Annotated in this window: 109 protein-coding genes and 1 tRNA gene (2 of these 110 only partly in view); 69 read left to right on the forward strand and 41 right to left on the reverse strand. The window is 59.9% G+C overall.

Translation table 11 applies throughout. From position 1 onward, the window contains the following. Positions 1-631: the start of an OprD family porin gene (locus ICY20_RS19820; RefSeq protein ID WP_159955508.1), read on the reverse strand. Its footprint begins 713 nt before the window's first position; only the first 631 of its 1,344 coding nucleotides appear in the window; its start codon is at positions 629-631; the stop codon falls past the left edge of the window. Between the two features lie 871 nt (positions 632-1,502). On the opposite strand from ICY20_RS19820, the gene ICY20_RS19825 reads away from it, so the two are divergent. Together ICY20_RS19825 and ICY20_RS19830 are read left to right on the forward strand one after the other, a co-directional pair. Then, positions 1,503-1,928, forward strand: a complete 426-nt coding sequence (locus ICY20_RS19825; RefSeq protein WP_159955510.1) for an HIT domain-containing protein — start codon at positions 1,503-1,505, stop codon at positions 1,926-1,928. 3 nt (positions 1,929-1,931) lie between these two features. Beyond that, positions 1,932-2,138 (forward strand): SlyX family protein, encoded by a 207-nt coding sequence (locus ICY20_RS19830; RefSeq protein WP_015885618.1) that lies wholly within the window; start codon positions 1,932-1,934, stop codon positions 2,136-2,138. 74 nt (positions 2,139-2,212) lie between these two features. Here the strand turns inward: ICY20_RS19830 and ICY20_RS28315 are convergent, their stop codons facing one another. Next, positions 2,213-2,815, reverse strand: coding sequence for a cold-shock protein (locus tag ICY20_RS28315; RefSeq protein ID WP_159955512.1), 603 nt, complete (start codon positions 2,813-2,815; stop codon positions 2,213-2,215). 429 nt (positions 2,816-3,244) lie between these two features. Here ICY20_RS28315 and ICY20_RS19840 point away from each other — a divergent pair, with 429 nt between their 5' ends. The 33 genes from ICY20_RS19840 (at position 3,245) to ICY20_RS19995 (ending at position 32,978) form a co-directional block, all read left to right on the forward strand. Continuing rightward, positions 3,245-3,718 carry a Dps family protein gene (locus tag ICY20_RS19840; protein WP_003193874.1) on the forward strand — a complete coding sequence of 158 codons (474 nt, stop codon included), beginning with the start codon at positions 3,245-3,247 and terminating at the stop codon, positions 3,716-3,718. 180 nt (positions 3,719-3,898) lie between these two features. Then, complete coding sequence (locus ICY20_RS19845; RefSeq protein ID WP_159955514.1) at positions 3,899-4,228, forward strand: ribbon-helix-helix domain-containing protein; 330 nt, start codon at positions 3,899-3,901, stop codon at positions 4,226-4,228. A gap of 171 nt (positions 4,229-4,399) precedes the next feature. After that, positions 4,400-4,621, forward strand: a complete 222-nt coding sequence (locus tag ICY20_RS19850; protein ID WP_105524021.1) for an FmdB family zinc ribbon protein — start codon at positions 4,400-4,402, stop codon at positions 4,619-4,621. Positions 4,622-4,728: 107 nt separating this feature from the next. After that, on the forward strand, positions 4,729-6,504 hold the full coding sequence (aspS, locus tag ICY20_RS19855; RefSeq protein ID WP_159955516.1) for an aspartate--tRNA ligase: 1,776 nt from the start codon (positions 4,729-4,731) through the stop codon (positions 6,502-6,504). Positions 6,505-6,639: 135 nt separating this feature from the next. Further along, on the forward strand, positions 6,640-7,386 hold the full coding sequence (locus ICY20_RS19860; protein WP_135289456.1) for a YebC/PmpR family DNA-binding transcriptional regulator: 747 nt from the start codon (positions 6,640-6,642) through the stop codon (positions 7,384-7,386). 141 nt (positions 7,387-7,527) lie between these two features. Further along, positions 7,528-8,052 (forward strand): crossover junction endodeoxyribonuclease RuvC, encoded by a 525-nt coding sequence (ruvC, locus tag ICY20_RS19865; protein ID WP_159955518.1) that lies wholly within the window; start codon positions 7,528-7,530, stop codon positions 8,050-8,052. A gap of 68 nt (positions 8,053-8,120) precedes the next feature. After that, positions 8,121-8,732 carry a Holliday junction branch migration protein RuvA gene (ruvA, locus tag ICY20_RS19870; RefSeq protein WP_159955520.1) on the forward strand — a complete coding sequence of 204 codons (612 nt, stop codon included), beginning with the start codon at positions 8,121-8,123 and terminating at the stop codon, positions 8,730-8,732. Continuing rightward, positions 8,733-9,791 carry a Holliday junction branch migration DNA helicase RuvB gene (gene ruvB / locus ICY20_RS19875; protein WP_003175801.1) on the forward strand — a complete coding sequence of 353 codons (1,059 nt, stop codon included), beginning with the start codon at positions 8,733-8,735 and terminating at the stop codon, positions 9,789-9,791. A gap of 140 nt (positions 9,792-9,931) precedes the next feature. Continuing rightward, a complete protein-coding gene (ybgC, locus tag ICY20_RS19880) occupies positions 9,932-10,387 on the forward strand; it encodes a tol-pal system-associated acyl-CoA thioesterase (RefSeq protein WP_049711751.1) in 456 nt (151 codons plus the stop codon). A gap of 1 nt (position 10,388) precedes the next feature. Beyond that, the gene (gene tolQ, locus ICY20_RS19885) at positions 10,389-11,084 is read left to right on the forward strand and encodes a protein TolQ (protein ID WP_010208111.1); all 696 of its coding nucleotides are present in this window, start codon (positions 10,389-10,391) and stop codon (positions 11,082-11,084) included. A gap of 23 nt (positions 11,085-11,107) precedes the next feature. Further along, positions 11,108-11,560, forward strand: coding sequence for a protein TolR (gene tolR, locus ICY20_RS19890; RefSeq protein ID WP_161979898.1), 453 nt, complete (start codon positions 11,108-11,110; stop codon positions 11,558-11,560). Next, complete coding sequence (gene tolA, locus ICY20_RS19895; protein ID WP_159955522.1) at positions 11,560-12,633, forward strand: cell envelope integrity protein TolA; 1,074 nt, start codon at positions 11,560-11,562, stop codon at positions 12,631-12,633. Before tolR ends, tolA begins: the two co-directional genes overlap by 1 nt. Positions 12,634-12,650: 17 nt before the next feature. Further along, complete coding sequence (gene tolB, locus ICY20_RS19900; RefSeq protein WP_194938408.1) at positions 12,651-13,931, forward strand: Tol-Pal system beta propeller repeat protein TolB; 1,281 nt, start codon at positions 12,651-12,653, stop codon at positions 13,929-13,931. Positions 13,932-13,986: 55 nt separating this feature from the next. Next, on the forward strand, positions 13,987-14,487 hold the full coding sequence (gene pal / locus ICY20_RS19905) for a peptidoglycan-associated lipoprotein Pal (RefSeq protein ID WP_048727024.1): 501 nt from the start codon (positions 13,987-13,989) through the stop codon (positions 14,485-14,487). 6 nt (positions 14,488-14,493) lie between these two features. Continuing rightward, a complete protein-coding gene (gene ybgF / locus ICY20_RS19910) occupies positions 14,494-15,327 on the forward strand; it encodes a tol-pal system protein YbgF (RefSeq protein ID WP_194938409.1) in 834 nt (277 codons plus the stop codon). Between the two features lie 164 nt (positions 15,328-15,491). Continuing rightward, complete coding sequence (queE, locus tag ICY20_RS19915; protein ID WP_159955528.1) at positions 15,492-16,139, forward strand: 7-carboxy-7-deazaguanine synthase QueE; 648 nt, start codon at positions 15,492-15,494, stop codon at positions 16,137-16,139. Between the two features lies 1 nt (position 16,140). Next, positions 16,141-16,830 (forward strand): 7-cyano-7-deazaguanine synthase QueC, encoded by a 690-nt coding sequence (gene queC, locus ICY20_RS19920; protein WP_159955530.1) that lies wholly within the window; start codon positions 16,141-16,143, stop codon positions 16,828-16,830. A 63-nt stretch (positions 16,831-16,893) separates the two neighbouring features. Beyond that, positions 16,894-16,969 (forward strand) — tRNA-Lys (locus ICY20_RS19925). Positions 16,970-17,125: 156 nt separating this feature from the next. Continuing rightward, positions 17,126-17,740 carry a histidine phosphatase family protein gene (locus ICY20_RS19930; RefSeq protein WP_194938410.1) on the forward strand — a complete coding sequence of 205 codons (615 nt, stop codon included), beginning with the start codon at positions 17,126-17,128 and terminating at the stop codon, positions 17,738-17,740. 21 nt (positions 17,741-17,761) lie between these two features. Further along, a complete protein-coding gene (locus ICY20_RS28560; protein ID WP_456107232.1) occupies positions 17,762-18,100 on the forward strand; it encodes a DUF7693 family protein in 339 nt (112 codons plus the stop codon). Positions 18,101-18,167: 67 nt separating this feature from the next. Beyond that, positions 18,168-18,674, forward strand: a complete 507-nt coding sequence (locus tag ICY20_RS19935) for a sigma-70 family RNA polymerase sigma factor (protein ID WP_194938411.1) — start codon at positions 18,168-18,170, stop codon at positions 18,672-18,674. Next, the gene (locus ICY20_RS19940) at positions 18,674-19,606 is read left to right on the forward strand and encodes a FecR domain-containing protein (protein ID WP_194938412.1); all 933 of its coding nucleotides are present in this window, start codon (positions 18,674-18,676) and stop codon (positions 19,604-19,606) included. Before ICY20_RS19935 ends, ICY20_RS19940 begins: the two co-directional genes overlap by 1 nt. A 75-nt stretch (positions 19,607-19,681) precedes the next feature. Next, complete coding sequence (locus ICY20_RS19945) at positions 19,682-22,108, forward strand: TonB-dependent receptor (protein WP_194938413.1); 2,427 nt, start codon at positions 19,682-19,684, stop codon at positions 22,106-22,108. A gap of 308 nt (positions 22,109-22,416) precedes the next feature. Beyond that, entirely contained in the window at positions 22,417-23,436 is a 1,020-nt protein-coding gene (locus ICY20_RS19950; protein WP_159955556.1) for an ABC transporter substrate-binding protein, read from the forward strand. Next, the gene (locus tag ICY20_RS19955) at positions 23,433-24,224 is read left to right on the forward strand and encodes an ABC transporter permease (RefSeq protein WP_200846218.1); all 792 of its coding nucleotides are present in this window, start codon (positions 23,433-23,435) and stop codon (positions 24,222-24,224) included. Before ICY20_RS19950 ends, ICY20_RS19955 begins: the two co-directional genes overlap by 4 nt. Beyond that, a complete protein-coding gene (locus ICY20_RS19960; RefSeq protein ID WP_198913603.1) occupies positions 24,212-24,991 on the forward strand; it encodes an ABC transporter ATP-binding protein in 780 nt (259 codons plus the stop codon). Before ICY20_RS19955 ends, ICY20_RS19960 begins: the two co-directional genes overlap by 13 nt. A 165-nt stretch (positions 24,992-25,156) precedes the next feature. Next, positions 25,157-26,023 carry a formyltetrahydrofolate deformylase gene (purU, locus tag ICY20_RS19965; protein WP_194938414.1) on the forward strand — a complete coding sequence of 289 codons (867 nt, stop codon included), beginning with the start codon at positions 25,157-25,159 and terminating at the stop codon, positions 26,021-26,023. Continuing rightward, the gene (gene folD / locus ICY20_RS19970) at positions 26,020-26,907 is read left to right on the forward strand and encodes a bifunctional methylenetetrahydrofolate dehydrogenase/methenyltetrahydrofolate cyclohydrolase FolD (protein ID WP_194938415.1); all 888 of its coding nucleotides are present in this window, start codon (positions 26,020-26,022) and stop codon (positions 26,905-26,907) included. The genes purU and folD overlap by 4 nt, the downstream gene beginning before the upstream one ends. After that, a complete protein-coding gene (locus tag ICY20_RS19975) occupies positions 26,897-28,138 on the forward strand; it encodes an FAD-dependent oxidoreductase (protein ID WP_159955562.1) in 1,242 nt (413 codons plus the stop codon). The genes folD and ICY20_RS19975 overlap by 11 nt, the downstream gene beginning before the upstream one ends. Positions 28,139-28,150: 12 nt before the next feature. Continuing rightward, positions 28,151-28,444, forward strand: a complete 294-nt coding sequence (locus tag ICY20_RS19980) for a sarcosine oxidase subunit delta (protein ID WP_159955564.1) — start codon at positions 28,151-28,153, stop codon at positions 28,442-28,444. After that, the gene (locus ICY20_RS19985; RefSeq protein ID WP_194938416.1) at positions 28,441-31,338 is read left to right on the forward strand and encodes a glycine cleavage T C-terminal barrel domain-containing protein; all 2,898 of its coding nucleotides are present in this window, start codon (positions 28,441-28,443) and stop codon (positions 31,336-31,338) included. Before ICY20_RS19980 ends, ICY20_RS19985 begins: the two co-directional genes overlap by 4 nt. 53 nt (positions 31,339-31,391) lie before the next feature. Beyond that, entirely contained in the window at positions 31,392-31,991 is a 600-nt protein-coding gene (locus ICY20_RS19990; RefSeq protein ID WP_194938484.1) for a sarcosine oxidase subunit gamma, read from the forward strand. Between the two features lie 192 nt (positions 31,992-32,183). Then, entirely contained in the window at positions 32,184-32,978 is a 795-nt protein-coding gene (locus ICY20_RS19995) for an IclR family transcriptional regulator (protein ID WP_159955570.1), read from the forward strand. Between the two features lie 15 nt (positions 32,979-32,993). Here the strand turns inward: ICY20_RS19995 and ICY20_RS20000 are convergent, their stop codons facing one another. After that, positions 32,994-33,944, reverse strand: a complete 951-nt coding sequence (locus ICY20_RS20000; RefSeq protein ID WP_324187958.1) for an AraC family transcriptional regulator — start codon at positions 33,942-33,944, stop codon at positions 32,994-32,996. Positions 33,945-34,096: 152 nt separating this feature from the next. Here ICY20_RS20000 and ICY20_RS20005 point away from each other — a divergent pair, with 152 nt between their 5' ends. From ICY20_RS20005 to nadA, 4 genes are all read left to right on the forward strand, one after another. Next, positions 34,097-36,064, forward strand: a complete 1,968-nt coding sequence (locus ICY20_RS20005) for a TonB-dependent receptor (protein WP_194938417.1) — start codon at positions 34,097-34,099, stop codon at positions 36,062-36,064. 11 nt (positions 36,065-36,075) lie between these two features. Then, the gene (locus ICY20_RS20010; protein WP_194938418.1) at positions 36,076-37,107 is read left to right on the forward strand and encodes a methyltransferase domain-containing protein; all 1,032 of its coding nucleotides are present in this window, start codon (positions 36,076-36,078) and stop codon (positions 37,105-37,107) included. After that, a complete protein-coding gene (locus tag ICY20_RS20015; protein ID WP_194938419.1) occupies positions 37,104-38,315 on the forward strand; it encodes an MFS transporter in 1,212 nt (403 codons plus the stop codon). Before ICY20_RS20010 ends, ICY20_RS20015 begins: the two co-directional genes overlap by 4 nt. Positions 38,316-38,586: 271 nt before the next feature. After that, on the forward strand, positions 38,587-39,645 hold the full coding sequence (nadA, locus tag ICY20_RS20020) for a quinolinate synthase NadA (protein WP_159955586.1): 1,059 nt from the start codon (positions 38,587-38,589) through the stop codon (positions 39,643-39,645). A gap of 153 nt (positions 39,646-39,798) precedes the next feature. Here the strand turns inward: nadA and ICY20_RS20025 are convergent, their stop codons facing one another. From ICY20_RS20025 to arcD (ICY20_RS20080), 12 genes are all read right to left on the reverse strand, one after another. Continuing rightward, positions 39,799-40,287, reverse strand: a complete 489-nt coding sequence (locus ICY20_RS20025) for an RDD family protein (RefSeq protein ID WP_159955588.1) — start codon at positions 40,285-40,287, stop codon at positions 39,799-39,801. A gap of 93 nt (positions 40,288-40,380) precedes the next feature. After that, positions 40,381-40,593: a cold-shock protein gene (locus ICY20_RS20030; RefSeq protein ID WP_194938420.1), complete on the reverse strand. Its 213-nt coding sequence runs from the start codon at positions 40,591-40,593 to the stop codon at positions 40,381-40,383. A gap of 393 nt (positions 40,594-40,986) precedes the next feature. Further along, the gene (gene gcvT, locus ICY20_RS20035; protein ID WP_159955592.1) at positions 40,987-42,111 is read right to left on the reverse strand and encodes a glycine cleavage system aminomethyltransferase GcvT; all 1,125 of its coding nucleotides are present in this window, start codon (positions 42,109-42,111) and stop codon (positions 40,987-40,989) included. A gap of 39 nt (positions 42,112-42,150) precedes the next feature. Next, positions 42,151-43,527, reverse strand: a complete 1,377-nt coding sequence (locus tag ICY20_RS20040) for an L-serine ammonia-lyase (protein ID WP_159955594.1) — start codon at positions 43,525-43,527, stop codon at positions 42,151-42,153. Positions 43,528-43,688: 161 nt separating this feature from the next. Continuing rightward, complete coding sequence (gcvP, locus tag ICY20_RS20045; protein WP_159955596.1) at positions 43,689-46,529, reverse strand: aminomethyl-transferring glycine dehydrogenase; 2,841 nt, start codon at positions 46,527-46,529, stop codon at positions 43,689-43,691. A 10-nt stretch (positions 46,530-46,539) separates the two neighbouring features. Further along, complete coding sequence (gene gcvH / locus ICY20_RS20050; protein WP_159955599.1) at positions 46,540-46,923, reverse strand: glycine cleavage system protein GcvH; 384 nt, start codon at positions 46,921-46,923, stop codon at positions 46,540-46,542. Positions 46,924-47,377: 454 nt separating this feature from the next. Then, complete coding sequence (locus tag ICY20_RS20055; RefSeq protein ID WP_159955601.1) at positions 47,378-48,886, reverse strand: sigma-54-dependent transcriptional regulator; 1,509 nt, start codon at positions 48,884-48,886, stop codon at positions 47,378-47,380. A 176-nt stretch (positions 48,887-49,062) separates the two neighbouring features. Continuing rightward, entirely contained in the window at positions 49,063-49,425 is a 363-nt protein-coding gene (locus tag ICY20_RS20060) for a DUF5064 family protein (RefSeq protein ID WP_194938421.1), read from the reverse strand. Between the two features lie 18 nt (positions 49,426-49,443). Next, complete coding sequence (gene arcC / locus ICY20_RS20065) at positions 49,444-50,373, reverse strand: carbamate kinase (protein ID WP_194938422.1); 930 nt, start codon at positions 50,371-50,373, stop codon at positions 49,444-49,446. Positions 50,374-50,541: 168 nt separating this feature from the next. Continuing rightward, the gene (locus ICY20_RS20070) at positions 50,542-51,552 is read right to left on the reverse strand and encodes an ornithine carbamoyltransferase (protein WP_159955607.1); all 1,011 of its coding nucleotides are present in this window, start codon (positions 51,550-51,552) and stop codon (positions 50,542-50,544) included. Positions 51,553-51,621: 69 nt separating this feature from the next. Beyond that, positions 51,622-52,878, reverse strand: a complete 1,257-nt coding sequence (arcA, locus tag ICY20_RS20075; protein ID WP_159955609.1) for an arginine deiminase — start codon at positions 52,876-52,878, stop codon at positions 51,622-51,624. A 24-nt stretch (positions 52,879-52,902) separates the two neighbouring features. After that, positions 52,903-54,330, reverse strand: coding sequence for an arginine-ornithine antiporter (arcD, locus tag ICY20_RS20080; protein ID WP_194938423.1), 1,428 nt, complete (start codon positions 54,328-54,330; stop codon positions 52,903-52,905). A 447-nt stretch (positions 54,331-54,777) separates the two neighbouring features. On the opposite strand from arcD (ICY20_RS20080), the gene arcD (ICY20_RS20085) reads away from it, so the two are divergent. Then, positions 54,778-56,205 carry an arginine-ornithine antiporter gene (gene arcD, locus ICY20_RS20085; protein ID WP_194938424.1) on the forward strand — a complete coding sequence of 476 codons (1,428 nt, stop codon included), beginning with the start codon at positions 54,778-54,780 and terminating at the stop codon, positions 56,203-56,205. Positions 56,206-56,323: 118 nt separating this feature from the next. Here arcD (ICY20_RS20085) and ICY20_RS20090 read toward each other — a convergent pair whose 3' ends face one another. The 7 genes from ICY20_RS20090 to ICY20_RS20120 form a co-directional block, all read right to left on the reverse strand. Beyond that, positions 56,324-57,673, reverse strand: a complete 1,350-nt coding sequence (locus ICY20_RS20090) for a CoA transferase (protein WP_194938425.1) — start codon at positions 57,671-57,673, stop codon at positions 56,324-56,326. A 40-nt stretch (positions 57,674-57,713) separates the two neighbouring features. Then, a complete protein-coding gene (locus tag ICY20_RS20095; protein WP_159955617.1) occupies positions 57,714-59,057 on the reverse strand; it encodes a sensor histidine kinase in 1,344 nt (447 codons plus the stop codon). Positions 59,058-59,126: 69 nt separating this feature from the next. Then, the gene (locus ICY20_RS20100; protein ID WP_159955619.1) at positions 59,127-59,591 is read right to left on the reverse strand and encodes an LTXXQ domain protein; all 465 of its coding nucleotides are present in this window, start codon (positions 59,589-59,591) and stop codon (positions 59,127-59,129) included. Positions 59,592-59,842: 251 nt separating this feature from the next. After that, positions 59,843-60,520 carry a response regulator transcription factor gene (locus tag ICY20_RS20105; RefSeq protein WP_159955621.1) on the reverse strand — a complete coding sequence of 226 codons (678 nt, stop codon included), beginning with the start codon at positions 60,518-60,520 and terminating at the stop codon, positions 59,843-59,845. Positions 60,521-60,527: 7 nt separating this feature from the next. Then, the gene (locus ICY20_RS20110) at positions 60,528-60,935 is read right to left on the reverse strand and encodes a translation initiation factor 2 (protein WP_159955623.1); all 408 of its coding nucleotides are present in this window, start codon (positions 60,933-60,935) and stop codon (positions 60,528-60,530) included. Positions 60,936-61,042: 107 nt separating this feature from the next. Next, positions 61,043-61,342: a YciI family protein gene (locus ICY20_RS20115; protein ID WP_122488988.1), complete on the reverse strand. Its 300-nt coding sequence runs from the start codon at positions 61,340-61,342 to the stop codon at positions 61,043-61,045. A 1-nt stretch (position 61,343) separates the two neighbouring features. After that, complete coding sequence (locus ICY20_RS20120; RefSeq protein WP_159955625.1) at positions 61,344-61,940, reverse strand: septation protein A; 597 nt, start codon at positions 61,938-61,940, stop codon at positions 61,344-61,346. Between the two features lie 87 nt (positions 61,941-62,027). On the opposite strand from ICY20_RS20120, the gene ICY20_RS20125 reads away from it, so the two are divergent. From ICY20_RS20125 to ICY20_RS20150, 6 genes are all read left to right on the forward strand, one after another. Continuing rightward, positions 62,028-62,891: a PHP domain-containing protein gene (locus tag ICY20_RS20125; protein WP_159955627.1), complete on the forward strand. Its 864-nt coding sequence runs from the start codon at positions 62,028-62,030 to the stop codon at positions 62,889-62,891. Positions 62,892-62,904: 13 nt separating this feature from the next. Next, on the forward strand, positions 62,905-63,534 hold the full coding sequence (locus tag ICY20_RS20130; RefSeq protein WP_159955800.1) for an L-threonylcarbamoyladenylate synthase: 630 nt from the start codon (positions 62,905-62,907) through the stop codon (positions 63,532-63,534). A gap of 120 nt (positions 63,535-63,654) precedes the next feature. Continuing rightward, complete coding sequence (locus ICY20_RS20135) at positions 63,655-64,353, forward strand: segregation and condensation protein A (RefSeq protein ID WP_194938486.1); 699 nt, start codon at positions 63,655-63,657, stop codon at positions 64,351-64,353. 12 nt (positions 64,354-64,365) lie between these two features. Further along, a complete protein-coding gene (gene scpB, locus ICY20_RS20140; RefSeq protein WP_194938426.1) occupies positions 64,366-65,298 on the forward strand; it encodes an SMC-Scp complex subunit ScpB in 933 nt (310 codons plus the stop codon). Between the two features lie 305 nt (positions 65,299-65,603). After that, positions 65,604-66,815, forward strand: coding sequence for a 23S rRNA pseudouridine(2605) synthase RluB (gene rluB / locus ICY20_RS20145; protein WP_071484392.1), 1,212 nt, complete (start codon positions 65,604-65,606; stop codon positions 66,813-66,815). 583 nt (positions 66,816-67,398) lie between these two features. Next, positions 67,399-68,820 carry an amino acid permease gene (locus ICY20_RS20150; protein WP_194938427.1) on the forward strand — a complete coding sequence of 474 codons (1,422 nt, stop codon included), beginning with the start codon at positions 67,399-67,401 and terminating at the stop codon, positions 68,818-68,820. Positions 68,821-68,879: 59 nt separating this feature from the next. On the opposite strand, the gene ICY20_RS20155 is transcribed toward ICY20_RS20150, so the two are convergent. Together ICY20_RS20155 and ICY20_RS20160 are read right to left on the reverse strand one after the other, a co-directional pair. Continuing rightward, the gene (locus ICY20_RS20155) at positions 68,880-69,506 is read right to left on the reverse strand and encodes an RloB family protein (protein ID WP_194938428.1); all 627 of its coding nucleotides are present in this window, start codon (positions 69,504-69,506) and stop codon (positions 68,880-68,882) included. A 2-nt stretch (positions 69,507-69,508) separates the two neighbouring features. Next, complete coding sequence (locus ICY20_RS20160; RefSeq protein ID WP_324187959.1) at positions 69,509-70,828, reverse strand: AAA family ATPase; 1,320 nt, start codon at positions 70,826-70,828, stop codon at positions 69,509-69,511. A gap of 66 nt (positions 70,829-70,894) precedes the next feature. Between ICY20_RS20160 and ICY20_RS20165 the strand changes: the two genes are divergently transcribed. Beyond that, a complete protein-coding gene (locus ICY20_RS20165) occupies positions 70,895-71,578 on the forward strand; it encodes a pentapeptide repeat-containing protein (RefSeq protein ID WP_194938429.1) in 684 nt (227 codons plus the stop codon). A gap of 12 nt (positions 71,579-71,590) precedes the next feature. Further along, positions 71,591-72,004 carry an alternative ribosome rescue aminoacyl-tRNA hydrolase ArfB gene (arfB, locus tag ICY20_RS20170; RefSeq protein ID WP_194938430.1) on the forward strand — a complete coding sequence of 138 codons (414 nt, stop codon included), beginning with the start codon at positions 71,591-71,593 and terminating at the stop codon, positions 72,002-72,004. On the opposite strand, the gene ICY20_RS20175 is transcribed toward arfB, so the two are convergent. The 4 genes from ICY20_RS20175 to ICY20_RS20185 all read right to left on the reverse strand — a co-directional run bounded on the left by ICY20_RS20175 (position 72,001) and on the right by ICY20_RS20185 (position 74,133). Next, a complete protein-coding gene (locus ICY20_RS20175) occupies positions 72,001-73,197 on the reverse strand; it encodes an MFS transporter (RefSeq protein WP_194938431.1) in 1,197 nt (398 codons plus the stop codon). The genes arfB and ICY20_RS20175 overlap by 4 nt on opposite strands. A gap of 104 nt (positions 73,198-73,301) precedes the next feature. Then, positions 73,302-73,472: a hypothetical protein gene (locus tag ICY20_RS20180; RefSeq protein WP_194938432.1), complete on the reverse strand. Its 171-nt coding sequence runs from the start codon at positions 73,470-73,472 to the stop codon at positions 73,302-73,304. Positions 73,473-73,545: 73 nt separating this feature from the next. Beyond that, entirely contained in the window at positions 73,546-73,674 is a 129-nt protein-coding gene (locus tag ICY20_RS28270; RefSeq protein ID WP_256581662.1) for a hypothetical protein, read from the reverse strand. A 147-nt stretch (positions 73,675-73,821) separates the two neighbouring features. Beyond that, positions 73,822-74,133, reverse strand: a complete 312-nt coding sequence (locus tag ICY20_RS20185) for an Mpo1-like protein (protein WP_159955641.1) — start codon at positions 74,131-74,133, stop codon at positions 73,822-73,824. A 162-nt stretch (positions 74,134-74,295) separates the two neighbouring features. Between ICY20_RS20185 and ICY20_RS20190 the strand changes: the two genes are divergently transcribed. Further along, complete coding sequence (locus ICY20_RS20190) at positions 74,296-75,354, forward strand: AraC family transcriptional regulator (RefSeq protein WP_159955643.1); 1,059 nt, start codon at positions 74,296-74,298, stop codon at positions 75,352-75,354. Here ICY20_RS20190 and ICY20_RS20195 read toward each other — a convergent pair. Continuing rightward, entirely contained in the window at positions 75,311-76,765 is a 1,455-nt protein-coding gene (locus ICY20_RS20195) for a TrkH family potassium uptake protein (protein ID WP_159955645.1), read from the reverse strand. The two genes, ICY20_RS20190 and ICY20_RS20195, sit on opposite strands and share 44 nt — an antisense overlap. A gap of 149 nt (positions 76,766-76,914) precedes the next feature. Between ICY20_RS20195 and ICY20_RS20200 the strand changes: the two genes are divergently transcribed. Further along, positions 76,915-81,111, forward strand: coding sequence for a dermonecrotic toxin domain-containing protein (locus tag ICY20_RS20200; protein ID WP_194938433.1), 4,197 nt, complete (start codon positions 76,915-76,917; stop codon positions 81,109-81,111). Positions 81,112-81,170: 59 nt separating this feature from the next. Here the strand turns inward: ICY20_RS20200 and ICY20_RS20205 are convergent, their stop codons facing one another. The 5 genes from ICY20_RS20205 to ICY20_RS20225 form a co-directional block, all read right to left on the reverse strand. After that, entirely contained in the window at positions 81,171-82,514 is a 1,344-nt protein-coding gene (locus tag ICY20_RS20205; RefSeq protein WP_194938434.1) for an imelysin family protein, read from the reverse strand. 128 nt (positions 82,515-82,642) lie between these two features. Continuing rightward, on the reverse strand, positions 82,643-84,694 hold the full coding sequence (locus ICY20_RS20210; RefSeq protein WP_194938435.1) for a putative bifunctional diguanylate cyclase/phosphodiesterase: 2,052 nt from the start codon (positions 84,692-84,694) through the stop codon (positions 82,643-82,645). A 181-nt stretch (positions 84,695-84,875) separates the two neighbouring features. Then, a complete protein-coding gene (locus tag ICY20_RS20215; RefSeq protein ID WP_017125974.1) occupies positions 84,876-85,472 on the reverse strand; it encodes a superoxide dismutase in 597 nt (198 codons plus the stop codon). A gap of 178 nt (positions 85,473-85,650) precedes the next feature. Continuing rightward, positions 85,651-86,250 carry a LysE/ArgO family amino acid transporter gene (locus ICY20_RS20220; protein WP_194938436.1) on the reverse strand — a complete coding sequence of 200 codons (600 nt, stop codon included), beginning with the start codon at positions 86,248-86,250 and terminating at the stop codon, positions 85,651-85,653. Positions 86,251-86,255: 5 nt separating this feature from the next. Next, positions 86,256-86,657 (reverse strand): ACT domain-containing protein, encoded by a 402-nt coding sequence (locus tag ICY20_RS20225; protein ID WP_194938437.1) that lies wholly within the window; start codon positions 86,655-86,657, stop codon positions 86,256-86,258. A gap of 99 nt (positions 86,658-86,756) precedes the next feature. Between ICY20_RS20225 and ICY20_RS20230 the strand changes: the two genes are divergently transcribed. The 10 genes from ICY20_RS20230 to ICY20_RS20275 all read left to right on the forward strand — a co-directional run bounded on the left by ICY20_RS20230 (position 86,757) and on the right by ICY20_RS20275 (position 98,175). Further along, entirely contained in the window at positions 86,757-87,650 is an 894-nt protein-coding gene (locus ICY20_RS20230; RefSeq protein ID WP_194938438.1) for a LysR family transcriptional regulator ArgP, read from the forward strand. A 52-nt stretch (positions 87,651-87,702) separates the two neighbouring features. Beyond that, entirely contained in the window at positions 87,703-88,701 is a 999-nt protein-coding gene (locus ICY20_RS20235) for an NAD-dependent epimerase/dehydratase family protein (protein ID WP_194938439.1), read from the forward strand. 126 nt (positions 88,702-88,827) lie between these two features. Next, a complete protein-coding gene (locus ICY20_RS20240; RefSeq protein ID WP_159955661.1) occupies positions 88,828-89,676 on the forward strand; it encodes an ATPase in 849 nt (282 codons plus the stop codon). 231 nt (positions 89,677-89,907) lie between these two features. Next, positions 89,908-91,167 (forward strand): D-mannose isomerase, encoded by a 1,260-nt coding sequence (locus ICY20_RS20245; protein WP_194938440.1) that lies wholly within the window; start codon positions 89,908-89,910, stop codon positions 91,165-91,167. 104 nt (positions 91,168-91,271) lie between these two features. After that, positions 91,272-92,558 (forward strand): ABC transporter substrate-binding protein, encoded by a 1,287-nt coding sequence (locus ICY20_RS20250; RefSeq protein ID WP_159955665.1) that lies wholly within the window; start codon positions 91,272-91,274, stop codon positions 92,556-92,558. Between the two features lie 180 nt (positions 92,559-92,738). Beyond that, on the forward strand, positions 92,739-93,647 hold the full coding sequence (locus tag ICY20_RS20255; protein WP_053257700.1) for a carbohydrate ABC transporter permease: 909 nt from the start codon (positions 92,739-92,741) through the stop codon (positions 93,645-93,647). Further along, the gene (locus tag ICY20_RS20260; RefSeq protein WP_194938441.1) at positions 93,640-94,485 is read left to right on the forward strand and encodes a carbohydrate ABC transporter permease; all 846 of its coding nucleotides are present in this window, start codon (positions 93,640-93,642) and stop codon (positions 94,483-94,485) included. The genes ICY20_RS20255 and ICY20_RS20260 overlap by 8 nt, the downstream gene beginning before the upstream one ends. Before the next feature lie 2 nt (positions 94,486-94,487). Then, a complete protein-coding gene (locus ICY20_RS20265) occupies positions 94,488-95,651 on the forward strand; it encodes an ABC transporter ATP-binding protein (RefSeq protein WP_159955669.1) in 1,164 nt (387 codons plus the stop codon). Positions 95,652-95,784: 133 nt separating this feature from the next. Then, on the forward strand, positions 95,785-97,131 hold the full coding sequence (locus ICY20_RS20270; RefSeq protein ID WP_159955671.1) for a carbohydrate porin: 1,347 nt from the start codon (positions 95,785-95,787) through the stop codon (positions 97,129-97,131). Positions 97,132-97,329: 198 nt separating this feature from the next. Next, positions 97,330-98,175, forward strand: coding sequence for a D-hexose-6-phosphate mutarotase (locus ICY20_RS20275; protein WP_159955673.1), 846 nt, complete (start codon positions 97,330-97,332; stop codon positions 98,173-98,175). A 136-nt stretch (positions 98,176-98,311) separates the two neighbouring features. Here ICY20_RS20275 and ICY20_RS20280 read toward each other — a convergent pair whose 3' ends face one another. Beyond that, the gene (locus ICY20_RS20280) at positions 98,312-99,172 is read right to left on the reverse strand and encodes a MurR/RpiR family transcriptional regulator (RefSeq protein WP_170039859.1); all 861 of its coding nucleotides are present in this window, start codon (positions 99,170-99,172) and stop codon (positions 98,312-98,314) included. Positions 99,173-99,391: 219 nt separating this feature from the next. Here ICY20_RS20280 and zwf point away from each other — a divergent pair, with 219 nt between their 5' ends. From zwf to ICY20_RS20295, 3 genes are read left to right on the forward strand one after another with little or no spacing between them, the layout of a single operon-like run. Beyond that, positions 99,392-100,858: a glucose-6-phosphate dehydrogenase gene (zwf, locus tag ICY20_RS20285; protein ID WP_159955675.1), complete on the forward strand. Its 1,467-nt coding sequence runs from the start codon at positions 99,392-99,394 to the stop codon at positions 100,856-100,858. Further along, the gene (gene pgl, locus ICY20_RS20290; RefSeq protein ID WP_159955677.1) at positions 100,845-101,558 is read left to right on the forward strand and encodes a 6-phosphogluconolactonase; all 714 of its coding nucleotides are present in this window, start codon (positions 100,845-100,847) and stop codon (positions 101,556-101,558) included. The genes zwf and pgl overlap by 14 nt, the downstream gene beginning before the upstream one ends. Positions 101,559-101,575: 17 nt before the next feature. Continuing rightward, positions 101,576-102,241: a bifunctional 4-hydroxy-2-oxoglutarate aldolase/2-dehydro-3-deoxy-phosphogluconate aldolase gene (locus tag ICY20_RS20295; protein WP_034139098.1), complete on the forward strand. Its 666-nt coding sequence runs from the start codon at positions 101,576-101,578 to the stop codon at positions 102,239-102,241. A gap of 202 nt (positions 102,242-102,443) precedes the next feature. Here ICY20_RS20295 and ICY20_RS20300 read toward each other — a convergent pair whose 3' ends face one another. Further along, positions 102,444-103,619 carry an aminotransferase class V-fold PLP-dependent enzyme gene (locus tag ICY20_RS20300; protein ID WP_194938442.1) on the reverse strand — a complete coding sequence of 392 codons (1,176 nt, stop codon included), beginning with the start codon at positions 103,617-103,619 and terminating at the stop codon, positions 102,444-102,446. Between the two features lie 10 nt (positions 103,620-103,629). After that, positions 103,630-103,866 (reverse strand): DUF3820 family protein, encoded by a 237-nt coding sequence (locus tag ICY20_RS20305; RefSeq protein ID WP_159955681.1) that lies wholly within the window; start codon positions 103,864-103,866, stop codon positions 103,630-103,632. 206 nt (positions 103,867-104,072) lie between these two features. Here ICY20_RS20305 and ICY20_RS20310 point away from each other — a divergent pair, with 206 nt between their 5' ends. Next, positions 104,073-104,540 carry a ferritin-like domain-containing protein gene (locus tag ICY20_RS20310; RefSeq protein WP_159955683.1) on the forward strand — a complete coding sequence of 156 codons (468 nt, stop codon included), beginning with the start codon at positions 104,073-104,075 and terminating at the stop codon, positions 104,538-104,540. A gap of 146 nt (positions 104,541-104,686) precedes the next feature. Here ICY20_RS20310 and ICY20_RS20315 read toward each other — a convergent pair whose 3' ends face one another. Then, a complete protein-coding gene (locus ICY20_RS20315) occupies positions 104,687-105,157 on the reverse strand; it encodes a MaoC family dehydratase (RefSeq protein WP_159955685.1) in 471 nt (156 codons plus the stop codon). Between the two features lie 70 nt (positions 105,158-105,227). Further along, positions 105,228-106,172, reverse strand: coding sequence for an alpha/beta hydrolase (locus tag ICY20_RS20320; protein ID WP_159955687.1), 945 nt, complete (start codon positions 106,170-106,172; stop codon positions 105,228-105,230). 201 nt (positions 106,173-106,373) lie between these two features. Between ICY20_RS20320 and fadD2 the strand changes: the two genes are divergently transcribed. Further along, positions 106,374-108,062, forward strand: coding sequence for a long-chain-fatty-acid--CoA ligase FadD2 (gene fadD2, locus ICY20_RS20325; protein ID WP_159955689.1), 1,689 nt, complete (start codon positions 106,374-106,376; stop codon positions 108,060-108,062). Between the two features lie 393 nt (positions 108,063-108,455). Beyond that, positions 108,456-110,147: a long-chain-fatty-acid--CoA ligase FadD1 gene (gene fadD1, locus ICY20_RS20330; RefSeq protein WP_194938443.1), complete on the forward strand. Its 1,692-nt coding sequence runs from the start codon at positions 108,456-108,458 to the stop codon at positions 110,145-110,147. 117 nt (positions 110,148-110,264) lie between these two features. Here the strand turns inward: fadD1 and ICY20_RS20335 are convergent, their stop codons facing one another. Then, on the reverse strand, positions 110,265-110,642 hold the full coding sequence (locus ICY20_RS20335) for a hypothetical protein (protein ID WP_194938444.1): 378 nt from the start codon (positions 110,640-110,642) through the stop codon (positions 110,265-110,267). 200 nt (positions 110,643-110,842) lie between these two features. Here ICY20_RS20335 and ICY20_RS20340 point away from each other — a divergent pair, with 200 nt between their 5' ends. The 3 genes from ICY20_RS20340 to def all read left to right on the forward strand — a co-directional run bounded on the left by ICY20_RS20340 (position 110,843) and on the right by def (position 112,704). Beyond that, the gene (locus tag ICY20_RS20340; RefSeq protein WP_159955696.1) at positions 110,843-111,034 is read left to right on the forward strand and encodes a CsbD family protein; all 192 of its coding nucleotides are present in this window, start codon (positions 110,843-110,845) and stop codon (positions 111,032-111,034) included. A 176-nt stretch (positions 111,035-111,210) separates the two neighbouring features. Beyond that, entirely contained in the window at positions 111,211-112,161 is a 951-nt protein-coding gene (locus ICY20_RS20345) for a YihY/virulence factor BrkB family protein (RefSeq protein ID WP_159955698.1), read from the forward strand. A 3-nt stretch (positions 112,162-112,164) separates the two neighbouring features. Further along, on the forward strand, positions 112,165-112,704 hold the full coding sequence (def, locus tag ICY20_RS20350) for a peptide deformylase (RefSeq protein ID WP_159955700.1): 540 nt from the start codon (positions 112,165-112,167) through the stop codon (positions 112,702-112,704). A gap of 75 nt (positions 112,705-112,779) precedes the next feature. Here the strand turns inward: def and ICY20_RS20355 are convergent, their stop codons facing one another. After that, positions 112,780-113,470, reverse strand: the 3' portion of a protein-coding gene (locus ICY20_RS20355) for a class I SAM-dependent methyltransferase (protein WP_194938445.1). Its footprint extends 128 nt past the window's final position; 691 of the gene's 819 nt are visible here — the last part of the coding sequence; its start codon lies beyond the right edge, outside the window — the gene reads right to left on this strand; it ends in the stop codon at positions 112,780-112,782.

Consider the following 113,470-nt stretch of genomic DNA (forward strand, 5'->3'; position numbering starts at 1 on the left):
CGTTGATGGTGTCACGGCCCATGCCGGTTTGCGCGCTCAATGCGGTGAAGCGGCCGCCGATCAGCTCGAGACCTTTGATCTCGTTGCTGGTGATCAAAGTACCGGTGGCGACTTCTGGCAGCAGACGGCCGTCGTCGGTGGTGAACACCGGGCTGGATACGAATTGATTACCGTATTTGAGTACGGTGTTGGAGATGCGCAGCTTCGCCGCCCCAGCAAGTTTGGACTGAGTATTTTCAGGCTCGCCGGAACCATTGGTAGCGAACAGACCGTTACCGGCAGTGCCAGAACCGCCGTCGAGTTTTACGCTGCCCATGGCCATGGCATCGAGACCGAAACCAACGGTGCCTTGAGTGAAGCCGGACGTGTAGGTGAGCAGCTCGCTGACACCGGTGTCTTCACGGTAACCGCTGAGTTTGTCGTCGGTGCCGGTGGTGTAGGTACCGTTACCACGACGTACGTTGCCCACGCCGCTCTTGTAGTCACGGTTCATGTACATGGCACGGGTTTTCGCGGTCAAAGTGCTATCTTCGATAAAGCCCTTTGCATCGTCCTGGGAGGACGCGATTGCGAACTGCGAGGTGCCTGCTGAAACAGCCAGGGCGATCATGCTCCACTTCATCACGCGCATCGTGATTTGCTCCTTTGGTTTTAGGAAGAGTACTGCCGTCCCACCTGTATTTTTGTCTGGGCGGCTCTTTCTTTTTGTGTCGGCGCAAAGTTATATCACGCTGACAATCTTGGCGATACTTGCTCAACTTTCCTTTCAGCTTCTTTACGAGCTAGTCGTAAATTGCTATGTCCATGTCGCAATTTCACAGCCTCACTGTAACGAGGCTGACAACTTCAATACTGTTGTAAATCATTGAACAGAGCGCCTGAAACGCCACTTTCAAAGTTTCCAATCTTCCTTGGTGCGTATTGAATCGCTAGTGTTTTTCATCGCGAAACACCTGCTTCCATTTCGGTGCCGTTGCCGACGATGTGGGGATGAATGCAACAAGCGCGCCCAAACGGGTAACCGAATGTCATTTTTTCGTGAAAAATGTCATGGCTGCGTAAAAACCGCATAAGCACGGGGTTTTTACGCCGATTGGTTTGGCCTTGACGCCCGTGTTCTGTGTATGTCCTGTGGTGCATAAATGCCGAGCCTGTGTAAAACGTTACCCGTTCACCCCAGTCAGTGGGTAATCGGCGGATCTCTTTGACGCATAAGTGGGTCATTTTGGTGCAGTGGCTTGAATCGTCCCTGAACCAGATGATGGCTTAATGCCTTATTTTTTGAGGGCTCTGTATCGGGGCTCTCGTGGGTGTTTTTTAATCAGTACGTGAATGAAGGCTGTGGGATTGGTCAGAGAGCGTAGTTCAAATAAACACTTGTCTCGAAATGGTGCGCTTTTTTCGCCTTGCCTTGTCTGGGCGCGTATTCGCCGGCGTGAAGCGTCAGCCATTCGCAGGTATGCTGGGGCCTTGAACCTGACCTGCCGAACGGAGTGCCTGCGGTGTTCGCCTTAGATCAACGCCTTCAACAAGACACACTAGTCATCGGGGATTTCCCCCTGAGCCGCCTGCTGCTGTCCAATGACTCGAACTACCCTTGGTTCATCCTGGTGCCGCGCATTGACGGTATCAGCGAAGTGTTTCAGCTGGATGTCGCCGACCAGCAGCGTTTATGGCAAGAGACCACGGCCCTGGCGCAGTTGCTCAATGAGGGCCTGGCGGCTGACAAAATGAATATCGGTGCCTTGGGCAACGTGGTCAGCCAGCTCCATGTACACGTTATTGTGCGCAAACGTGACGATGCGGCCTGGCCTGCGCCGGTCTGGGGCAAGCACCCGGCCAAGCCTTACAGCGACGCGCAGGTGAGTGCCCTCCGCGCGCGCTTGCGCGAACTGTTGCCCGCCGACTTTATCTTTACCCAGGGCTGAATTATGGATTTGCAAGACCGCGTCACAGATCTGGAAAGCCGCCTGGCCTTTCAGGACGACACCATCGAGACCCTCAATGACATCCTCGTCACCCAGCAGCGTGCCGTCGAGCGCCTGCAGTTGCAGATGACCGCGCTGCTCAAGCGCCAGGAAGAGATGGGCGGCCAGTTCGAAACGTCCGAAGAGGAAGCACCGCCGCCGCATTATTGATTAATGCGCGGGCAATAAAAAACCGCGATCCAGCCAACGCTGGGTCGCGGTTTTTTTTGCTGCGAAGGCTGGGGTCAGCGACGCGGCAGTGCTGCGATCACGTCTTCGGCCTGCAGGCCTTTGTCGCGATTCATCACGGAGAACTCCACGCGCTGGCCTTCCACCAGGACACGATGGCCTTCGCCGCGAATGGCCCGGAAGTGGACGAAGATATCGTCGCCCGAATCACGGGAAATAAAGCCGAAGCCTTTGGACGTGTTGAACCACTTTACGGTACCGGTATCCCGATTGGTCATGTCGTAGTTTTGCGACGAGGCGGCAGGGGATGAACGGTAGAAGCTGATGGCCAGGTGAAGAACGATGGCGACCACAGCAATCACCAGGCTGAGCAGGATGGCCGGGTGGCCGCCGACTTCAGGCATGGGTGCCAGGAGGGTGAGGGTTTGTACGACAACAGTCAGCACCAATAGCGCACTGACCAGGTTTTGCAGTTGATGACGGGTGCCTTTGTTCCAGTAAGGAATCACCGGTGACAGCGTCAGGTTAAGAAGGCCGAACATGGCCAGGTACAGAGCGTCGTGTTGTTCCAGGTAGGGAGGGCTTCCCTGTTGCAGGCTCGGTATAAAGGACAGCAGCAAAGCTGCAACGCCCGTTAGCAGGTGGACGATTTTCAACATTTTGATTAACTCACGTTAAGACGGATCACAAGGAAGAGCTGACGGGCACGGTTCGCTTCTGAACAATTGAAGGCGTTGGGCACGTGCACGGGTATCAGCCTATGGCGCTGGCGCGAAAAGTAACGGCAGCGACACGCCGTCTATTTAACAGCAAAGGCTGTGCCTACTCAAATCAAGGCTTTACAGGGGTTGCATGGGGTAGGGCATTTCTGCTGGAAACGCTTGTCCTAGACAGGTGCGGGTGTTTTGCTTGGCTTGCTGTTGAAATATCCTACGTCACTTAAAGGCTTTCCTGTCGCTTGCTGGGGAGCCGAACAGAGGCGATTTGCCGCACGTCGCCTGGATGCATACGGCGGCGCGTTGTCGACTCTCTTGCTAGAGTGGTCCTGCACCTGATCAATGAATGCTCGTCAATTGAAGGGGAAAAACATGGCAATCGATATTGGTATCAGTGAAGAAGATCGCAAATCCATCGTTGATGGGCTGTCGCGGCTGCTGTCTGATACCTATGTGTTGTACCTGAAGACCCATAACTTCCATTGGAACGTCACAGGCCCGATGTTCCGCACGCTGCACTTGATGTTTGAAGAGCAGTACAACGAACTGGCGCTGGCGGTGGACTCCATTGCCGAGCGTATCCGCGCCTTGGGCTTCCCGGCTCCGGGCGCCTATTCGATCTACGCTCGGCTTTCTTCCATCAAGGAGGAAGAAGGCGTGCCAAGTGCCGAGGAAATGATCAAGCAGTTGGTCGCAGGCCAGGAGGCAGTCACTCGCACTGCACGGGGTATTTTCCCGCTGCTTGATAAAGTCAGCGATGAACCGACTGCCGACCTGCTGACCCAGCGTATGCAGGTTCACGAGAAAACCGCGTGGATGCTGCGCTCCCTGCTCGAAAACCAATAATCGTCAGCCCGCAGCGGCGCCGTCCTGGCGCCGCTCGCTTGTTTCCGCGCATTTGCTGGCGTTGTCCTACGCCCATCAACTCCCCGTCTTCTGGCTGTGCTTGCCTGCCTGCTGTCTTATAGGGCTATCGTCCAATGGGAGGCCCCATGGACTGCTGTTTGGCAATGGAGTGTCAGGTGTATGTCGCGCGCAGTAGGTAGTGGAGTGATGGAAACCGGTGGTTTCCATAAGTTGAAGGTCGACCCCTTTGCAAGGGGCTTCGATATGGGGCTGGCCAGGCCTCTGTCCCGATCGGTCAGGCTCAATGGGTTTTCCACGTGTCTGCGGCTGGAGCAGATCTATTGGAATATCCTCACGGAAATCGCCAGGCTCAATGCCTGTTCCGTCAGTGCCTTGCTGTCTTATGTCGATCGGGAAGTGCATTTGCGCTATGGCGGCGTGAAGAACTTCAGCGGGCTGGTGAGGGTGGTGTGCGTGGTTCACCTGCTTAAAGGCTGCGCAGAACCCTGACCCATCAGGTACGCCCGGCGCCCGCCCACTGCCCAGGTGGGGGAGGCGTCGGGTAGAAAGCCGGCTGCGCTGCCTCGATTTACCAGATATAATCCCGCGCTTTGCTGCGCATGCAGGGCTTGCCCCAGAACAGGCGTGGCGCAGTAACGTTCTGACCGCCGAGACATCGCCATGCCCATGTACGACTATCAATGTGCTTCCTGTGGTCATCAGTTGGAAGCCATTCAGAAGATCAGCGCAGCGCCGCTGGTCGATTGCCCGGCCTGCCAGGCGCCGGAACTCAAGAAGATGTTGTCCATGCCAGGCTTCCGCCTGAGCGGCAGCGGCTGGTACGAAACCGATTTCAAGACCGGCGCGAAGAAGAATATCGCGGGCGGCGACAAAGCAGACTGAGTTGAACTCTACGCGCAGGCTCCTGCATTATCCGTCCCCTGCTTTAATGTACGGTGACGAGGCAGGCCTCCACCGAATTTCGAATTACGAGAAGTGAAACCACTACCATGATGCGCAGCCACTATTGCGGCCAACTGAACGAGACCCTGGATGGTCAGGAAATCACCCTTTGCGGATGGGTTCACCGTCGCCGCGACCACGGCGGGGTGATCTTCCTCGATATCCGTGATCGTGATGGTCTGGCCCAAGTGGTGTTCGACCCGGACCGCGCTGAAAGCTTCGCCGCCGCCGACCGCGTGCGCAGCGAATACGTGGTGAAAATCACCGGCAAGGTTCGCCTGCGTCCGGCTGGTGCCGTGAACAAGAACATGGCGTCCGGCGGCATTGAAGTGCTGGGCTACGAGCTGGAAGTGCTGAACGAGTCGGAAACCCCGCCGTTCCCACTCAACGAATACTCCGACGTGGGCGAAGAAACCCGCCTGCGCTACCGCTTCCTGGACCTGCGTCGTCCGGAAATGGCCGAGAAGCTGCGCCTGCGTTCGCGCATGACCACCAGCATCCGTCGCTTCCTCGACGAAAACGGCTTCCTGGACGTAGAAACGCCGATCCTGACTCGGGCCACCCCGGAAGGCGCGCGTGACTACCTGGTGCCGAGCCGTACCCACGCAGGCTCGTTCTTTGCCCTGCCGCAATCGCCGCAGCTGTTCAAGCAACTGCTGATGGTGGCCGGCTTCGACCGCTACTACCAGATCGCCAAGTGCTTCCGCGACGAAGACCTGCGCGCTGACCGCCAGCCTGAATTCACCCAGATCGACATCGAGACCAGTTTTCTCGATGAAAAAGAGATCATGGGCCTCACCGAGAAAATGATCCGCAACCTGTTCAAGGAAGTGCTGGACCTGGAGTTCGGCGATTTCCCGCACATGACCTTCGAAGAAGCCATGCGCCGCTACGGTTCCGACAAGCCAGACCTGCGTAACCCGCTGGAACTGGTAGACGTAGCTGATCAACTCAAAGACGTCGACTTCAAGGTGTTCAGCGGCCCGGCCAACGACCCTAAATGCCGCATCGCCGCCCTGCGCGTGCCTGGCGGCGCGAGTATGCCGCGCAAGCAGATCGACGACTACACCAAGTTCGTCGGCATCTACGGTGCCAAGGGCCTGGCGTACATCAAGGTCAACGAGCGCGCCAACGGTGTTGACGGCCTGCAATCGCCGATCGTCAAAAACATTCCGCTGGACAACCTGAACGAGATCCTTGATCGCGTGGGTGCAGTCGATGGCGACATCGTGTTCTTCGGCGCCGACAAGGCCAAGATCGTCAGCGAAGCCCTGGGCGCGCTGCGTATCAAGCTGGGTCACGACCTGAACCTGCTGACCTGCGAATGGGCCCCGATGTGGGTCGTTGACTTCCCGATGTTCGAAGAGAACGACGACGGCAGCTTCAGCGCCTTGCACCACCCGTTCACCGCGCCGAAGTGCTCGCCAGCCGAGCTGGAAGCCAACCCGGCGGGCGCTCTGTCCCGTGCCTACGACATGGTGCTCAACGGCACTGAGTTGGGTGGCGGTTCGATCCGTATCCACCGCAAAGAGATGCAGCAAGCGGTGTTCCGTCTGTTGGGCATCAACGAAGCGGAACAGGAAGAGAAATTCGGCTTCCTGCTCGATGCCCTGAAATACGGCGCGCCACCTCACGGTGGTTTGGCCTTCGGCCTGGACCGTCTGGTGATGCTGATGACTGGCGCCCAGTCGATTCGTGAAGTGATTGCCTTCCCGAAAACCCAGAGTGCTGCGGACGTCATGACCCAGGCTCCAGGTGTGGTGGATGCCAAGGCACTGCGCGAGTTGCACATCCGCCTGCGCGAGACGCCGAAGGCTGAGTAAGGCTGCTGCGTGAAAGCGCACTGAGGTTTACGCAGTCTAAAAAGGCGCATCTTCGGATGCGCCTTTGCGTTAAAGGACTACATCTCGCCTGGGGCGAGGTTGATCAAGGTTTCTACAGAATTTCGGAGTTGTGTTATGGCTGGCCATTCCAAGTGGGCGAACATCAAGCACCGCAAAGAGCGTCAGGATGCCAAGAAAGGCAAGATCTTCACCAAGTGGATTCGCGAGCTGACCGTCGCTGCCCGCCAGGGCGGTGGTGACCCGGGCTCCAACCCGCGTCTGCGCCTGGCGCTGGACAAGGCCCTTGGCGCCAACATGAGCCGCGACATCATTGACCGTGCCGTGGCCCGTGGCGCCGGTGCTGCCGATACCGACGACATGGTCGAGCTGACCTACGAAGGCTACGGCCCGGGCGGCGTGGCGGTGATGGTTGAATGCATGACAGACAACCGCAACCGTACCGCAGCGGCCGTGCGCCATGCGTTCAGCAAGTGCGGTGGCAACCTCGGTACCGACGGTTCGGTGGCCTACCTGTTTGAGCGCAAGGGGCAGATCACGTTTGCACCGGGTACCGATGAAGATGCGTTGATGGAGGCCGCGATGGAGGCGGACGCCGACGATGTGGTGACCAATGAAGACGGTTCCATCGATGTATTTACCTCATTCGCCAGCTTCTACGCGGTGCGTAATGCCCTGGAAGCCGCCGGTTTCAAAGGCACCGACGCAGAAATCGTGATGCTGCCGACCACCAGCGCCGAGCTGGACCTGGACGGTGCGCAGAAGGTGTTGAAGCTGCTGGATATGTTGGAAGATCTGGATGATGTGCAGAACGTCTATTCCAACGCCGACATCCCTGAGTCCGTTGCCGAACAGCTGACTTAAGCGCGATGAAAATCCAGTGTGGGAGGGGGCTTGCTCCCGATTGCAGTGTGTCAGCCACACATGAACTGACTGACCCACCGCTATCGGGAGCAAGCCCCCTCCCACATTGGATCTATATGTACCCATAAAACCGCAGGCGTTATGACTTTAATCCTAGGTATCGACCCCGGTTCGCGCATCACCGGTTTTGGCGTAGTGCAACAGACCCCGCGCGGCTGTGTGTATGTCGCCTCGGGTTGCATCCGCACCGGCGCGGGCGAGTTGGCCGAGCGCTTGCAAATCGTCTATCGCGGCGTGCGTGAAGTGATCCAGACCTACGGGCCGGTGACCATGGGCATCGAAAAGGTGTTTATGGCCAAGAACGCCGACTCGGCGTTGAAGCTGGGCCAAGCCCGTGGTGCGGCCATCGTCGCAGGTGCCGAAGAGGGCCTGGAAATCGCCGAATACACCGCCACCCAGGTTAAACAGGCCGTCGTCGGCACCGGTGCAGCCAATAAAGAGCAGGTAATGATGATGGTCATGCACATGCTCAAGCTCACCTCAAAACCGCAGATCGACGCCTCCGACGCCCTGGCCATCGCCATTTGCCATGCCCATACCCGCTCAAGCCTGTTGCCCCACGGCTTGGGCACCGCACGCAGTCGTGGCGGGCGGCTGCGTCTCTGATAGCATCAGCGCAATCGTTATTTCCGGTCAGGCCTTGAACTGACCCCCAAGCTTTAAGGATTTGAACCGTGATTGGACGCTTGCGCGGCACCCTGGCTGAGAAACAGCCGCCGCACCTGATTCTGGATGTAAACGGGTTGGGGTATGAGCTGGAAGTGCCCATGACCACCCTGTATCGCCTGCCGTCGGTCGGCGAACCGCTGACCCTGCATACCCATCTGGTCGTACGCGAAGACGCCCAGTTACTCTATGGTTTTATCGGCAAGCGCGACCGCGATTTCTTCCGCGAACTGATTCGCCTCAATGGCGTAGGGCCCAAACTGGCGCTGGCGTTGATGTCGAGCCTGGAAGTGGATGAGTTGGTGCGTGCCGTTTCGGCCCAGGACACTTCGGCGTTGACCAAGGTGCCGGGTGTCGGCAAGAAAACCGCCGAGCGTCTGTTGGTAGAGCTCAAGGACCGTTTCAAGGCCTGGGAAGTCGTACCGAGCATGTTTGCCCTGGTGCCGAACCAGCCGGACATGCCAGCGGCTCCAGTTGCCAGTGCCGAAAGTGATGCCGTGAGTGCGCTGATTTCCCTGGGCTACAAGCCACAGGAAGCCAGTAAGGCGGTGTCGGCCATCAAGGACAAGAACCTGAGCAGTGAAGACATGATTCGCCGCGCCCTGAAGGGAATGATTTAAGTGATTGAAGCTGATCGTCTGATCGCGGCCACCGGCCCGCGCGACCGTGAAGAAGTCCAGGACCGGGCCATTCGCCCGCTGAGTCTGGCCGACTACATCGGGCAGCCCACCGTGCGTGAGCAGATGGAGTTGTTTATCCAGGCCGCGCGCGGGCGCAGTGAGTCTCTGGACCACACGCTGATCTTCGGCCCGCCGGGGTTGGGCAAGACCACGTTGGCCAATATCATTGCCCAGGAAATGGGCGTGTCGATCAAGTCCACCTCCGGCCCGGTGCTGGAGCGCCCTGGTGACCTGGCGGCATTGCTGACCAACCTTGAGCCCCATGACGTGCTGTTCATCGACGAGATCCACCGGCTTTCGCCGATCGTCGAGGAAGTGCTGTACCCGGCCATGGAAGATTTTCAGCTCGACATCATGATCGGCGAAGGCCCGGCAGCCCGCTCGATCAAGCTCGACCTGCCGCCGTTCACCCTGGTGGGTGCTACCACGCGTGCGGGCATGCTGACCAACCCGCTGCGAGACCGTTTCGGCATTGTTCAACGTCTAGAGTTCTATAGCACCGCAGACTTGGCGACCATCGTCAGCCGTTCGGCGAGCATTCTCGGCCTGCCCCTGGACCCGGAAGGCGCGTTTGAAATCGCCCGCCGGGCCCGTGGTACGCCGCGAATCGCCAACCGTTTGCTACGCCGCGTGCGCGATTTTGCCGAAGTGCGGGCCAAGGGTCATATCACCAAGGCCGTGGCTGACCTGGCGTTGAATCTGCTGGATGTGGACGAACACGGCTTCGATCACCAGGATCGACGTCTACTCTTGACCATGATCGAGAAATTCGACGGCGGCCCGGTGGGCGTCGACAGTCTGGCGGCGGCCATCAGTGAAGAGCGTCATACCATTGAGGATGTGCTGGAACCGTACCTGATCCAGCAGGGTTACATCATGCGTACGCCAAGGGGGCGGGTGGTGACGCGCCATGCCTATCTGCACTTCGGGCTAAACATTCCGTCACGATTGGGCGAGATGCCCGTGGTAGACGAATTCCTCGATGCAGTGGACGATTAAAAGCTTAACGCTCGCTGATTTATTCAAGGTTTGTGCTGTCCTAGTGGCTGGCGTCGTCATTCAGTCACTGGATGTGTTTTTCGAGAATGAAAAAACAGTTGCCCAGCCGGATTGGCAACCTGAGGAGTAAGCACTAGAGTATGCGCGCGCAAAACGGGGATCAGTCGTTCGCACATCGATGTCGCGTTTATTACGAGGACACCGATGCTGGCGGCATCGTGTATTACGTCAATTACCTCAAGTTCATGGAGCGGGCTCGAACCGAGCGGCTACGGGAGCTGGGCTTTGCCCAATCCGAGTTGGCAGGCGAGGACCTGTTGTTCGTCGTGCATTCCAGCGAGGCGCGCTACCACGCGCCGGCGCGGCTGGATGACGAATTGTTGGTAAGCGCTGAAGTAATCGAATTGAACCGTGTCAGCCTGCGCTTTAAACAGCAGGTCAGGCGGGCAACGGATGCAACGCTGCTCTGTGAGGGGCAGTTCCTGGTGGCCTGTGTGCGCACCAATAGTTTGAAACCCCGGGCCATTCCCGAAGCTCTACGTGCGGCCTTTGCCGGCGTAAGCGGCGCGGGTAAACAATCAAAGCAGGAGATTTAGCGTGGAACCTACCGTCGTCGACCATTCCTCCATGTGGAGCCTGGTCAGCAATGCCAGTGTTGTGGTTCAACTGGTCATGCTGACCCTGGTAGCCGCATCGGTTACCTCTTGGGTCATGATTTTTCAGCGCAGCAACCTGCTGCGTGCCGGTCGACGTGCCCTGGAGAGCTTTGAAGAGCGCTTCTGGTCGGGTATCGACCTGTCCAAGCTGTACCGCCAGGCGGGCAGCAACCCGGACCCGGATTCGGGCGTCGAGCAGATTTTCCGTGCTGGCTTCAAGGAATTCTCCCGTCTGCGCCAGCAGCCAGGTGTTGACCCGGAAGCCGTGATGGAAGGCGTGGCCCGTGCCATGCGTGTTGCCATCTCCCGCGAAGAAGAGAAGCTTGAGCAAAGCTTGCCGTTCCTCGCTACCGTCGGCTCCGTGAGCCCGTACATCGGCCTGTTCGGTACCGTATGGGGCATCATGAACTCCTTCCGTGGCCTGGCCCAGGCGCAGCAAGCCACCCTGGCCACCGTGGCCCCGGGTATCGCCGAAGCCCTGATCGCCACCGCGATCGGCCTGTTCGCTGCTATCCCGGCAGTAATCGCATACAACCGTTTTGCCGCTCGCGGCGAAAACCTGATTGGCCGTTACTACACCTTCGCCGATGAATTCCAGGCGATCCTGCACCGTAAAGTGCACACCAGCGAAGAATAAGCAGGTACTCCCCGATGGCTTTAATCACTCGAGCTCGAACCAAGCGCAAGCCGGTCGCCGAGATGAACGTAGTGCCTTACATCGACGTGATGCTGGTGCTGCTGGTTATCTTCATGGTGACCGCGCCAATGCTCAACCAGGGTGTGAAGGTTGATCTGCCCAAGGTTTCCAGCGAAGCCTTGCCCCAGGACAACAACACCCAGGTGCTGACCATTTCGATCAAGTCCGACAAGACCTACTACTGGAACCTTGGCAGCGAAGTCGACACTCAGAAACAGCAGGACAAGGCCCTGACCTTGCCGGCAATGACCGACGCAGTGACCAAGATCATTCGTTCGGGCAACGAAGGTGGCAAGCACACCCAGGTCTTTATCCGCGGTGACAAGTCAGTCGACTACGGCTCTGTCATGGGCGCCATGGGCGGGCTGCAGAAGGCCGGCGTCGGTAACGTTGGCTTGATTACCGAGGCGCCCTGATGCAGCAACAGCGAGAGCCGTCCGCCTCGGAAAGCTTCTTCTGGCCTAGCGTCTGGGCAATTGCCCTGCACGTCCTGGTGTTTGGCATGCTGTTTGTCAGCTTTGCCATGACCCCGGACCTGCCGCCAGCCAAGCCGATCGTGCAGGCGACCCTGTATCAGCTGAAATCGAAAAGTCAGGCCACCACCCAGACCAATCAGAAGATTGCGGGTGAGGCCCAGAAGTCGGCTGCGCGCCAGACTGAAGTCGAACAGATGGAACAGAAGAAGGTCGAGCAGGAAGCGGTGAAGGCTGCTGCGGAACAAAAGAAAGAAGAGGCGGCTCAAAAGGCCGAGGAATCGAAAAAGGCTGACGAAGCCAAGAAGGCTGAAGAGGCGAAAAAGGCTGATGAAGCCAAGAAAGCCGACAAAGCTGCCGAAGCGAAAAAGGCCGAAGAGAAACAATTGGCTGATATAGCCAAGAAGAAATCTGAAGAAGAAGCCAAAAAGGCTGCCGAAGAAGAGGCCAAGAAACAGGCCGCTGAAGACGCCAAGAAAAAGATTGTCGAAGACGCGAAGAAGAAAGCCGCCGAAGACGCCAAGAAAAAAGCTGAAGCAGACGAGGCGAAGAAGAAAATCGCCGATGACGCGAAGAAGAAAGCTGCCGCCGACGCCACCAAGAAAAAGGCCCAGGAAGCAGCACGTAAATCCGCCGAAGAGAAAAAGGCCCAGGCCTTGGCAGATTTGCTTTCCGACACGCCGCAGCGTCAGCAAGCCTTGGCCGATGAACGTGGTGATGAAGTCGCGGGCAGTTTCGACGACCTGATTCGGGCGCGGGCAGCAGAAGGCTGGACACGACCACCTTCGGCACGCAAAGGCATGACAGTCGTGCTGCAGATCGGCATGTTGCCGGACGGCACCGTGACTTCCGTCACCGTGGCCAAAGGCAGCGGCGATGGATCGTTTGACAGTTCAGCGGTTGCCGCAGTCAAGAACATTGGCCGGTTGACCGAGATGCAGGGAATGAAACCAAGCGACTTCGCTCCCTATCGTTCATTCAAGATGACATTCACACCTGAGGATCTAGCCTTGTGAGAAACCTTCTTCGAGGAATGCTTGTCGTTATTTGCTGTATGGCAGGGATAGCGGCGGCGGATGAAAAGAACATCCTGGTCACCAGCGGTAGCGATCGGGCCACCCCGATCGCAGTAGTGCCGTTCGGTTGGCAGGGCGGCAGCGTGCTGCCGGACGACATGGCCCAGATCGTCAGCGACGACCTGCGCAACTCCGGTTACTACGCGCCGATTCCTAAAGGCAACATGATCAGCCAGCCGAACCAGGCCAGCGAAGTCGTGTTCCGTGACTGGAAGGCCGTAGGCGCGCAATACCTGATGGTCGGCAATATCACGCCGGCCGGCGGTCGCCTGCAGATCCAATACACGTTGTTCAACGTGGCAACCGAGCAGCAGGTTCTGACCGGCAGCGTTTCGGGTACTGCCGAACAACTGCGGGACATGGCCCACTACATTTCGGACCAGTCGTTTGAAAAACTCACCGGTATCAAGGGTGCGTTCTCGACACGCCTGCTGTACGTAACGGCTGAGCGTTTCTCGGTAGACAACACGCGTTATACCTTGCAGCGTTCGGACTACGACGGTGCGCGTGCGGTGACCTTGCTGCAATCGCGTGAGCCAATCCTGTCGCCGCGCTTTGCGCCGGACGGCAAGCGTATTGCCTACGTGTCGTTCGAACAGAAGCGTCCGCGTATCTTTGTCCAGCACATTGATACTGGCCGTCGTGAGCAGATCACTAACTTTGAAGGCCTCAACGGTGCGCCAGCCTGGTCGCCGGATGGTTCGCGCCTGGCGTTCGTGCTGTCCAAGGACGGCAACCCGGACATCTATGTGATGAACATGGCGTCGCGTGCAATCACTCGCGTCACCAGCGGCCCGGGTATCAATACCGAGCCGTTTTGGGGTAAAGATGGTTCGACCATCTACTTCACTTCCGACCGTGGCGGCAAGCCACAGGTTTATAAAGCAAGCGTCGGCGGCGGTGGTGCGGAACGAGTGACCTTTATTGGTAACTACAACGCCAATCCGAAGCTTTCGGCTGATGAAAAGACGTTGGTGATGATTCACCGTCAGGATGGTTTCACTAATTTCCGGGTTGCGGCCCAGGATTTGCAGCGTGGAACGGTAAAAATCCTTACAGATACCAACCTTGATGAGTCAGCCACTGTTGCGCCCAACGGCACCATGGTAATCTACGCCACCCGCCAGCAGGGCCGGGGAGTCTTGATGCTCGTTTCCATTAATGGACGCGTAAGGCTCCCACTTCCTACCGCTCAAGGCGAAGTCAGAGAACCATCCTGGTCCCCTTACCTGAACTGACGCGGCGCTACAAAAAGAAGTACTTAACACACTGGGGTTCATTAGGAGTTTCACGATGGAAATGCTGAAGTTTGGTAAGTTTGCTGCTCTGGCTCTGGCTCTGTCCGTAGCCGTTGGTTGCTCGTCTAAAGGCGGCGACAATGCCGGTGAAGGCGCAGCTGTTGATCCAAACGCTGGTTACGGCGCTAACACTGGTGCAGTTGACGGCTCCCTGAGCGAAGAAGCTGCTCTGCGCGCTATCACCACTTTCTACTTCGAATACGACAGTTCGGACCTGAAACCAGAAGCCATGCGCGCTCTGGACGTTCACGCGAAGGACCTGAAAGGTAACGGCGCTCGCGTTGTTCTGGAAGGTAACACCGACGAACGTGGTACTCGTGAGTACAACATGGCACTGGGCGAGCGTCGTGCGAAAGCCGTTCAGCGCTACCTGGTACTGCAAGGTGTTGCTCCAGGCCAACTGGAACTGGTTTCCTACGGTAAAGAGCGTCCAGTTGCTACTGGCCACGACGAGCAGTCCTGGGCTCAAAACCGTCGCGTCGAACTGCGTAAGTAATTCGTCATGCGAACGTGCCGTCGTGCTCTAACTGTATTGGCTCTCAGCCTCGCACCGCTTGCGGTGTGGGCTGCGGTTCCTGTGGAAGATAGCAACTCTGGCTATAACAATAGCGGGAGCAGCTATCCGCCAGCGGGTTATGGCACGAACGGCGCCTATGCTGGGGGGGCGGCTACGTCCGCTCCCTCGGCACAGGGCGAACTGTTCAACCAGCTGCAACGCATGCAGGATCAATTGGCGCAGCAGCAAGGCACCATTGAAATTCTGCAAAATGAAGTGCGTCAGCTGAAGCAAGAAGGCCTGGAGCGTTACCAGGATCTTGATCGACGCATTGGAGCCGGCGTTCAACCTGCCGCAACTCCTGATAATTCTTCTGCCGGTGGCGCGCCAAGTGCCGCCGCCGGTGGTGCAGCAGCAGGGGCGGCTGCCAGCCAAGCCCCTGCCGCCAGCAGCGAACCGGGTGATCCGGCTAAAGAAAAGCTGTATTACGACGCAGCTTTTGACCTGATCAAAGCCAAGGATTTCGATAAGGCCAGCAAGGCTTTTACCGCATTCCTCGGCCGTTACCCAAACAGCCAGTACGCGGGCAATGCCCAGTACTGGTTGGGTGAGGTGAACCTGGCAAAGGGTGATTTACAGGGCGCGGGCCAGGCATTTGCCAAGGTCAGCCAGTTGTACCCCAAGCACGCCAAGGTGCCGGATTCGCTGTATAAACTCGCCGACGTAGAGCGCCGCCTGGGTCATACCGACAAGGTAAGGGGCATTCTGCAGCAGGTGGTGGCCCAGTATCCGGGTACTTCTGCCGCCCAGTTGGCTCAGCGGGATCTGCAACGCTTGTAAGCGGTGCAGCCCGTTTAGAAGAAACCCGCGCCTGGCGCGGGTTTTTTCGTTAGAATCCACGCCCTTTTATGAAACACGCTTCTTGGGGCCTGCGCGTTGGCGGGGTCTCTCGAAGTGCCTGACGGAGGCGGACAGCCTGTTTAGCTGTTACGCCCGTGGCGACTATGCAAGACACATTACGCATCACCGAAGTTTTTTACTCGTTACAGGGTGAAACGCGCACCGCTGGCCTGCCCACAGTATTTGTGCGCCTCACCGGCTGCCCGTTGCGCTGCCAATACTGTGACAGCGCCTACGCCTTCAGTGGGGGCACCGTGCGCACCCTCGACGACATCCTGGAGCAGGTTGCCGGTTATCGGCCACGCTACGTCTGTGTGACGGGTGGCGAGCCGCTGGCCCAGCCCAATGCGATTCCTTTGCTCAAGCAGCTGTGCGACGCCGGTTACGAGGTGTCGCTCGAGACCAGTGGCGCCCTGGATATTTCCGCGGTAGACCCGCGTGTCAGCCGCGTGGTCGACCTCAAGACCCCGGACTCCAAGGAGTCGCACCGCAATCGCTACGAGAACATCGACTTGCTGACGGCCAACGATCAGGTCAAGTTCGTGATCTGTTCCCGTGACGATTACGATTGGGCCAACTCCAAGCTGATTCAATACGGCCTGGACCGTCGCGCCGGCGAGGTGTTGTTCTCTCCAAGCCACCACGACCTGAATGCACGTGACCTCGCCGATTGGGTCGTTGCGGACAACCTACCGGTGCGCCTGCAATTGCAGCTGCATAAATACCTTTGGAACGACGAGCCGGGACGCTGATATGACCGAACACACGAATGATCAAAAACGCGCTGTAATCCTGCTGTCCGGTGGCCTTGACTCCGCCACCGTGGTGGCCATGGCCCAGGCCGAAGGCTACAGCTGCTACACCATGAGCTTCGACTACGGCCAGCGCCACCGCGCCGAATTGAATGCCGCCGCCCGCGTCGCTCGCGACATGGGCGTGGTCGAACACAAAGTAATTGGCCTTAACCTCAACGGCATCGGCGGCTCCGCACTGACCGATAGCAGTATTGATGTGCCAGAAACCCCTGGCGAAGGCATCCCGGTGACCTACGTGCCTGCGCGTAACACCGTTTTCCTGTCCCTGGCCCTTGGCTGGGCAGAAGTGCTCAACGCTCGCGACATCTTTATCGGCGTCAACGCGGTGGATTACTCGGGCTATCCGGATTGCCGTCCTGAGTTCGTCGAGTCATTCGAGCGCATGGCCAACCTGGCGACAAAGGCCGGTGTAGAGGGGCAGGGCTTCCGCATCCTGGCGCCGCTGCAAAACCTCAGCAAGGCCGATATCGTGAAGGCTGGTGTAGGACTTGGCGTCGATTATTCGCTGACTGTTTCCTGCTACCAGGCAGACGATGAAGGCCGTGCTTGTGGGAAATGCGACAGCTGCCGACTGCGTGCAGAAGGCTTCCAAGCGGCCGGAATTACTGACCCAACGCGTTATTTCTGATTTATTTCAAATAAGGTGTTGAATAATCCTTAGAAATCAGTATTATACGCGCCACAACACAGCGGGTCGTTAGCTCAGTTGGTAGAGCAGTTGGCTTTTAACCAATTGGTCGTAGGTTCGAATCCCACACGACCCACCATTTTTGGCGGTTTAGAAAATCCGGAAGGCCCACGCAAGTGAGGATTTCCGGGTTTTTTTTTGCCTGCGATTCCATCTCTGCTGTGGCTGATATCCATGGCTTCGGTCTATCCTTCCCCGCTGGCCGTATGGGCCAGTGCGTACAGGGGAGAGGCGAATGAAGCATGTCAGGTTGATTCGCCACGGAGAAAGCGCCGCCAATGCCGGCGAACCAAGCCGGGATCACGCGAGTATCCCCCTTACGGCAAGGGGCGTTGAGCAGGCACATCAGGTGGCTCGTTCCTTCGTCCAGGCGCCTGCTTTGATCGTTGCCTCGCCGTTCTCCCGCGCCCATTCAACCGCAATGGCGACGGTCGCGAATTTCGCAGCCAGTGCCATCGAGACCTGGCCCATCCATGAATTCACTTATCTTGAACCTGCGCGGTGCGCCAATACAACGGTTGCCCAGCGGCGGTCGTGGGTCGAGGCCTATTGGTTCAGGGCAGACCCGGCATTCAGGGATGGCGAAGGCGCGGAGTCATTCCTGGACTTTATCGCCAGGGCGCAGTGTTTCCTCGATCAGTTGGCGCGGCATCCGGCCCGCGATATCGCAGCCTTTTCCCATGGGCAGTTCATCAACGCCGTAGCCTGGTTGATTGAACGCAAGCCGCAACGCATTGATGGCCAAGCCATGGCCGACTGGCGTGACTACGAAATCAGCAACCATGTGCTTAACGGCGGCGGATACAACCTATCCATGTCGCCCGGCGAAGGCGCGTGGCAAATAGGTTGATCAGGCTGCGAGGCGTTGCGAATGGATAGGGCTCATCGTCCGCTCTCTGCTAGAGATGTGTGCGAGGTGCTGCGCGAGGTCACTTGGGGCCGGCGCGTCATGACCGCGGTGGGGTGGCAGTCGTGGGATGACATGAATGCCAGTCATGTAATTGTCGACGTCGACGGTTGGCGTCTCTCGATTTACAACGACTGCGGTGCGTTGGGCTACTGCCAAACGTGCATCTGTCCGGCCGGGCGGCAATGGTCGTTTGGCTCGGGTGACAGGTATGGGACTGATCCGGTGGCGTTGCTGTCCACGTGGGAGCATAAAACCCTGGAGGGGCTGCTGAAAGTCGTTGGTAGAGAATGCCTTGGATGACATGCCTCTCTCGTTGATATGAGAATCATTACCAATTATTATCGGCGCTTCTTTCGGGGGGCGAGTAGTGAGTGAGGATCGTCTAGGGCTGCTTTATGCAGAGCACAACAGGTGGCTGAAGGGTTGGCTTTATCAGCGCCTGGGCTGCAACAGCCAGGCGGCGGACCTGGCGCAGGATACGTTCCTGCGCATCCTCACTTCCCAGCGTAGAACCGGCGAAAAGCTGATCCTGGAGCGCCCTCGTGCGTATTTGGCGACGGTGGGGCAGCGCCTGGTCTGCGACTATTTTCGTCGGCAATCGCTGGAGCGCGCCTATCTCGAGATGCTCGCCACGCTGCCCGAGGCATTTGCGCTCTCACCCCAAGAGCAGTGGCAGATGCGTGAAACCCTGCAGCAGCTCGACGCCATGCTCGATCGCCTGAAGCCGGTGGTGCGTACGGTGTTTCTGCTGGCGCAGTTGGATGGCCTCACGTACCTGCAAATCGCTCGTCAGTTGGGTATCGGCGAGCGCACGGTCAAGCGACATATGGCCAGCGCCTTCGAAGCCTGCATTCTGCATGACGTGGGATTGTGATGCCCGCTCAAGCCCCTATCAGCCGTGACGTCGCACGACAGGCCGCGCATTGGCTGGTGCTTATGCACGAGCAGCCGCTGAGTGTCGCGCAGCAACTGGCCTGTACCCGTTGGCGTGCCGCCGACCCTGAGCATGAGCGGGCCTGGCAGCGCGTGCAGCATGTGCAGCAACAGCTGGGCGGCCTGCCCCCTTCGATTGCGATTGGCACCCTTAACCGCGAGCGGCGCCAGGCGCTGAAGGCACTGCTGGTGCTGGCGACGATGGCGCCGGCGGGCTACCTGGGTTACCGCATGGTGGGGCAGCAGGGTTGGATGGCCGATTACCGTACCGCCATTGGCGAGCGTCGGCAGCTGACGCTCGCGGATGCCAGTGTGGTCAATCTGAACACCGACAGTGCCATCGATGTGAGTTTTGATGCCGGCCAGCGCCTGATTCGCCTGGTGCGCGGTGAAATCGTCATCACCACGGGGGCCGACCAGCGCCCGTTGCGAGTGGTCAGTGCCCAAGGCGTCATGGAGCCCTTGGGGACGCGCTTCGCGGTGCGTCAACTCGATGGCGTCACCCAGCTCGCGGTGTTGCAGGGGCAAGTTCGCGCCACGCCTGCGCAGGTGGCGGCGCAGGTTGTCGAGGCTGGGCAGCAGTTGTATTTCAGTGAGGCGGCATTCGGGCCATTGCGCCCGGCCAGCGCGCTGGCGACGGGGTGGACCCAGGGCCAGTTGGTGGCCGAAAACCTGCCGCTGCGCGACTTCCTGCAAGAGCTGGCGCGGTATCGCCCAGGTCGCGTGTATTGCGATGACAGCGTGGCAGGCCTGCGTATCAGCGGTGGTTTTCAGCTCGACAATACCGACGCCATTCTCGCCGCGCTGCCCACCACGCTTCCCGTTGCGGTGAGTTATCGCACCCGCTACTGGGTCACCATCAAAAAAGCCTGACCTTTATTTGGCCCGTTTTTTTGCGGCGCTCGTCCTTAGTTGTGAATCGCTACTCACCATAGGACACCTTGCTCCATGACGCTTCCCACTATCCCGCGCGCTGCCCGGGGCCGCACGTTTGCCGTGTCGTTGCTTACCCTGGTTCCGGCCCTGGCCCTGGCCGTGCAGCCGCTGTGTGCCCACGCTGAGGGCGTTGCCCATACGTACAGCGTTCAGCCTGCAAGCTTGAGCCAGGCCCTGACCGGGTTCAGCGCCCAGGCCGGGATCACCGTGCAATTTGTGCCCGCGCTCACTGAGGGGTTGGACTCGCCGGGCCTGGAGGGTGACTACAGCGTCGAGCAAGGTCTGGCCACGCTGCTCGGCGGTGCCGGGCTTGCAGCTGTCAAGTTGGGGGAGGGGGTCTATGGGCTGGTCCAGACCCGTGGTGATGCAGGCACGATGACCCTTCCGGATATCGCTATCCAGGGCCAGCGCGCTTCATTGGACGGCTCGCAGGCGGCCGGCTATGTGAGTGAAAACATCAGCAGCGTGGGCGCTTTGGGGGCGATGAAGTTGCAGGATACGCCCTATTCGATGAGCGTCACTTCCCAGGCACTGCTCAAGAACATGCTGGCGACGTCTACCGACGATGTGCTCAAGCGCAACCCGTTCACCCAGCTGTACTCGCCCAAAAGTGCGGGTTATGCCAGCGCCGTGACCATTCGTGGTTTCGGTAGCTCGGCCAGCCTGAATATCGCCAACGACGGCCTGCGTTTCACCACGCTGGCCGATGCAGGCAACTTCATCGAGGACACCGAGCAACTGGAAGTGGCCACCGGCCTGACCGGTTTCCTGTATGGCCCGGCGTCGCCCGGCGGCTTGGTCAACTATGTGCTCAAGCGCCCGACCTATCAGCGCTATAACAACGTCACGCTGGGCAATGCCGGTGGCGAGAACTACTACCTGCACGGCGACTTCGGTGGCCCGATCGACAGCGAAGGCAAATTCGCTTACCGGCTCAACGTTCTGACCCAGGATGGCGAAACCGCGATGGACCTGCAAAAGCGCCGTCGCCAGATGGTCAGCCTCGCGTTGGACTGGAATATCAGCGACGATTTGCAAGTGCAATTCGACGCCTCCCACAAGGAAAGCCTGACCCGTGGCCTCACCAGCTACTGGTATTTTGTCAACGAGGCGTACCGCCCAGGCGCGTCTTCGCTGGATACCGACACGCTGTACAGCCAGAAATGGGCGTTCTCCAAAAACCAGACCGACAAGGCCGGCGCGAGGGTCAAGTGGCGCTTGAACGATACGTTCAACCTGCGCGCTGCCTTTGCGGCGCAGCAATATACCCAGGAGTACACCTACACCGGCCCGCAGGTGGATGCGCCGGATCGATACACGCAGCCGCTGTACGCGTTCGCACCGATTGAAACGCGCGAGTATTCAGGCTATCTGTTCCTTGATTCGCAGTTCGCGACCGGTTCGCTGGCGCATAAGGTCACCCTGGGTTATCAGGGCAACAGCGCGCGCAGCCTCATGTACGAAGACCATACGCCGAGCCAGCAGCGTAGCTCGGTGACCGGCCCGGGCTTGTCCCTCGACCAGCAACCCCAGGCCAGCCAGCCGGCTTACTCCATCGGCCATGGCGCGCAACATGTCTCCAGTACCTCCGATACCCATAACCTGTTGATCGGCGACATCATCACCTTCAACGAGCAGTGGTCGACTATCCTGGGGGCGACCCGCACGCGCATCACGTCCTATAACAATGACTTCGCCACCTCGACCGCGCCGCGCAAAACCGAGTACGACAAGAGCACCACCTCGCCCAGCCTGTCGTTGATCTACAAACCCGTACCCTGGCTGACCACCTACGCCACCTACATCGAAGGCCTGCAAAGTGGCGGCATTGCGCCTTCTCGGGCGATCAATGCCGGGACAGCCCTGGCACCGCAGATCAGCGAGCAGTACGAGATCGGCGCCAAGGCCAGCCTGGGTGACACCCTGTTTACCCTGGCTTTTTTCAACATCGACAAGCCCAATACCTACACCAACTCGGCGCGTGTCTATGTTCAGGATGGGCGTCAGGAAAACAACGGTCTGGAGTTCAGTGTCACTGGCAAGGTCACCCCGCAGCTGACGCTTGTCAGCGGCTTTACCTTGCTGGACCCGAAGGTGAAAAAATCGGCGGTGGCGGCAAACGCTGGCAATGCGCCCATCAACGTGGCTAAGCAGTTGGCCAAGGTCTACGCCGAGTATGACGTCGCCTCGGTGCCAGGCTTTGCCCTCACCGGCGGTGCGTTCTACACCGGCAAGCAGTACGCAGACGAGGCTAACAACTACACCTTGCCGTCGGTCACCACCTTTGATGCCGGCGCCCGTTATCACCTGCCGCTGGGGGTCAATGACCTGACGCTGCGCATGAACGTGAGCAACCTCACCGACAAGCATTACTGGCTCAACAGCAGTTACCTGGGGGATTCGCGTACGGTCGCGTTCTCTGCGCAGTTGGAGTTCTGATCGAGGCGTGTAGCCGATTGTTTTGATGGGTTCTGAAGGTCCGGAAAGCCCCACGCAAGTGCGGATTTCCGGATTTTTTTTGCCTGCGTATTCAGTGGTAGCGGGGTGGCCGGCGAATCCCTTGGGTAAATACAGTATTTACTTGAGTTTCTATATGACTTATAAAATAGCCGGTATCACAGGTTTATATATAAAATCAATTCACCTGTAAAAATAACATTTCACAATGAATAAATACAACATTCTGCCCTTCATTGAAGAACGGTTTTAACCGTCCTTTTTGCTCCCACCAAGCTCGGGTACCTTGCATGACCACTCTCAAAGCGTTCACCAGAACCCTCCTGTTATCAGCCTCGCTGCTGGTCGGCGGCCTTACCGCCACCACCACTCAGGCCGCCACGCCTGCGCCTGTCATCTATGGCGGCTCGACCTGGTTCAGTAGCTTTCCAGTCTGGGTGGGCATTGATAAAGGCATCTTCAAAAAGAATGGCCTGGATGTGCAGTGGCAGCTGTTTGGTACCTCGTCGAGCCGCATGAGTGCGATGGTGTCCGGCAACCTGGATTTCGCCGCGTCAAGCGCGATTCCTGCGTTGTCGTTGATGGCAGCGGGCAGCAAATCGTTCGAGGTGGTCTCGGAACCGGACTCCTTCGTGACCGTGCAGGGCGTGTTCACCAACGGTGAATTCAAGGATATCGCCAGCCTCAAGGGCAAGAAGATCGGTGTCACATACGCATCAAGCGGGCACATTCTCATCCTTGACCTGCTCAAACAAGCGCAGATGGACCCGAACAAAGACGTGATGCTGCTGAACATGCCAACCCAGGAGATGCCAGCGGCCCTCAAGACCGGGCAGATCGACGCTGCCGTGGCGTGGTCGCCCACCTTCAATATCCTGCAGCAACAGGGCAGCACGCTGCTGGCGGACGACACCCAGTTCAGTCTCTACAAGCAATTCAAGATCGGCACCGGGCCAGACATCCTGATCGCCAGCCGTGCCTACACCAAGGAGCACCCGAAGGAAGCCCAAGCGTTCGTCGACAGCTACATGGAAGCCATCGCCTTCATCAAGGCTCACCCAGAGGAAGCCGCGCAGTCGATCACCTCGCTGACCAAATTGCCGGTGGACGAACAACTCAAGACCATCAATGCCATCGAGTGGCACGACCTGGCCGACCAGAAGCAAACCCTGATCGAGACCCAGAGCTTCCAGCATGGTCTCAAGCAACTGGCCGCCTTCATGCTGGAGAACAAGCAGCTGTCCAAGGTTCCGGCCGTGGATGACTGGTTCAACACCTCGTTCGTCAGCCACGCAGAGATCCGTCCATGAGTAGCGCCATCGCTCGCCCTTATGTGCCAATGGGCACCGGCATCGTGTCGCGGCTGGTGATCGGCTTCGCCACCCTGATCATCATCCTCGCCGTCTGGGAAGCCGCCGTGAAGATGGGCTTCATTGAGGCCCTGTTCCTGCCGGCGCCGTCTGACATCTGGCACCGCGCCGTCGACATGACCGGTGATGGCAGCCTGATCGCCAACATCTTCGCCTCGACCCGCCGCGTCATGGTCGGCTTCCTGCTGGCCACCATCGTTGCCGTGCCGCTGGGCATTGCGATGGGTTCGTCGCCGCTGTGCATGGCGATCTTCAACCCGCTGCTGTCGTTCCTGCGGCCGTTGCCGTCGATGAGTTGGGTGCCGCTGTCACTGTTGTGGTTCGGCATTTCCGAGTCGCAGAAGTACTCCATCGTGTTCATGGGTTCCCTGGCCCCGGCGCTGCTGTACATCATCGACTCCACCCGCAACGTCGACCCACTGCTGATCCGCGCCGCCAAGAACCTGGGGGCCAAGCGCCACAACATCATGTTCGGCATCATCCTGCCGGCTGCGCTGCCGCAGATCATCACCGGCCTGAAAGTGATGCTCGGCATCGCCTGGACCTGCGTGATCTCCGCCGAACTGATCGCCGCCCGTGAAGGCCTGGGCTTCATGATCATGAACGGCAAGGAGTACTTCCAGACCGACACCGTGGTATTGGGCATGGTCATGATCAGCATCACCGTACTGCTCACCGACCTGGTGATGCGCATTATCGAGAGGAGGCTCGTATCGTGGCAGGACTGAACCCAATCATTGAGCTCGAAGGCGTCTCCAAGCGCTACGGCGACATGCTGGCGTTGGATAACGTCAGCCTGCGCATCGAGAAAGGCGAGTTCGTGGTGATTGTCGGCGCGTCAGGCTGCGGCAAGAGCACCACCCTCAACATGATCGCCGGCTTCGACCATCCCAGCGAAGGGCTGGTGAAGGTCGAGGGGCGCCAGGTGACCGAGGTGAGCCCCAACACCGGCATGGTGTTCCAGCAGTACGCGCTGTTCCCGTGGCTGAGTGTGCTCGACAACATCGCCTACGGCCTGAAGATGAAGGGCATGAAAAAGGCCGAGCGCCGCGCCATTGCCCAGCAGTTTGTTGACATGGTCGGCCTTAAGGGCTTTGAAAACGCCTATCCCAAGCAGCTCTCCGGCGGCATGAAGCAGCGCGTGACCATTGCCCGGGTGCTGGCCAACGACCCGGCGGTGATGCTGTTCGACGAACCCTTCGCCGCGCTGGATGCGATGACGCGCCAAGTGCTGCAAGAAGAGCTGGTGCGCATCTACGAGCAAAGCGGCAAGACCATCGTCTTCATCACTCACTCCATTGATGAGGCGCTGATGTTGTCGTCGCGCATCCTGATCATGTCGGCCCGGCCGGGCAAGATCGCCCAGGACATCGTCAACGACCTGCCGCACCCGCGTAACGCCGACGTGCAGTTGTCGGAGCAGTACCTGGCAATGAAGCAGAAGATTTGGAAGACCGTTCAGGGCGAGGTGGCTAAAAGCCTGGCGACGCGCTGACGAAGCCATTGGGCGTAGACCTCCCTTTGAAGGTCTGCGCCCAGGTTTCGCTCGTCCGTAGCTTTTCAATAAAAACTATATTTGCAAGCGATTTTAGTAATGCCTTAAAGCAAGGTTTTATTGATAAATAATTTCACTTACGAACTTAAAATTGTCAGGCGAAAAATGAACACTTTGAACGAATCTTTTATCCTCACCGTCAGTTGCCCGGCCACTTCGGGCATCGTCGCCGCCGTCACCTCTTACCTGGCGCAGCAGAAATGCTACATCAGCGAGCTGGCGCAGTTCGATGACGAGTTCACCGGGCGTTTCTTCCTGCGGGCGGTGTTCCGCTTCAATGCCGGCGTGGTCGGTGATATCGAAGCGCTCAAGCCGGGCTTTGAACCGGTGGCCCAGGCATTCGACATGACCTGGCAGATCCACGACCGCAGCCGCCCGATGAAGGTGCTGCTGATGGTCAGCAAGTTCGACCACTGCCTGTCCGACCTCTTGTATCGCCGCCACAAGGGCGAGATGGAGATGGACATCACCGCCATTGTCTCCAACCACAAAGACCTGCGCGCCATGGCCGAGCGTGAAGGCATCCGCTTTATCCACTTGCCGGTGACCAAAGACACCAAGGCTCAGCAGGAACAAGCACTGCTCGACGTGGTACGTGAGACCGGCACCGAGTTGGTGGTACTGGCGCGCTACATGCAGATCCTCTCCGATGACCTGTGCCGCCAGCTCAGTGGCCGTGCGATCAACATCCACCACTCGTTCCTGCCCGGTTTCAAGGGCGCCAAGCCGTATCACCAGGCGTTCGAGCGTGGGGTCAAGTTGATCGGCGCCACCGCCCACTACGTGACTTCGGATTTGGACGAAGGCCCGATCATCGAGCAGGAAGTGCAGCGCGTGGACCACGCCTACAAGCCTGAAGACCTGGTGGCCATCGGTCGTGATACCGAAACCGTAGCCCTCTCCAAGGCCGTGAAGTATCACCTGGAACACCGAGTGTTCATGAACCACGACCGCACGGTGATCTTCCGATGAACACACCCCGAATCATCGATGGGAAAGCGGCCGCGCGCGAGGTGCTCGCAGCGGTCAAGCACGAGGTTGAAATGCTCGGCGCCGAAGGCCTGCAACCGTGCCTGGCGGTGGTGCTGGTGGGCAACGACCCGGCCAGCCGCGTTTACGTGCGCAACAAGGTCGAGCGCTGCGCCGAGGTGGGTATTTGCTCGATGGAGCATCTATTGCCTGCAGATATCGACCAGGCCACGGTGCTGGCCTTGATCGCCGATCTGAACGCCGACCCGCGGGTCAACGGCATTCTGGTGCAGATGCCACTGCCCAAACAGATCGACGAAGCGGCGGTGATCCAAGCGATTGACCCGCGCAAGGACGTGGATGGTTTCCATCGAGAAAACGTCGGCGCGCTGTCCCTCGGCCAACCGGCGCTGTACCCGTGCACGCCGAGCGGCTGCATGTACCTGCTTAACCAGGTGCTTGGTGATTTGAGCGGTAAGCACGCAGTCGTCGTCGGCCGCTCCAACATTGTCGGCAAGCCGATGGCCGCGCTGCTGTTGCAAGCCAATTGCACGGTCACGGTGCTGCATTCGCGCAGTGTGGATGCGCCGCGCCTGTGCCGCGAAGCCGATATCGTCATCGCCGCCGTGGGCCGCCCGCAGTTGATCAATGCGGATTGGTTGAAGGAGGGCGCGGTGGTCATCGATGTCGGTATCAACCGCATTGCCGAAGCCGACCGAACCCGCCTGGTGGGGGATGTGGACTTCGCCAGCGCCGCGCAAAAAGCCGCCGCCATCACCCCGGTACCGGGCGGTGTCGGCCCCATGACCATCGCCTTCCTGCTGCAAAACACCGTGCGCGCCCTGCGCCAGCAACTGTCCGTACCTGGAGCCCACCATGCCCTTTAGCCTATTGAAATACGGCTTGTCGTCCGAGTACCCGGTGGAAGTGGATTTGCCGGCGCCCAAGGAACTCAAGTCGGCCTATGACGTGGTGATCATCGGCGCGGGCGGTCACGGCCTCGCTACCGCTTATTACCTGGCCAAGTACCACGGCATCACCAACGTGGCCGTGCTGGAAAAGGCCTACCTGGGTGGCGGCAATACCGCACGCAACACGGCGGTGATTCGCTCCAACTACCTGACCTCCGAAGGCGTGCGGTTCTACATCGAGTCGGTGCGCATGTTCAAAGAGCTGTCCAACGAGTTCGACTTCAACATCATGTACTCCGAGCGCGGGCAACTGACGCTGGCCCACACCGATGCCACGGTACGTGCTTTTCGCCAGCGCGCCGAAGTGAACAAACACTTCGGCGGGCGCTGCGAAATGATCGACCGCCAGCAGATCCGCGAACTGGTGCCGTCCCTCAACCTCGACCCCGGCCACTTGCCGGTGCTCGCCGGGTTGTGGCACGAAGACGGCGCCACCGCGCGCCACGACGCAGTGGCCTGGGGTTACGCCAAGGAAGCGGCCAAGCGCGGTGTCGAGATCCATCAGCTCACCGAAGTACAGGACCTGGTGATCACCAACGGCCGCATCACCGCCATCAAGACCAATCGCGGCACCATTCAGTGTGGCTGCGTGGTACAGGCAGTGGCCGGTTCCAGTTCGATCCTGCTGAACAAGGCCGGGATCAAGGCGCCGATCCACACCTACCCGTTGCAGGCGATGGTCACCCAGCCATTCAAGCCGTTCCTCGACCCGCTGGTGAGCTCCTCGGCGCTGCACTGCTACGTGCAGCAAACCAGCCGTGGCGAGATCGTCTTCGGTGGCGGTTCCGACCCGTACCCGCTGTACAACTCGCGCTCCACCCTGGACCTCAAGGAAAGCCTGCTGTCGGCCGCCATCGAGATGTTCCCGTTCATGGCCAACGCCAAGCTGATGCGCCAGTGGGGCGGCATGACCGACATGACCCCCGACTACAGCCCGATCATGGGCCTGTCCCCGGTGGAAAATTACTACCTTGACGCCGGCTGGGGCACCTGGGGCTTCAAGGCCACGCCCATCACCGGCAAGACCATGGCCGAACTGGTCGCCAGCGGCGGCAAGGTCCCGGACCTGATCAAGCCGTTTGCCCTCGACCGGTTCTCCACCTTCCAGCAAGTCAACGAGATGGGCGCGACAGCGGCCAGCCACTGACGGAGTGCACGTATGAAAATCATGACCTGCCCCCTCAACGGCGCCCGCAACATCAACGAGTTCACCTACGGCGGTGAAGTCAAAAGCATGCCCGACCCGGCCACCTGCACCACGGCCGAGTGGGCCGACTACGTGTTCAACAGCGAGAACATCGCAGGCGTGGTCACCGAATGGTGGATGCACAACGCGTCGAGCTACTGGTTTATCGCCGTGCGCCACACGGTCACCGACCAGATCCTGCGCACCTTCGACCCCAAGGAAATGTTCACCCAGCGAATCGACTTCGCCACGGAGGCTTCCCAATGACGCGCCTGCCTGCCCCGATGGGCCTGCTGATCGACCGCAACAAGCCTGTGAGTTTTTCCTTCGATGGCCGCGAGTTCCAGGGCTTCAGCGGCGACACTGTCGCCAGCGCCTTGCTGGGCAGCGACCAGTGGCTGATGTCGCGCTCGTTCAAATACCACCGCGCCCGTGGCCCGCTGACCATGGCCGCCCAGGACGCCAACACCCTCGTTCAACTGCCGGATGAGCCCAACGTCATCGCCGACCTGCAACCGCTGTTGCCGGGCCTGCAAGTGACCCCGCAAAACATCAGCGGCACCCTGGAGAAAGACAAGGACGCGTACCTGGGCAAGTTCTCCAAATTCATGCCGGTGGGGTTCTACTACCGCGCGTTCTACAAGCCCAAGGGCATGTGGAAGCGCTGGGAACCGTTGATCCGCAAAAAGGCCGGCTTGGGTGTACTCGACCTTGAGTTCAAGCCTGAGTATCACGACAAGGCCTTCCTGTTCTTTGATGTAGTGGTGATCGGCAGCGGCCCGGCCGGCCTGAGCGCGGCGCTGACCGCAGCGGACGCTGGCGCCAAGGTCTTGCTGGTAGAGCAACAGCCGGTACTCGGCGGCGCGCTGACCTATGCACGCTTCGGTTTGGATGCGAACCAGGCCAGCGGCACCCGCGAGCAAATGGTCGGCGCAGTCAGCAACCACCCGAATATCCGCGTCATGACCGACGCCACCTGCAACGCCTGGTTTGCCGACAACTACCTGCCGATTCACCAAGGCAAGCGCATGTACAAGGTGCGGGCGCGCCAGTGCATCGTCGCCAGCGGCGCGTTCGACCAGCCGGTGGTGTTCCGCAATAACGACTTGCCGGGTGTGGTGCTCACCAGTGCCGTACAACGCTTGATGCGCCTGTATGCGGTCAAGCCGGGCCAGCGTGCGGTGGTGCTCACCGGCAACGATGACGGCTACCTCGCCGCGCTGGATCTACACGAACAAGGCGTGGCGGTTGCCGCCTTGCTCGACATGCGCCCACAGCCTGCATCGCAAGCCTTGTTGGCGGCGGTGAAGGCCAAGGGCATCGTGGTGCACCTGGAACACACCGTGTATGAGGCGCTGGCCGACAAGCGCGGCCTGCATGTCACGGGAGTAGATGTGCGCCGCATCGTCGGCCAGGGCCGAGTAGCCGAGCAGGGTCAGGTGCTGGACTGCGACTTGCTGTGCATGTCCGCTGGTTACATGCCGGTCTACCAACTGCTGTGCCAGGCCGGCGGCACCCTGAGCTACAACGACACCCGCGCCGCATTTGCCATCAAGGGTTTGCCGGCCAACTTGCAGATCGCCGGTTCCGTGAATGGCCAGCACGCGCTAGGCAATGTGATTGAGGACGGTCGCTACGCCGCCGCCAAGGCGCTGGCCGCCCTGGGCCTGGGGGAAGAGCCCGCGCAAGCGCCAGAGGCCGACAGTGCACGGGTCAACTTCGACTGGCCGATCTTTGCCCACCCCAAGGGCAAGGAATTCGTCGACTACGATGAAGACCTGCAAATCCGCGACATCATCAACGCCACCCGCCATGGCTATCGCGATGTGCAACTGGTCAAGCGCTTCTCCACGGTGGGCATGGGGCCGTCCCAGGGGCGTCACTCCGCTTTGCCGACGGCGCGACTGGTGGCCGCATCCACTAACCGCAATATCAGCGAAACCGGCGTGACCACTGCGCGTCCGCCGTTCACCGAAGAAAAACTCGCGCTGCTGGCCGGGCGTGGCTTCGACCCGTACCGCCGCACCCCGATGCATGAGCGCCACTTGCAGGCCGGCGCGAAAATGATGCCAGCCGGTATCTGGCAGCGCCCGGCATTTTACGGCCCGGCCCATGAGCGTGAACGCTGCATGCGTGAAGAAGCCGAGTGCGTGCGCAACAACGTCGGCCTGATCGATGTGTCCACCCTTGGCGGCCTGGATGTACGCGGCCCGGACGCCGCTGAGTTGCTGGAGCGCATGTACACCTTCGGCTTCAAGAAACTGGCAGTGGGCCGCACCCGTTATGCGCTGTTGACCAACGAGCAAGGTGTGGTGGGCGATGACGGCGTGGCGTGCCGCCTGGCCGACAACCACTTCTACGTCTCGGCCACCACCAGCGGTGTAGATCGTATCTACCAGCAAATGCTGCAATGGAACGCCCAGTGGCGCCTGGAGGTGGACGTGGCCAACGTCACCGCCGCTTACGCTGCGGTCAACCTGGCCGGGCCGCAATCGCGCAAGGTGCTGGAGAAGGTCTGCACTGACGTTGACCTCAGCGCCGAAGCCTTCCCTTACCTGGGTGTGCGTGAAGGCACCGTGGCCGGTATTCCGGCGCGCATTCTGCGAGTCGGTTTCGTTGGCGAGTTGGGTTACGAAATCCACGTGCCGGCACGTTTCGCCGAAGCCCTGTGGGACATCCTGCTGGACACCGGCAAAGCCTTTGGCATTCGCCCATTTGGCGTCGAAACCCAGCGCCTGCTGCGCCTGGAAAAAGGCCACGTGATCATCAGCCAGGACACCGATGGCATGACCCACCCCGGCGAGATCGACATGCAGTGGGCGATTGCCCGCAAAAAGCCGTTCTTCATCGGCAAGCGCTCGGTGGAAATCCTCGAAGCCCAGCCCCTCAAGCGCAAGCTGGTGGGCTTCAAACTGGACAAGACCCAACCGCTGCCGCTGGAAGGCCACCTGGTGCTCGAAGGCGGCGATATCAGCGGCAACGTCACCTCGTGCGAATACTCCAGCACCCTGGACGCGATCATCGGCCTGGCCTATGTCGGCGCCAAGCAGGCCGCACCAGGCAGCCAAGTGCCGATCCGCGTGGGTGGCGGCCAGATCGTCAGCGCCACGGTGGTCGAACTGCCTTTCTACGACCCTGAAAACAAGCGTCAGGAGCTGTGAACATGAATAACCTTGAGCGAAGCCCGCTGCATTCACTGCACGGCGATGCGGTCATGACCACCTTGGGCGGCAAGCCGTTTGTGGATACATATGCCGATCAGGCGCGTGAGTGCGGCCTGGTGGACCTGGCCAACCTGCACCGCGTTGGCTTTCGCGGTGCCCAGGCCGCCGAGTTCCTCACCGGCCACGGTTTCAGCCTGCCACAAGCGCCCAACACCGCCGTGCGCCAAGCTGGCGGCGAGTGGATTGCGCGGTTGTCGATGAATGAATACTTCCTGCTGGGCGCCCTGGGCGACGGCGGGGAGCGCTTGGCGCAATTGCAAGCCGGCTGGACGTTCAGCCCGCAAGCCAACTACTGCCTGCCACGCCAGGACAGTCACACTTGCCTGGCGCTGTTTGGTCCCCGTGTCAGCGAGATCATGGCCAAGCTCTGCGGGGTGGACCTGAGTGCCTCGGCGTTTGCACCGGGGAGCGTGGCGCAGACGTCGGTGGCGCGGGTCAATGGGATCATCGTCAACACCGGCTCCGATGGCAGCCCGTGTTTTCACCTGCTGTTTGACCGGGCTTCAGCGCATTACCTCTGGCATGTGCTGATTGATGCCATGCAGGAATTCGACGGCGCCCCGGCAGGCATTGCAGCCCTGCCGAGATAGCCCTGTTTATGCAGTCCAAATGTGGGAGGGGGCTTGCCCCCGATAGCGGTGTATCAGTCAGCACATCCTTAGCTGACAGACCGCAATCGGGAGCAAGCCCCCTCCCACATTTTTTGATTTGTGTTGTGCCGGACACTGGTATCTTGTCCGGCATTCGGTAGCCAAAAAACATTTTGTAGACGAGAGATGCACATGAGCGAGCAGGACCCCTCAGCCAAAGACTTGGACTACATCGTTCCAGCCCTGCAACGTGGCCTGCGCATCCTGGAACTGTTCAACTCCGACCAACGCAACCTGAACATGAACGAGCTGGCCGAACTCATGGGCGGCAGCGTGTCGTCCATCTACCGCATCGTGCAAACCCTGGCAGCGATGGGCTACCTGCAAAAAGTCGGCAAGAACGGCTATGAGCTGGGGCCACAGTTGATCTCTCGCGGTTTCACTTACCTCGCCAGCCGCGACATCGTCGACGTGGCCTTGCCGCACCTCAACACCCTGCGCGATCGCACCTCGCTGTCGTGCCACCTGAGCATCCGCGAGCAGCACCACACCCTCTACATCTACCGCTCGTTCGCCCAACAACGGCTGTCGGTGAATATTCCCATCGGCACGCGTATTCCGTGCCACTGCAATGCGATGGGCAAAATGTTGCTCAGCTCCATGAGCGAAGCGGAGCTGGAGTCGCTGTACCAGCACGTGCGCCTGGACGACCACATGACGTCCGGCCCCAGGAACCTGCCGGATCTCAAGCTGGCCATCAATGAAGCGCGCGAACAAGGCTGGGTGCTTAGCCGTTCGGACTACGCCACCGCCATTGCCACCGCGATCCGTGACCATGAAGGCAATGTAGTCGCCGCCATCAACGTGTCCGGCCCCGACGCCATGATGGCCGCCGAAGGCGTGCTGGAACGCACCCGCGACATGCTGCTTGAATGCGCCCGGCAGATCTCCGCCGAAGCCGGTTACCGTCCCGCCGCACTGGCGTGAATCTGACGGCATTCCTCAGCGCCGTTTGCCAAACACCGCCTTGGGCGTCTTGCCAAAGAACCGGGTAAACGCCGCGCTGAAATTATTCGGGAATCTATAGCCCACCTGATACGCCGCCTGCGCCACTTGGCAGCCGCTTTCCAGCAGGGTGTGGGCCTTGCGCATGCGCATCTCCAGCAGCATGCGGTGCGGCGTGGTGTTGAAGCGGTAGTGCAGGCCTTGCTTGAGCTTGAACTCATTGAGCCCCACCGCCGCGCACAGGTAGGCCACGGTCAGCGGTTGGTCCATGTGCTCCTGCATGAGGTCGCGTACCCGTTCGAGCTTGTCGAGGTCGGTGGAGCTGAATTGCACGCTGGCCGGGACGGTGTCGGGGCTCAGGCGCTGGAGTTGTTCCGAGAGCAGGCTGAGGCTGTGGATATGCATGGCCAGCGTGCCGCTCGCGCCATGGGTGAGGGCGCTGGCGTGGCTGGCGCTGGCCGTTGACGTGGTGCGGTAGGCCAGTTGGCGCACATGGCCGTTGCCCAACAGCTGGCGCGTGCGTTGTTCGCCGATGTACCTGTTGAGCGTGCTTTCACCGATCACCAGGCGCAGTTGGGATACCGTCGTGTCGCTCGCGTAGCAGCGTTCGCCAAGGCTGCTCTGGAACGCAGTGACGGTGGTAAACCCAGCCTTGAACGCCACTGCCGAACCATCGGCGCCCTTGTAGCCGGAGTCGCCCTGCATGCCAAAGGTGATCACCAGCATCGGGCGGCTGTGGGGGCTAACGGTGTCTTCGATCAGGTTGCGTGTGGGCCGATAGCGCGAACGCACCAGCATCAGGTCGTTGTCGAAGGCCAGGCGTTCCGAGTAGCACTCCCCCAACTCTTCGGGCAATTGCTGGCGCATCCAGCCGCCGGCCTCGCTGACCTGCCGCGCGTGGGCAGACGCCACCCGGTACGACTGGGAAATCCGTTGTGATGCCACCACGCGCGCCGCCTCCGATTTGCATATGAATGGATCCGTTATGCAGACGGGTCCAGATGATAGCCATTCGCATCCATCAGTAACATGTTTACCCATCAACTGCCATCGCCGAGACGCGGCGATGGGTGCTGCATTGAAGGGGGACACAGGTGAGCATGAGGCGCGTATGGGTGTTGGGTTGTTGTCTGGGCAGCGCCGGGGTGGCCATGGCGCAAACCGAACTGGAGGCGGTGACCGTCACCGCGAACAAGATCGAGCAGGCGCAGGAACAAGTGCCGGCGGGCCTGTCGGTGATCACCGACGAAGACTTGCGCAAAGGCCACATCAACGACCTTGAGCAACTGGCCCGCACCACGCCGGGCTTTACCTTCCAGCCATTCGGCCAGTCGGGCACCAACCTGCCGGTGGTGCGTGGCCTCAGCTCCGGTGCGACGGCGTTTTCATCCTCGATGCTGATGCTGGTGGACGGCGTGCCGACCTTGATGGGCCAGGGTTTTGACCACAACCTGCTGGGGGTGGAGCACATCGAAATCCTGCGCGGGCCGCAGTCCACCCTCTACGGGCGCAATGCCGAAGCCGGGGTGCTGAGCATCCACACCCGCCAGCCCGGTGATACGCCTTACACACGCATCGAAGCCGGCAGCGGCAGCCGCGACTTGCGCACCCTCAGCGCCGACGCCAGCACCGCCCTGGTGCCCGGCACGCTGTACGCCGGGGTATCCGGGCAGTGGCTGGCGCAGGACGGCTTTATCGACAACCGCTATCGCGGCGGCCAGGCCGATGACCGTGAGCGCCATAGCGCACGCATGGTGCTGCGTTGGACGCCATCCCTGGCCACCGAGGTCAACCTGCGCTACAGCCGCCAGGACTACCGCGACGGCGGCTCCGTCTGGGGCGCGGCCACTTCAACGCGGCGCGAAGTGCGCTCCGGCACGCCGAGCTGGAACCATTCCAGCGGCCGCAGCGTGTCGCTGGATGTGCTGCACGAATTCGACTCTGGCGTGAAGTTGCGCTCGATCACCGCGCGTAACGACTTCTATGACCGCCTGCAACAAGACACCGACTTTATGCCCGCCGACCAACTGCACCTGGCCCGCGATTATCACTTCAATACCCTGTCCCAGGAATTTCGTCTGGAAGGCCAGTGGCGCGATAACCAGTGGCTGCTCGGCGCCTATGCCGACCGTGACGACCACGACCTGTCCTACCAACAAAAACTGCCCCTGCGCCTGACGCAAATCGACAGCCAGTTGGGCGGTAATTCCAGCGCGCTGTTTGGCCAATGGCTGATGCCCCTGGCCGAGCGCTGGACCCTCACCCTCGGCGCCCGTGCCGAGCAGGACAAGGTGCATATCAACCCGCAAAGCGGCAGCCGACAAAGCGCCAGTTGGCAGCGCTTCACCCCGAAAGTCGCGCTGCAATATGAATGGCAACCCGACGCGTACCTTTACGCCAGCTACGCCGAAGGCTTCCGCGCCGGTGGCTTCAACGCCTTCTCCAGCGCGGCCAACTACCCCGGCTACGACCCGGAAAAGGTCAAGACCTACGAGCTGGGTGCCAAGGGTTGGCTGGCGGACAAACGCCTGCGTTATTCGGCGGCGCTGTACTGGATGGACGTGCGTGACATGCAGGTGCAGCAGATCATCCAGCCGGGCGTGGTGTACATCACCAACGCCGCGACGGCGCGCTCGACTGGGCTGGAACTGGAGGCCGAATACCTGCTCGCCGATGACTGGCGGGTGGTCAGCTCCGTGGGCCTGAACCGCACACGTTTCGAGCAATTCAACGAAGGCAGCAGCGACTACAAGGGCAATCACAACCCCTACGCGCCGGACGTCACCGGCCACCTCAGCCTGCGCTATGACGCCCCCGCCGGCTGGTACGCCCAGGGTGGTGTGAGTGCGGTGGGCAAGACCTACCTGGACGCGGCCAACCAATACAGCCGGGGCGGCTACGGGTTGATCGACCTGAATGCCGGCTACGACTTCAGCCACTACGGCATCAGCGCCTACGTCAAAAACGCCGCCGACAAGCGCTACGACGCGGTCGGTTACCTCAATGGCACCACCCGTGTGTACAGCCCGGGGCGTGAAGTCGGCCTGCGGGTCAGTTACGAACTGTGAGGGATCAACCGATGAACCTGTCTACGCCCCATCCACTGCAACCGTACTGGGACTTGGCGCTGTCTGCCGTAAGCGCTGATGCCCTGCGCATTGCGCTGGAATGGCAGGTGTTTGACCGCCTGTCGCGGCCCACCACGGCGGCTCTGATCGCGCAGCAACTGGAACTCGACCCCGCCAACACTGGTTTTTGGCTGGATACGCTGTGGAGCATGGGGTTGCTGGAGCGGGACACGCATCAGCCGCCGCAGTATCGAAACAAACCGGTGACCACCGATTACCTGCGCAGCGATTCGCCGGGGTATTGCGGTGACGCCTGGACCTTCCGCCTGCGTGGCCTGCGCCGCTTCGCCAGCCAACTGGGGGAGCAGGTGCGCGGCGGCCAGCCCGATAGCCAGCCCAGCGAAACCACCACCACCCAAGACAACTGGGCTGGCGCCGCGCGCGTGCAGATTGCCCAGGAGCAACGGGCGGTCACCGTCGACATGGCGTCACGCCTGATGGCGCGGGTGCCGGAGTTTGCGTCTGCCCGTCGTCTGCTGGACCTCGGTGGCGGGCCTGGTTTGGTGGCGATTGCCTTGGCACAGGACAACCCGCAGCTGTGCGGTGAAGTCTTCGATTTTGCGCCGGCGGTGGCCGTTGCGGCCGACAATATTCGTCGCGTGGGGCTGGAGCCGCGTCTGGTGGTGCGAGGCGGTGACCTGGCCTGCGACTCGATCGGCGAAGGCTACGACTTGATTTGGTGTTCTTCGGTGCTGCACTTCGTCCCGGACCTGGCGGCGACATTGGCCAAGATCCACGCGGCCTTGCGCCCCGGTGGCGTGCTGATCAGCGCCCATGCCGAGATCCCCGCCGATGCGCAGCGTGCACAGCGGGTGACGCCGTATTACCTGTCGATGCAGATGCTGGGCCGTCACGTCACCCGTGCCGGTGGTTTGCAGGCGGCCATGGAGCATGTGGGGTTCGTCGATATCGACAGCTACCCCGAAGTGGCCTTTGCCGTGGCGCCGGTGTCGGTGCTGGTGGCGCGTCGGAGTGGCGTATGAACCCTCGCGCATGGCGTCTGCAATTGCTGTTTGGCTGGTTGGGTTTTGTGCTGGTGGTGCCGAGTATTTATCTGCTACTCGGCTTGCCGTTGGTGATGCGCGAGCACGGCTGGTCCGGTACTGATATCGGCCTGTTCCAACTGGCCGGTTTGCCGGCGGTGTTCAAGTTTTTGCTGGCATTGCCCGTGCAGCGTTATCGCTTGCGGGGTGGGCATTACCGCACCTGGGCGATGGCGCTGTGCGTGTTGCTGGCGGTGTTGCTGGTGATGGTCAGCCAGCAGGCGATTACGGCCAATCGCCTGTACTTGTTTGGCCTGGCGTTTGCCGCGTCGGTGCTGGCGACGTGGGCGGATATTCCGGTTAACGCCTTGGCCATCAAGCTGCTGCCACGCTCCGAGCAAGTGCGCGCCGGTAGCGTGCGCTCGGTGGCGCTGTTTTTGGGCGCCATTGTCGGTGCGGGGGTGATGCTGCTGGTGCAAAACCGTTGGGGTTGGCAGGCGCCGTTCCTGCTGATGGCCGGCGGCTTGTTGCTGGCGTTGGTGCCCTTGGTCTGGCTGCGGGAGGGCGATATCTGCGAAGCAAGCCCGGCACCCGTATCCGCCGATTGGTCGGGTTACTTCCGCCAGCCCGGGGCCCGGCGGTGGACCTGGGTGTTGCTCAGCAGCTTTCCGTTTATCGGCGCGGCGTGGCTGTATCTCAAGCCGTTGTTGCTGGACCAGGGCATGCTCGCCCCGCACGTGGCGCTGATCGCCGGTGTGGGTGGCGGGGTGGTGGGGGCGCTGGCCAGTGTGCTGGGCGGCCGGGTGATCCAGCGCATCGGGCCGGGGCGGGCGATTCCGTGGTTTATGTTGGGCGCGTTGATTGCCTTGCTGGCAATGACCGCTGCGGTGGGCTTGCAGGCGGGGATGGTCTGGCTGGTGGGCGCCGCGTTCGTGCTAGCCTGCGCTATGGGGGCGGTCTCGACGTTGGTATTCGCCTTGATGATGTTGTTCTCCCGCGAACAGCGCCAAGCCGCCGACTACGGCTTGCAGGCCAGCCTGTTCGTGTTGACGCGCATGCTGGTGCCGGTGGCCGCCGGGGTGCTGTTGGACTACAGCGGCCACTTTGGCATGCTGGCCGGGCTGTCAGTGGCGATGGCCTTGGTGTGTGGTGTGGCATGGCTGGCCCGGCGTGCAGGGGGCACAGCCCAGGAGATCTATCTGAAGTAAGCAGATCAAAATGTGGGAGCGAGCAAGCCCGCTCCCACATTTGAACTGTGACCGACAAAAAAAGCCGGGCAACTTGACCCTGGCGCTTCACAACCGCCGCCCCAAACGCCAGATTTGGCTTTTGAATCGATTGGATATTCTGTAGCCTTGCGCAGCTTCTGTTTCACCCGTGCTTGATGAACAAAAACACTTCGTCCGGCGGCGCCCGAAGGGCTCCAGAGCCGGTGGTACACTCGACTTTCGCGCAACTGCGCCTGCAGGTCTTGCGAACATGACGCAAATTTCCGAACGCCTACTGGTTCAAGCCCACCTCGACGCCAAGCAGCCCAAGGCCCTTAGCGCCGACGAAGAGGCGAGCCTGCGTGCCGCCATTGCCGCCGAGCTCAAGGCTCAGGACGCGGTGTTGGTTGCCCACTTCTATTGCGACCCCGTCATTCAGGCCCTAGCCGAAGAAACCGGCGGCTGTGTTTCCGACTCCCTGGAAATGGCCCGCTTCGGCGCCGCCCACCCGGCCAAGACCGTACTGGTCGCCGGCGTGCGCTTCATGGGCGAGACCGCCAAGATCCTGACTCCCGAAAAACGCATCCTCATGCCCACCCTGGAAGCCACCTGCTCCCTGGACCTGGGTTGCCCGGTGGATGAGTTTTCGGCATTTTGCGACCAGCATCCAGAGCGCACCGTGGTGGTGTATGCCAACACCTCGGCGGCGGTCAAAGCCCGGGCCGATTGGGTGGTGACATCAAGCTGCGCCCTGGAAATCGTCGAAAGCCTGATGGACAACGGCGAGACCATCATCTGGGGCCCGGACAAGCACCTGGGCACCTACATTCAGCGCCAGACCGGTGCCGACATGCTGCTGTGGGATGGGGCGTGCATCGTTCACGAAGAGTTCAAGTCCAAGCAGCTCGAAGACATGAAGGCGCTGTACCCGGACGCCGCGATCCTGGTGCACCCGGAGTCGCCGACGGCGGTGATCGAACTGGCCGACGCCGTGGGCTCCACCAGCCAACTGATTGCCGCGGCCCAGCGCTTGCCGAACAAGACATTCATTGTGGCCACCGACCGTGGCATCTTCTACAAGATGCAGCAGCTGTGCCCGGACAAGGTGTTTGTCGAAGCGCCCACCGCCGGCAACGGCGCCGCGTGCCGCAGTTGCGCGCACTGCCCGTGGATGGCGATGAACACGCTGGAGCGTACGTTGCAGTGCTTGCGTGAGGGCAGCAATGAGATCTTTGTTGAGCCATCGGTGATTCCGCAGGCGGTGCGGCCGCTTAAGCGGATGTTGGATTTCACCCAAGCTGCGCGGCTGAAGTTGGCGGGCAACGCCTGACTCAAGGCAGGCTCGGTAAAAAAATGTGGGAGGGGGCTTGCTCCCGATAGCAGTTGAACATTCAACATCTCTGTTGGCTGACACACTGCAATCGGGAGCAAGTCGAATCGTCGCACCGCCCCTCCCACATTTAGATCTTCATTGTTCTGAAGGTTACTTCTTTTGCTTCGGGATTCGCACCAACTGCGTATCCGAATAGATGTCATGCCAACTGCGCTTTTGCTTATCAAACAGCGACCAGACAAACCCCAGCCCCACGCACAACCACGACGCAATCGACACCACAAAACGCAGCAGCGCCTGCCACAGGCTGATGCGCGAGCCGTCGGCGTTCTGCACGCGTACGCCCCACACCTGCATGCCCAGGGTCTGCCCGGAGTGGGTCCAGAACTTGGCGAAGAAGCCAAACAGCACAAACAGCAGAATCGTTGACAGCAACGGGTCGCCGTCCAGCGCGCCAGACTCGGTAAGGGTGCGCATCTTGGCTTCACCCACGAACGCGATCCACACCAGCTTGTAGATGAATGCGGTGACGATCAGCAGGGCGGTGCACAACAGGAAATCGTAGAACATCGCTGCCAGACGACGACCCAGCCCAACGGCGGGAAATTCGCCCTGGGGGCTCAGCAGGGGTTTGGACATGGCAGGGGTCTCTGGAGAAAAACCCATAGTACGAAATAACGGGCATAAAAAAGCCCCTGATGTCATATCAGGGGCTTTTTGTCGCAGTTGGGATCAGCCTTGCGCTTCTACTTGATCCGCTTGCATGCCTTTTTGGCCTTGTACGGCAACGAAAGTCACTTTCTGGCCTTCTTTCAGGCTCTTGAAGCCATTGCCTTGAATAGCGCGGAAATGCACGAACAGATCCGGACCGCTTTCTGGAGTGATAAAACCAAACCCTTTCTCGTCGTTAAACCACTTGACGGTACCGCTCTGACGATCTGACATTTTCTTCTTTCCTTTGACGCTAAAAATTAATGACAGTCTCTTCCAAATGAAAGAGTACTGGGCTGGGTTGCAGGAAAGTAAGAGACGTCGAACGGGTTGTAGCAAAACCACTTTAGCTACTGCCCAGGTCCAGGTTCAAAGCGACCCATGCAAACACAGTGGGCAAACTCTACGCCAACTACCAGAGAAAAAACAAGCCCTGTAAAAAGCCCAGTATTTGCTCGGCTTCATGACACTTTGGTCAACAATTCGTATAGGGCTTATTCGATAGAGTTGATCACTTGTTATAGGTTGATCCCGTAAACAACGACTATCGATACTGCACTGTTTTATGGCGGTTGCGTTACAAATTAGTGCGCGTAACGCAACCACGTTACTTATAGGAACAGTGACTCAGCCACGATAGTAACGTTGTGGCACAAATGGCATTTTACTTACACGAAGTGGCACCTTTTTCCCACGCACCAACGCAGACACTTCGGTATCCAGGGCGATAAATGCGCTGTCCAGGTAACCCATGGCCAGTGGGCCACCCAGGCTCGGGCCAAAGCCGCCGCTGCACACGCTGCCGATCACGGTGCCGTGTTCGTCGACAATCTCTGCGCCTTCACGTACCGGGGTGCGCTCCTGTGGTAACAGGCCAACACGCTTACGGCCAACACCGGCTTGTTGTTGGGTGAAGATGCGGTCGGCACCCGGGAAGCCACCGGCACGCGCACCGTCTGCACGGCGGGCCTTGGAGATCGCCCACAGCAGGCTTGCTTCAATCGGCGTGGTGTCGGTGTTCATGTCGTGGCCATAGAGGCACAGGCCGGCTTCCAGGCGCAGGGAGTCGCGGGCGCCCAGGCCGATGGCTTGTACTTCGGTTTCGGCCAGCAGGCTGCGGGCCAGGCTTTCGGCGTTGGCGGCGGGCACGGAGATTTCAAAGCCGTCTTCGCCGGTGTAGCCCGAACGGCTGACGTAGCAGTCCACACCCAGCAGGCGCAGGGTGGCGAACTGCATGAAGGTCATCTTGGTCACTTCCGGTGCCAGGCGCGCCAGCACCTTCACTGCGGCCGGGCCTTGCAGGGCGAGCAGGGCGCGTTCTTCAAACAGCGGCTCGATGCTGCATTGGTCGCCGATATGTTGGCGCAGGTGGGCCAGGTCCTGGTCCTTGCAGGCGGCGTTGACCACCAGGAACAGCTCGTCGTTACCCAGGTTGGCCACCATCAGGTCGTCGAGGATACCGCCCTGGTCATTGGTGAACATCGCGTAGCGCTGCATGCCCACCGGTAGGTCGATGATATCCACCGGCACCAGGGTTTCCAGGGCCTTGGCGGCATTCGCGCCGGTCAGGCGGATCTGGCCCATGTGGGACACATCGAACAGCCCGGCCTGCTCACGGGTGTGCAGGTGTTCCTTCATCACGCCCAGTGGGTATTGCACCGGCATGTCATAGCCGGCGAAGGGCACCATGCGTGCGCCGAGTTCGAGGTGCAGGGCGTGCAGAGGGGTTTTCAACAGGGTTTCGGTGGACATATTCAGCTCCTGAAAAACGTGCTGGCGCGCCGTTGGGCGTCAGCACTCGATAATGTTGACCGCCAAGCCGCCTCGGGCGGTTTCTTTGTATTTGCTTTTCATGTCGGCGCCGGTCTGGCGCATGGTGCGGATGACCTTATCCAGCGAAACGAAGTGTTGTCCGTCGCCACGTAACGCCATGCGCACCGCATTGATGGCTTTCACCGAGCCCATCGCGTTGCGTTCGATGCAGGGCACCTGCACCAGCCCGCCAATCGGGTCGCAGGTGAGGCCGAGGTTGTGTTCCATGCCGATCTCGGCGGCGTTTTCCACTTGGGACACCGTGCCGCCCAACACCTCGCACAAGGCGCCGGCGGCCATGGAACAGGCCACGCCGACTTCGCCCTGGCAACCGACTTCGGCGCCGGAGATCGATGCGTTTTCTTTGTACAAAATGCCGATGGCGGCGGCGGTGAGCAGAAAGCGCACCACGCCGTCTTCGTTCGCGCCGGGAATAAAGCGCATGTAGTAATGCAGCACCGCCGGCACGATCCCGGCCGCACCATTAGTGGGCGCGGTGACCACGCGCCCGCCGTTGGCATTTTCTTCATTGACGGCCAGGGCGTAGAGGTTGACCCAATCGAGCACCGACAGTGGGTCGCGCAGTGCCGATTCCGGGTGTTTGCACAGTTGGCGGTGCAGGGCGGCCGCACGCCGCTTGACCTTCAAACCGCCGGGCAAGATCCCTTCATTGCGACAGCCCGCATCCACGCAGTCTTGCATCACCTGCCAGATTTTCAGCAGCCCGGCGCGGGTTTCCGCCTCGGGGCGCCAGGCGCTTTCATTGGTCAACATGACCTGGCTGATGGACAGCCCATAGGTGCTGCAATGGTTGAGCAAGTCCTTGCCGTGCTTGAACGGGAAGGTCAGCGGCGTGGCGTCTTCAACGATGCGGTCGGCCCCGGCCGCATCTTCATCCACCACAAAACCACCGCCGACCGAGTAGTACTCACGGCTGCGGATCTGGATATTGGCGGCGTCGAAGGCACGAAAGATCATGCCGTTGGGATGGTAGGCGAGGGGTTTGCGAATCATCGCCAGGTGTTCTTTCTCGTTGAACACAATGCTGTGCTCACCGAGCAAATTCAGGCGGCCGTCCTTGCGCATTTGCGCCAGGCGCGTGGCCACGGTTTCGGTATTCACGGTGTCCGGGTGTTCGCCTTCCAGGCCCAGCAACACGGCCTTGTCGCTGCCGTGGCCTTTGCCGGTGGCGCCCAGCGAGCCATAGAGCTCCACCTTGACGCAGGTGGTGGTGCCCAGCAGGTTATCGCGCTTGAGGCCTTCGACGAATCGGGCAGCGGCGCGCATCGGGCCGACGGTGTGGGAACTGGAGGGGCCGATGCCAATCTTGAACAGGTCGAACACGCTTAAGGACATGAGTTGTTCTCCGGTTTCTTATTATTTTCTGAAGGTCGACTCGGTTATGTGTGGGAGGGGGCTTGCTCCCGATAGCAGTGTGTCAGTCAACAGAGATGTTGAATGTTCAGCCGCTATCGGGAGCAAGCCCCCTCCCACAGGGGACCAAGTTGACCTTTAAGTTATGCGTAGCTCTCGATGGAAGGGCACGCACACACCAGGTTGCGATCACCAAACACGTTGTCCACTCGCCCAACCGGCGGCCAGTATTTGCCTTCGATCAACGATGGCACCGGGTACACCGCTTGCTCGCGGGTGTACGGGTGTGTCCACTCGCTCACCAGTTCCGCTGCCGTGTGTGGCGCGTTTTTCAGCGGGTTGTCGTCCTTGTCCAAGGTGCCGTTTTCCACCGCGCGGATTTCTTCGCGGATGGCGATCATGGCGTTACAGAAGCGGTCCAGTTCTTCCTTGGATTCGCTTTCGGTCGGCTCGATCATCAAGGTGCCGGCCACCGGGAACGACATGGTCGGTGCATGGAAGCCAAAGTCGATCAGGCGCTTGGCCACGTCATCCACGCTGATGCCGCTGCTGTCTTTCAGCGGGCGCAGGTCGAGGATGCATTCGTGGGCCACCAGGCCGTTACTGCCGGTGTAGAGCACGGGGTAGTGCTCTTCGAGGCGACGGGAAATGTAGTTGGCATTCAAAATCGCCAGTTGCGAAGCGCGCTTGAGGCCCGCGCCGCCCATCATGCTGATGTACATCCAGGTGATCGGCAAAATGCTCGCGCTGCCAAATGGCGCCGCGCACACCGCGCCTTCCTTGCGTTCCATGGCCGCGTGGCCTGGCAGGAACGGCGTGAGGTGCGACTTGACGCCAATCGGGCCAACGCCCGGGCCGCCACCGCCGTGGGGGATGCAGAAGGTCTTGTGCAGGTTCAGGTGGGACACGTCGCCACCGAACTTGCCCGGTGCGCACAGGCCCACCATGGCGTTCATGTTGGCGCCGTCGATGTACACCTGGCCGCCGTTGTCGTGAATGATGCCGCAGATTTCGCGGATACCTTCTTCGAACACGCCGTGGGTGGACGGGTAGGTGATCATCAGTGCGGCGAGGTGGTCGCGGTGCTCGATGGCCTTGGCGCGCAGGTCTTCGATGTCCACGTTGCCACGCGCGTCGCACGCGGTGACGACAACGCGCATGCCGGCCATGTTGGCGGTGGCTGGGTTAGTGCCGTGGGCCGACGATGGGATCAGGCAGATGTCGCGGCGCTCATCGCCTCGGCTCTGGTGATAGGCACGAATCGCCAGCAGCCCGGCGTACTCGCCTTGGGAGCCGGCGTTTGGTTGCAGGGAGATCGCGTCATAACCGGTGGCCGCGCAGAGCATGGCTTCGAGGTCCGAGGTCAGCTCCAGGTAACCGGCGCTTTGCTCTGCCGGGGCGAACGGGTGCAGGGCGCCGAACTCGGCCCAGGTCACCGGGATCATTTCGCTGGCGGCGTTGAGCTTCATGGTGCACGAGCCCAGCGGGATCATGGTGCGGTCCAGCGCCAGGTCCTTGTCGGCCAGTTTGCGCAGGTAGCGCATCAGCTCGGTTTCGGAGTGATAGCGGTTGAACACCGGGTGGCTCAGGACGGGCGACTGACGCAGCAGGGCGGCTGGCAGTGTGGCGTCGACCTTGGCATTGAAATCCGGCAGGGTTTTGTCGCCCGCGAATATCGCCCACAGGGTTTCGATATCGGCCTGGGTGGTGGTTTCGTCCACCGACACACCAAGACGCTCGCCGTCTACGACACGCAGGTTGATGCGCTGGGCGCGGGCCTTGTCGTGCAGGGCGGCGGTGTTGGCGCCGGTGTTCAGGGTAATGGTGTCGAAGAAGTTGGCTTGCTCGACCTTGAAGCCCAAGGTGGTCAGGCCGTTGGCCAAAATAGCGGTGAGCTGATGCACACGCTTCGCGATCTGGGTCAGGCCTTTGGGGCCGTGGTACACGGCATACATGCTGGCGATGTTGGCCAGCAGCACCTGGGCGGTGCAGATGTTGGATGTGGCTTTCTCGCGGCGGATATGTTGCTCGCGGGTCTGCATGGCCAGGCGCAGGGCCGGCTTGCCGAAACGGTCAACCGACACACCCACCAGACGGCCCGGCATGTCGCGCTTGAATGCATCCTTGGTGGAGAAGTACGCCGCGTGCGGGCCACCAAAGCCCAGTGGCACGCCGAAGCGTTGCGCGCTGCCGATGGCCACGTCGGCGCCGAACTCACCCGGTGGGGTCAGCAGGGTGAGGGCAAGCAGGTCGGCGGCCACGGCCACCAGGGCATTGGCGGCGTGGAAGCGCTCGGTCAGTTCGCGGTAGTCGAACACATCACCGTTGCTGGCCGGGTATTGCAGCAGGGCGCCGAAGAACGGGCTGACGTCGGTCAGCTCACGCTCATCGCCTACCACCACTTCAATGCCCAACGGCTCGGCACGGGTGCGCAGCACGTCGAGGGTTTGCGGGTGGCTGTGGACCGAGGCGAAGAAGGCGTTGCTGCCCTTGTTCTTGCTCAGGCGCTTGCAGAAGGTCATGGCTTCGGCAGCGGCGGTGGCTTCGTCGAGCAGGGAGGCGTTGGCGATCGGCAGGCCGGTGAGGTCGCTGATCAGGGTCTGGAAGTTGAGCAACGCTTCCAGACGGCCTTGGGAAATTTCTGGCTGGTACGGGGTGTAGGCGGTGTACCAGGCCGGGTTTTCCAGCAGGTTGCGCAGGATCGGCGACGGCGTGTGGCAGTTGTAATAGCCCTGGCCGATGTAGGTCTTGAACAGTTGGTTCTTGCCGGCGATGGCCTTGATTTTGGCCAGGGCCTCGGCTTCGCTCAGGCCGTCTTCGAGGCCGAGCACGCTGGTGCCCTTGATGCTTTCCGGGATCACGCTGGCGCTCAAGGCTTCCAGGGAGTCAAAACCGAGGCTGGCGAGCATTTGTTGCTCATCTTCCTGGCGCGGGCCGATGTGGCGGGCGATGAATTCGTTGGCGGTGCTGATGTTAACGGTCATTGCGCGCTCCTCAAGCTTCAGCGTTGGCTTTGATCAGGCGGTCGTACGCGTCCTGATCCAACAGTTTAGCTACCGCCTCGGCATCGGCCGGTTTAAAGCGGAAGAACCAGCCTTCGCCCATCGGGTCTTCATTGACCAACTCCGGGCTGTCGCTCAGTTTGTCGTTCACTTGCAGCACTTCGCCTGTCAGGGGCATGTACACGCCGCTGGCGGCTTTGACCGATTCCACGGTGGACGCCTCGGCGCCCTTGTCGTAGGCCTGCAACTCCGGCAGTTGCACGAAAACCACATCACCCAGCGCGTTCTGCGCGAAAGCGGTGATACCCACGGTGACGCTGCCGTCAGCTTCGGCGCGCAGCCATTCGTGATCTTCAGTGAAACGCAACTCGCTCATGGAAACTCCTCGGGGCCAGATTCGTCTGGTGGGCAAATAATGGGGAGTTACTTAGCAAGATCGCGGCCAAGGTTGTTAAACCCTTGTAAATCAAGGGTTTGGTGAAAATGGTTATAGGCTTATGCCCAAGAGCTGTAGCGATTTCGCTACAGTTGGGCGCATGAAAAAAAGCCTATGTGGATCAAAGCCTTGCATGGCGCGCAAAAAACAGGGTTGTAGCGATATCGTTACGCTGTAGCGCTATCGGTACAGCCGATGTCGTTCTCAGACCAAAAGTCCCAATGCAGTCAATGTTTGGAATGCATACCAATGTGGGAGGGGCGGTGCGACGATTCGACTTGCCCCCGATTGCGGTGTGTCAGTCAACTCATGTTCAACTGACCCACTGCTATCGGGGGCAAGTCGAATCGTCGCACCGCCCCTCCCACATTTGGATCTCCATTCATCCTGGCAGTCAGGGTTTGTTGGGAATGCCGTACTTGCGCAGGCGATGAGCAATCGCCGTGTGGGAGGTCTGCAACCGGCTGGCCAGTTGGCGCGTCGAGGGATAGCTGGCGTAGAGCTTCTCCAGCAGGCTGCGCTCGAAGTCTTCCACGGCCTGTTCCAGGCTATCGACTTCGTTATCGCTTTGGCGCGCCACCGAGGTGCCGGCGATGTCGAGGTCGCCGATGTCCACCAGGTTGCTCTCGCAGATGGCGGCAGCGCGGAAGATCACGTTTTGCAACTGGCGCACATTGCCCGGCCACGGGTTGCCCAGCAGCGCCGGGTAGGTGCCGGGCGCCAGGCGGCAGACCGGGCGCTGGATCTGCGCGCAGGCTTGCTGCATGAAATAGCGGGCCAGCAGCAGGATGTCCTGGCCACGTTGACGCAGCGGCGGCACTTCGACGTTGAGCACGTTGAGGCGGTAGAACAGGTCTTCGCGAAAGGTGCCCTCACTGACCATCTTTTCCAGGTCGCGGTGGGTGGCGCTGAGGATGCGCACGTTGACCTTAACTTCACGGTCGCCACCCACGCGACGGAAACTGCCGTCATTGAGAAAGCGCAGCAGCTTGGCCTGCAAATACGGCGACATTTCGCCGATTTCATCGAGGAATACTGTGCCCTGGTTGGCGAGTTCCATCAGGCCCGGTTTACCGCCGCGCTGGGCGCCGGTAAACGCGCCGGGGGCGTAACCGAACAACTCGCTTTCGGCGAGGTTCTCCGGCAACGCCGCGCAGTTCAACGCCAAAAACGGCGCACTGTGCCGCGCACTGCTGGCATGGCAGGCGCGGGCTACCAGTTCTTTGCCGGTGCCGGTTTCACCCTGGATCAACAGTGGCGCATCCAGCGCCGCGACCCTCTGCGCACGCGCCTTGAGGGTGCGAATCACCGGCGATTCGCCGAGCAGCGCATCAAAGCCTTCGGCATGGTCATGGTGCAGCGCCGACAATTGTTCGCCGATCCGATTGGGTTGGTACAGGGTCAGCAAGGCGCCGGCGTCAGTAATCGGCGTGGCGTCCAGCAGCAGGGTTTGGCCGTTGACGCTGATCTCCCGCAGCGGCAAGCGGAAACCTTGCTCCAGCAAGGTGGCCAGCAATGCTGGGTCGTTAAACAGTTCGCTGATGCTTTCCCCGGCAGGTTCGCGGCCGTAGAGGGCGATCAGCGCCGGGTTGGCCAGTAGGATCTTGCCCGCGCTGTCCAGGGCCAGCACCGGGTCGGTCATGGCAGCGAGCAGGGCGTCGAGTTGCAGGTGGCGGCGTTGGCCGGGGAGGATGTCGACCACCGTCACTGCTTGTACGCCGTGCACGCTGAACAACGCATCGCGCAGTTCTTCGAGCACCTCGGCACTCAGGGTTGGCGCGTCGATATAGACGTTGGGCGGCACCATCTCCACTGCATCCAGGTTGAGATTGCGCCCACCGAGCAGGGCCAGGACTTCCTGGGTGATGCCGACGCGGTCGATGAAGCTGACGTGGATACGCATGGGGTGGATCTTGATTCTGGAGGGGCAGAGGCGGCAAGTATGCCTTGCAGGCGATGGAGATCAAAATGTGGGAGGGGGCTTGCCCCCGATTGCGGTGTGTCAGTCAGTCAATCTGTAGCTGATGCACCGCCATCGGGGGCAAGCCCCCTCCCACATTTTGAACAATGTTGTGTCAGTTACTCCAAGTGCTCAGGCTTGATCGGATCCCCCGATTTCACATCCAACTGATGCCGCACGTCCTCAAACATCAAGTCGTACTGCTTGTGCATCTGGCCGTTAAGCACCGCGATTTTCGGCATGCCGTACTTCTGCGCGATGTTCATCGCATGCCGGGCAAAGTCGAACGCCTGGTCCTTGGGCAAGAAGAACTCTTCCTTGAGGTCTTTGCCCTGTACCGAGCCGTGCAGCTTGAAGAGCATCCCCTTGCCTTCCTTGGGGTCCTGGCTGACTTCATAGTCAATGCACAGGTTGTAGCTGTAGTCCTGGGCATTGAGCGCATGACGTTCGACGTGCATGTGTCCCGGTTCAAAGGTGGCCATAGGCGTCTCTCCTCTACTTCACAGATAGGTGATACCAGGTTTTGCCGTGCTGATGCGCGTACCGGCGCTGCCCTGGACGATGGCTTCGATGTCCGAGAGTGAACCGATGACTGCGGTTTTGCCAGTGGCGCGGGCGAACTCGCAGGCGGCTTGCACCTTGGGGCCCATGGAGCCGGCGGCGAAGCCGAGTTTTTCGATTTCATCCGGGTGGGCCTGGCCGATGGCTTTTTGGGTGGGCTTGCCGTAGTCGATAAAGGCCGCGTTGACGTCGGTGGCGATCACCAGCAAGTCGGCCTTCAGTTGCCCGGCGAGCAGGGAGGAACACAGGTCTTTATCGATCACGGCCTCGATGCCTCGCAGCTTGCCGTCCTCGCCGTACATCGTTGGGATACCGCCGCCACCGGCGCAGATCACGATGCTGCCTTTTTCCAACAGCCAGGAGATCGGGCGAATTTCAAAAATGCGTTTCGGGCGTGGGCTGGCAACGACGCGACGGTATTTATCGCCGTCCGGCGCAATGGCCCAGCCTTTTTCGGCGGCGAGTTTCTCGGCTTCGGCCTTGGCATACACCGGGCCGATGGGCTTGGTGGGGTTCTTGAAGGCCGGGTCGTTGGCGTCCACTTCCACTTGGGTGAGCAGGGTGGCGAAAGGCACTTCGAAATCCAGCAGGTTGCCCAGTTCCTGTTCGATGATGTAGCCGATCATGCCTTCGGTTTCCGCGCCGAGCACGTCCAGCGGGTAGGGCGATACCTGGGTGTAGGCCGCCGCCTGCAACGACAGCAGGCCGACCTGCGGGCCATTGCCGTGGGCGATCACCAGCTCGTTGCCGGGGTGGATCTTGGCGATCTGTTCGGTGGCGACGCGGATATTGGCGCGTTGGTTGTCCGCGGTCATGGGTTCACCACGGCGGAGCAGGGCGTTACCGCCCAGGGCTACGACGATGCGCATAGCATTTGTCCTTCTAAAAATACGGATGAAGGAACACGGTCAATGTGGGAGCCGGGCTTGCCCGCGATGGCGGCATGTCAGTCAGCATTATTGTCGACTGATGTACCGCCATCGCAGGCAAGCCAGCTCCCACATTGACCGTGTTGAATCAGTGGGAGCTATGTTGGGTTACAAGTCGGCGAGGGTCGAAACCAAAATCGCCTTGATGGTATGCATGCGATTCTCCGCCTGCTCAAAGGCGATACACGCCGGCGACTCGAACACGTCGTCAGTCACTTCAATGCCATTGGCCAGGTGCGGATACTGCTCGGCAATCTGCTTGCCGATCTTGGTATCGCTGTTATGGAACGCCGGCAGGCAGTGCATGAACTTGGTGCGCGCATTGCCGGTGGCCTTCATCAACTCGGCGTTCACTTGGTACGGCAGCAGTTGCTCGATACGCTCGGCCCAGGCTTCCACCGGCTCGCCCATCGACACCCACACGTCGGTGTGGATGAAGTCCACGCCCTTGACCGCCGCTTTCGGGTCTTCGGTGAGGGTGATGCGTGCGCCACTTTCTTCCGCGTATTTTTTGCAGCGGCCTACCAGGTCATCGTGAGGCCACAGGGCCTTTGGCGCGCAGATGCGCACGTCCATGCCCAGCTTGGCGCCCACCAGCAGCAGCGAGTTGCCCATGTTGTTGCGGGCGTCACCCAGGTAGGCGTAGCTGATCTCGTGGATCGGCTTGTCGGCGTGTTCACGCATGGTCAGCACGTCGGCGATCATTTGGGTGGGGTGGTATTCATCGGTCAGGCCATTGAATACCGGCACGCCGGCAAACTTGGCCAGTTCTTCGACGATTTCCTGCTTGAAGCCACGGTATTCGATGGCGTCGTACATGCGCCCCAGTACCCGGGCGGTGTCTTTCATGCTTTCTTTGTGGCCGATCTGCGAGGAGCCCGGGTCGATGTAGGTGACATTGGCGCCTTGGTCATAGGCCGCGACTTCAAAGGCGCATCGGGTGCGTGTAGAGGTTTTTTCGAAGATCAGCGCAATGTTGTTGCCCTTTAGGTGTTGCTGTTCGGTGCCGGTGTACTTGGCGCGCTTGAGGTCGCGGGACAGGTCCAGCAGGTAGCGCAGCTCGCGCGGGGTGTGGTGTTCCAGGCTAAGCAGGCTGCGGTTGTGGATGTTGAACGCCATGATGATTCTCCTTGGATTCGGTAATCGGCCCGGTCGGCGCGGGATATGCGCCGCCGGGTGGATGGTCGCTTAGTAGTCGATAGGGTCGCGGATGATCGGGCAGGTCATGCAGTGGCCGCCGCCACGCCCACGGCCGAGTTCACCGGCGCTGATGGTGATCACTTCCACACCGGCCTTGCGCAGCAGGGTGTTGGTGTAAGTGTTGCGGTCGTAACCGATCACCACGCCAGGCTCCACGGCCACCACGTTGTTGCCGTCGTCCCACTGCTCGCGCTCGGCGGCGAAGGCGTTGCCGCCGGTTTCCACCACGCGCAGGGCCTTGAGACCGAGGGCGGCGGCGACGGTGTCGAGGAAGTTGCTTTTCTCCCGTTGGATGTCGATGCCGTGGGGTTTGCTTTCGTCAGGGCGCAGGGTGAACGCGACGATCTGGTTGACCACTTCGGGGAAGATGGTGACGAGGTCGCGGTCGCAGAAGCTGAATACGGTGTCCAGGTGCATCGCGGCGCGGGATTTCGGCAGGCCGGCGACGATCACTTTCTCCACTGCCTTGTTCTTGAACAGGTTGCGCGCCAGTTGGCCGATCGCTTGGTGGGACGAGCGTTCGCCCATACCGATCAAGACCACGCCGTTGCCAATCGGCATCACATCGCCGCCTTCCAGGGTGGAAGCGCCGTGTTCTTCGTCGGGGTTGCCGTACCAGATTTCGAAATCAGCGTTGGTGAACTCGGGGTGGAACTTGTAGATGGCGGTGGTCAGCAGGGTTTCCTGGCGTCGCGCCGGCCAGTACATCGGGTTCAGCGTCACGCCGCCGTAGATCCAGCAGGTGGTGTCACGGGTGAACTGGGTGTTGGGCAGCGGCGGCAGGATGAAGCTGGCGTGGCCGAGGAAGTCGCGGAACATCTCGATGGTCTTGCCGCCGAATTGGCTCGGCAGGTCATCGGCCGACACGCCACCGATGAGGAACTCGGCGGTCTTGCGCGGCTCCAGGCTGCGCAGCCATGAGCCGACTTCATTGACCAGGCCCAGGCCAACGGTGTTGGCGGTGATCTTGCGCTCCAGGATCCAGTCCAGCGCTTCGGGGATGGCAACGATGTCGGTGAGCAGGTTGTGCATTTCCAGCACATCAATATCCCGCTCGCGCATCTTGGTCACGAAGTCGAAGTGGTCACGCTTGGCCTGGGCCACCCACAGCACATCATCGAACAGCAGCTCATCGCAGTTGTTGGGGGTCAGCCGCTGGTGGGCCAAGCCTGGGGAGCACACCATGACTTTGCGCAGCTTGCCGGCTTCGGAATGTACGCCGTATTTCACTTTTTCCGTGGTCATTACTTATCCTCCAAGGAACATCAATTACAGAGTCAGGAAGCCGTCGTAGAGCCCATAGGCCGCCACCAGGGCGCCAATGACCACTGCGGCGAAGATCAACTTCTCGACATTGGTGAAAATCGGTTTGCCCAGTTCACGCTTGGCCTTGGCGAACAAAATCGCGCCGGGGGCGTAGAGCAGGGCGGAGAGCAGCAGGTATTTGGTGCCGCCGGCGTAGAGCAGCCAGATCGCGTAGATCAGGGCGATGGCGCCGATGAACAGGTCTTTTTTGCGCTCTTTCAGGGCGTTTTCGTAAGTTTCGCCGCGCACTGCCAACAGCAGGGCGTAGGCCGCCGACCACAGGTAAGGCACCAGGATCATCGAGGTGGCGAGGTAGATCAGCGACAGGTAGGTGCTGGCAGAGAACAGCGTGATGATCAGGAACAGCTGCACCATCGCGTTGGTCAGCCACAGGGCGTTGACCGGCACGTGGTTGGCGTTTTCCTTGCGCAGGAACTCCGGCATGGTGTGGTCTTTTGCGGCAGCGAACATGATCTCTGCACACAACAGCACCCATGACAGCAGTGCCCCCAGCAACGAAATGATCAAGCCAACGCTGATCAGCACCGCGCCCCAGTGGCCAACCACATGCTCCAGCACGGCGGCCATCGATGGGTTCTGTAGCTTGGCCAGTTCCGGTTGGGTCATGATCCCCAGGGACAGCACGTTCACCAGCATCAAGAACAGCAGCACGGTGATAAAGCCGATCACAGTGGCCTTGCCCACGTCGGAGCGTTTTTCGGCACGGGACGAGAAGATGCTCGCGCCCTCGATACCGATAAACACCCAGACGGTGACCAGCATCATGTTACGCACCTGGTTCATCACGCTGCCCAGGTCGGGGTTTTTCACGCCCCAGATGTCGGCGGTGAAAATCTCCAGCTTGAACGCGAACAGGGCGATCAACACGAACAGCACCAGCGGCACTACCTTGGCGACGGTGGTCACCAGGTTGATGAATGCTGCTTCCTTGATCCCGCGCAGTACCAGGAAGTGCACGGCCCATAGCAGCGCGGACGCGCCGATCACCGCCGCCGGCGTGTTGCCTTCGCCGAAGACTGGGAAGAAATAGCCGAGGGTGCTGAACAGCAACACGAAGTAACCGACGTTGCCCAGCCAGGCACTGATCCAGTAACCCCAAGCCGATGAGAAGCCCATGTAATCGCCAAAGCCGGCCTTGGCGTAGGCGTATACACCGCCGTCGAGGTTGGGTTTGCGGTTGGCGAGGGTCTGGAACACGAACGCGAGGGTCAACATGCCGATGGCGGTAATGACCCAACCAATCAATACCGCGCCGACATCGGCGCTGGCCGCCATGTTTTGTGGCAGAGAGAAGATCCCGCCGCCAATCATCGAGCCCACGACAAGTGCAACCAGCGCACCCAGCTTAAGTTTTCCGGGAGTTTCAGACATTGCGTGACTCCAATGCAGGAGAAGAGAGACCACAGAATAATTCCGTGCGCTAGACAAACAGCTGACTCAGATCACTTCATTGGCACATTCCATTGTGAATTAATGACTTAGGTTGGAAACTCGTGGGCGATAAAAGTCCTCGGAGAGCCGCGATACAGAGGCGTCTCCCCCTTGTGGTTAATCATTTAGTCAGGTCTATGGACGATTGAAGCTAGACCGTATTTTCGGATGTGCAAACTTTTTGATCGATGTTTCACTCAAGCGCCATAAAGTTTTATAAAGGCGCTCTATTTAAAATTTAAATAAGCCTAAACTTCAAATTTTGATAGGCCGTTAGGTTATTAATCTGCGTGTTTTATCGCCTTCTCTAATAAACGCTACACTCGTTGGGTAAATTAGTTGAGTGCACGGTTGTCAGCTCAAACGATCAAATATTCAGGAGTCTTCATGCCCCAGCTCGCCCCGAAACTTCGACTCAGCGCCCTGATCGCCCTGGTGGTCGGCTCGATGATCGGCGGCGGGATCTTCTCTCTGCCGCAAAACATGGCCGCACGTGCCGAGGTGGGCGCTGTGCTGATCGGTTGGGGGATTACCGCCGTGGGTATGCTGACCCTCGCGTTTGTGTTCCAGACCCTGGCCAATCGCAAACCCGAACTGGATTCCGGGGTATATGCCTACGCCAAGGCGGGTTTTGGCGATTACATGGGCTTTTCATCGGCCTGGGGCTACTGGATCAGCGCGTGGATGGGCAATGTTGGTTACTTCGTGTTGCTATTCAGTACGCTCGGCTATTTTTTTCCCGTGTTCGGCGAGGGCAATACGCCGGTGGCTATCGGCTGCGCATCGCTGCTGCTGTGGGCCGTGCATTTTTTGGTGATGCGCGGGATCAAGGAGGCGGCGTTCATCAACCAGATCACCACCGTGGCGAAGATCGTGCCGTTGCTGATGTTTATCGTGATCGCCGCCGTGGCCTTCAAGGCCGATGTCTTCACGCGGGATATCTGGGGGCTGGGCAACCCTGAACTAGGTGACGTGGTGGACCAGGTGCGCAACATGATGCTGGTCACTGTGTTTGTGTTTATCGGCATCGAAGGCGCCAGCGTGTATTCGGCGCGGGCCGAGAAACGCTCGGATGTTGGGCGGGCGACGGTGATTGGTTTTCTTGGTGTGCTGGCGCTTCTGGTACTGGTGAATGTGTTGTCCCTGGGCGTCATGAGCCAGCCGGAACTGGCCGGCTTGCAAAACCCTTCTTTGGCGGGCGTGCTGGAACATATCGTCGGGCCCTGGGGCGCTATCGCGATCAGCATCGGTCTGGCGGTGTCGTTGCTTGGCGCCTTGCTGTCTTGGGCGCTGCTCTGTGCTGAAATCCTCTATGCCACCGCCAGAGACAAAACCATGCCGGCGTTCCTGAAGAAGGAAAACGTCAACCAGGTGCCGGTTAATGCGTTGTGGCTGACCAACGTGATGATCCAGCTCTTCTTGGTGATCACGTTGTTTTCCCACAGCACCTACACCACGTTGATCTATTTGGCCTCATCGATGATTTTGGTGCCGTACCTGTGGTCGGCGGCCTACGCGGTGTTGTTGAGCGGGCGTGGCGAAACCTACGAGGGCGCCCAAGGCCAGCGCATGAAGGATTTGCTGGTGGGGCTGATTGCCCTGGGGTATGCGGTGTGGTTGCTGTATGCCGGCGGGTTGAAGTATTTGCTGCTGTCGGCGCTGTTGTATGCGCCTGGGGTGATTTTGTTTGCCTTGGCCAAGCGTGAGCAGGGGATGCCGTTGTTTACCCACATGGAGAAGGGGATTTTCAGCGGTGTGATTGTGGGGGCGGGGTTGGCGGCGTATGGGTTGTACAGTGGGTTTTTGACCCTGTGAAAGGGTTGGCTGTACGGGCCTCATCGCAGGCAAGCCAGCTCCCACAGGGTGACCGCATTTCAACGGATGTACTCAGTCAACTGTGGGAGCTGGCTTGCCTGCGATAGCGGCCTTCAGGTCACCACTGAGCCCGATGCGAGCCCAACTCCCCGGCCGGCAGATCCCACTGCAACGGCGTGCCGCTGATGGTCAGTGGTGGCAGCAGCCGGTGGGCCTGCCCCCAGGCGGTCTGTTCCACTAGCAAGCCTTGATCACCCGGTTCCTCGGTCCTCAGTGACGGTTGTTCGGGAACCTGCCCGCCCTCCACCAACAACGTCGCCGTGCGTGCCAACGATAACCGCGCCGACCCGCCACGCCCGGTTTTCAATCGCTCGCTCAATGCTTGAATCGCGCTGGCGGCCATCAGATACCCGGTGGCGTGATCCAGCGCCTGCAACGGCAGCGGCACGGGTTTGTCTGCTTTTTGCCAAGCCTGGCCTGCGTCGGCAATCCCGCTGCTCATCTGCACCAGGCTGTCAAAGCCTCGGCGATTACGCCACGGGCCGCTCCAGCCATAGGCGTTGAGACTTACATCGATCAGGCCGGGGGCGAGGGCTTGCAGGGCGCTGGCGGTGTAGCCCAGTTGTTCAAGGGCATCGGCGCGGTAGCCGTGGAACAGAATGTCGGCGTCCTTGAGCAGGCTTTCGAACACCTGTCGGCCCTCGGGGCTTTTCAGGTCGAGGCGGGCGCAGCGTTTGCCGAGGGTCATCTCCGGCACCACGCCGGGCTCATTCCAGGTGGGTGAGTCGATGCGCAGTACATCGGCGCCCAGCCCTGCGAGGAAGCGACTGGCCACGGGGCCGGCCAATACGCGGGTCAAGTCCAACACCTTGATTCCAGCAAGCGGGCGGGCCACCGTGCCGAGCCAGGGTTTGTCGGTGGTGGTTTCAACGGTCTGGCGCTGCACCAGTGGTTCGGCATTCACCGCCAAGCCCTGGGGGTGAGCTTGCCAGGCCTGCCATGAGCGCATCTGGGCGGCGCAACCGCCGGCATCGACAATCGCCTGTTCCAGGTCGGCAGCGTTCCAAGTGGCGACTTTACTGGCCATTTCGGCACGGTCGGCGACCTTGCCCAGTACGCTTTCGGCGGCTGCGCGATGGTGGGGCGCGTTGGTGTGCAAGCGAATCCAGCCGTCGGCGCTGGCGTAGTCGCCGGCGACCGGGTCCCACAGGGGCGGCACTTGCCAGCCCACCGGGCGAATCGAGGACGAAAACCAGACGGAGGCGAGGCGTCGGTCCACGCTGACGTTGGGCAGGCGCCCGGTCTGCTGCTGGATCAACTGGGCCACGGCTTGGCCGGCAGCGCCGATGCTGGCGCTGGCCAGTTCGGTGACGGCAAAGGTCGAGGGCAGGGCACCGACTTCGGTCAGGGTAAGCGGGGTGTGGGGTAAATCGAGTGCGGCTTGGATGGGTGTCAGCAGGTCAGTCATCAAAGGCCCTCCGTAAGAGAAGGGCCACTATAGAAGATCATCAGGCCGGTGTGACAACCCCAGGCTCCAATGGCAGGTCGATGCTGGCGATAAAACCGCCGTCTGGATGGTTGGCCAGGATCAGGCTGCCGCCATGGCGTTCGGCGGCGCGGCGCGCAATTGCCAGGCCAAGGCCGTGACCCTGTGCAGTCTGGCCAGGGGCGCGGTAGAAGGGTTCACCCAATTGGCTCAGGTGTTCGGCTTCGACCCCGGGGCCGTGGTCGCGCACGCTGATAAGGATTCGGTCGCCCGTGCGCTGGGCCTGGAGTTCAATCGCCTGGTTTGGCGGGTTGAAACGCTGGGCATTGCGCAGCAGGTTGTCCACCGCCCGTTCGATCATGGTCGGCCAGCCCTTGAGGTGCAGGCCGGCTTCGGCGCTCAGTTGCACCACTTGGTCGGGCGCGCTGAGCTGGGCGTCTTTTTGCAAGGTCTTGAGCAGCGGGTTGAGGTCAATGTCTTCGGCGCTGGCGTTGTCGGCGTCGACGCGCGCCAGTACCAGGATTTCGCTGATCAAGGCTTCCAGGCGATCACATTCACGGGTCAGGCGCGGCCAGAGTTTTTCGCGCTCCTCGGGGCCGGCGCGTTCGGCCAACGCCAAGGCGATGCGCAGGCGGGCCAAGGGTGAGCGCAGTTCGTGAGAAACGTCGCGCAGCAACTGGCGCTGGCTGCCGATCAGGCTTTGCAGGCGCGCGCCCATGCGGTTGAAGTCGGTGGCGAGCACGCCGAACTCATCGCGACGGTTGGCCAGCCGGGCCAGGCTGTTTTGCTGGTAGGTGGCCTGGCCGAGGTCATGCACCGCGCCGCGCAAGCGGCTGAGCGGGCGGGTGATCGAGAGCGTCACCAGTAGGCTGAACAGGGTCAGTACTACCAGCGCAATCGCCAGTGCACTCAACGGCCACAGCAGGCTGCTGCGGTGCCACGCATCCAGCTCTGGGTGGGGGATGCGGTAGATCAGCAGGTAGGTGTCACCGGTTTTATCGCTGGTGTATTCGGCGGTCAAACGGCGCCAGGGCAGGTGGCCGTCCTTGCTGTCGTTTTGCCGCGCTTCAAAAGCGGCGGAGCGACGGGGGAACGTGCCGCGTACCACCGGCTCGCCGCTTTCGTTCAGCACTTGCACGTCGATGTGGTATTGGCGTTTGCGCTGTTGCAGCAAGTCCTGAGCGGCGTCTTCGCCCTGGGTTTCGTAGAGCTGGGCCCATTCTTCAGGGAGGTTGGCGAGGCCGGGGTGGCGGCTGAGAATCCAGCCGTCCTGGTTGAGCATATGCCCCAGCAGGATCGACAACCCGGCAACCAGAGCGATAGCCAGCCAGAAGCTGGCCAGGATCCGCCAGAACAATGAACGCACAGGAAACCCTCAAACAGGAAAAGCCCAGTGGCGGGAAGCCACTGGGCTGGGAGCGTTAACGCGTGGGCATTATTGCGCTTTTTGCGGCTGTTGCGCTTTCCAGGCCTGGAATTCCTTCCATTCGGCGCGGCGCTGCTCTTGCTTCTTGACGATCTCGTCGAATTTTTTCTGCTGGTCAGGCTTCAGTACTGCGCGGATATCGGCCTGGGTTTTCTGTTTGCCGGCGGCGATCTCGTCCTGCATGGCTTTCTGCTCAGCCGCTGGCAGCTTGTCCAGGTACTTCTTGGTCAGGTCTTTGCGAGCGTGGAACTGGTCGCCCATCAGCTTGCCGATCTGCTGGCGCTGTTCGCGGCTCAGGTCCAACTGGCTGAAAGGGCCGCCTTTGCCACGCGAACCGTGTTCACCGCCGTGGCCCGGGCCACCCATCATGTGACCTTCCGGGCCGCCCATCGGGCCTGGGCCTTCTGGCATGGCAGCCATGGCAACGGTAGGCAGGGCAGCGGCGAACATCAAAGCGATTAGGGTCTTGCGCATGGTGATTCTCCTGTCTCTATTCCGGTGAGTCCGGATGTGAGTAGATTACGCAGAAGAAGGTCAGCGGCAGTCAGGGGAGCGTAAAGCTTGGGTAAAGAGGGTTTTGATCGAGGCTGACAAAACCCTTGAGATCAAGCAGGCCAAATATGGGAGCTGGCTTGCCTGCGATCGCGGTCTTTCAATCACATTGATGCTGGCTGACCCACTGCCATCGCAGGCAAGCCAGTTCCCACAGAGATTCTGCAGCGTGTTCAGAGGCTGTAGTAGTAGCCCCGGCTGCGCAGGGCCACGATCCGCGGCCGGCCATCCGGGTGCGGGCCGATCTTTTTGCGCAGGTTGCTGACGTGCATGTCCAGGCTGCGGTCGTAAAGGGTCAGCTTGCGGCCCAACGCGATCTGCGCCAGTTCCTGCTTATCCAGTGGCTCCCCAGGCTGACGCAGCAAGGCTTCCAGCAGGCGGCTTTCGGAAACGGTGAGGACGAACTCCTGCTCATCGATGCTCACCACGCCGCGCACGGGGCTAAAGCACAAATCGCCCAGCTCCATCTGCGTCGACACTGCCGCCGGGTGGCTGCGGCGCAATACCGCGCGCAGGCGGGCGGTCAATTCCCTAGGGTCGCAGGGCTTGGCCAGGTAGTCGTCGGCGCCCAGTTCCAGGCCGAGGATACGGTCCAGCGGCTCGCCCCGGGCCGACAGCATCAGCACCGGCAACTCCGGGTGGTCGTTGCGCAGTTGCTTGAGTAGCTCCAGGCCGCTGCCGTCGGGCAGCATCACATCGAGTACCACCGCTGCGGGGGCACTGTCAGCCAAAGCTTTACGTGCGCTCAAACCGTCATGGCAGGCGCGTACCTGGAAACCTTCCTGGCTCAACCAACTGGTCAGCAGCTCGCAGAGCTCCTGGTCATCATCTATCAGTAACAGCTCGCTCATGACTCACTCAATTTAGCCATTGTCGACGGCGACGGTGCCCACCGCTGGCGAAGATCCCGCACAGCAAGGCGATCAATGCGACGGCGCCGCCGGTGACAAACCACTGTTGTTGCTCGGTCAGCCATCGGGTCAAAGCACCGCCTTGTGTGTCTTTGAGTTGCTGGGCCAGGCGTTGGTTCTCTTGGCGAAGGCGACTCAGTTGGGCGCTTTCGCGAGCAGTGTCCGCACTTTGCAGTTGCTTGCCCAATTCTTCGCGCAGCCGTTCGCTTTCTTTCAAGCGTTGCTGCAATTCGGTGATCTGGCTGCCCGCACTCAACGACAGGGGCGTGGAATTGCCGGTGTTCGGGGTTTCTTCAGCGTGGGCAGTAGCCCCGATCATTAACACTGCCAACAGACACAACTGACGTAAGCGCATCGGAACTCCTGATTCCACACGAATATTCAGATCGTTGTCGGCAGGTTACCGAGAATAATGAGCAATTAGGAGTGTGCCGAACGTAATAGGTTCGACACATTCCAGCGTCAAGGCAGGACTTGCTTGAATGGCTTGATCACGACATCGGCGTAGACGCCAGCCGCGATGTAGGGGTCGGCCTTGGCCCAGGCCTGGGCGTCGGCCAGGGAGGCGAACTCGGCGACGATCAGGCTACCGGTGAAACCGGCGTCGCCCGGGTCGTTGCTGTCGACGGCCGGGTGTGGGCCAGCCAGCACGAGGCGGCCGTCTGCTTGCAGTTGCTTGAGGCGCTCGACATGGGCCGGGCGCACGCTCAGGCGTTTTTCCAGGGAGTTGGCAACGTCGGTGGCGATGATGGCGTAGAGCATGTCAGTCCTCGGTTTTTGGCGTAGTAGGGTCGGTGTCATGCAGATGGCGCGACAGGTAGATACCCTGGCCGACCAGGAACAATACGGTCATGCCCAGGCTGCCGAAAACCTTGAAGTCGACCCAGTAGCTCTGGAAGGTGAACGCCACGAACAGGTTGGCGGCGCCGCAGAAGATGAAAAAGATGATCCAGGCCACGTTCAGGCGCGTCCAGACCGGCTCCGGCAGGGTCAGTGCGTGGCCCATGATCCGCTTGATCAGCAGACGGTCGCCGATAAAGTGGCTGCCGATAAACGCCAGGGCAAACAACCAGTTCACCACCGGGGCTTTCCATTTAAGGAAGGTTTCGCTGTGGAAGGCCAGCGTCAGGCTGCCAAACACCAGGCACGCGACCAGGGTCAGCCATTGGCTTTTTTCCAGTTTGCGCTGGGAGATGAAGAGGGCGCCGTAGACCACGAGGGAGCTGACGATAAGCACGGCGGTGGCGCTGTAGATGCCCCCGAACGTCAGCTCATGACCGGCAACATCGATGACCCGAGGGTCGAGTTTGTAAACGATGAAAAACAGCAACAGCGGGATGAAGTCGATGAATTGTTTCACAGTAAGAGCCAGAAGCTGGATGTGGCGGCATAATAACAAACATCCTTGGTAGCGAAAGCGCCAGCTGACTTGAGGTTACACACTCCCGTGAATGTTGATTTGCACTGCCACAGCACGGCCTCCGACGGCGCCCTGGCGCCCGCGGTACTGGTTGCGCGTGCGTTTGAAAAAGGCGTGCGAGTCCTGGCGTTGACCGACCACGACACCCTCGAAGGCCTCGATGAAGCCCGTGAAGCCGCCCATTCACTGGGTATGCAGTTGGTCACGGGCGTGGAATTGTCCTGCACCTGGGGCGGCGCCACCATTCATGTGCTCGGCTACGGTTTCGATCAAAACGCCCCCGCGTTGGTGCAGGCTATCGCCAATTTGCACGATGGCCGCTGGCTGCGTTCCGAAGAAATCAGCCGCAAACTCAGCCTCAAAGGCATGCCCAACGCCCTGGAGGGTGCCCGCGCCATCCAGCAGGAACTCGGCGACAGCGGCAACGCCCCGGCCCGGCCGCACTTTGCCGACTGGATGGTGCGTGAAGGGTTTGTCAAAGACCGCGCCGAAGCCTTCCGCAAATGGCTGGGCGCCGGCAAGTTGGGCGACGTGAAGCAGCACTGGCCGACCCTGGAAGACACGGTCGCGACCCTGCGTGCCTCCGGGGCTTGGGTCAGCCTGGCCCACCCCTGGCATTACGATTTCACCCGCAGCAAGCGCCGCAAGCTGATCAGCGACTATATTGGAGCGGGTGGCCACGCGATCGAAGTGGTCAACGGGCACCAGCCCGCCGAACAGGTCGGCAGCCTGGCAATTCTTGCCCGCGAATTTGGTCTGCTGGTCAGCGCCGGCAGTGACTTTCATGGCCCAGGTGGGTGGTCCGAAATCGGCGAGTATCGCCAGGTACCTGAAGACCTGCCGCTCTTGTCGGGGCGATTCAAGCATGACCCCATTACTGCCACCGTCTGAACAGGTAGAACACGTGAGTCAATTCTTCCAGATTCATCCGGAAAACCCCCAGGCGCGCCTGATCAAACAGGCCGTGGAGATCATTCGCGCCGGTGGTGTGGTGATCTACCCGACTGATTCGTCCTACGCCATTGGTTGTCAGATCGGCGACAAGGGCGCCGTAGAGCGTGTACGACGCCTGCGTCAGCTGGACGACAAGCACAACTTCGCGCTGATTTGCAGCGATTTGTCCCAACTGGGGCTGTTCGCCAAGGTGGACACCGGCACCTTCCGCCTGCTCAAGGCCCATACGCCGGGCCCTTACACCTTTATTCTCAACGCCACCCGCGAAGTGCCACGCCTGTTGCTGCACCCCAAGAAGCGCACCATTGGCCTGCGGGTGCCGGAGCACCCCATCGCCCTGGCGCTGCTGGAAGAGTTGGGTGAGCCGCTGATGAGTGTGTCGCTGATCATGCCCGGTGAAACCGAGCCGCTGGAAGACCCGTACGAAATGCGCCAGCTCCTGGAAAAACAGGTCGACCTGATCATCGACGGCGGCTTCGGCGGCAACAAAGCCTCCACCGTGATCAACCTGGCCGACGGCGAGCCTGAAGTGATCCGCGTGGGTTGTGGTGACCCGGCCCCGTTCATGGTTGAGGCCTGAATGTCTGCCGTGGAAACCGTCGACAGCCAGGCCGGCGCCCAGCAGGAACTGCCATTTGCCATGGTCTACGGCCAGGCCGTGCTGGAAATGCCGCTGGATTTGTACATCCCGCCCGATGCCCTGGAGGTCTTCCTCGAAGCCTTCGAAGGCCCGCTGGACTTGCTGCTCTACCTGATCCGCAAGCAGAACATCAATATCCTCGACATCCCGGTGGCCGAGATTACTCGCCAGTACATGGGCTATGTGGAGCTGATGCAGTCGGTGCGTCTGGAGCTGGCCGCCGAATACCTGGTGATGGCCGCCATGCTCGCCGAGATCAAGTCGCGCATGCTGCTGCCGCGCTCGGAGACGGTGGAGGCCGAAGAAGACGACCCCCGCGCCGAACTGATCCGCCGCCTGCAAGAGTACGAACGTTTCAAGGCTGCCGCCGAAGGTATCGACGGCTTGAGCCGCGTGGGCCGCGATGTGGTGGTGCCCAAGCTTGATGCGCCTGAGGCCCGTGCGCGCAAGCTGGTGCCAGACGTGAGCCTGGAAGAATTGCTGATGTCCATGGCCGAGGTGCTGCGCCGTGGCGATATGTTTGAAAGCCACCAGGTCAGCCGCGAGGCGCTGTCGACCCGCGAGCGTATGAGCGATGTGCTGGAGCGTCTCAAGGGCGGTGGCTTCGTGCCGTTTGTTGAGTTGTTCACCAAAGAAGAAGGGCGCCTGGGGGTGGTGGTGACTTTTATGGCGGTGCTTGAATTGGTCAAGGAATCCTTGGTCGAGCTGGTCCAGAATGAGCCTTTTGCGGCTATCCACGTGCGGGCGCGAGCCGAATAAAGAGCTGAATCGATGAATTTGACTGAACCCCGCGAACTGGCCCCGCTGCTGGAAGCTTTTCTCCTCGCCTCGGGTAAACCCCAATCCCTGGAGCGCCTGTTCGAACTCTTTGAAGAAGCCGAGCGCCCTGAGCCGCCGGTGTTCAAGAAGGCACTGGAGATTCTGCGCAAGTCCTGCGACGGTCGCGCCTTCGAACTGCGCGAAGTGGCGTCAGGCTATCGCCTACAGATCCGTGAGAAATTTTCCCCGTGGGTCGGCCGCTTGTGGGAGGAGCGCCCGCAACGTTATTCCCGGGCGATGCTGGAAACCATGGCGCTGATTGCTTATCGCCAGCCGATCACCCGAGGCGAGATCGAGGATGTGCGCGGCGTGGCGGTCAACAGCCACATCGTCAAGACGCTGCTGGAACGTGAGTGGGTCCGCATCGTTGGCTACCGCGACGTGCCTGGCAAACCGGCGATGTTCGCGACCACCAAGGTGTTCCTTGACCACTTTAACCTGAAGAACCTCGACGATTTGCCGCCGCTGGCCGAGTTGCGCGAGATGGAGCCAGACCCGGTGCTGGACTTCGACGACGCGCCCGTGCCAGCAGGCTTGCAGGAACTGGCCGACGCCAGCGCCGAGCCGGAGGAACCGAAGGACGAGACCAGCTTCCATACGTTGTTGCTGGAATTGGATGACATGGAGCAGGGCATCAAGACTGACTTTGATGACTTGTTGCGTGATGGTGCCGTCGAGCCTGAGGCTCCGGAAAGCGCTGAGCCAGAGCCAGAGCCAGAGCCAGAGCCCGAACCCGAGGAAGACATCCTCGGTGTGGCCGAAGCCCGTGAAAAACTGCTGGCCGCCGTCGCAGCGTTGGAGCAGCCACCCCTGAGCGACGAAGAAGCCGAAGCTCGCGCCCTGGCCGAAGCCATCGAAGCCGAACGCCGCGAGTTCGAAGACTGACGCGCCCCGGCAAACACTGGTGATCAATGTGGGAGGGGGGCTTGCCCCCGATTGCAGTGTGTCAGCCAGCATCTTGTTTAGCTGATACACCGCCATCGGGGGCAAGCCCCCCTCCCACATTTTGAACTGCTGTGGGCCATCGGTCGGCGCAAAGCAGGTAACTTAAGCTTTATCGACTAGTCTCTGATGCGCAATGCCCACCATGCGCGTATGATTCGCGACCCTTCGCCGACCTATTCGGCCAAGACCCCGCTTTCAACACTCTTCAGGCCACGCCTGAATCGACCCACCGGGAGGTGCTTAAGATGAACGACAAAGACCAGAACGACAGCCAGGAAATCGGCCCAGCAGGCGAAAAACTGCAAAAGGTGCTGGCGCGTATCGGCGTGGGCTCGCGCCGCGACGTCGAAGCCTGGATCACCCAGAAGCGCATCAAGGTCAATGGCGTCGAGGCCACCCTCGGCCAGCGCGTAGACCTGCACGATGCAATCACCATTGATGGCAAGGTCATCAAGCGTGAAGAGGCCGCCGAATCGGTGCGCCGCGTGATCATGTACAACAAGCCCGATGGCGAGATCTGCACCCGTGACGACCCGGAAGGCCGTCCGACCGTGTTCGACAAGATGCCTAAGCCAAAAGAAGGCCGTTGGATCAACATCGGTCGCCTCGACATCAACACCACCGGCTTGCTGATGTTCACCACCGACGGTGAGCTGGCTAACCGCCTGATGCACCCTTCGTACGAAATGGACCGTGAATACGCGGTACGTGTACGTGGCGAAGTCGATGACGAGATGATCGAGCGTTTGAAAGCTGGTGTTGTCCTCGAAGACGGCCCGGCCAAATTCACCGACATCAAGCAAGCGCCAGGTGGCGAAGGTTTCAACCACTGGTACCACTGCGTGGTGATGGAAGGCCGTAACCGTGAAGTGCGTCGCCTGTGGGAATCCCAGGGCCTGGTGGTCAGCCGTCTGAAGCGCGTGCGTTTCGGCCCGGTGTTCTTGAACTCCGACCTGCCGATGGGCCGCTGGCGCGAAATGAGCCAGTACGAAGTCGACATCCTCAGTGCCGAAGTCGGCCTGACGCCAGTCGCCATGCCGCAGATGAACGCCAAGAGCAAAGACAAGCTTGAGCGTATGCAGCGTAAATCGTCGCGCCCTGTGGCCCGTACTGAGCGCGTTGCCCGTACCCTGCGCCCTGCACTGAATGCACCGGCAACCGGCGGTCGTATTTCCCGCGAGCCGCAGATCGAAGGCGAGCGTCGCCCAACCGCGCCGTCGCGTCAGGAAGGTGACCGCGCTCCACGTACGCCACGCCCGGCCCCGGCCGGTGGTCGCAGCAACCGTGGTGAAGCGGATCGCCCTGCTGACAACGCCAGCACCAAGCGCCCGGCCAAGCCTGCGGCAAACAAGCGCCCTGGCCCTAAACTGGTCGCCGACGAGCCGTCGGGCAAGCGCCGCGGCGCTCCGGCCGGTTCGGGTCAGCGTCCTGGTTTTGGTCGCAAGAAGCCGCAGTGATTCGCTAAGCACGGCCTAAAAACGCCAACCTTCGGGTTGGCGTTTTTTTTTGCCCTGAACTTGAAGATCGACCCGGTCCAATGTGGGAGGGGGCTTGCTCCCGAAAGCGGTGGACCAGCCAACTCATCTGTAGCTGACCCTCTGCAATCGGGAGCAAGCCCCTCCCACATTCTGATCTGTGTAAGATCTGTGTTCCGTGTTGTAACGAATAGTTTACGATGTGGGCCCGTGTTTACTGGGATTTATGGCATCGTAAAGATTTTTTTACGATAACTATTTATACCAACAACACTCGGCCCAAAGCTTTCCAGCGTGTACAATCCGCCGCGTTTTACTGTGACCCCCCTTGCGTAACCACGCAAAAGGCCAAGACCCAGGGTTTACCTTCCCTGATCACTCCGCCTGGCCACGAGCCGGACGGGTTCGATTTCGTCACAGATAAAAACAAACAGGTGACGCATGACCATTAGAAAGACGCTGTACTCCTGGTGCCTGCGCTGGGGTTTGAGCGGCGCTGCTTGAGTCGAGATTCGAGCGAGCGACGTGCATTCAACATCATCAAACCTTGCGTGAGACCCTTTTCATGAGTGGACCCCAATCCCCTTCAGGCGAGCTGAAACGCGGCCTGAAAAATCGTCATATCCAGTTGATCGCCCTCGGTGGCGCCATCGGTACCGGCCTGTTCCTGGGCTCGGCCGGGGTGCTCAAGTCTGCCGGGCCGTCGATGATCCTGGGTTATGCCATCTGCGGCTTTATTGCCTTCATGATCATGCGCCAGCTCGGCGAAATGATCGTTGAAGAGCCGGTCGCCGGTTCCTTCAGCCACTTTGCCCACAAGTACTGGGGCGGTTTCGCCGGCTTCCTGTCGGGCTGGAACTGCTGGATTCTGTACATTCTGGTGGGCATGTCGGAGCTGACGGCTGTAGGTAAATACGTGCACTACTGGTGGCCGGAGATCCCGACCTGGGTGTCGGCGGCGGCGTTCTTCGTGCTGATCAACCTGATCAACCTGGCCAACGTCAAAGTGTTTGGCGAGGCTGAATTCTGGTTTGCCATCATCAAGGTGGTGGCCATCGTCGGCATGATCGCCCTGGGCAGCTATCTGCTGGTCAGCGGCACCGGCGGCCCGCAGGCCTCGGTAAGCAACCTGTGGGAACACGGCGGCTTCTTCCCCCACGGCGTGGGTGGGTTGGTGATGGCCATGGCGATCATCATGTTCTCGTTCGGCGGGCTCGAAATGCTCGGCTTTACTGCGGCCGAAGCTGATCAGCCGCGCACGGTGATCCCGAAAGCGATCAACCAAGTGATCTACCGCATCCTGATTTTCTACATCGGCGCCCTGGTGGTGCTGCTGTCGCTGACGCCTTGGGACAGCCTGCTGGCCACCCTCAACGCCTCCGGCGATGCCTACAGCGGCAGCCCGTTTGTGCAGGTGTTCTCCATGCTGGGCAGCAACACCGCCGCGCACATCCTCAACTTCGTGGTGTTGACTGCCGCGTTGTCGGTGTACAACAGCGGCACCTACTGCAACAGCCGCATGCTGCTGGGCATGGCTGAGCAGGGGGATGCGCCCAAAGTGCTGGCGAAGATCGACAAGCGTGGCGTGCCGGTGCGTTCCATCCTTGCCTCTGCCGCTGTGACGCTGGTGGCGGTATTGCTGAACTACCTGATCCCGCAACACGCGCTCGAACTGCTGATGTCCCTGGTAGTGGCCACGCTGGTGATCAACTGGGCGATGATCAGCTTCTCCCACCTCAAATTCCGCCAGCACATGAACCGCACTGGCCAGGTGCCGCTGTTCAAGGCGCTGTGGTACCCGTACGGCAACGTTGTTTGCCTGGCGTTTGTGGTGTTTATTTTGGTGATCATGCTGATGATCCCGAGCATTCAGGTGTCGGTGTACGCGATCCCGGTGTGGGTGGCGTTTATGGCGGTGTGTTATTGGGTCAAGAACAAGCGCAAGGCGCAGGAGTTGCCGGGCGTGGCTGCTTCGGTAGCCGAGTGATTTAGCCCGCCTTGGATGACAAACCCGACCTTGAGTCGGGTTTGTTTTTTGTCAGGGCGTTACAGTTTTTTAGGCTTCGAGATCGCTTCAAATTCATCGATCAGTAGATGAATCTCGGTGCTTGGGTTTCTATCGTTGCTCTTGATCGCATCCTGCAAGCTTTTCGGTGCGTGCTTGCGCGCACTCTCGAACCGTTCGCCGGCCAGCATTTTGAAATATCCCTTAAGCCCCGACTTGGCGTAGTCCGCCATGCCTGGCTTGGTTCTCAGATCTGCCCCGACCAGATCGCCCGCTGAGTGCTTGCCTGACCGTGAATAGGGTTTTCGGGTGTAACCGAAGTGCAGCAGCAACCAGTATTCGAAGCAGGGGTAGGAGGCGATGATGGTTATCTTGTCGTGTGCTTTGGACAGGCGAATGGCTTCGTCAAATGACTCGTGCGTGTCACGGTCGATGGCGCAGAAGACTTTGTCGAATTTCTTTTGACGCTCAATCGCGTACTCGACAATGCCTTTTGGGTGGGTGACGCCGCAGTGCATGATTTCGATTTTTGCGTGTGAACGAAAGTGGACTGCGGCATCTTCCAGATAAACCTTGCTGGACTGCAGGTCTTCGCAAATGATCAATACCGTTGCTTGCTGCTGAAACCGGGGTTCCCTTCTCCTGAATGAGTCAGCGCTGCGAGCCATGTTTAGCTCCTGCTGAGGATTGGCAAGCCACGATAGCGACCTTCGTAATAACGTTTTTCAATATCCTCACTGTCTCTTCCTTGAAAGTCATGGATGGAAAACATTTGGGTGGCGCCGTTGGTGTCGCGTTCGGTGACCCAGAACTGATCTCTTCTGAGGAGTTTGGTGTTCATCAGATGGGTGTCGTGAGTGGTGAAGATCAGCTGCGTTTTTTTGTTTCCTGAAAGATGCTCTTTAACTAGGCTTTCAACGATTTTTGGGTGCAGGCTGCTGTCCAGTTCATCGATCACCACAACTTTTCCGTCGTTGCTCATGTTTAGACTCAGCCATGGCAACCAAAATCCGATCAGGTTTTGAGTGCCTCCCGACTCTTCGTTGAAGTCGAATTCGGCGTCCCCCAATGCCGTGGTGTGCATTAGCTTGGTTTTCGACTCGTTCTCAACCAGCCTCATATAGTCTCTAGGTTCTGAGTCCGGGCCTATCAAGGATTTTCCAGAGTTTTCTTCAAACCGGATATTGGTAATAGGTACATCAAGCCGCTGCAGGAAGCTTTGCAGAATGTCTTTGGATATGGGGGTCTGCATGACCATCGATCTGGACGCTATAGCCCAAGAATTCATCCCGTCTTGGCCTATGCAAATGTTTGAATTTTCGAACCATTTATGGGGTGTGACGAGCTGTTGCATTTCCTCGCTGCTGTTCAGTACAGCCTGGCCTAAAAATAGGCTTTGAGGTGAGGTGAGCCTCTTCCAAGCTTCATGAACTATGGATCCGCCCTCCAGGCTTTCTCCGAAGATATAAGATTCACCACTACTTGGACTGAAAGTTCTGGAGTAAAGAAGGCTTTCCTTTCCCTTTGGAAAATAAATGAGCGTTTCTTCAAAAACTCTCTCTGAGGTAGCCGCTACAACGTATTGAAAACGAAGATTGTCTTCAATGAAGTGTGCTTCGAAATAGCTGGGTTTATCAGCCAGCGCTGGATCAAACCTGAATGGCATTACAGGAGGTGAATAGTGATTGCTGGGTGTGCGGCGCAACATTGCCGGTATGACATCGAGTGCCTTTACCAAATTGGACTTTCCCGACGCATTTGGTCCGTAAATGGCAGCCACCTTCAACAGCTTTGGAAAATGTTCTCCAGAGACTTCTGGGTCGAAGACATTTTGCTTTTTTCCCAAACGCGGCGAGGCGACCATCGACAAGGTCTGCTTCTCCCGAAAGGAGCGAAAATTACTGACAGAAAATTCGATTAACATGCAGAAAACCCGCAATTGATGACGCTGATAGACAACTAATATAGCTAAATGTAAAACCAGCTGCATTTTTTCTGCACTTCATGATGTTGCGAGTTAGACTCTCGCACTGTTCGTGCTCTCCATGAGGCCCCCATGTACCACACCGACATCGACGGTGGCACCCTGCAACGCTCTGACCTGGAAGACCTGATCGCCCAGCACAGCGGCCCCTTGCGGCTGATCGGCGTCGACCTAAGCGGTGCCGATCTGTCACGCCTGTCGCTGGACCACTGGATCTTTGAACGCTGCATCCTCATCCAAACATCTCTCCTCGGTTCGCGACTTGAAGGCACTCACTGGAAAAGCTGCCGCGCCAGCCACGCCATCTTCGAAGCGGCAAACCTGCTGGAAGCGCAGTTCCACAGCTGTGACCTGAACAACACCCGCTGGCAGCGAAGCAAGCTGTCACAGGCCAGTTTCGAGCACTGCAAATTAACCGGCGCCAACTTTACCCATTGCGCGTCCTTGGGGCTAAGTTTCAGCGAAACCCGGCTAAACAGTGCATTTCTGTCCGGTTTGTCGTTTGCCCGCACTGTGCTCAATAACCTGGACTTCTCTGACAGCGATTTGTCGGACGCCGACTTTCGCAAGGCTGAGCTGATCGATTGCAGCCTGGCCCACGCCCGTATCAACGGTGCCAATTTCGCCGGTGCTGACCTGCGGGGTGCGGATTTGAGCGGGTTTCGTCTCAATGATGCCAAACTGTTCAAAGGCGCCGTGATTTCCAAAGCCCAGGCGTCGATGTTGTTGTCGGAGTTGGGCTTGTCCGTTGCCTAGGGTTTTTGATTGATGCTGGTAATTTCCAACAATGTGCACTTGTCCGATGCCGAGATCGAGCTGACCGCCATTCGCGCCCAGGGCGCCGGTGGGCAGAACGTCAATAAGGTGTCGAGTGCGGTGCACCTGCGTTTTGATATTCCGGCCTCGTCGCTGCCGGAGTTTTACAAGGAGCGACTGCTGGCGCTGCGGGACAGCCGTATCACCAGCGAAGGCGTGCTGGTGCTCAAGGCTCAGCAATATCGCACCCAGGAGCAGAATCGCGCGGATGCGCTGGAGCGTCTGGTGGAGTTGATCCAGAGCGCCACCAAGGTGGAGAAGAAGCGCCGCCCGACCAAGCCGACCCTGGGCTCGAAGAAGCGCCGCCTCGAGTCCAAGACCAAGCGCGGCAACATCAAGGCCGGGCGTGGCAAGGTGGACTTTTAAGCGTCGCGCGCTTCGCGGGCCTTGGGTGCCTGACGGTACAGGTACACACTCAGCAGCAACCCGCCGAGGGCGGCAAGGGCGGCGAACAGGAAGATAGACGCGAACCCGAACCCTGATGCGACCGCCCCGGCTAATGGCCCTGTTATCCCCAGCGACAAATCGATAAACAGCGAATACGCCCCCACCGCAGCGCCCCGGCTAGAGGCGGGCACCAGGTTGACTGCTTCCACGCCCAGCGCCGGAAATACCAGGGAAAATCCAAACCCGCTGAGCGCCGCACCGGCCAGGGCCAGGTTGGCATCCGGCGCGAGCCACAACAGCAGCAGGCCGAGAATCTCCACCGACAAGCAGGCAATCGCCACGCGAAAGCCGCCGATCCGGTTGATCAAGTTGCCAAACAGCAGGCGCGCACCGATAAAACTGGCGCCGAACAGGCTCAAGGCCCACACCGCGTTGTCCCAGTGTTGGGTGGTGTAATACAGCGTGATGAATGTAGCGATGGTGCCAAAGCCGATGGAGCCCAACGCCAACGCGCAACCGTGGGGCAGAACGCGGCCCAGCACATTCATGAAGGGCAGGCGCACGCCCGCGACAATCGGTGCTGCGACCTTGTTCCAGGCCAGCAGCAGCCCAACGATCGCCAGCAGGATGATGCTGACCCCCATGCTCCACAGCCCGAAGTTTCTTACCAGCAGCACTCCCAACGGCGCGCCAACGGCCAGTGCGCCGTAGCTGGCAATGCCGTTCCAGGAAATCACTTTGGCGGTATTTTCCGAACCTACTCGGCCAATCCCCCAGCCAATGGCGCCCGAGCCCACCAGGCTTTCTGCGCTGCCCAGCACCAAGCGGCCGACCAGCAGGCTGACCAGGCTCACCACCGGCAGGCTCGAAAAACACGCGGCCAGCAGCATAAACACGCCGCTCAAACCGCAGCCCGCCAAACCGATCAGCACGGCGCGTTTGCTGCCCAGGTTATCGATGATCTTGCCGGCATACGGGCGGCTCAGCAGGGTGGCCAGGTATTGCACGCTGATCACCAGGCCCGCGACAACCGCGCCGTACCCCAGCTCACTGTGGACGTAGCCCGGCAACACGGCCAGGGGGATGCCGATATTCAGGTAGCCAATAAAGGTGAACAACACGATGGAAACAACTTGCAGCGTGACCGCTAGGGGGCGCTGGGTATCTGGCATGGGAGAGGTCCACTGTCGCAGCAGGTAAAGATAGGCTGCTAATGATACCGGCGCTTTGGCCGGGCCGGGCGGCTAATACACAAAAAGCGTAGCTCAAAAACGCATCAGGATTTCGCGGGGGTCAGCAATTGCGTAGTGACGAGCGCGGCCAGGGCGTTTTCCTGGGTGCCGAAGCGTTTGAGCAGCAGGGCTTGTTTGTCGGCGCTGAGGCGGTTCCATACATCGACCATCTGCAGGGCAGCATCGAGTACGGCAGAGTCTTGGGTATCGGTCATGGCGGGGTCTCGATTCATTCAGGCAGTGTGGAAAGCGCTCAAAGCTGCGCTTTCCACACGGTCTGGTACGGCGTCAGTCCTGGCTTTCGCTGTCGACTGGTTTTGCTTCTTTGGCCTCAGGCTGTTTGTCACTGGCCTGCTGCGGTGTTGGCTGCTCAGTAGGGTGCAGGCTTGGGAAGGGGAGATTAGGTATCTCGTGCATCGTCGTCGCTCCTCGCAAGGTCTGTTTTTTCAATCGCAGGTGATTCCGCGCTCTCAAAAAGCCTTGGCAGGATACAGCACTGCAAATGACAAAAAGATTTTTATGTCGGCGGATGCAGGAACTTTCAGGGTTTAAACGGTCGTTTGGCTAGAACGGCACCTTGCCCAGGATCATGTCGCGGTACATCACAAAATCCCCCAACAGGCTGTAGAGCGGGTGCTTGAAGGTCGCCGGGCGGTTCTTTTCGAAGAAGAAGTGACCGACCCAAGCAAAGCTGTAACCGGCGATCGGTACGGCCAGCAACAAGCCCAACGAGCCCCGACCAATGGCATAAGCCAGGATGCCGATCACCAGCGTGGTGCCGATAAAGTGCAGGCGTCGGCAGGTGCTGTTGCCGTGTTCACGCAGGTAATACGGGTAGAACTCGGCGAAGCTGTTGAATTGTTTGGTGTTTTCCACGGTAGCCGGCCCTTTGATTGTTATGCCGCCCAACAGATGTTCGGCGGGGAGCTTATTTGAGTCTAGAGTGATCAGTAGCAACAGCCAGTGACAATAGATGCCACTTTAGTATCCTTGGCTTTCCTGGCTGCCGTTTTAAGCCTGCTTTATTAAGAAGACGCCATGAGCGAACGAACAACTTCTGCAAGCTGGGCGATGGGGATAGTCAAGGCGTTGGAAATGGACGGCCTGGATTGCCGGGCGCTGTTCAAGCAACTGGGCCTGGACTACAACGCCCTGAACGACCCCGATGCGCGGTTCCCGCAAGACTCGATGACGCGGCTATGGCAGCGCGCAGTGGAGCTGTCGGGCAACCCGGCGATTGGCCTGAACATGGGCAAGGTGGTGCGCCCGGCGTCGTTTCATGTGGCCGGCTATGCGCTGATGTCCAGCAACACCCTGGCCGAAGGTTTTATGCGCCTGGTGCGCTACCAGCGGATCATCGCCGAAAGCGCCGACCTGAGTTTTCGCCTGTTGCCCGAAGGCTATGCGCTGATACTCACCGTGCATGGCGACCACCTGCCGCCCACCCGGCAAAGCGCCGAAGCCTCGCTGGCCAGTGCGCTTGCGCTGTGCGGTTGGTTGACCGGGCGCACGCTGCAACCGCGCAAAGTGCTGCTGCAAGGCGAGCAACCGACGGACCTGGCCCCCTATAAACAAGCCTTCCATGCGCCGCTGGAATTCAACGCGCCGTATGACGCGTTGATCTTCGAACGCGCCGACATGGACGCGCCGCTGCCCACCGCCAACGAAGCGATGGCGCTGCTGCATGACCGCTTTGCCGGTGAATACCTGGCGCGTTTTTCGGAAAGCCGCGTGACTCACAAGGCGCGGCAGGTGCTCTGCCGTTTGCTGCCCCAGGGTGAGCCCAAGCGTGAAGTGGTGGCGCAGACGCTGCACCTGTCCCAACGCACCCTACAGCGCCGCTTGCAGGAGGAAGGCACCAGCTTCCAGACCCTGCTCGACGACACCCGCCGCGAGTTGGCCGAGCAATACCTGGCGCAGCCGAGCATGACCTTGCTGGAGATTGCTTACCTGTTGGGCTTTGCCGACCCGAGTAACTTCTTTCGTGCGTTCCGCCGCTGGTTTGATGCCACGCCCGGCGAATACCGGGCGCGACGGCTCGAAACGTCGACGGTCAGTGACGCCAAAACGCCGGGATGCACAGCACAAACACTGTGATGATTTCGAGTCGGCCCAATAGCATGCCGAGCGACAGAATCCACTTGGCCGCATCCGGCAGGCTGGCGAAGTTGCCGGCCGGGCCGATGGTCTCCCCCAGCCCTGGGCCGACGCCAGACACAGTGCTGGCCGCGCCAGTCAGTGCGGTCATCCAATCCAGGCCCAGCAGCGACAAGGCCAGGGCAATGGCGCAGATGGTGATGGCGAAGAAAAACGAGAACGTCAGGATCGACCGCACAATTTCTTCATCAAGCCGGTGGCCGTTGTACTTCTGCTTGATCACCGCACGCGGGTGAATCAGCTGGTTCAAGTTGGCCTTGAGCAGGATATAGGCGACCTGGAAGCGGAAGATCTTGATCCCGCCCGCCGTCGACCCCGAGCAACCGCCGATAAAGCCCAGGTAGAAAAACAGCATCAGTGAGAAATTGCCCCACAGGCTGTAGTCCCCCAGTGCAAAACCGGTGGTGGTCACCACGGAGGTTACGTTCAACGCCACATGGCGAAGGGCGTCCAGCCAATGCAGGTTGGTGGTCCACCAGTACCAGGTGCCGAGCACCAGCCAAGTCACCAGCAGCAAACCCAGCAGCCCTTGCACTTGTTGGTCCTTGATCAACGCCCGACGGTTGCCGCGCAAGGTGGCTACATACAGGGTGAACGGCAGGCTGCCGAGGATCATCACCACCACCGCCACCCAATGCACCGCCGGTTGTTTCCAGTGGGCCAGGGATTCATCGGAGGTGGAGAACCCACCGGTGGAAATCGCCGACATCGCATGATTGATCGCATCGAACAGGCCCATGCCCGCCCACCAGAATGCCAGGCTGCCCAAAATGGTGATGCCTACATACGCCGCCACGATCAGCCGCGCCACCATGTGGGAGCGGGGCATGACTTTTTCAGAGCGGTCCGAGGATTCGGTCTGGAACAGGCGCATGCCACCAATGCGCAGCAGCGGCAGGATCGCCACCGCCATGCCGATAAAGCCGATACCGCCGAGCCAGTGCAGCAGCGAGCGCCACATCAGGATGCCCGGCGACATGTTGTCCAGCCCGCTCAGCACGGTGGAACCGGTGGCGGTGATGCCGGACATGCTTTCAAAAAACGAGTCGGTGTAGCTGATGTGCTGGGTCAGCAAAAACGGCAGGGCGGCGAAGATACACACCACTACCCAGCTTGTAACGGTGAGCAGGTACATGTCCCTGGGGCGCAGGTGTACATGCTCGGGGCGACCGGGGATCACCAGAGCCAGGCCGGCGATAAAGGTGATCAGGCTGGCCCACAGGAACGAGGGCAGGTCGCGGGTGCGTTCGAAGATCACCAGCGTGGCCATGGGCACGACCATGGCGATCGCGAGGGTGATCAGGAAGATGCCGATGATGAAACCGATGATGCGTAGGGTCGGCAACGCCATGAAGTGAACTCAAAATAGGGCAGAGGCGCCATTCTACCTGCGGCGCAGGGCATGTAAACCGCGCTCGCTCTGGCCTGTAGCTATGTAGTGCCAGGCGTTTCCTGGATGGCGGCACGATGGCGGCTACTTTCCCTCTTTGAGATGCCACGATGCCGTCTGATTCATTAATACCCGCACCCCTGATCGTAAACGACACGCAGCAACAGGTCACCTTGCGTGGCCAATGGCTTGCGCTCAATCGACAGATCGTCGAGCAGTTCCAGCCGCCGCCGACGTTTCATTCATTCGTGCAGCATGAGTTCGAGCAAGCCTTCCCGACGTTGACGCCTGGTCTCGATGTGCGCCAGGGCTTCATCCAATTGCCTCAAAGCGAGGTGCCCACGCCATCCGAAGCGGTATTGCTGCCTTCGCTGCTGGACGCGGTGGTGCAACGTCTTATTGCTCAACAGCCTTCGACTTACGAGAGCCGCATGGCCACTTTGTTTCGGCGCCCGGCCATTGGCGACGATTTGCAGTCGCTGGTCGGCGTTACCCCGGCTGGCCTTGATAAATTCCTTGACCGTCTGGCCGAGGGGGCGTCGACGTACTTTTCGGCCTATATGGATGCCTATTGGGCCCGCCCGCGCAGCCCGGCCGATACGCGTACCCAGAAACAATGGTTGGTGCACACCCATACCGAACGGTTGGCAGCAGAGGTAGCGCTGCTTGGCGCGGACGGCTTACTCAGCCCCGCAGCCCAGGAGGTGTTCGCGCAGGTGCGGCTTTACCCTGAGGCCCAGGCACGGCAGGTGCTGCGGGCTGACCGGCCGTGCGTCTACGCGGTTGCCCTCAGCGGTGGTTTGACGCTGTGCGGGGCATTTGTGCTGACTGCCAGGGACCCGGAGCAAACCGTGGTCAGGCCTGTGAGTGAGGTCCAGCCGGTCAGGGTGCGCCCGGTGGACCCGAGCATGAACCTGGGCACGGTGTTGTTGTTTCTCCCGGGCACCGGCCTTGAGGCGTTTGACTCCCTGGCCAGCCTTGACCGTGAGCTGCATCGGCGTTTGAACCACGCCGTAGAATTTGCCGGTGTGCTGGACTTGCTGGCAGAAACCGAGCAAGCCCATGGCCTGGCCCTTCATCGCCAGCGAAAGGATACGGGGCAGGTGACGTACCTGGAGCGGCTGGACTCACCGTTCAACTACAGCATTGAAACCCAATGCCAACTGATACAGGACAACTGCATCGCCACGCTTACGCGCTACCAGGCACAAGGTGAGCAGGCCCAGATGTACCATCTGCCGAGCGCGTGGGATCGAGTGATAGACCCAGGCCGCCCCTTCAACGCAGTCGGTGTAATGGCAGGTCGGGAAATAAAGCGTGGCCAGGCGCAGCTCAAGGCGTTTCTTCAGGACGCGTCTGCGACCGACAAAGACGCCTGGCATGCAGCGATGGCTGACTATTGCAACCAATTGTTGAGCCTGCCGGATGCCGAGGGCTTACCTTCGCTGGCGCAGTACAGCGATAAACCGGCCCTGCTGGCGTACGCCAACCAACAGTTGCGCATCCGACTCAAGGCCGATCATGCGCTGGACATTGACCCCGACGATATCCGGGTGCACACCAAAGAGCCCTACATTCCACCTACGGTGGTCGTCCCCGGTGCTCCGGCCCCCGCGCCTCGCGAGCCCGGTACGCCGTTGTTCCGGCATCGCAGCCGGACACTGACAGAACTGGCCCTGGAAAATGTCGGCGGTTTGGATCTGAACTTCACACATTTCTCCAGGCTCAGTGAAAATACCGGCAAGAAGCCGGATGAAGTACTGCTTCCCGAAGATCTCACCCCGGCCACGCCCTACGAGGGCCTTAGCTTGCACAACGTCAAGGACTTGGTGCGCACGGTCAACGTCGGGCAAGGTTACGAGATGCTGTTGAAAGATCGCCTGATCACCTCGCCCGGTGCGTTGGCGCAAAAAAACACGTATGGCCAGGTCATGTTGCGTCAGCTGCGTCTGGACGCCATCGAGGCCAAGATCAACGGTGATTTTCTGCCGGACCGCCTGGCGCGAGGGTTCAATTGGGTGCGGGTGGTGCTCGACGAGCCCGTGGACAGTGACCGCCGCGAGCACGTCGAAGGGCATCGGATACTGGTGCAGCACTTGAAACTGCGGGGCCAGCGCGTGCGTGGGGTACTGCTGTTTTGCACCTCGACCTCCGGGGTTGGCTCAATCGTCGTGTATACCCCGCAGGCACCGGGCGGGCGGGTGTTTCATGAGTTCGCCAAAGACCGCTTGATGAGCGACTTCGTGATGAACAGCTCGTGGCGCGATTACCTGTTGGGGCGTGTGGAACAGGCGTTCCTACCCCATGTCCGGGCGATGCTCAGGGGCCGTGGTGACGTCTCGATGGTGAGCATGGGCAGGATCGCCCATAGCGTCTTCGAAGACGCGTATGAGGTTGAGGCCAATTTCGCGATCAACGATGCGGGCGCGCAATCGACGAGTACCCATCAAGTCAATGTCGAGACCGGCCTGACAGTAGCCACCGTTGCCTTCGATGTGCTGTCGATGGTGTTACCCATCAAGATCATGTTGCCCATCGGGTTGGCCCGCAGCCTCTACTCGGTGTTCAACGCCGTTGAAGCGCTGAATCTCGGGGACCGTGTCGGCGCTGCTCATTACTTCGTACGGTCGTTGGGCGAACTGATGGGGGCCTTGATGGATGGCGCCATGGGCGCACGCGCTGGGAGCGTCAGTCCCAAGCCGCGCAGGTTGCCTGCCGAGATGGCGCTGAGGAACAAGCCTGACGACGTTGTGCCATTGGTCGGTTGGGAGGGCAAGGGCCTGTATCACAAGGCGTCGAAGGCTGATGGCTCCCAGCACTACTTCCTCAATGATGGGGAGCACTGGTACTCGATCCTCGATGACGGTGACAAGGCCGCTTGGCGCCTCAGGGATGCGCGCAAGCTGACGCAATATCACTACGCGCCCATCCGGCAGAGTGCCTCGGGCCAGTGGGAAGTCGGCTCGCATACGGTAGGCGGGCTAAGGGGCGGCAACCCACCTGAGCGCCAACTCATGGACCTCTACCCGTTTCTGGATGAGGCCCAGGCACGGCGGGTGTTTGAGTCGTTCAATTTCCCGGCAGGACGTGAAGTTGAGTTTCAGGTCGCTCTGGTCCAGAACCTGCGGTTGAGGCTCTCCACGGCTGCGTTTGAGCCCTATTTGAGCGTGCCGCTCGCGCGTTTCCAGCGGCGCCTGGGCGGGCTTGATTTGCCGGACGTAGCGGTTGAAGCGGCTGTTGCCGTTGTACAGCGCCCGCGCCCTGTCGAGCCGCAGCCGGTGCCGAGTCGTCCACGGCCCATCGCGCCAGCCCCCGAGCCTGTATCTGCGCGCCCTGCGAATGAACAATTTATCGAGTGGGGAAAGCGTATCGACAGTGCGGAGCTTGAGGTGGTGGATGCGACAAGGAAAATCTACCGACGGATTGCAGGCGAGCAGCAGGGGCAGGAGTACATAGAGTCGGGCCAGCGCTATTTCGCAATTTTGCCCAGAGCCCTCTCCCGCCCTAATGAGGTATTTATTCGTGACCCTGGGCGACCTGTCGGGAACTTTCTGGACCTGGAGCACCTGCTGCACGCTGGCATCTATAACCAGCCCCGGCAGGCGCAATTCATTACCGGTGACGGCCTGTGGAAAATATCCACCGACGTGCCCTTGAAAAAAACGCTGACCTTGTATGTGGGTGATGCTTTTCCACTGCTAACCCTCGCCAGCCAGGTGGACGTCGCCGTGACGCTGTTCAAACGGGCCAACCCCGCAGGCTTGACCCAATTAGGCTTGAACTCGGTGATACGCACATTGCGCGACTGGCAGTTATGGCTACGCGCGGCCGATATGCGGCTGGCTGATCCGTTTTCGTTGCTCACGAGAACCCCGCGAAGCGCCGACAATAGCTTGCAGCTAGTGAATGTGCTTGGGCGTTACCACCGTTTGAGCTTTCGCCCCGAGCCAGTCGCAGTTCCCTTGTTCAATGCGCTCCCTTTCGGCGTCGATGGGCGATTGAGAACATTGATGAGTGAGGTCGTGAGCCGCTGTCGCTTCGACATCCTCAGTGGCTACAGCCATCCCAGCGACCTGTTGTTCAGGCGCGGGGTGCATCCTAGGCTGTATTGGCTGAGGTTGCGCCGCGTGAATGGTGATCGCATTGCTGGCGATCAGGTGATTTCGCCAGACGTCAACTTGATGGACGCGCCGACGCGCCAATTAGTCGCTCAGGCTCAAGTCAGTAACAGCCTTGTTGCGCTGATGGGAGGAATCCAGCTGACAACGCCAACAGCGTCACCGCAGATTTTTATCATCAGGGTGTAGTGCAAAAAAATGCCCCGAACAGGTCGGGGCATTTTCAGTCACGTAGGTACTGCGGCTGATCAGAACTCGTGATCAGCGCTGTCCGGGTTCAGGTCGCTGATACCCAGCTTGCCGGCAGCGGCTTCGATCGAACCGGTCTGCTTGACCAGTGCGGCGATGGCGTCACGCACGATCTGGTTGCCCGCATCGTTACCGGCGGCGATCAGTTGGTCGTAGTGCTCACCTTTACCAGCGTGGTCAACCATGACCTGGATCTTGGCTTCGGTCGCCGCCAGGTCCGCTTTGAGGGCGGTGTCGGCAGCCGGGTCAGCCTTGGCCACCAGGGACGACAGGCTGGCGCCAGTCATTTTGGTGCCGTCGGTGCGGGTGTACTCGCCCAGGTAGACGTTACGGATGCCCTTGGCGTCGTAGAAGTGCGAGTAGTGGGTGTTGTCGCTGAAGCAGTCTTGCTCGTCTTCTGGCGAGTTGGCTTCCAGGGAAACCTTCATGCGCTCACCGGCCAGCTCGCCCAGGGACAGGCTGCCCATGCCGAACAGCATTTTGCGCAGGCCGTCGGTGGCAGGTTCTGCCTCCAGGGTGGCGCGGTAGTTGTCTTCGACGTTGGGCTTCCAGTTGCCGACCATTTCTTCGAGGTCGCTGACCAGCAGTTGGGTCACAGCGCTCAGGTAGGCGCGGCGACGCTCGTTGTGGCCGCCGGTGGCGCCGTCGCCGGTGAGGTAGTCCGACGCAGGGCGGTTGCCCGCGCCAGGGCCTGTGCCGTTCAGGTCTTGGCCCCACAGCAGGAACTCAATGGCGTGGTAGCCCGTCGCAACGTTGGCTTCGGAGCCGCCCAGCTCGTTGAGGCTGGCGAGTTTTTCCGGGGTGATGTCTTTCACGTCCACTTTGTCTTCGCCGACCTGGATCTCGGTGTTGGCGATGATGTTGGCGGTGGCGCCTGGGTTACCCAGGGCGTGTTCGTAGGACTTGTCGGTGTAGTCGATCAGGCCTTCGTCCAGCGGCCATGCGTTCACCTGGCCTTCCCAGTCGTCGATGATGGTGTTGCCGAAGCGGAACACTTCGCTCTGCAGGTAAGGAACGCGAGCGGCGACCCAGGCTGTGCGGGCGGCTTTCAGGGTTTCGTCGTTGGGCTTGGCGAGGAATGCATCAATGGCGGTTTGCAGGGTTTTCGCAGTGGACTCGGCGTCGCTGTAGACCGCGTACACCATGTCTGCGTAATGCGCGACCACAGCCTTGGCGGCTGCTTCGTCGACCTGGCCTGCAGGGGTGGCAGCCGCTGGAGCGGTAGTGCTGGCAGCCGGGGTCGGCGCCTGGGGCGCTGCGGCCTTGTCTTTACCTTCGCCGCAACCGGCGAGAGAAATGGCAATGGCCAGCAGACTGGCGGTGGCCAGGGGCATACGAATCATGGCGAACATCCTGCTTCGGTTGTTGATAGGGCGCGCGGGGGAGCGCAAAAAGCTGCGACATAATGCGAAAGATTTGCATTTTGTGTAAAGGGTTAAACGTGGGAAATATTTCGTATTGTTTGCGGCGATCAAAGAATGACCGCGTTATTGCGCTCCGCCTGCTTTAAAAACGCCGCCAACTCCCGGGCCTGCAAGGGTTTGCTGTAGTGGTAACCCTGGCCTTCATGGCAGCCTTCAGAAACGATGTACGCCTCTTGTTCCGCGGTTTCCACGCCTTCGGCGATCACCTGCATGCCCAGGCTTTTGCCCAGTTGGATAATCGCCCGCACGATGGTGGCATCGTCGTCATCGTCCAATAGGTCCTGGACGAAGCTCTTGTCGATCTTGATCTTGTCCAGGGGCAGGCTTTTCAGATAGCTCAACGACGAATAGCCAGTGCCGAAGTCATCAATTGCGATCAACGCGCCTGAGCGGCGCAGGCTCAACAGGTGTTGGGCAGCGGTGCTGATGTCTTCCATCAGGCCGGTTTCGGTGACTTCCAGCTCCAGGCTGCGCGGCGGCAGGCGGTAGATCTGCATGAGGTTGTTGACCACCCGCGGCAGCTCGGTGTGGTGCAACTGCACGGTGGAGAGGTTGACCGCCATGCGCAGGTCGCTGAAACCCTGATCATGCCATTCGCGCAATTGCCGGCACGCTTGGTCCAGTACCCACTCGCCAATCGCGATGATGGTGCCGTTCTGTTCTGCCAGCGGGATAAACAGGTCTGGAGGTACCAGGCCGTGCTCCGGGTGTTGCCAGCGGATCAGCGCCTCTACGCCCACCACGCGGTGGTCGCGGTAGCTGATCTGCGGCTGGTACACCAGGTGAAATTGGTTGCGGCTGAGGGCGTCGCGCAGGTCTTTCTCCAGCTCGCGGCGGCGGCGCATTTCGCTGTCGACGCTGGCGATATAGAACTGATAGCGGTTGCGCGAACGGGTCTTGGCCAGGGTCATGGTCTGTTCGGCTTTTTGCAGCAACTTCTCGGTGCTGTCACCGTCTTCGGGGAACAGGGTGATGCCGATGGTGGCGCGCAGGCGGATGCCTTCGTGATCGAGGGGGAACTCCGCTTCCAGGTCGTCGAGGATGCTTTGCGCCAACTCGGCTGCTTCATAGGGTTGGTCGATATCGGCTTGCACCAGGGCGAACTGATCGCCACCCAGGCGCGCGAGGGCACCGAGGCGACCGCTGTGGGCGCGCAACCGGTCAGCCAGGGCCAGCAGCAATTTGTCGCCGGCCTGGTAGGTGAACTGTTCGTTGACGCTTTTGAAGTCATCCAGGCCTACGCACAACACGGCTACGCGGCGTTGGCGGCGGCCGGCGTCGATGAGGATCTTGTCCAGTTGCTCTTGCAGTTTCTGGCGGTTCGGCAGGCCGGTGAGAAAATCGTACTGGGCCATGCGCAGCAGGCTGCTTTCTGCTTCGTGGCGCAGGTGGGTGTTACGTTCGATGGACTCCAACAACTGGTTGGCGGTGTTGATCCACAGCCCCAATTCATTGCGCTCGTGACCCTTGAGCTGGGGGATCTTGTGCTCGCTGGGCCGGTCCGGGTTGATCGACGTCAGGTGCTCGATGATTCGCGACAGGGGTTTGGTCAGCAGCCAGTGATAGACCAGGTACAAAACCAGGCCCATGGCCAGCGCGCGCAGCACGCCAGAAATGAAGATGATCACCGAGTTGACGATAAACCCCTGGCCGTACGTGGCCGTGTCCAGGGTAATACTCAGGTCGCCGTAGTACTCGCTGTAAGGGCCCTTGCCTACCAGTGGGGTGGTAAAGGTGCGTTCCTGGCCAAGAATCAGGTCGGTCAGCCAGCGGCTTGGGGCTTGCTGCAATGCGCGGCTTTTCTGCGCCAGCATGGTTTCATTGGGATGGCCAATGGAGGCCATGCGCACGGCATCGTCCTGGAACAGGCCTTCAATGACCTGCATGCCCATCTCGCGATCCAGGCTGTAGACGGCTTGGGTCGAAGGGTCGCGAAACATGTCGAGGATGCGCTGGGCATCACCGGCCACGGCCTGGCGCGTCTTATAGGCATCAAAGACGATCTGCGCCACGCTCAGCGCCACGCCCACGATCAATGCCGATAAAAGCACGACCCGTAGCAACTTCACCGACAAGCTGTTTTTGAGTTCCAGCTTCAAAGGGGCATTCCTTGTCTCATGCGGGTGGCCTCAATATGCCATGAGTATTGGCAATCCCGTGATGGCAGTCAAAGGGACATTGCGCAGGACATTTCCAGGAAGTTGTCAGGGTGATCAGGTTTACCGAATGGCGCCCATGAAAAAGCCCGGCATGGCCGGGCTTTTTCTACTGCAAGGGTGCTTAGGCAGTGAAGGTCTTGCCTTCGAACTGCTCAGCCACGAACTTCCAGTTGACCAGGTTCCAGAACGCTTCCACATACTTTGGACGCACGTTGCGGTAGTCGATGTAGTAAGCGTGTTCCCAGACGTCGCAGGTCAGCAGCGGGGTGTCGCCGCTGGTCAGCGGGTTGCCGGCGCCGATGGTGCTGGCCAGGGCCAGGGAACCGTCAGCCTTTTTCACCAGCCAGCCCCAACCGGAACCGAAGGTGCCGACCGAAGTCTTGGTGAACTCTTCCTTGAACTTGTCGAACGAACCGAACGCAGCGTTGATGGCCTCAGCCAGCGCGCCGGTAGGTTGACCGCCAGCGTTTGGCGCCAGGCAGTTCCAGTAGAAAGTGTGGTTCCAGACCTGAGCGGCGTTGTTGAAGATACCGCCCGAAGAGGATTTAACGATCTCTTCCAGGGTCTTGCCTTCGAACTCGGTGCCTGGCACCAGGTTGTTCAGGTTCACGACGTAGGTGTTGTGGTGCTTGTCGTGGTGGAATTCCAAGGTTTCCTTGGAAATGTGCGGCTGCAGGGCATCGTGTGCGTAGGGCAGCGGCGGCAATTCGAAAGCCATGATGATTCTCCTAATCAGGTCAGTTGCGGTGAGCGCAAGGCCGATCACGGGCGGCCAAACAAGCGCCGGGGAGTTTGTACTCTTTGCGGCGCAGGGGCAGGATCATAGCACCGGGGGTGCGGCAAAACCACGCAACAACTGTGTGGGATAGAGGTTCCAGAGCGTTTTGGAATATTCCCTACGCGGCGATCAATTGGTAGGCCACGCTGAACATCATCACAGCGACCAACAGGTCCAGCAGGCGCCACGTCGCCGGGCGTGCCAGCCACGGTGCCAGCCATGCGGCGCCTAGGGCCAGGGTGGCGAACCACAGGAACGACGCGCTGGCAGCGCCCGCCACGTACGCACCCGGTTCGGTTTGTTGGGCGCCCAGCGAGCCGATCAGTAGCACGGTGTCCAGATAGACATGGGGGTTGAGCAGTGTTACCGCCAGTGCGCTGAGCATGACTGCGCGCAGCGAGCGCACCTTGAGATTGCCGCCTTGCTCCAGGCTTTGTGTCGAAAAGGCGCGGCGCAATGCCAGGGTGCCGTACCACAGCAGGAACGCCGCGCCGCCCCAGCGGGCAATCGCCAGCAGCAGCGGGTTTTGTGCCAGCACCGTGGCCAGGCCGAAGACTCCGGCGGCGACCAGCAACGCATCGCATACCACGCACAACGCTGCGACGGGCAAGTGATGTTCACGGCGCAGGCTTTGCGCCAGGACAAATGCGTTCTGGGTACCGATGGCCATGATCAGGCCCAGGGCCACCAACAGACCATTCAAGTAGCTTTGCCACATAGAGGTTACTCCGCGTCTATCGCCAGTTGCCGTAAGACTTGCAGGGCGCGTTCGGCATCCTTGCGGCCGACGAACAAGTGATCGTGGTAATAGCCGGCAATCACATTGCAACTGATGCCGGCCTTGCCCAGCGCGCTGGAAAACGCGGCAGTCAGGCCCACGGCTTCCAGGGCAGAATGAACATTCAGGGTGATCCACGCCGCCACGTAATCGAAGGCCAGACCGGCCTGTTCTGCCTGCTGGCGCTCCAGGATCAGGGTCAAGCCTTCCTGTTCGCGAAAGCTGCCGATCACCTCGCAGCCTGGTGGGATACGGTTGTCGGGCAAGGTGCAGAACACGTAGTCACCGTCATTCAAGTGCGGGCTCATGCTGCGCAGCAGGGTTGCCAGGGCGGTTTCGCCAGCCATGTGAAGGATCCTTTAATAGAAGTAAGCAATGCTGGTCATTCTCGGGGGCTAGGCTGTATAAGAAAAACCAATATTGCTGATCGCTCATTAGAGAAACTGATGTTCGACTATAAATTGCTTTCCGCCCTGGCGGCGGTGGTGGAACAGGCCGGCTTCGAACGCGGGGCCCAGGTGTTGGGGTTGTCGCAGTCGGCGATCTCCCAGCGCATCAAGCTGCTTGAGGCGCGCATCGGCCAACCGGTGCTGGTGCGCGCCACGCCGCCAGTGCCCACCGACATCGGCCGGCGCCTGCTCAACCATGTGCAACAGGTACGTCTGCTGGAGCGCGACCTGCAAAGTCAGGTGCCGGCGCTGGATGAGGAAGGCATGCCCGAACGCCTGCGCATCGCCCTGAATGCCGACAGCCTGGCCACGTGGTGGGCCGAGGCTGTGAGTGGTTTTTGCGCCGAGCAGCATTTGTTGCTGGACCTGGTCGTCGAAGATCAGACCGTCGGCCTCAAACGTATGCGTGCCGGTGAAGTGGCGGCCTGCATCTGTGCCAGTGAGCGCCCGGTGGCCGGGGCCCGCAGCCTGTTGTTGGGCGCCATGCGCTATCGAGCATTGGCCAGCCCGGCTTTTATAGCGCGGCATTTTCCGAACGGTGTGCGTGCCGATCAGTTGGCTCGCACACCGGCCTTGGTGTTTGGCCCGGATGATTTCCTGCAGCACCGCTACCTGGCATCCCTCGGCGTGGATGGCGGTTTCGAACACCATTTATGCCCGTCGTCCGAAGGGTTTATCCGCCTGACCGAAGCCGGCCTGGGCTGGGGCCTGGTGCCTGAATTGCAAGTGCGCGAGCAGTTGCAAAAGGGCGTGCTGGTGGAGTTATTGCCAGATAAGCCCATCGATGTGCCGTTGTACTGGCATCATTGGCGCAGTGGCGGGCAACTGCTGAGCTTGTTGACCGACCATTTGGCCCAGGCGTGTGGGCAATGGTTGGTGCCGTTGGAGTGATGGCGGGCGTCAAGGCAACAGCGATGAAAAACGAAAGAACACGGGGTAATACATGAAAATTCTGGTCACCGGCGCAAGCGGCTTCATCGGCGGGCGTTTTGCGCGTTTCGCCCTGGAGCAGGGCCTGGACGTGCGGGTCAACGGGCGACGCGCTGAAGGTGTAGAGCACCTGGTCAGGCGTGGCGCCGAGTTTATCCAGGGTGATCTGAATGATGCCGACCTGGTGCGCCACCTGTGCCGCGATGTCGAAGCGGTGGTGCATTGCGCCGGGGCTGTCGGGCTGTGGGGTAAATACCAGGACTTCCACCAGGGCAATGTGCTGGTGACTGAGAACGTCGTCGAAGCCTGCCTCAAGCAGCATGTTGGGCGGTTGGTGCACCTGTCGTCACCGTCGATCTATTTCGATGGCCGCGATCATCTGGGCTTGACTGAAGAGCAAGTGCCCAAGCGCTTCAAGCACCCCTATGCAGCCACCAAATACTTGGCCGAGCAGAAGGTATTTGGCGCCCAGGAGTTTGGCCTTGAAGTCATTGCCCTGCGCCCGCGTTTCGTCACGGGCGCTGGCGATATGAGCATCTTCCCGCGCCTGCTGAAGATGCAGCGCAAGAACCGCCTGGCCATCGTCGGCGACGGCCTGAACAAGGTCGACTTCACCAGCGTACACAACCTCAACGAAGCCTTGCTCAGCAGCTTGCTTGCCCCAGGTTCGGCACTGGGCCGTGCCTACAACATCAGCAACGGCACGCCGGTGCCGGTGTGGGATGTCGTGAACTATGTGATGCGCCAAATGGAGTTGCCTCAGGTAGCCCGTTACCGGTCCTACGGCTTGTCCTACAGCGTGGCGGCACTCAACGAAGCCTTTTGTGCGATGTGGCCCGGCCGACCGGAGCCAGCGTTATCCCGCCTGGGCATGCAGGTCATGAACAAAGATTTCACCCTGGATATCAGCCGGGCCAGGCATTATCTGGACTACGAGCCCAAGGTCAGCCTGTGGACCGCCCTCGACGAGTTCTGCAGTTGGTGGAAGGCCCAGGACCCAGGGTTGAAGTAAGGTCACACCAGGCAACACATCGGGAACCGAATCTGTGGTTCCGGGTCGATCAGTGCGACGGGAACGCGGTTTATACTCCCGCCGCTCGGCTTACCAGCTCGCCACTTACCGATTCAGGGTTGATTCATGCGCAACGATGCTAAAGACGACGACTTCGACAACGTTCCCAGCCTGCGGGCCGATGTTGGGGATGACGATGATTTCGAACCAACTCCCGCGACCTCGGTGCGTTCGCGCAACACCAAGGTGGTCAAGGTCAAGAGTGCCAGCACCGGCCCGTTGTGGGCCTTGATCGGCGCGCTGTTGATCGCCTTTGCAGGCCTTGCCTGGTGGAGCTTCCAGCAGATCTCCCTGATGGGCCAGCAACTGGTGGCCACTCAAGAAAGCTTTGCGCGCATCAGCGAAGAAGCGGCGGGGCGCCTGCAAGACATTTCCGGCAAGGTCGTGGCCAGTGAAGCCAGCGTGAACAACGGCAGTGAAGCGCTGAAGCTGCAGATCAAGCAGCTGCAAAGCCAATTGCTGGAGCAGGGCAAGCAGCAGATTGGCGTGGCCGGCCAGGCCTCTGAACTGGACAAACGTCTGGCTCAGATGACCGCCAGCACCACCGAGCTGTCCAGTGCCAACAGCAAGCTGCAAGGCCAGGTGCAGGCCCTGACCGATGCGGTAGCCACGCTCAAGGCGGCGCAAGGCGATGCAGGCAAGCGTGATACCGAACTCAAGGAACTGGCCGCCGATGTTGCCGCGCTCAAGAAGCAAGGCAACCCGAGTGCTGCCATCGCTCGCCTGGAACAGGATCTGGTGGTGTTGAAGAGCGCCCAGGACAGCCAACCCGTCAACAGCGATGCGCCGACCAATAAAGAGTTTGATGTGTTCCGCATCCAGACCACGCGCAATATCACCACCTTGCAGAGCCAGGTGCAAAACCTGCAACAGCAGCTCAATGCACCGGCAAAGGTAACGCCGCTGGGCCAATGATCGAAACCGGCTCCAAGTGTGGGAGGGGGCTTGCCCCCGATTGCGGTGGCTCAGTAATCAGATGCAGTGACTGACACTCAGCTATCGGGGGGCAAGCCCCCTCCCACAAATGCCCTCCATACACTTGTATTTGTCACCGCTTGGTGACATTTCCCTTGCCCTTCGTTACTTGCCCCTACCGCCCCCTTGTTTAGACTCCGGTCACCCCACAAACAATAATAAGGGCCACCCATGACCACCCAACCACTGCCCGCCAGCAGTTGGCTGAACGCGCCTGCCCACCACGCCTGGCTCGCCGCCGAAGGCCAGCGCCTGCTGTCATTCGCCAAGGCTTCCCGGCTGCCCGACGGCTTCGGCAACCTGGACGATAAAGGCCAACTGCCGAGCAACGCCCACGCCGAAACCATGAACACCGCCCGCATGACCCACAGCTTCGCCATGGCCCACGCCATGGGGCTGCCCGGTTATGCCGACCTGGTGGCCCACGGTGTCGCAGCCCTCAGCGGCCCTTTAAAGGATGCCGAACACGGTGGCTGGTTCGCCACGCCCCACGCCGTCGACGGCAACCGTGGCAAGGCCGCTTACCTGCACGCCTTTGTAGCCCTGGCCGCCAGCTCGGCGGTGGTGGCTGGCGCGCCCGGTGCGCAAACCTTGCTCAACGACGCCATCCATATCATCGACCAGTTCTTCTGGAGCGAAGAGGAAGGCGTGATGCTCGAATCCTTTGCCCAGGACTGGAGCGGCGTCGAAGCCTATCGCGGCGCCAACAGCAACATGCACGCCACCGAATCTTTCCTCGCACTGGCCGACGTGACCGGCGACACACGCTGGCTGGACCGCGCGCTGCGCATTGTTGAACGGGTGATCCATACCCACGCCGCCGCCAACCAATTTATGGTGATCGAGCATTTCGACGCCCACTGGCAACCGGTGCTCGGTTACAACGAAGACAACCCCGCCGATGGCTTTCGCCCCTACGGCATCACCCCCGGCCATGGTTTCGAATGGGCGCGGCTGGTGCTGCACCTGGAAGCCGCCCGCCTGCGCGCCGGGCTGGTCACGCCGGACTGGCTGCTGACCGACGCCAAAGGCCTGTTCGCCAGCGCCTGCGAATACGCCTGGGCCGTCGATGGCGCCCCCGGCATCGTCTATACCCTCGACTGGAACCAACGCCCCGTGGTGCGAGAGCGCCTGCACTGGACCCACGCCGAAGCCAGCGCCGCCGCCCAAGCCTTGCTCAAACGCACCGGTGAACAGCACTACGAAACCTGGTATCGGCGTTTCTGGGAGTTTTGCGAAACCCATTTCATCGACCGTACCCACGGGAGCTGGCACCACGAACTCAGCCCGCATAACAGACCCAGCAGCAACATCTGGGGCGGCAAGCCAGACCTGTACCATGCCTGGCAAGCGGTTCTGCTGCCTGCGTTACCCTTGGCACCCAGCATGGCCAGTGCATTGGGAAGCGGGTCTTATGTCACCAAGTGGTGACATTTGTACGTCCCTTTGTTACCTGCGCCCTAAACATCCCTGTTTAAACTCCGTGCAGCGCAAGCTCTAGACTTGCATGCATAACAACAAAAAAAGGTACTCAGATGAACGCGATTAATCGCCTCGCCGTCGCTATTTCCATTGCCTCGTTGTTTCCCCTCACTGCATTTGCAGCCGACTCCAAAGGTACGGTTGAAGTGGTGCATTGGTGGACTTCTGGTGGTGAGAAAGCGGCTGTAGATGTCCTGAAGGCCCAAGTTGAGAAAGACGGCTTTACCTGGAAAGACGGTGCCGTTGCAGGTGGCGGTGGTGCTACGGCCATGACCGTACTCAAAAGCCGCGCAGTCGCCGGCAACCCACCCGGCGTTGCCCAGATCAAAGGCCCCGACATTCAGGAATGGGCGTCCACAGGCCTGCTCGACACTGACGTCTTGAAAGACGTGGCCAAAGAAGAAAAATGGGACTCCCTGCTCGACAAGAAAGTCTCCGATACCGTGAAGTTCGACGGTGACTACGTCGCCGTGCCGGTCAACATCCACCGCGTCAACTGGCTGTGGATCAACCCGGAAGTCTTCAAGAAAGCCGGTATCACCAAGAACCCAACTACCCTCGAAGAATTCTACGCAGCCGGCGACAAGCTCAAGGCCGCGGGCTTCATTGCGCTCGCCCACGGTGGCCAGCCTTGGCAGGACAGCACCGTGTTCGAAGCCGTGGTTCTGTCGGTGATGGGTGCCGATGGCTACAAGAAAGCCCTGGTCGACCTGGACAACGGCGCGCTGACTGGCCCGGAAATGGTCAAGTCGCTCACCGAACTGAAGAAAGTCGCGACCTACATGGACGTCGACGGCAAAGGCCAGGACTGGAACCTCGAAGCGGGCAAGGTCATCAATGGCAAGGCCGGCATGCAGATCATGGGTGACTGGGCCAAGTCCGAATGGACCGCCGCCAAGAAAGTAGCCGGCAAGGACTACGAGTGCGTAGCTTTCCCAGGCACCGACAAAGCCTTCACCTACAACATCGACTCCCTGGCGGTGTTCAAGCAGAAAGACAAAGGCACTGCTGCCGGTCAGCAGGACATTGCCAAAGTCGTGCTGGGTGAAAACTTCCAGAAAGTGTTCAGCATCAACAAAGGTTCGATCCCTGTTCGCAACGACATGCTGACCAAAATGGACAGCTACGGCTTCGACTCCTGCGCACAAACCGCCGCCAAAGACTTCCTGGCAGACGCCAAGACCGGCGGCCTGCAGCCAAGCATGGCGCACAACATGGCCACCACCCTGGCTGTGCAAGGCGCGTTCTTTGACGTCGTGACCAACTTCATCAACGACCCGAAAGCCGACCCGGCCGACACCGCCAAGAAACTGGGCGCTGCGATCAAGTCTGCCAAGTAAGGCCTGGTAGCGTTTTTGTAGGAGCCGGGCTTGTGTGGGAGCGGGCTTGCTCGCGAATGCGGTATATCAGACACACATGTGTCAACTGACCCACCGCCTTCGCGAGCAAGCCCGCTCCCACAAAAAGCCTACTCCACAAGGTTTATTGGCTAGTCCTTTTTCCCTGTATTGGATTTCCCCATGAGTTCTGTTGCTGTGTTCAGCAAAGCCTCGCCGTTCGATGCACTGCAGCGCTGGCTACCCAAGTTGGTGCTGGCGCCCAGCATGTTCATCGTGTTGGTGGGCTTCTACGGCTACATCCTGTGGACGTTTGTACTCTCGTTCACAACATCTACCTTCCTGCCAAGCTACAAATGGGCGGGCCTTGCGCAATACGCGCGGTTGTTCGACAACGACCGCTGGTGGGTAGCGAGCAAGAACCTGGCGGTATTCGGCGGGATGTTTATCGGCATCACGTTGGTGATCGGTGTGACGCTGGCGATTTTTCTCGACCAGAAAATCCGCCGCGAAGGCTTTATCCGCACCATTTACCTGTACCCGATGGCGCTCTCGATGATCGTCACCGGTACGGCCTGGAAATGGCTGCTCAACCCGGGCATGGGCCTGGACAAACTCCTGCGGGACTGGGGCTGGGAAGGCTTCCGTCTCGACTGGCTGATCGACCCGGATCGCGTGGTCTACTGCCTGGTAATCGCCGCCGTGTGGCAAGCCTCGGGCTTTATCATGGCGATGTTCCTGGCTGGCCTGCGTGGTGTTGATCAATCCATCATCCGCGCCGCGCAAATCGACGGCGCAAGCCTGCCGCGCATCTACTGGAGCGTGGTGTTGCCAAGTCTGCGCCCGGTGTTCTTCAGTGCGGTGATGATTTTGGCGCACATTGCGATCAAGAGCTTCGACCTGGTGGCGGCGATGACCGCAGGCGGTCCGGGCTATTCGTCCGATTTGCCGGCGATGTTCATGTACTCGTTCACCTTCAGCCGTGGCCAGATGGGCATGGGCTCGGCCAGTGCCATCCTGATGCTCGGTGCGATCCTCGCGATCATCGTGCCTTACCTCTACTCCGAGCTGAGGACCAAGCGTAATGACTAGTCTCGCTGCCAAACCTTCCATCAGCCTGAGCCGCATCGCGATCTACGCGGTGCTGATCCTCGCTGTGCTGCTGTACCTGGTGCCGCTGGTGGTGATGCTGCTCACCAGCTTCAAGACCCCCGAAGACATCAGCACCGGCAACCTGCTGAGCTGGCCCACCGTGGTCAGCGGCATCGGCTGGGTCAAAGCCTGGGACACGGTGGATGGCTACTTCTGGAACTCGATCAAGATCACCGTTCCCGCTGTGCTGATCTCCACCGCCATCGGTGCATTGAACGGCTATGTGCTGTCGTTCTGGCGTTTCAAGGGTTCGCAGTTGTTCTTCGGCCTGCTGTTGTTCGGCTGCTTCCTGCCGTTCCAAACCGTGCTGCTGCCGGCGTCGTTTACCCTCGGCAAGATGGGCCTGGCCAGCACCACCACCGGCTTGGTGTTTATCCATGTGGTCTACGGGCTGGCGTTCACCACGCTGTTCTTCCGTAACTACTACGTGAGCATCCCGGATGCGCTGATCAAGGCGGCACGCCTGGACGGTGCGGGTTTCTTCACCATCTTCCGTCAGATCATTCTGCCGATGTCGACGCCGATCATCATGGTCTGCCTGATCTGGCAGTTCACCCAGATCTGGAATGACTTCCTGTTTGGCGTGGTGTTCTCCAGCGGCGACTCCCAGCCCATCACGGTGGCGCTGAACAATCTGGTCAACACCAGCACCGGGGCCAAGGAATATAACGTGGATATGGCGGCGGCGATGATCGCCGGGCTGCCGACCCTGCTGGTCTATGTGATCGCAGGCAAGTATTTCGTGCGCGGCCTCACGGCCGGCGCGGTCAAGGGGTAATCATGGCTACGCTTGAACTTCGCAATGTAAACAAGACCTATGGCGCCGGCCTGCCCGACACCTTGAAGAACATCGAACTGTCGATCAAAGAGGGCGAGTTCCTGATTTTGGTCGGTCCTTCGGGGTGCGGTAAATCCACGCTGATGAACTGCATCGCGGGTCTGGAGACCATCACCGGCGGCGCGATCATGATCGGCGACCAGGACGTGAGCGGCATGAGCCCCAAGGACCGCGACATCGCCATGGTGTTTCAGTCCTACGCGCTGTACCCGACCATGAGCGTGCGCGAAAACATCGAGTTCGGCCTCAAGATCCGCAAGATGCCCCAGGCTGACATCGATGCCGAAGTGGCGCGGGTGGCCAAGCTGTTGCAGATCGAACACCTGCTCAATCGCAAGCCGGGCCAACTGTCCGGTGGCCAGCAACAGCGTGTGGCCATGGGCCGTGCCCTGGCACGTCGGCCGAAGATCTATCTGTTTGATGAACCATTGTCCAACCTCGACGCCAAGCTGCGCGTCGAGATGCGTACCGAAATGAAGCTGATGCACCAGCGCCTCAAGACCACCACCGTTTACGTGACCCACGACCAGATCGAAGCGATGACCCTGGGCGACAAGGTGGCGGTGATGAAGGACGGCATCATCCAGCAGTTCGGCACGCCTAAAGACATCTATAACAACCCGGCCAACCAGTTCGTGGCGAGCTTTATCGGCTCGCCGCCGATGAACTTCGTGCCTCTGCGTCTGCAGCGCAAGGACGGTCGCCTGGTGGCCCTGCTCGACAGCGGCCAGGCCCGTTGCGAACTGGCACTGAACGTGACAGACGCCGGGCTTGAAGACCGCGACGTGATTCTGGGCCTGCGCCCGGAGCAAATCATGCTGGCGACGGGCGAGGGCGATACGGCCTCCAGCATCCGTGCCGAAGTACAGGTCACCGAGCCAACCGGCCCGGACACCCTGGTCTTTGTGCAACTCAATGACACCAAGGTCTGCTGCCGCCTGGCACCCGACGTAGCGCCGCAGGTGGGCGAGACCCTCACGCTGCAATTTGATCCAGCCAAGGTTTTGTTGTTCGACGCCAATACCGGCGAGCGTCTGGGCACTGTGCAGTCACAGTCTGCCCCTGTGGGCGCCGGGCTTGCCCGCGATGGCATCACTGCGTTGTAACTGAAGGACCGAATTGCCTGCATCGCGGGCAAGCCCGGCGCCCACAGAAGTAGATAAGTTGTTGTTTTAGATAAAAAAAGTAAACCACGTTAGATAAAAACAGTTTAATAACAATAAAGACGAGGATGTAGGGATGAAAAAGCAACACAACAATGCTCGGCTGATCTGCCAACTGTCAGCAGCAGCAGCCCTGGTTTTGTCCGCCAATGCGATGGCGGACGAAGCGTTCAGCGCCGATTCCAAGTGGATGACTGGCGATTGGGGTGGTGAACGTACCAAGCTGATCGAGCAAGGTATCGACATCAAGGCTGATTACGTCGGTGAAATGGGCTACAACGCCCACGGCGGTTACAACAACGACAAGACCGGTCGCTACGCTGACCAGTTCGGTCTGGGCGTAGCCCTGGACCTGGAAAAACTGTGGGGCTGGGACAACACCCAGGCCAAGATCCAGTTGACCAACCGTAACGGCCAAAACATCTCCAACGACCGCATTGGCGACCCGCGTGCCGGCACGCTGAGCTCGTCGATGGAAGTGTACGGTCGTGGCCACATGGTGCGTCTGACCCAGTTCTGGATCCAGCACCAGATGTTCGATAACAAGCTCGACGTGAAACTCGGCTATTTCGGCGAAGGCGAAGACTTCAACACTTTCCCGTGCGACTTCCAGAACCTGTCGTTCTGCGGCTCCCAGGTCGGCAACTATGTGAACACCTGGTACAACTGGCCAGTCAGCCAGGCTGCCATCCGCGTGAAGTACCACATCACCCCAGAGCTGTATGCGCAAATCGGCGCGTACAACCAGAACCCATCGCAGCTGGAGCACGGCAACGGCTTCAAGCTCAGCGGCAGTGGCACCAAGGGCACCGTGATTCCAGTGGAGTTGGTTTGGTCGCCGAAGGTTAACAACCTGCCGGGCGAATACCGTGTGGGCTTCTACAAGAGCGCGGCCGATGCGGCTGACGTACGCGAAGACGTCAACGGCAACAACGCTGCCACCACGGGCGAAGACTACCGCACCCGCAGCAGCAAAAAAGGCTACTGGTTCGTTGCGCAACAGCAACTCACCACTCACAACGGCGACGCTTCCCGTGGTCTGAACATCGCGGCCAACGCCACGTTCCACGACAAGGAAACCAACACCGTCGACAACTACCAGTCGTTGATGCTGGTGTACAAAGGCCCATTCGATGCGCGTCCAAAAGACGATGTCGGCATTGGCGCAGCGCGTCTGCACGTCAACAAGGATGTGAAGAAAAACGCCGAGTTGCTCAACGTCGCCAATGGTGTGGACGACTACGACAACGCGCTGTACACGCCGATTCGCGAAACCGAGTACAACTTTGAAATCAACTACGGCTTCCACGTTACCAACTGGCTGACCGTACGCCCTAACCTGCAATACGTCGTGCAACCTGGCGGCGTGGATAAAGTCGATAACGCGTTGGTAGCGGGCCTGAAAATTCAGTCTACGTTCTAACGCTGTTGCGATAAGCTCCTTCTCTCTGTGCGCATTTTGCGGGTAGCCATGGCTACCCGCTTTTTTTGGGGAAGGGGAGCACATCTCCCTGTGGGAGCTGGCTTGCCTGCGATGGCATCAACGCGGTACAGCAGGCAAACCGCGTTGATACCATCGCAGGCAAGCCAGCTCCCACAAAGACATTCAGGACAGTGGCACATGCATGAGCAACCGCTGCAACGTTTTTTCAAATCCCTGCGCGAACGCCCGGTGTTCGCCTGGGAGCGCTTTCAGATGCGCGATGTGTTGGTGATCGATCATCCGTTGTGCCAGGCGGTGTTCAGCCGCCAGGGTGCGCAATTGCTGCATTTTCAGCCGACAGGTCAAAAACCCTGGTTGTGGTGCGCCGCCAAGTGGCCGCAGGTCGGAGCCATCCGGGGTGGTATTCCGGTGTGCTGGCCGTGGTATGGCCGTCACCCCAGCGAAAACGCCTGGCCGTCCCACGGTTGGGCGCGCTTGATCGACTGGAAACTGCTGGACAGCAGCACCGACGATGACGGCGTGCGCCTGCACTGGCAATTACAGCTGTGCGACTGGCAGGTTGACCTGCATGCGCACCTGGGCGAAACGCTGGAACTTAAACTGAGCACCGAGCATCAGGACGAGCTGCCGTGCCAACTGAGCCACGCTTTGCATGCTTACTGGCGTATTGGTCACGTTGACGAGATAGCGCTGTCTGGGCTCGACGGGGCGCAAGGTTATGACCAGCTCAGTCGCCAGGCTTGCCAGCAGGAAGGTGAGTTGCGGGTGGACGGTGGGTGTCAACGGGTGTTTCAGCATGAGGGTGAATTGCAGCTCAAAGACCATGCTTGGCAGCGCGAGCTGTGCATCGATACCGGCGACAGTGCGGACACTGTGGTGTGGCATCCGGGCAGCCGGCCGCTGTTGGGCGTGAGTTTTAACGAGGCGTCGGGGTTTGTGTGCGTGGAATCGGCGATGGCCGGGGCCAGCTTGGCGCCGGGGGAGAGGGCGCACCTTAGTTTGCAGGCTCGGGCTGGGGTTTAGCGGTGTTGCTGATGGCCCTATCGGGGGCAAGCCCCCTCCCACATTGACTGTATTCACACATTTAAATTTGTGAACACGGTCAGTGTGGGAGGGGGCTTGCCCCCGATGAGGCCAGTACAGCCATCACAAAATCCAGCTAGTTGAATTCATCCCCAACCGGATACCGGCTGTCATTCAAGCTCTCTTTGATCTTGCGCAAATGCGGCTGGAAATCCACCCCACGGCGCAACGTCATGCCGGTCGCCAGCACGTCCAATACGGTCAATTGAATGATCCGCGACGTCATCGGCATATAGATGTCCGTGTCTTCCGGCAAAGGAATATTCAGGCTCACCGTGCTGGCCTTGGCCAGCGGCGAATTCTCTGCCGTGACGCCGAGCACAGACGCGCCGTTTTCCCGGGCGATACGCGCCACTTCCACCAGCTCGCGGGTACGCCCGGTGTAGGAAATAATCACGAACAACTCACCGGTGTGTGCCACCGAGGCGATCATGCGTTGCATCAGCACGTCGGCGTGGGCGGTCACGGCCAGGTTGAAACGGAAGAACTTGTGCAGCGCATCCATGGCTACCGGGGCCGAAGCGCCGAGGCCGAAGAAGTGGATCTGCCGCGCCTGGATCAACAAGTCCACGGCCTTGCTGATCAAGGCTGGGTCCAGCGCCTGGCAGGCACTGTCCAGGGACGCAATGGCGCTGCCAAAGATCTTCTGGGTGTAGGCCTCAGGGTTATCATCGGCTTCCACGGCGCGGCTGACATACGCCGCACCGCTGGCCAGGCTTTGCGCTAGCTGCAATTTCAGTTCAGGGTAACCGCTCACGCCGAACGAACGGCAGAAACGGTTGACCGTCGGTTCACTGACCGAGGCGGCCTGGGCGAGGGCGGCAATAGAGAAGCGGGTCGCCTGCTGCGGGTTGAGCAGGATGACCTCGGCGACTTTTTTCTCGGCCTTGTTCAATTCTTCGAGGCGGTTCCGGATCTGTTCCAGAAGATTTCGCACGCGGTCCATTCAGTCTTTCCTTCGGGCGACGATGCAAATAAGAGGTGGCAACCAATCGATGAGTGGCCTTTTGCGGTGGCCTATCCTACTGAGGGTAGCTGAACACCACCACTCGGAATGCGTATTTCGGGAAAATGTTGTGGTTATTACTACATTTTTCCTTGAGTGATGCCTTGAAAAAAGGTATTTGTAGCTTAACTTGATAAAAGAACAAACATCATGCCTTTGATAACCGTGGAACCCTGCACCTTTGCCCTGTTTGGCGCCTTGGGTGATCTGGCGCTGCGCAAGTTATTTCCTGCCCTCTATCAACTGGATGGCGCCGGCCTCCTGCACGACGACACCCGCATCCTGGCCCTGGCCCGTGAAGCAGGGTCGGCGCAGGACCACGTGGCCCATATTGAAAAAGAACTGCGCAAGTACGTTGGCAAAGAGCTCGACGAAGCCATCGCCCAGCGCTTCCTGGCCCGTTTGACTTACGTACACGTCGACTTCAAGAATGCCGACGACTACGTAGCCCTGGCAGAAATCGCCGGCACTGCACAAACCCTGATCGCTTACTTCGCCACACCGGCTGCGGTGTATGGCGCGATCTGCGAGAACTTGTCCAAGGTCGGCCTGGCAGAAAACACCCGCGTGGTGCTGGAAAAACCCATCGGCTCGGACCTGGAGTCCTCGCGCAAGGTCAACGACGCCGTGGCGCAGTTCTTCCCCGAGAACCGCACCTACCGCATCGACCACTACCTGGGCAAAGAGACCGTCCAGAACCTGATCGCCCTGCGTTTCGCCAACAGCCTGTTCGAAACCCAGTGGAACCAGAATTACATCTCCCACGTGGAAATCACCGTGGCCGAGCAGGTTGGCATCGAAGGCCGTTGGGGCTACTTCGACAAGGCCGGCCAGCTGCGGGACATGATCCAGAACCACCTGCTGCAACTGCTTTGCCTGATTGCCATGGACCCACCGGCCGACTTGTCTGCCGACAGCATCCGTGACGAGAAGGTCAAGGTGCTCAAGGCCCTGGCGCCCATCAGCCCGGAAGGCCTGACCACTCAAGTGGTGCGCGGCCAGTACATCGCCGGCTACAGCGCTGGCAAGCCGGTGCCGGGGTATCTGGAAGAAGAAAACTCCAACACCCAGAGCGACACCGAGACCTTCGTCGCCCTGCGTGCCGATATCCGCAACTGGCGTTGGGCCGGGGTGCCGTTCTACCTGCGTACCGGCAAGCGCATGCCGCAAAAGCTGTCGCAGATCGTCATTCACTTCAAGGAGCCGTCCCACTACATCTTCGCCCCCGAGCAGCGCTTGCAGATCAGCAACAAACTGATCATCCGCCTGCAACCGGACGAAGGGATCTCCTTGCGCGTGATGACCAAGGAGCAGGGCCTGGACAAGGGCATGCAACTGCGCAGCGGCCCGCTGCAACTGAATTTTTCTGACACCTATCGCAGCGCACGGATTCCCGATGCCTACGAGCGGCTGTTGCTGGAAGTGATGCGCGGCAATCAGAACCTGTTTGTTCGCAAAGATGAAATCGAAGCCGCGTGGAAGTGGTGTGACCAGTTGATCGCCGGGTGGAAAAAGTCCGGTGATGCGCCCAAGCCGTATGCGGCGGGTTCCTGGGGGCCGATGAGCTCCATTGCACTGATCACGCGGGATGGGAGGTCGTGGTATGGCGATATCTGATTTGAAACTGCCTCAGGGCGTAACGCCCCATGAGTACCGCACGCCGGTGCTGTTGGCTGAGGGCTTGGCCACTGACGTGGCCGAGCAATTGCGCACGGCCATCAGCGCCCGTGGCGAGGCAACTTTGGTGGTGTCCGGTGGCCGTAGCCCCGTGGCGTTTTTCCAGCACTTGGCCAAGCAAGGCCTGGACTGGTCCAAGGTCACTGTGACCCTGGCCGACGAGCGCTGGGTGCCGGTGGAGCATGCCGACAGCAATGCTGGCCTGTTGAAGCAGCACTTGTTGCAAGGCCCGGCAGCCAAGGCCAAGTTCTTGAGCCTTTACAGCGCAGCCGCCAATCTTGAAGACGCTGCCGAGCAGGCTGATCGCCTGCTGGCCGAACTGCCAGCCATAGACGTGCTGGTACTGGGCATGGGCGATGACGGCCACACCGCCTCGCTGTTTCCCAATAGCCCGAACCTGAGCGAAGCGCTGAAGGCCGACGGTACCCGCCGTTGCTGGCCGATGCTGGCGCCGACCGTGCCACACCAGCGCCTGACCATGAGTCGCGCACTGCTGGCCACGGCCAACTACACCGTGTTGTCGATTTCCGGCAGCTCGAAACTGACAACCTTAAGCGCCGCACTGGCCAGTGACGACGTTGCTGCCATGCCTGTTCGCGCGTTTTTGCAACCTACATTAGAGATTTACTGGTGCCCATGAGCCAAGGATCAGCCGCTATGAAAAGCCCTCAACCGACCGTTTCCATGGCGGATAAAGTTGCCCTGATCGACAGCCTCTGCGCCAAGGCGCGGATTCTGCCGGTGATCACCATTGCCCGCGAACAGGACATCCTGCCGCTGGCCGATGCTCTGGCAGCCGGTGGTTTGACCGCATTGGAAGTGACCCTGCGTTCCGAGTTCGGCCTCAAGGCCATTCAGGTACTGCGCGAGCAACGCCCTGAACTGTGCACCGGTGCTGGCACCGTGCTGGATCGCCACATGCTCGAAGCGGCAGAAGTGGCCGGCTCGCAATTTATCGTCACCCCAGGCATCACCCGCGACCTGTTGGAAGCTTCGGTGCACAGCCCAATTCCGCTGCTGCCGGGCATCAGCAATGCTTCGGGCATCATGGAAGGCTATGGCCTGGGATATCGCCGCTTCAAGCTGTTCCCGGCTGAAGTCAGCGGTGGCGTAGCCGCCATCAAGGCGCTGGGCGGCCCGTTTGGCGAAGTGAAATTCTGCCCCACCGGCGGCGTCGGCCCGGCCAACATCAAGAGCTACATGGCGTTGAAAAACGTGATGTGCGTGGGTGGTAGCTGGATGCTCGACCCGGAGTGGATCAAGAACGGCGACTGGGCGCGTATCCAGGAAGTCACCGCGCAGGCGCTGGCGCTGCTGGACTGATCTGATTTAACGAATCGTTGTTGCTGTGCTTAACGGCATTTTTGCGGCGCACTTGGTCGGTGTGCCGCTTTTTTTTGCCTGTAAAAAATGTTGAATTCAACGCCGATCAAATGTGGGAGGGGGCTTGCCCCCGATGACAGAGTGTCAGTCAACCTATCTGCAGCTAACACACCGCCATCGGGGGCAAGCCCCCTCCCACATTTTATTCTGCGTTCAGTTCGGTGATGGCGTGGACCAGTACATTGATATCCGCCGCTGACGTGACCAACCCCGGCGTCACCCGAATGCAGGTGCCAAATGCCGCGCCCACTCGGGTCGTGGTGAACAGGTCGTAATCCCTGAGCAATCGATCCACCATCACCTGCTGATCCTTACCCACAAACTTGAACGCCGTAATCCCACAATAAAGCCGCGGATCATCCGGCGTCAGCACCTCAACCCCTGCCAACGGCCGTACCAAGCTCACCCAAAGATCGCGCAGGTAATTCACCCGCGCGCCCTTGGCCGCCGAGCCACCCAAGGCGCGATGTTCTTCAAACACCAGCGGCAAGGTCATCAGCGCCGGAAAGTTCGGTGTGCTGTAGGACGTGCGCGCTCGTACGTCGGTAGGTGGGTAGTGGAACTCGCCCATGTCCGGGTCGATATCCGCCAGGCGTTCTGGCGCGATGTACAGAAAGCCCAGGGTCAGCGGTGCACCGATCCATTTGTGCAGGTTGAAACCGGCGAACTGAATGCCCAGCTCGGTGAGGTTGAAGTCGATTTGACCCAGGGCATGGGCGCCATCGAGGATCACGTCTACATCATGCTCACGCGCGGCTTTGGCAATCGCCGCAACGGGCATCACCAGCCCGGTGCGATGGGTCACGTGGGTGAGTGCCATCAGTTTTAAACGTGGGTACTGCACAAACGCATCACGATAGGTCTGTAGCAGGCTGTCGAAACTCGCCGGGTGCGCGTGGGACAGTTCGATCACCTCCACGCCCCGCACGCCAGCCAGCCAACGCATCGCGCCTTTGACCGTGTCGTACTCCAGGTCACTGATCAGCACCTGGTCGCCCGGTTGCAGGCGGTTGTAGTTTCGAATCAGCGACTGCAACGCTTCGGTGGCGTTACGGGTGAAGGCAACTGACTCGGGGTCGACATTGATCAGCTCGGCCAATTGGCGGCGGACCTCGACGTTCTCGCCTTGCTCAAAGCGCTGGCGCACGTAGAGCGAGTTACTGCGGTTGATAAACGCAACGTGTTCCAGATACTGCGCCTGCACCGCTCGGCTCATGCGGCCGAAGTAGCCGTTCTCCAGGTTGATAGGCCCGGGCTCCAGGTCATAGCGCTGGGCAATGGCTTGCCAGTGACGTTCGTTGTCTGCATTCCTTGGCATGGCGAGGCTCTTAATGGCGAGGGGCGGGTTTACCGTGTTTCACCCGTAAGGGTTCGAGCAATTCGGACAGGCCGTTGCTGTCGATTTCCTGCATTAACGCCAGCAAACCGCCCAGCTCGCCGTGGGGGAAACCTTCACGGGCAAACCAATTCAGGTAGGGGCCGGGCAGGTCGGCGATGATCCGTCCCTTGTATTTGCCGAAGGGCATTTGGCGGGTGATCAGCAGTTCGAGTTTTTCGGGGTTCATGGGGTTTCAGGCAGATGAGTCGAGAGTTTGGAAAATACAGGCATTCTGCATGAAGGCCAAATGACAGATCATGCAAATAACGTACATACAGATGGTTCAATAATTCGTAAATTATTGATAATTAACGATTAAGTAGTTTGATAAAACCTGGCACGGGCGCTGCAATCAATAAGACAACCTTCTTAACCCGCACAAGGAATTAGAAAATGACTGACATCAATAAAGAATCGATCTCCGTTCTCAACGACCTGATCGAGACCAGCAAAGACGGCCAGAAAGGTTTCGCTACTTGTGCTGAAGACATCAAGCACCCAGAGCTCAAAGCGCTGTTCTTGAAACGCTCCGCTGATTGCGCATCCGCCGCTGCCGAACTGCAAACGGCAGTACGTGCATTGGGTGGCGATCCGGAAGAATCGGGCAGTGTGGCCGGTGCGTTGCATCGTGGCTGGGTCGACGTGAAGTCGTTGGTCACCGGTAAAGATGAAGAGGCCGTGCTGAACGAAGCCGAGCGCGGTGAAGACCACGCACTGAAGGCTTACAAAGAAGCCATCGAGAAGATCAACAAGCATAACCTGCTGGGTATTCGTGACCTGGTGGAGCGTCAGTTCCACGGTGCGCAACGCAATCACGATCAGGTGAAAGCGCTGCGTAACCAGGCTCGCGCTCAGTCGTAAGCCCTACGCTGTAAATGCTGTAAAAAATGTGGGAGGGGGCTTGCTCCCGATAGCGCAGTGACAGTCAAAATATCTATGACTGACCCACCGCTATCGGGGGCAAGCCCCCTCCCACATTTGGATTTGTATGGCTCTTTGGATCGAGATCAGCCGATGGTAATCGGTGGCAATTCGGTCAGTTCAACAACCTGTTGCTTACGCGGCGCCAAAATCTCTGCCTCACCATCCACCACCAACTCATCACGCTGGTTAAACACCCGAGTAGCGATGCGCACGCGAAACTTCGGCAGTTTCTCAAGGATTTCCAGGCGCACGGTCAGGGTGTCGCCGATCTTCACGGGCTTCTGGAAGCTCATCTGCTGGCCGATATAGATAGTGCCCGGCCCAGGCAGCTCGCAGGCCACGGCCGCGCTGATCAGGGCGCCGCTGAACATGCCGTGGGCGATACGCTCCTTGAACATGGTCGCCTTGGCGTATTCGGCATCCAGGTGCACCGGGTTGTGGTCACCGGACATGGCGGCGAACAGCTGGATATCGCGCTCTTCAACCAACTTGCTGTAGCTGGCGGTCTGGCCGACTTCGAGGGCTTCGTATGGGGTGTTGGTTACCTGGGTCATCTTAAAGGTGCATCCTGTGGCTAATCGGTAATTATCGGCCGATTTTAAACGGCTGATTTCAAAAGAAAAGTTATTCGCAGCGAGCCGGCCTGCGCAAGGTCAGGGCCTGGTCGAGCCACGTCAATACATCCCCTGTGACTTGATCACGGTTGGTTTCATTGAACACTTCGTGACGCGCCTGCGGGTAGATCGTCAGTTGCACCTGCTGGCAGCCGGCGTCGCGCAGGGCATTGGCCAGGAGGGTGAGACGCTTGCCTTCACTGACCGGATCACATTCGCCGCCGGTCACCAGGATCGGCAGGCCGGGGTCGATCTGCGCGAGATTGGACGCTTTGCTGATTTGCTGCAAGCCGCCCAGCAGGTCGATCCACAGTTGGTTGGTGCATCGAAAGCCGCACAGTGGATCGTTGATGTACGTGTCGACCTCATCCGGGTCACGGCTGAGCCAGTCGAATGCGGTGCGGTTGGGCTTGAACGCTTTGTTGAACGAGCCGAACGACAGGAAGTCGATCAACGCGCTGCGCCCACGCAGACCTTGGCGCGCGCGCTCGACCCGGGCGATCACGCGTGCAGCCCGGTAAAGCGCCACCGGCTGGAAATTCGAACCGCTGAGAATCGCCCCATCCAGGCTGGCGCTGTGGTGCAGCAGGTAGGCCTGGGCGATATAGCTGCCCATGCTGTGGCCCAGCAAGATGATCGGCAGCCCCGGCTGCTGCTGGCCGATGTGCTGGTTGAGGCTGGCCAGGTCGCCCACCACTTTGTTCCACCCATCTTTTTCGGCGTATAGGCCCAGGGTGCCCTCGTCGGCCGTGCGGCCGTGGCCGCGTTGGTCCGGCGCATACAGACCGTAGCCCGCAGCGCACAAGGCTTCGGCCAGGCGCCCATAGCGCCCGCTGTGCTCGGCCATGCCATGGGACAACATCACCAGGGCCTTGGGCTTGCCCTGCGGCATCCATTGGTTGACGTAAAGGCGACTGCGGTCATTGGCAGTCAGCCAGAAGGTGCTGTGGTCCATGGCGGCGGCTCCTTTGCTCGGGGTGGTTGCAGTGTATAGCGCATCCCACGAAAAGCGCCTGATCAACCCTAGGCCGTGTAGGAAGATTCACGCAATCAATGACGCTCTTTCCAGTATTTGCCTGTTTAGCCATAACTGCTAACGTCCCCAAAGCTCCGCTTTCTATGCGGCCGGACACACTCAGGTAAGAGGACAAGAATAATGCAACCTGATTTCTGGAATGACAAACGCGCGGCGGGCGTTCCCAACGAGATCGACCTGACGGCCTACAAGTCGGTGATCGAAGTCTTCGAGCGGTCCTGCAAGGCCTTTGCCGACCGTCCGGCGTTCAGCAACATGGGCATCACCCTGACCTACGCCGAGCTTGAGCGCCAGAGCGCGGCGTTCGCCGGCTACCTGCAGCAGCACACCGACCTCAAGCCGGGCGAGCGCATCGCCGTGCAAATGCCCAACGTGCTGCATTACCCGATTGCCGTATTTGGCGCCCTGCGCGCCGGGTTGATCGTGGTCAACACCAACCCGCTGTATACCCCGCGTGAGATGCGCCACCAGTTCAAGGATGCCGGCGTGCGTGCGCTGGTGTACCTGAACCTGTTCGGCTCGCGGGTGCAGGAGGTGTGTGCCGACACCGAGATCGACTACTTGATCGAAGCCAAGATGGGCGACTTCATGCCCGCCGCCAAAGGCTGGCTGGTCAACACCTTGGTCGACAAGGTGAAAAAGATGGTCCCGGCCTACAACCTGCCACGCGCGGTTTCGTTCAAGCGCGCTCTGCGCATGGGCGCGGGCCTGGGCATTACCCGTCACCCGGTAACCCTCGATGATATCGCCGTGCTGCAATACACCGGCGGCACCACCGGCCTTGCCAAGGGCGCGATGCTGACCCATGGCAACCTGGTGGCCAACATGCAGCAGGTGCGCGCGTGCATGTCCCAGACTGGCGAGGACGGCCACCCGCTGATCAAGGAAGGCCAGGAGGTGATGATCGCGCCGCTGCCGCTGTACCACATCTATGCCTTCACCGCGAATTGCATGTGCATGATGGTCTCCGGCAACCACAACGTGTTGATCACCAACCCGCGGGACATCGGCGGCTTTATCAAGGAGCTTAAAAAGTGGCGCTTTACCGGGCTGCTGGGGCTTAACACCTTGTTTGTAGCGTTGATGGATCACCCCGACTTCAAGACCCTGGATTTCTCCCATCTCAAACTCACCAACTCCGGCGGCACGGCGTTGATCAAGGCCACCGCCGAACGCTGGGAGCAAATCACCGGCTGCGCGATAGGCGAGGGCTACGGCCTGACAGAAACCTCACCGGTGGCCAGTACCAACCCCTATGGCAATAAATCGCGCCTGGGCACCGTGGGTATTCCGGTGCCGGGCACCGCGATGAAGGTGATCGATGATCAAGGCGTCGAACTGCCCATGGGCGAGCGTGGCGAGTTGTGCATCAAGGGCCCGCAGGTGATGAAGGGCTACTGGCAGCAACCGGAGGCTACCGCCGATACGCTGGATGCTGAAGGCTGGCTGAAGACCGGCGACATCGCGGTGATCGATGAGGATGGGTTTATTCGCATCGTCGACCGCAAGAAAGACCTGATCATCGTCTCGGGCTTCAACGTGTACCCCAACGAGATCGAAGACGTGGTGATGGCCCACCCGGCAGTGGCCAACTGCGCGGTGATCGGCGTTCCGGATGAGCGTACAGGGGAGGCGGTGAAGCTGTTTGTGGTGGCGCGTGCCGAAGGGGTGAGCCTTGAGGAGTTGAAGGCCTACTGCAAGACCAACTTCACGGGGTACAAGGTGCCCAAGCATATTGTGTTGAGGGAGTCGTTGCCGATGACGCCGGTGGGCAAGATTTTGCGCAGGGAGCTGCGCGACATCGCCTGATGTGAAATGCGGTTAAAAATGTGGGAGGGGGCTTGCTCCCGATTGAGGTGTAACAGTCACCGGATGTATCGACTGATTCACCGCTATCGGGAGCAAGCCCCCTCCCACATTTGTCTTGCGTTGTTCTGAGGGGCCTATTCCAGAGCCTTTTACTGAAGAGTTCCAGCGTCAATTAAACTGTGACCAAATATTGTCCTACAGTCGTGTTTATGACTGTGGGCCCCTCTTTTGGCTCTAGGCGGCCCTTGGCAAAGCTGCTACTCTCGGCGCGCTTTGTGACGTCTAGGCCTGCTTGAAAGCGCCAGATTCACCCTAAAAGACATACACCAATAATAATCGCATCAAATGCGATGAAGAATTCGCGTCGCTGACGTCGCTGAGGAGTGGGCTTCCATGAACGAAGACTTTTGGAAGGATAAGTACCCGGCCGGGATTGCTCCAGAGATCAATCCAGACGAGTATCCAAATATTCAGGCGGTACTTAAACAGTCCTGCCAGCGCTTCGCCAACAAACCGGCTTTCAGCAACCTGGGCAAAACAATCACCTACGGTGAGCTGTATGAATTGTCCGGCGCCTTCGCCGCGTACCTGCAACAGCATACCGACCTCAAGCCCGGCGATCGTATCGCCGTGCAACTGCCCAACGTTTTGCAATACCCGGTCGCTGTGTTCGGCGCCATTCGTGCTGGCCTGATCGTGGTCAACACCAACCCGCTGTACACCGCGCGGGAAATGGAACACCAATTCAACGACTCCGGCGCCAAGGCGCTGGTCTGCCTGGCCAACATGGCCCACCTGGCAGAAAAGGTCGTGCCCAAGACCGCCGTCAAGCATGTGATCGTCACCGAAGTTGCCGACCTGCTGTCGCCGTTCAAGCGCCTGCTGGTCAACAGTGTCATCAAGTACGTGAAGAAAATGGTCCCGGCGTATCACTTGCCCAAGGCGATCAAATTCAATGACGTGCTGGCCAAGGGGCACGGCCAACCGGTCAGCGATGCCAGCCCGGTGAGCAGCGATGTTGCAGTGTTGCAGTACACCGGCGGCACCACCGGCGTGGCCAAGGGCGCGATGCTCACCCACCGCAACCTTGTGGCCAACATGCTGCAATGCAAGGCACTGATGGGCTCCAACCTCAACGAAGGCTGCGAGATACTGATCACGCCGCTGCCGCTGTACCACATCTATGCGTTCACCTTTCATTGCATGGCGATGATGCTGATCGGCAACCACAACATCCTGATCAGCAACCCGCGTGATTTGCCGGCGATGGTCAAGGAACTGTCCAAGTGGAAGTTCAGCGGCTTTGTCGGGCTCAACACCTTGTTTGTGGCGCTGTGCAACAACGAGGCATTCCGCAAGCTGGACTTCTCTGCGCTGAAAGTCACCCTGTCGGGCGGCATGGCCCTGCAACTGGCAGCGGCTGAGCGTTGGAAGGCCGTGACCGGCTGTGGTATCTGCGAAGGCTACGGTATGACCGAAACCAGCCCGGTGGCCACGGTGAACCCGATCCAGCATATCCAGATCGGCACCATCGGCATTCCGGTGCCGTCCACCGTGTGCAAAGTGATTGCTGATGACGGCACCGAACTGCCACTGGGTGAAACCGGTGAGCTGTGTGTCAAGGGCCCCCAGGTGATGAAGGGCTACTGGCAGCGCCAGGACGCTACCGACGAAATGCTCGACAGCGAAGGCTGGCTCAAGACCGGCGACATCGCGATCATCCAGCCGGATGGCTACATGCGCATTGTCGACCGCAAGAAGGACATGATCCTGGTCTCGGGCTTCAACGTGTACCCCAATGAGCTGGAAGACGTGCTGGCGGGCCTGCCGGGCGTGCTGCAGTGCGCGGCCATCGGCGTGCCGGACGACAAATCCGGGGAGATCATCAAGCTGTTTATCGTGGTCAAGCCGGGTGCGACCCTGACCAAAGATCAGGTGATGGAGCACATGCGCGCCAATGTCACGGCGTACAAAGTGCCCAAATCCGTGGAGTTCCGCGATGCGTTGCCGACGACCAACGTGGGCAAGATCCTGCGGCGGGAGTTGCGGGATGAAGAACTGAAGAAACTCGGTCTTAAAAAGTAACGCAATCTAAATGTGGGAGGGGGCTTGCCCCCGATGGCGGTGTATCAGTCACCAGATGCAGTGACTGACACTCAGCTATCGGGGGCAAGCCCCCTCCCACATTTTTTGACCGAATTCTTATAGGGCGAAGTGGGCGAAGCTTACGTTAGCACCGGCAGGGCGTACGTCCTTGAGGAACGAATCCTTATCCGCGCTCAGCTCCAGCGTAATTTCCGGCTTGCGCTTGTTGGCATTGCGCACCACCAACCCTTCGATGTGCTCACGCAGGAACGCCGTCGGCACCTTCAGGTGCAGCAACTGGTCGGTCTCGGCGTTGTGCATCAACAAGTGAATCCACTCGTACTGGCCCACCGCAATACGGCCCAGCGGCAGGTCGAACCACCAGATGTTGCGCTTGTGGTCCAGGTCGGTGAAGTGGCAGTTGTTGACGCCGAGTACGGCACCGCCCAGTTCGGTATTTCTGCGGGCGATGGCCTGTGCTTTATTGAGTTTCATAACCTTCCTACGGGATCTGTTATTCAGCGTTATAGCCTGAATGTGCCGGGCATTCTCGTGGGTTGGCTGCAAAACATAAAGCCAAACCTGCGACGGGCGATGAAATGCCGCCTGAAAATAATTGAAACTCTGCCGAATGCCCCTGGGTCAATCTCTAGGTAATGACCAAAAACCCTTGATTGTTCTTCTGGAGAAATACCATGGGCAGCACAGCGGATAAGGCAAAAGGTTTGGCAAACGAAGCTGTAGGCAACATCAAGCAAGGTGTCGGCAAAGCGACCGACAACACCAAGCTTGAGACCGAAGGCAAGATTCAGGAAAAGAAAGGCGAAGCTCAGCAAGCCGTCGGCAAGGCCAAAGATGCGGTAAAGAAAACCATCGACAAGGCCTGACCCGGCTGACTGCGAATGCGCAGCCACGCGGCCATCCACGGATGGCCGTTTTTGTGTCAGTGGCTGTAATTAAAGTTTGGAAATTGTTTCGAGGTCGTCAAATAGGCTACCTTGAGGTAGAAAACGGCCCCTGAGTCGCCCACGAACCTGTCCTTTTTGCGGCGAAAGGAGACGCTATGATTTTTCCGGTCCTCGATGGCCTCAAGCTTCACAAAGTGCTGGTGCGCACCGTCAAGGAATTTGTCGACGACGAGATGCCCACCTACGCCTCGGCGCTGGCTTACCAGATGCTGTTTTCCCTGTTTCCCTTCCTGCTGTTCCTCATCGCGCTGATTGGCTTCCTGCACCTGCCGGACTTCTTCACCTGGCTGCGCCTGCAATCAGAACTGGTATTGCCGCCCCAGGCGCTGGAGCAGGTCAACCCGGTAATCGACCAGTTGCAGCAATCCAAGGGTGGTCTGCTTTCGGTCGGTATTGTGATCGCGCTGTGGACGGCCTCGGCCGGTGTGCGCCTGATGATGAGCGCCATGAACGCCGCGTACGACGTAGTCGAAGGCCGGCCGATCTGGAAGCGCTTTCCGCTGTCGATCTTCTACACCGTGGGCATCGCCGGCATGCTGCTGGCCGCCGCTGCACTGATGGTGCTGGGCCCGCAAGTGATGGAATGGCTGGCCGGGCAGATCGGCATGCAGGAGTTCGTAGTGACCCTGTGGACCATCGTGCGCTGGCCGCTGATCGTGATCCTGCTGATGTTTGCCGTGGCCCTCATGTACTACGTGATGCCCGACGTAGAACAGAAATTTCGCTTTATCACCCCAGGCTCCGTGCTGGCGGTGGTGGTGTGGATCGTCGCGTCCCTGGGGTTTGGCTACTACGTCAAAACCTTCGCCGACTACAACGCCATGTATGGCAGTATCGGTGCGATCATCGTTTTGCTGCTGTACTTCTATATTTCTGCCGCTGTGTTGCTGCTGGGCGCGGAGATGAATGCGGTGATCGAACACATGTCCGCCGAGGGCAAAGACCCTGGTGAAAAAGAGTTCGATGAACCCGGCCACACCGATGAAAAACAGCACGTCTCAGGCTTAGGTCGAGACCATTCCAAGCCCACTACCGATGAAGTCTGATCGATGATCCGTGAAATCCTGAAAATGGGCGACGAGCGCCTGCTGCGTATCGCGCCACCGGTACCCCCGGAAATGTTCGACAGCCCCGAGCTGTGGCAACTGATCGATGACATGTTCCAGACCATGGAGCACGTGGGCGGCGTCGGGTTGGCCGCACCGCAGATCGGCGTTGACCTGCAACTGGTGATCTTTGGTTTCGAGGCCAGTGAACGCTACCCGGACGCGCCGCCGGTGCCGCAGACCATCTTGATCAACCCACTGATCACGCCGTTGAGTCCGGTACTGGAAGAGGGCTACGAAGGCTGCCTGTCCGTGCCCGGCCTGCGTGGCGCGGTGGAGCGTTACCAGCAGATTCGCTATGAGGGTTTCGACCCCAAGGGCGAGCCGATTGTGCGGATTGCCGATGGTTTTCATGCGCGGGTGGTGCAGCATGAGTGCGATCACTTGATCGGCCGGTTGTACCCGTCGCGGATTACCGATTTCACCAAGTTCGGGTTTATTGAAGTGATGTTCCCGGACATGGACCCAACAGCTGACGAGTAACCTTCAGACACAATGGAGTTTAAATGTGGGAGGGGGCAAGCCCCCTCCCACATTTAGTCTGCATTTCAAGTTGGGTTATTGGGTTGGTTTGACAAACCGCAACGTCATCCGATCCGATTCGCCAATCGCCACATACCTGGCCTTATCCTGCTCCCCCAGCTTCAAGGTCGGGGGCAATGTCCACACACCCGCCGGGTAATCCTTGGTGTCCTTCGGGTTGGCATTCACCTCACTTTGGCCCGCCAGCTTGAACCCGGCATCCGTTGCCAGCTTCACCACCTGCGCGGTGGTCAGATAGCCGCTGTCCTTGATCGCTTCGAGGTCGGCACCGTCTTTGGCCCGGTGATCTTCCACACCCAACACGCCACCGGGTTTGAGCACGCTGTAGAACGCCTGGAAGGTCGTCGACGCCGTATCCGCCGCGACCCAGTTATGCACATTGCGGAACGTCAGCACCGCGTCCGCCGAACCGGGCTTGCCAAACACCGGTGCCTTGGGATCGAACTCCACCACCTGGGCCTGGCCATACCGCGTCGGGTCAGCCGCAAATTTCTTTTTCAGGTTCTCTTCGGACGTACGCGCATACGCACTGCTGCTCGCCGCCTGAACAGCAGCGATGTAGTGCCCATGGTCCTTGAGCAACGGCGACAGCACTTCGCTGTACCAACCGCCGCCGGGGGTGATCTCGATCACCGTCTGTTTGGCGCCCAGGCCAAAGAATTCCAGGGTCTGCTGCGGGTGACGATAGCCGTCGCGGGCACTGTTG

The organism is Pseudomonas pisciculturae (genome assembly GCF_015461805.1).
Lineage (GTDB): Bacteria > Pseudomonadota > Gammaproteobacteria > Pseudomonadales > Pseudomonadaceae > Aquipseudomonas > Aquipseudomonas pisciculturae.

What these genes read in the sequence shown, in the direction of transcription:
- fadD2 (WP_159955689.1), top strand. Translation starts at nt 106,374, where the DNA reads ATGCAACCTGATTTCTGGAATGACAAACGCGCGGCGGGCGTTCCCAAC.
- ICY20_RS20300 (WP_194938442.1), bottom strand. Translation starts at nt 103,619, where the DNA reads ATGCCAAGGAATGCAGACAACGAACGTCACTGGCAAGCCATTGCCCAG.
- ICY20_RS19955 (WP_200846218.1), top strand. Translation starts at nt 23,433, where the DNA reads ATGAGTAGCGCCATCGCTCGCCCTTATGTGCCAATGGGCACCGGCATC.
- ICY20_RS19940 (WP_194938412.1), top strand. Translation starts at nt 18,674, where the DNA reads ATGCCCGCTCAAGCCCCTATCAGCCGTGACGTCGCACGACAGGCCGCG.
- ICY20_RS20235 (WP_194938439.1), top strand. Translation starts at nt 87,703, where the DNA reads ATGAAAATTCTGGTCACCGGCGCAAGCGGCTTCATCGGCGGGCGTTTT.
- ICY20_RS19945 (WP_194938413.1), top strand. Translation starts at nt 19,682, where the DNA reads ATGACGCTTCCCACTATCCCGCGCGCTGCCCGGGGCCGCACGTTTGCC.
- gcvP (WP_159955596.1), bottom strand. Translation starts at nt 46,529, where the DNA reads ATGACCGTTAACATCAGCACCGCCAACGAATTCATCGCCCGCCACATC.
- ICY20_RS20315 (WP_159955685.1), bottom strand. Translation starts at nt 105,157, where the DNA reads ATGACCCAGGTAACCAACACCCCATACGAAGCCCTCGAAGTCGGCCAG.
- arcD (WP_194938423.1), bottom strand. Translation starts at nt 54,330, where the DNA reads ATGTCTGAAACTCCCGGAAAACTTAAGCTGGGTGCGCTGGTTGCACTT.
- def (WP_159955700.1), top strand. Translation starts at nt 112,165, where the DNA reads ATGATCCGTGAAATCCTGAAAATGGGCGACGAGCGCCTGCTGCGTATC.
- ICY20_RS20025 (WP_159955588.1), bottom strand. Translation starts at nt 40,287, where the DNA reads ATGTCCAAACCCCTGCTGAGCCCCCAGGGCGAATTTCCCGCCGTTGGG.
- zwf (WP_159955675.1), top strand. Translation starts at nt 99,392, where the DNA reads ATGCCTTTGATAACCGTGGAACCCTGCACCTTTGCCCTGTTTGGCGCC.
- folD (WP_194938415.1), top strand. Translation starts at nt 26,020, where the DNA reads ATGAACACACCCCGAATCATCGATGGGAAAGCGGCCGCGCGCGAGGTG.
- tolB (WP_194938408.1), top strand. Translation starts at nt 12,651, where the DNA reads ATGCTTGTCGTTATTTGCTGTATGGCAGGGATAGCGGCGGCGGATGAA.
- queE (WP_159955528.1), top strand. Translation starts at nt 15,492, where the DNA reads ATGCAAGACACATTACGCATCACCGAAGTTTTTTACTCGTTACAGGGT.
- pgl (WP_159955677.1), top strand. Translation starts at nt 100,845, where the DNA reads ATGGCGATATCTGATTTGAAACTGCCTCAGGGCGTAACGCCCCATGAG.
- ICY20_RS19985 (WP_194938416.1), top strand. Translation starts at nt 28,441, where the DNA reads ATGACGCGCCTGCCTGCCCCGATGGGCCTGCTGATCGACCGCAACAAG.
- aspS (WP_159955516.1), top strand. Translation starts at nt 4,729, where the DNA reads ATGATGCGCAGCCACTATTGCGGCCAACTGAACGAGACCCTGGATGGT.
- ICY20_RS19840 (WP_003193874.1), top strand. Translation starts at nt 3,245, where the DNA reads ATGGCAATCGATATTGGTATCAGTGAAGAAGATCGCAAATCCATCGTT.
- ICY20_RS19980 (WP_159955564.1), top strand. Translation starts at nt 28,151, where the DNA reads ATGAAAATCATGACCTGCCCCCTCAACGGCGCCCGCAACATCAACGAG.
- pal (WP_048727024.1), top strand. Translation starts at nt 13,987, where the DNA reads ATGGAAATGCTGAAGTTTGGTAAGTTTGCTGCTCTGGCTCTGGCTCTG.
- ICY20_RS20150 (WP_194938427.1), top strand. Translation starts at nt 67,399, where the DNA reads ATGAGTGGACCCCAATCCCCTTCAGGCGAGCTGAAACGCGGCCTGAAA.
- ICY20_RS20165 (WP_194938429.1), top strand. Translation starts at nt 70,895, where the DNA reads ATGTACCACACCGACATCGACGGTGGCACCCTGCAACGCTCTGACCTG.
- ICY20_RS20230 (WP_194938438.1), top strand. Translation starts at nt 86,757, where the DNA reads ATGTTCGACTATAAATTGCTTTCCGCCCTGGCGGCGGTGGTGGAACAG.
- arcD (WP_194938424.1), top strand. Translation starts at nt 54,778, where the DNA reads ATGCCCCAGCTCGCCCCGAAACTTCGACTCAGCGCCCTGATCGCCCTG.
- ICY20_RS20195 (WP_159955645.1), bottom strand. Translation starts at nt 76,765, where the DNA reads ATGGCGTTGCCGACCCTACGCATCATCGGTTTCATCATCGGCATCTTC.
- ICY20_RS20240 (WP_159955661.1), top strand. Translation starts at nt 88,828, where the DNA reads ATGCGCAACGATGCTAAAGACGACGACTTCGACAACGTTCCCAGCCTG.
- ICY20_RS20335 (WP_194938444.1), bottom strand. Translation starts at nt 110,642, where the DNA reads ATGAAACTCAATAAAGCACAGGCCATCGCCCGCAGAAATACCGAACTG.
- ruvC (WP_159955518.1), top strand. Translation starts at nt 7,528, where the DNA reads ATGACTTTAATCCTAGGTATCGACCCCGGTTCGCGCATCACCGGTTTT.
- ICY20_RS20015 (WP_194938419.1), top strand. Translation starts at nt 37,104, where the DNA reads ATGAACCCTCGCGCATGGCGTCTGCAATTGCTGTTTGGCTGGTTGGGT.
- ICY20_RS20295 (WP_034139098.1), top strand. Translation starts at nt 101,576, where the DNA reads ATGAAAAGCCCTCAACCGACCGTTTCCATGGCGGATAAAGTTGCCCTG.
- arfB (WP_194938430.1), top strand. Translation starts at nt 71,591, where the DNA reads ATGCTGGTAATTTCCAACAATGTGCACTTGTCCGATGCCGAGATCGAG.
- ICY20_RS20055 (WP_159955601.1), bottom strand. Translation starts at nt 48,886, where the DNA reads ATGCGTATCCACGTCAGCTTCATCGACCGCGTCGGCATCACCCAGGAA.
- ICY20_RS20060 (WP_194938421.1), bottom strand. Translation starts at nt 49,425, where the DNA reads ATGGCCACCTTTGAACCGGGACACATGCACGTCGAACGTCATGCGCTC.
- ICY20_RS19850 (WP_105524021.1), top strand. Translation starts at nt 4,400, where the DNA reads ATGCCCATGTACGACTATCAATGTGCTTCCTGTGGTCATCAGTTGGAA.
- tolA (WP_159955522.1), top strand. Translation starts at nt 11,560, where the DNA reads ATGCAGCAACAGCGAGAGCCGTCCGCCTCGGAAAGCTTCTTCTGGCCT.
- scpB (WP_194938426.1), top strand. Translation starts at nt 64,366, where the DNA reads ATGAATTTGACTGAACCCCGCGAACTGGCCCCGCTGCTGGAAGCTTTT.
- ICY20_RS28560 (WP_456107232.1), top strand. Translation starts at nt 17,762, where the DNA reads ATGGATAGGGCTCATCGTCCGCTCTCTGCTAGAGATGTGTGCGAGGTG.
- ICY20_RS20030 (WP_194938420.1), bottom strand. Translation starts at nt 40,593, where the DNA reads ATGTCAGATCGTCAGAGCGGTACCGTCAAGTGGTTTAACGACGAGAAA.
- ICY20_RS20205 (WP_194938434.1), bottom strand. Translation starts at nt 82,514, where the DNA reads ATGATTCGTATGCCCCTGGCCACCGCCAGTCTGCTGGCCATTGCCATT.
- ICY20_RS19975 (WP_159955562.1), top strand. Translation starts at nt 26,897, where the DNA reads ATGCCCTTTAGCCTATTGAAATACGGCTTGTCGTCCGAGTACCCGGTG.
- ICY20_RS20220 (WP_194938436.1), bottom strand. Translation starts at nt 86,250, where the DNA reads ATGTGGCAAAGCTACTTGAATGGTCTGTTGGTGGCCCTGGGCCTGATC.
- ICY20_RS20010 (WP_194938418.1), top strand. Translation starts at nt 36,076, where the DNA reads ATGAACCTGTCTACGCCCCATCCACTGCAACCGTACTGGGACTTGGCG.
- ICY20_RS20200 (WP_194938433.1), top strand. Translation starts at nt 76,915, where the DNA reads ATGCCGTCTGATTCATTAATACCCGCACCCCTGATCGTAAACGACACG.
- ICY20_RS20245 (WP_194938440.1), top strand. Translation starts at nt 89,908, where the DNA reads ATGACCACCCAACCACTGCCCGCCAGCAGTTGGCTGAACGCGCCTGCC.
- ICY20_RS20090 (WP_194938425.1), bottom strand. Translation starts at nt 57,673, where the DNA reads ATGACTGACCTGCTGACACCCATCCAAGCCGCACTCGATTTACCCCAC.
- ICY20_RS19830 (WP_015885618.1), top strand. Translation starts at nt 1,932, where the DNA reads ATGGATTTGCAAGACCGCGTCACAGATCTGGAAAGCCGCCTGGCCTTT.
- ICY20_RS20190 (WP_159955643.1), top strand. Translation starts at nt 74,296, where the DNA reads ATGAGCGAACGAACAACTTCTGCAAGCTGGGCGATGGGGATAGTCAAG.
- queC (WP_159955530.1), top strand. Translation starts at nt 16,141, where the DNA reads ATGACCGAACACACGAATGATCAAAAACGCGCTGTAATCCTGCTGTCC.
- nadA (WP_159955586.1), top strand. Translation starts at nt 38,587, where the DNA reads ATGACGCAAATTTCCGAACGCCTACTGGTTCAAGCCCACCTCGACGCC.
- ICY20_RS19995 (WP_159955570.1), top strand. Translation starts at nt 32,184, where the DNA reads ATGAGCGAGCAGGACCCCTCAGCCAAAGACTTGGACTACATCGTTCCA.
- ICY20_RS20070 (WP_159955607.1), bottom strand. Translation starts at nt 51,552, where the DNA reads ATGGCGTTCAACATCCACAACCGCAGCCTGCTTAGCCTGGAACACCAC.
- ICY20_RS20215 (WP_017125974.1), bottom strand. Translation starts at nt 85,472, where the DNA reads ATGGCTTTCGAATTGCCGCCGCTGCCCTACGCACACGATGCCCTGCAG.
- arcA (WP_159955609.1), bottom strand. Translation starts at nt 52,878, where the DNA reads ATGACCACGGAAAAAGTGAAATACGGCGTACATTCCGAAGCCGGCAAG.
- ICY20_RS20005 (WP_194938417.1), top strand. Translation starts at nt 34,097, where the DNA reads ATGAGGCGCGTATGGGTGTTGGGTTGTTGTCTGGGCAGCGCCGGGGTG.
- ICY20_RS19990 (WP_194938484.1), top strand. Translation starts at nt 31,392, where the DNA reads ATGACCACCTTGGGCGGCAAGCCGTTTGTGGATACATATGCCGATCAG.
- ICY20_RS20255 (WP_053257700.1), top strand. Translation starts at nt 92,739, where the DNA reads ATGAGTTCTGTTGCTGTGTTCAGCAAAGCCTCGCCGTTCGATGCACTG.
- ICY20_RS19950 (WP_159955556.1), top strand. Translation starts at nt 22,417, where the DNA reads ATGACCACTCTCAAAGCGTTCACCAGAACCCTCCTGTTATCAGCCTCG.
- ICY20_RS20040 (WP_159955594.1), bottom strand. Translation starts at nt 43,527, where the DNA reads ATGTCCTTAAGCGTGTTCGACCTGTTCAAGATTGGCATCGGCCCCTCC.
- ICY20_RS20310 (WP_159955683.1), top strand. Translation starts at nt 104,073, where the DNA reads ATGACTGACATCAATAAAGAATCGATCTCCGTTCTCAACGACCTGATC.
- ICY20_RS20275 (WP_159955673.1), top strand. Translation starts at nt 97,330, where the DNA reads ATGCATGAGCAACCGCTGCAACGTTTTTTCAAATCCCTGCGCGAACGC.
- ICY20_RS19930 (WP_194938410.1), top strand. Translation starts at nt 17,126, where the DNA reads ATGAAGCATGTCAGGTTGATTCGCCACGGAGAAAGCGCCGCCAATGCC.
- fadD1 (WP_194938443.1), top strand. Translation starts at nt 108,456, where the DNA reads ATGAACGAAGACTTTTGGAAGGATAAGTACCCGGCCGGGATTGCTCCA.
- ICY20_RS20180 (WP_194938432.1), bottom strand. Translation starts at nt 73,472, where the DNA reads ATGACCGATACCCAAGACTCTGCCGTACTCGATGCTGCCCTGCAGATG.
- rluB (WP_071484392.1), top strand. Translation starts at nt 65,604, where the DNA reads ATGAACGACAAAGACCAGAACGACAGCCAGGAAATCGGCCCAGCAGGC.
- ICY20_RS20270 (WP_159955671.1), top strand. Translation starts at nt 95,785, where the DNA reads ATGAAAAAGCAACACAACAATGCTCGGCTGATCTGCCAACTGTCAGCA.
- ICY20_RS19860 (WP_135289456.1), top strand. Translation starts at nt 6,640, where the DNA reads ATGGCTGGCCATTCCAAGTGGGCGAACATCAAGCACCGCAAAGAGCGT.
- purU (WP_194938414.1), top strand. Translation starts at nt 25,157, where the DNA reads ATGAACACTTTGAACGAATCTTTTATCCTCACCGTCAGTTGCCCGGCC.
- ybgC (WP_049711751.1), top strand. Translation starts at nt 9,932, where the DNA reads ATGCGCGCGCAAAACGGGGATCAGTCGTTCGCACATCGATGTCGCGTT.
- ICY20_RS28315 (WP_159955512.1), bottom strand. Translation starts at nt 2,815, where the DNA reads ATGTTGAAAATCGTCCACCTGCTAACGGGCGTTGCAGCTTTGCTGCTG.
- ICY20_RS20115 (WP_122488988.1), bottom strand. Translation starts at nt 61,342, where the DNA reads ATGCTCTACGCCATCATCGCCACCGACGTTGCCAACTCCCTGGAAAAA.
- ICY20_RS20260 (WP_194938441.1), top strand. Translation starts at nt 93,640, where the DNA reads ATGACTAGTCTCGCTGCCAAACCTTCCATCAGCCTGAGCCGCATCGCG.
- arcC (WP_194938422.1), bottom strand. Translation starts at nt 50,373, where the DNA reads ATGCGCATCGTCGTAGCCCTGGGCGGTAACGCCCTGCTCCGCCGTGGT.
- ICY20_RS20305 (WP_159955681.1), bottom strand. Translation starts at nt 103,866, where the DNA reads ATGAACCCCGAAAAACTCGAACTGCTGATCACCCGCCAAATGCCCTTC.
- ICY20_RS20250 (WP_159955665.1), top strand. Translation starts at nt 91,272, where the DNA reads ATGAACGCGATTAATCGCCTCGCCGTCGCTATTTCCATTGCCTCGTTG.
- ICY20_RS20320 (WP_159955687.1), bottom strand. Translation starts at nt 106,172, where the DNA reads ATGGACCACAGCACCTTCTGGCTGACTGCCAATGACCGCAGTCGCCTT.
- ICY20_RS28270 (WP_256581662.1), bottom strand. Translation starts at nt 73,674, where the DNA reads ATGCACGAGATACCTAATCTCCCCTTCCCAAGCCTGCACCCTACTGAG.
- ICY20_RS20265 (WP_159955669.1), top strand. Translation starts at nt 94,488, where the DNA reads ATGGCTACGCTTGAACTTCGCAATGTAAACAAGACCTATGGCGCCGGC.
- ICY20_RS20105 (WP_159955621.1), bottom strand. Translation starts at nt 60,520, where the DNA reads ATGAGCGAGCTGTTACTGATAGATGATGACCAGGAGCTCTGCGAGCTG.
- ICY20_RS20340 (WP_159955696.1), top strand. Translation starts at nt 110,843, where the DNA reads ATGGGCAGCACAGCGGATAAGGCAAAAGGTTTGGCAAACGAAGCTGTA.
- ICY20_RS20110 (WP_159955623.1), bottom strand. Translation starts at nt 60,935, where the DNA reads ATGCGCTTACGTCAGTTGTGTCTGTTGGCAGTGTTAATGATCGGGGCT.
- ICY20_RS20225 (WP_194938437.1), bottom strand. Translation starts at nt 86,657, where the DNA reads ATGGCTGGCGAAACCGCCCTGGCAACCCTGCTGCGCAGCATGAGCCCG.
- ybgF (WP_194938409.1), top strand. Translation starts at nt 14,494, where the DNA reads ATGCGAACGTGCCGTCGTGCTCTAACTGTATTGGCTCTCAGCCTCGCA.
- ICY20_RS20345 (WP_159955698.1), top strand. Translation starts at nt 111,211, where the DNA reads ATGATTTTTCCGGTCCTCGATGGCCTCAAGCTTCACAAAGTGCTGGTG.
- ICY20_RS20155 (WP_194938428.1), bottom strand. Translation starts at nt 69,506, where the DNA reads ATGGCTCGCAGCGCTGACTCATTCAGGAGAAGGGAACCCCGGTTTCAG.
- gcvT (WP_159955592.1), bottom strand. Translation starts at nt 42,111, where the DNA reads ATGTCCACCGAAACCCTGTTGAAAACCCCTCTGCACGCCCTGCACCTC.
- ICY20_RS20175 (WP_194938431.1), bottom strand. Translation starts at nt 73,197, where the DNA reads ATGCCAGATACCCAGCGCCCCCTAGCGGTCACGCTGCAAGTTGTTTCC.
- ICY20_RS19845 (WP_159955514.1), top strand. Translation starts at nt 3,899, where the DNA reads ATGTCGCGCGCAGTAGGTAGTGGAGTGATGGAAACCGGTGGTTTCCAT.
- ICY20_RS20100 (WP_159955619.1), bottom strand. Translation starts at nt 59,591, where the DNA reads ATGCGCAAGACCCTAATCGCTTTGATGTTCGCCGCTGCCCTGCCTACC.
- ICY20_RS20160 (WP_324187959.1), bottom strand. Translation starts at nt 70,828, where the DNA reads ATGCAGCTGGTTTTACATTTAGCTATATTAGTTGTCTATCAGCGTCAT.
- gcvH (WP_159955599.1), bottom strand. Translation starts at nt 46,923, where the DNA reads ATGAGCGAGTTGCGTTTCACTGAAGATCACGAATGGCTGCGCGCCGAA.